General features: G+C 48.2%; 90 protein-coding genes and 2 tRNA genes (2 of these 92 only partly in view). 46 read left to right on the forward strand and 46 right to left on the reverse strand.

The genetic code is table 11. The annotated features are described in order from the left end of the window. A protein-coding gene (locus HHL17_RS11925; protein ID WP_169224939.1) for a methyltransferase crosses the window boundary here: on the forward strand, positions 1-528 show its 3' portion. The gene continues 510 nt to the left of window position 1, outside the view; the window shows 528 of its 1038 coding nt (coding positions 511-1038); its start codon lies off the left edge, out of view; its stop codon occupies positions 526-528. 121 nt (positions 529-649) lie between these two features. Here HHL17_RS11925 and HHL17_RS11930 read toward each other — a convergent pair whose 3' ends face one another. Both HHL17_RS11930 and HHL17_RS11935 read right to left on the reverse strand, forming a co-directional pair. Next, a complete protein-coding gene (locus HHL17_RS11930) occupies positions 650-1189 on the reverse strand; it encodes a prolyl-tRNA synthetase associated domain-containing protein (protein WP_169224940.1) in 540 nt (179 codons plus the stop codon). A gap of 3 nt (positions 1190-1192) precedes the next feature. Then, positions 1193-2092: an EamA family transporter gene (locus tag HHL17_RS11935; protein WP_169224941.1), complete on the reverse strand. Its 900-nt coding sequence runs from the start codon at positions 2090-2092 to the stop codon at positions 1193-1195. A 315-nt stretch (positions 2093-2407) separates the two neighbouring features. Between HHL17_RS11935 and HHL17_RS11940 the strand changes: the two genes are divergently transcribed. The 12 genes from HHL17_RS11940 to HHL17_RS11995 all read left to right on the forward strand — a co-directional run bounded on the left by HHL17_RS11940 (position 2408) and on the right by HHL17_RS11995 (position 21596). After that, positions 2408-3352: a M23 family metallopeptidase gene (locus tag HHL17_RS11940; protein ID WP_169224942.1), complete on the forward strand. Its 945-nt coding sequence runs from the start codon at positions 2408-2410 to the stop codon at positions 3350-3352. Positions 3353-3368: 16 nt separating this feature from the next. Beyond that, positions 3369-3989, forward strand: a complete 621-nt coding sequence (locus tag HHL17_RS11945) for an RNA polymerase sigma-70 factor (RefSeq protein ID WP_169224943.1) — start codon at positions 3369-3371, stop codon at positions 3987-3989. Positions 3990-4052: 63 nt separating this feature from the next. Next, positions 4053-5018 carry a FecR family protein gene (locus tag HHL17_RS11950; RefSeq protein WP_169224944.1) on the forward strand — a complete coding sequence of 322 codons (966 nt, stop codon included), beginning with the start codon at positions 4053-4055 and terminating at the stop codon, positions 5016-5018. A gap of 114 nt (positions 5019-5132) precedes the next feature. Further along, a complete protein-coding gene (locus tag HHL17_RS11955; RefSeq protein ID WP_240975154.1) occupies positions 5133-8375 on the forward strand; it encodes a SusC/RagA family TonB-linked outer membrane protein in 3243 nt (1080 codons plus the stop codon). Between the two features lie 12 nt (positions 8376-8387). Next, entirely contained in the window at positions 8388-9857 is a 1470-nt protein-coding gene (locus HHL17_RS11960; RefSeq protein WP_169224945.1) for a SusD/RagB family nutrient-binding outer membrane lipoprotein, read from the forward strand. After that, complete coding sequence (locus HHL17_RS11965; RefSeq protein WP_240975161.1) at positions 9854-11158, forward strand: purple acid phosphatase family protein; 1305 nt, start codon at positions 9854-9856, stop codon at positions 11156-11158. Before HHL17_RS11960 ends, HHL17_RS11965 begins: the two co-directional genes overlap by 4 nt. Then, a complete protein-coding gene (gene pafA / locus HHL17_RS11970) occupies positions 11155-12768 on the forward strand; it encodes an alkaline phosphatase PafA (RefSeq protein ID WP_169224946.1) in 1614 nt (537 codons plus the stop codon). The genes HHL17_RS11965 and pafA overlap by 4 nt, the downstream gene beginning before the upstream one ends. Positions 12769-12890: 122 nt before the next feature. Further along, positions 12891-14669 carry a UvrD-helicase domain-containing protein gene (locus HHL17_RS11975; RefSeq protein WP_169224947.1) on the forward strand — a complete coding sequence of 593 codons (1779 nt, stop codon included), beginning with the start codon at positions 12891-12893 and terminating at the stop codon, positions 14667-14669. A gap of 69 nt (positions 14670-14738) precedes the next feature. Continuing rightward, the gene (locus HHL17_RS11980) at positions 14739-15287 is read left to right on the forward strand and encodes an RNA polymerase sigma-70 factor (RefSeq protein ID WP_169224948.1); all 549 of its coding nucleotides are present in this window, start codon (positions 14739-14741) and stop codon (positions 15285-15287) included. An 81-nt stretch (positions 15288-15368) separates the two neighbouring features. Further along, positions 15369-16418: a FecR family protein gene (locus HHL17_RS11985; RefSeq protein WP_169224949.1), complete on the forward strand. Its 1050-nt coding sequence runs from the start codon at positions 15369-15371 to the stop codon at positions 16416-16418. Positions 16419-16501: 83 nt separating this feature from the next. Beyond that, a complete protein-coding gene (locus HHL17_RS11990; protein ID WP_169224950.1) occupies positions 16502-19672 on the forward strand; it encodes a SusC/RagA family TonB-linked outer membrane protein in 3171 nt (1056 codons plus the stop codon). A gap of 22 nt (positions 19673-19694) precedes the next feature. After that, complete coding sequence (locus HHL17_RS11995; RefSeq protein WP_169224951.1) at positions 19695-21596, forward strand: RagB/SusD family nutrient uptake outer membrane protein; 1902 nt, start codon at positions 19695-19697, stop codon at positions 21594-21596. A gap of 60 nt (positions 21597-21656) precedes the next feature. On the opposite strand, the gene HHL17_RS12000 is transcribed toward HHL17_RS11995, so the two are convergent. Further along, on the reverse strand, positions 21657-21959 hold the full coding sequence (locus HHL17_RS12000; RefSeq protein WP_169224952.1) for a protease inhibitor I42 family protein: 303 nt from the start codon (positions 21957-21959) through the stop codon (positions 21657-21659). Between the two features lie 113 nt (positions 21960-22072). Beyond that, positions 22073-23743 (reverse strand): C1 family peptidase, encoded by a 1671-nt coding sequence (locus tag HHL17_RS12005; protein WP_169224953.1) that lies wholly within the window; start codon positions 23741-23743, stop codon positions 22073-22075. Positions 23744-24341: 598 nt separating this feature from the next. On the opposite strand from HHL17_RS12005, the gene HHL17_RS12010 reads away from it, so the two are divergent. Next, entirely contained in the window at positions 24342-25130 is a 789-nt protein-coding gene (locus tag HHL17_RS12010) for an acetolactate decarboxylase (protein ID WP_169224954.1), read from the forward strand. Between the two features lie 155 nt (positions 25131-25285). Here the strand turns inward: HHL17_RS12010 and HHL17_RS12015 are convergent, their stop codons facing one another. From HHL17_RS12015 to HHL17_RS12025, 3 genes are read right to left on the reverse strand one after another with little or no spacing between them, the layout of a single operon-like run. Next, a complete protein-coding gene (locus HHL17_RS12015; protein WP_169224955.1) occupies positions 25286-26233 on the reverse strand; it encodes a DUF6607 family protein in 948 nt (315 codons plus the stop codon). Between the two features lie 18 nt (positions 26234-26251). Then, entirely contained in the window at positions 26252-26821 is a 570-nt protein-coding gene (locus HHL17_RS12020) for an HmuY family protein (protein WP_169224956.1), read from the reverse strand. Positions 26822-26856: 35 nt separating this feature from the next. Beyond that, positions 26857-28938 carry a TonB-dependent receptor plug domain-containing protein gene (locus HHL17_RS12025; protein WP_169224957.1) on the reverse strand — a complete coding sequence of 694 codons (2082 nt, stop codon included), beginning with the start codon at positions 28936-28938 and terminating at the stop codon, positions 26857-26859. Between the two features lie 287 nt (positions 28939-29225). Here HHL17_RS12025 and HHL17_RS12030 point away from each other — a divergent pair, with 287 nt between their 5' ends. From HHL17_RS12030 to HHL17_RS12055, 6 genes are all read left to right on the forward strand, one after another. Then, entirely contained in the window at positions 29226-30476 is a 1251-nt protein-coding gene (locus HHL17_RS12030) for a hypothetical protein (protein WP_169224958.1), read from the forward strand. An 18-nt stretch (positions 30477-30494) separates the two neighbouring features. Further along, positions 30495-30929 carry a QcrA and Rieske domain-containing protein gene (locus HHL17_RS12035; protein ID WP_169224959.1) on the forward strand — a complete coding sequence of 145 codons (435 nt, stop codon included), beginning with the start codon at positions 30495-30497 and terminating at the stop codon, positions 30927-30929. Positions 30930-30943: 14 nt separating this feature from the next. Next, on the forward strand, positions 30944-32032 hold the full coding sequence (locus HHL17_RS12040; protein ID WP_169224960.1) for an imelysin family protein: 1089 nt from the start codon (positions 30944-30946) through the stop codon (positions 32030-32032). A 6-nt stretch (positions 32033-32038) separates the two neighbouring features. Next, entirely contained in the window at positions 32039-33418 is a 1380-nt protein-coding gene (locus tag HHL17_RS12045) for a di-heme oxidoreductase family protein (protein WP_169224961.1), read from the forward strand. A gap of 333 nt (positions 33419-33751) precedes the next feature. Then, entirely contained in the window at positions 33752-34927 is a 1176-nt protein-coding gene (locus HHL17_RS12050; protein WP_169224962.1) for a hypothetical protein, read from the forward strand. Positions 34928-34994: 67 nt separating this feature from the next. Continuing rightward, a complete protein-coding gene (locus HHL17_RS12055) occupies positions 34995-35408 on the forward strand; it encodes a hypothetical protein (protein ID WP_169224963.1) in 414 nt (137 codons plus the stop codon). A gap of 235 nt (positions 35409-35643) precedes the next feature. On the opposite strand, the gene HHL17_RS12060 is transcribed toward HHL17_RS12055, so the two are convergent. Both HHL17_RS12060 and HHL17_RS12065 read right to left on the reverse strand, forming a co-directional pair. After that, positions 35644-35727: transfer RNA gene (locus tag HHL17_RS12060), tRNA-Leu, on the reverse strand. A gap of 121 nt (positions 35728-35848) precedes the next feature. After that, positions 35849-36661 carry a 2,3,4,5-tetrahydropyridine-2,6-dicarboxylate N-succinyltransferase gene (locus HHL17_RS12065; protein WP_169224964.1) on the reverse strand — a complete coding sequence of 271 codons (813 nt, stop codon included), beginning with the start codon at positions 36659-36661 and terminating at the stop codon, positions 35849-35851. A gap of 86 nt (positions 36662-36747) precedes the next feature. Between HHL17_RS12065 and HHL17_RS12070 the strand changes: the two genes are divergently transcribed. The 5 genes from HHL17_RS12070 (at position 36748) to miaA (ending at position 41560) form a co-directional block, all read left to right on the forward strand. Beyond that, a complete protein-coding gene (locus tag HHL17_RS12070) occupies positions 36748-37875 on the forward strand; it encodes a glycosyltransferase family 4 protein (protein WP_169224965.1) in 1128 nt (375 codons plus the stop codon). Between the two features lie 10 nt (positions 37876-37885). After that, on the forward strand, positions 37886-38455 hold the full coding sequence (locus HHL17_RS12075; protein ID WP_169224966.1) for an L-threonylcarbamoyladenylate synthase: 570 nt from the start codon (positions 37886-37888) through the stop codon (positions 38453-38455). Positions 38456-38512: 57 nt separating this feature from the next. After that, entirely contained in the window at positions 38513-39949 is a 1437-nt protein-coding gene (locus tag HHL17_RS12080) for a CCA tRNA nucleotidyltransferase (protein WP_169224967.1), read from the forward strand. Positions 39950-40056: 107 nt separating this feature from the next. Beyond that, the gene (locus HHL17_RS12085) at positions 40057-40638 is read left to right on the forward strand and encodes an IS1096 element passenger TnpR family protein (RefSeq protein ID WP_169224968.1); all 582 of its coding nucleotides are present in this window, start codon (positions 40057-40059) and stop codon (positions 40636-40638) included. A gap of 31 nt (positions 40639-40669) precedes the next feature. Continuing rightward, entirely contained in the window at positions 40670-41560 is an 891-nt protein-coding gene (gene miaA, locus HHL17_RS12090) for a tRNA (adenosine(37)-N6)-dimethylallyltransferase MiaA (protein WP_317166571.1), read from the forward strand. Positions 41561-41866: 306 nt separating this feature from the next. Here the strand turns inward: miaA and HHL17_RS12095 are convergent, their stop codons facing one another. Both HHL17_RS12095 and HHL17_RS12100 read right to left on the reverse strand, forming a co-directional pair. After that, positions 41867-43399, reverse strand: a complete 1533-nt coding sequence (locus HHL17_RS12095) for an OmpP1/FadL family transporter (RefSeq protein WP_169224969.1) — start codon at positions 43397-43399, stop codon at positions 41867-41869. Between the two features lie 206 nt (positions 43400-43605). Next, positions 43606-44640 carry a hypothetical protein gene (locus HHL17_RS12100; protein WP_169224970.1) on the reverse strand — a complete coding sequence of 345 codons (1035 nt, stop codon included), beginning with the start codon at positions 44638-44640 and terminating at the stop codon, positions 43606-43608. Positions 44641-44922: 282 nt separating this feature from the next. Here HHL17_RS12100 and proS point away from each other — a divergent pair, with 282 nt between their 5' ends. From proS to HHL17_RS12115, 3 genes are all read left to right on the forward strand, one after another. Next, positions 44923-46398 carry a proline--tRNA ligase gene (proS, locus tag HHL17_RS12105; RefSeq protein WP_169224971.1) on the forward strand — a complete coding sequence of 492 codons (1476 nt, stop codon included), beginning with the start codon at positions 44923-44925 and terminating at the stop codon, positions 46396-46398. A gap of 165 nt (positions 46399-46563) precedes the next feature. Next, positions 46564-49488: a sensor histidine kinase gene (locus HHL17_RS12110; RefSeq protein WP_169224972.1), complete on the forward strand. Its 2925-nt coding sequence runs from the start codon at positions 46564-46566 to the stop codon at positions 49486-49488. Continuing rightward, entirely contained in the window at positions 49485-50246 is a 762-nt protein-coding gene (locus HHL17_RS12115) for a LytR/AlgR family response regulator transcription factor (protein WP_078672331.1), read from the forward strand. The genes HHL17_RS12110 and HHL17_RS12115 overlap by 4 nt, the downstream gene beginning before the upstream one ends. Positions 50247-50497: 251 nt before the next feature. Here the strand turns inward: HHL17_RS12115 and HHL17_RS12120 are convergent, their stop codons facing one another. Together HHL17_RS12120 and HHL17_RS12125 are read right to left on the reverse strand one after the other, a co-directional pair. Further along, positions 50498-52075, reverse strand: a complete 1578-nt coding sequence (locus tag HHL17_RS12120; protein WP_169224973.1) for a trypsin-like peptidase domain-containing protein — start codon at positions 52073-52075, stop codon at positions 50498-50500. Between the two features lie 346 nt (positions 52076-52421). Next, positions 52422-53420, reverse strand: a complete 999-nt coding sequence (locus HHL17_RS12125; protein WP_169224974.1) for an acyl-CoA reductase — start codon at positions 53418-53420, stop codon at positions 52422-52424. Between the two features lie 86 nt (positions 53421-53506). Between HHL17_RS12125 and HHL17_RS12130 the strand changes: the two genes are divergently transcribed. The 4 genes from HHL17_RS12130 to HHL17_RS12145 all read left to right on the forward strand — a co-directional run bounded on the left by HHL17_RS12130 (position 53507) and on the right by HHL17_RS12145 (position 56269). Next, complete coding sequence (locus HHL17_RS12130; RefSeq protein WP_169224975.1) at positions 53507-53854, forward strand: 4Fe-4S dicluster domain-containing protein; 348 nt, start codon at positions 53507-53509, stop codon at positions 53852-53854. 170 nt (positions 53855-54024) lie between these two features. Continuing rightward, a complete protein-coding gene (locus tag HHL17_RS12135) occupies positions 54025-55014 on the forward strand; it encodes a D-alanine--D-alanine ligase (protein WP_169224976.1) in 990 nt (329 codons plus the stop codon). 108 nt (positions 55015-55122) lie between these two features. Beyond that, a complete protein-coding gene (locus HHL17_RS12140; protein WP_169224977.1) occupies positions 55123-55929 on the forward strand; it encodes a PASTA domain-containing protein in 807 nt (268 codons plus the stop codon). A 43-nt stretch (positions 55930-55972) separates the two neighbouring features. Continuing rightward, positions 55973-56269, forward strand: a complete 297-nt coding sequence (locus HHL17_RS12145; protein WP_169224978.1) for a rhodanese-like domain-containing protein — start codon at positions 55973-55975, stop codon at positions 56267-56269. A 158-nt stretch (positions 56270-56427) separates the two neighbouring features. Here HHL17_RS12145 and HHL17_RS12150 read toward each other — a convergent pair whose 3' ends face one another. Both HHL17_RS12150 and HHL17_RS12155 read right to left on the reverse strand, forming a co-directional pair. Then, entirely contained in the window at positions 56428-56847 is a 420-nt protein-coding gene (locus tag HHL17_RS12150; protein ID WP_169224979.1) for a RidA family protein, read from the reverse strand. Positions 56848-56906: 59 nt separating this feature from the next. Next, positions 56907-58025 (reverse strand): hypothetical protein, encoded by a 1119-nt coding sequence (locus HHL17_RS12155; protein WP_169224980.1) that lies wholly within the window; start codon positions 58023-58025, stop codon positions 56907-56909. Between the two features lie 216 nt (positions 58026-58241). Here HHL17_RS12155 and HHL17_RS12160 point away from each other — a divergent pair, with 216 nt between their 5' ends. From HHL17_RS12160 to HHL17_RS12170, 3 genes are all read left to right on the forward strand, one after another. Beyond that, positions 58242-59402 (forward strand): tail fiber protein, encoded by a 1161-nt coding sequence (locus HHL17_RS12160; protein WP_206155968.1) that lies wholly within the window; start codon positions 58242-58244, stop codon positions 59400-59402. Between the two features lie 49 nt (positions 59403-59451). Beyond that, positions 59452-59634, forward strand: a complete 183-nt coding sequence (locus HHL17_RS12165; RefSeq protein ID WP_169224981.1) for a hypothetical protein — start codon at positions 59452-59454, stop codon at positions 59632-59634. 250 nt (positions 59635-59884) lie between these two features. Next, positions 59885-60595 carry a hypothetical protein gene (locus HHL17_RS12170; RefSeq protein ID WP_169224982.1) on the forward strand — a complete coding sequence of 237 codons (711 nt, stop codon included), beginning with the start codon at positions 59885-59887 and terminating at the stop codon, positions 60593-60595. A 12-nt stretch (positions 60596-60607) separates the two neighbouring features. Here HHL17_RS12170 and HHL17_RS12175 read toward each other — a convergent pair whose 3' ends face one another. The 5 genes from HHL17_RS12175 to HHL17_RS12195 form a co-directional block, all read right to left on the reverse strand. After that, the gene (locus tag HHL17_RS12175) at positions 60608-61807 is read right to left on the reverse strand and encodes a hypothetical protein (RefSeq protein ID WP_169224983.1); all 1200 of its coding nucleotides are present in this window, start codon (positions 61805-61807) and stop codon (positions 60608-60610) included. An 18-nt stretch (positions 61808-61825) separates the two neighbouring features. After that, complete coding sequence (locus HHL17_RS12180) at positions 61826-62722, reverse strand: type 1 glutamine amidotransferase (protein WP_169224984.1); 897 nt, start codon at positions 62720-62722, stop codon at positions 61826-61828. 44 nt (positions 62723-62766) lie between these two features. Next, positions 62767-63867: a carboxylate-amine ligase gene (locus HHL17_RS12185; RefSeq protein WP_169224985.1), complete on the reverse strand. Its 1101-nt coding sequence runs from the start codon at positions 63865-63867 to the stop codon at positions 62767-62769. An 81-nt stretch (positions 63868-63948) separates the two neighbouring features. Beyond that, on the reverse strand, positions 63949-65013 hold the full coding sequence (locus tag HHL17_RS12190) for an ATP-grasp domain-containing protein (protein WP_169224986.1): 1065 nt from the start codon (positions 65011-65013) through the stop codon (positions 63949-63951). A gap of 4 nt (positions 65014-65017) precedes the next feature. Further along, a complete protein-coding gene (locus tag HHL17_RS12195) occupies positions 65018-65725 on the reverse strand; it encodes an esterase family protein (protein ID WP_169224987.1) in 708 nt (235 codons plus the stop codon). Between the two features lie 57 nt (positions 65726-65782). On the opposite strand from HHL17_RS12195, the gene HHL17_RS12200 reads away from it, so the two are divergent. Beyond that, the gene (locus tag HHL17_RS12200; protein WP_169224988.1) at positions 65783-66526 is read left to right on the forward strand and encodes an alpha/beta hydrolase; all 744 of its coding nucleotides are present in this window, start codon (positions 65783-65785) and stop codon (positions 66524-66526) included. Positions 66527-66581: 55 nt separating this feature from the next. Here the strand turns inward: HHL17_RS12200 and HHL17_RS12205 are convergent, their stop codons facing one another. Next, positions 66582-69830, reverse strand: coding sequence for a TonB-dependent receptor (locus tag HHL17_RS12205; protein ID WP_169224989.1), 3249 nt, complete (start codon positions 69828-69830; stop codon positions 66582-66584). Between the two features lie 421 nt (positions 69831-70251). Here HHL17_RS12205 and HHL17_RS12210 point away from each other — a divergent pair, with 421 nt between their 5' ends. Then, positions 70252-71454 carry a bifunctional 3,4-dihydroxy-2-butanone-4-phosphate synthase/GTP cyclohydrolase II gene (locus tag HHL17_RS12210; protein ID WP_169224990.1) on the forward strand — a complete coding sequence of 401 codons (1203 nt, stop codon included), beginning with the start codon at positions 70252-70254 and terminating at the stop codon, positions 71452-71454. Between the two features lie 450 nt (positions 71455-71904). Here the strand turns inward: HHL17_RS12210 and HHL17_RS12215 are convergent, their stop codons facing one another. From HHL17_RS12215 to ggt, 6 genes are all read right to left on the reverse strand, one after another. After that, on the reverse strand, positions 71905-76668 hold the full coding sequence (locus HHL17_RS12215) for a translocation/assembly module TamB domain-containing protein (RefSeq protein ID WP_169224991.1): 4764 nt from the start codon (positions 76666-76668) through the stop codon (positions 71905-71907). Between the two features lie 167 nt (positions 76669-76835). Further along, positions 76836-77705 (reverse strand): TraB/GumN family protein, encoded by an 870-nt coding sequence (locus tag HHL17_RS12220; protein ID WP_169224992.1) that lies wholly within the window; start codon positions 77703-77705, stop codon positions 76836-76838. An 18-nt stretch (positions 77706-77723) separates the two neighbouring features. Then, on the reverse strand, positions 77724-78779 hold the full coding sequence (locus HHL17_RS12225) for an aminotransferase class I/II-fold pyridoxal phosphate-dependent enzyme (protein ID WP_169224993.1): 1056 nt from the start codon (positions 78777-78779) through the stop codon (positions 77724-77726). A 6-nt stretch (positions 78780-78785) separates the two neighbouring features. Continuing rightward, positions 78786-79211, reverse strand: a complete 426-nt coding sequence (locus HHL17_RS12230) for a hypothetical protein (RefSeq protein ID WP_169224994.1) — start codon at positions 79209-79211, stop codon at positions 78786-78788. After that, a complete protein-coding gene (locus tag HHL17_RS12235; RefSeq protein ID WP_169224995.1) occupies positions 79212-79733 on the reverse strand; it encodes a DUF1572 family protein in 522 nt (173 codons plus the stop codon). Positions 79734-79842: 109 nt separating this feature from the next. After that, positions 79843-81549, reverse strand: coding sequence for a gamma-glutamyltransferase (ggt, locus tag HHL17_RS12240; RefSeq protein ID WP_169224996.1), 1707 nt, complete (start codon positions 81547-81549; stop codon positions 79843-79845). Positions 81550-81616: 67 nt separating this feature from the next. Between ggt and HHL17_RS12245 the strand changes: the two genes are divergently transcribed. Beyond that, entirely contained in the window at positions 81617-84148 is a 2532-nt protein-coding gene (locus HHL17_RS12245; RefSeq protein ID WP_169224997.1) for a M14 metallopeptidase family protein, read from the forward strand. On the opposite strand, the gene HHL17_RS12250 is transcribed toward HHL17_RS12245, so the two are convergent. The 11 genes from HHL17_RS12250 to HHL17_RS12300 form a co-directional block, all read right to left on the reverse strand. Beyond that, on the reverse strand, positions 84149-84754 hold the full coding sequence (locus HHL17_RS12250; RefSeq protein WP_240975174.1) for a redoxin family protein: 606 nt from the start codon (positions 84752-84754) through the stop codon (positions 84149-84151). A 127-nt stretch (positions 84755-84881) separates the two neighbouring features. After that, positions 84882-85862 (reverse strand): YihY/virulence factor BrkB family protein, encoded by a 981-nt coding sequence (locus tag HHL17_RS12255; RefSeq protein WP_169224998.1) that lies wholly within the window; start codon positions 85860-85862, stop codon positions 84882-84884. A gap of 21 nt (positions 85863-85883) precedes the next feature. Next, positions 85884-86927, reverse strand: coding sequence for an endolytic transglycosylase MltG (mltG, locus tag HHL17_RS12260; RefSeq protein WP_169224999.1), 1044 nt, complete (start codon positions 86925-86927; stop codon positions 85884-85886). A 73-nt stretch (positions 86928-87000) separates the two neighbouring features. After that, on the reverse strand, positions 87001-87375 hold the full coding sequence (secG, locus tag HHL17_RS12265; protein ID WP_169225000.1) for a preprotein translocase subunit SecG: 375 nt from the start codon (positions 87373-87375) through the stop codon (positions 87001-87003). Between the two features lie 5 nt (positions 87376-87380). Beyond that, positions 87381-88583 carry a hypothetical protein gene (locus HHL17_RS12270; protein WP_169225001.1) on the reverse strand — a complete coding sequence of 401 codons (1203 nt, stop codon included), beginning with the start codon at positions 88581-88583 and terminating at the stop codon, positions 87381-87383. A 219-nt stretch (positions 88584-88802) separates the two neighbouring features. Further along, positions 88803-89324 carry an LPS assembly lipoprotein LptE gene (lptE, locus tag HHL17_RS12275; RefSeq protein ID WP_169225002.1) on the reverse strand — a complete coding sequence of 174 codons (522 nt, stop codon included), beginning with the start codon at positions 89322-89324 and terminating at the stop codon, positions 88803-88805. 16 nt (positions 89325-89340) lie between these two features. Further along, positions 89341-90585, reverse strand: coding sequence for a sigma-54 interaction domain-containing protein (locus tag HHL17_RS12280; protein WP_169225003.1), 1245 nt, complete (start codon positions 90583-90585; stop codon positions 89341-89343). A 55-nt stretch (positions 90586-90640) separates the two neighbouring features. After that, on the reverse strand, positions 90641-92053 hold the full coding sequence (miaB, locus tag HHL17_RS12285; protein ID WP_169225004.1) for a tRNA (N6-isopentenyl adenosine(37)-C2)-methylthiotransferase MiaB: 1413 nt from the start codon (positions 92051-92053) through the stop codon (positions 90641-90643). A gap of 239 nt (positions 92054-92292) precedes the next feature. Further along, positions 92293-92802 carry a hypothetical protein gene (locus tag HHL17_RS12290; RefSeq protein WP_169225005.1) on the reverse strand — a complete coding sequence of 170 codons (510 nt, stop codon included), beginning with the start codon at positions 92800-92802 and terminating at the stop codon, positions 92293-92295. Between the two features lie 37 nt (positions 92803-92839). Then, positions 92840-93619 carry a (Fe-S)-binding protein gene (locus HHL17_RS12295; protein ID WP_169225006.1) on the reverse strand — a complete coding sequence of 260 codons (780 nt, stop codon included), beginning with the start codon at positions 93617-93619 and terminating at the stop codon, positions 92840-92842. Between the two features lie 23 nt (positions 93620-93642). Beyond that, positions 93643-94965: a (Fe-S)-binding protein gene (locus HHL17_RS12300; protein ID WP_169225007.1), complete on the reverse strand. Its 1323-nt coding sequence runs from the start codon at positions 94963-94965 to the stop codon at positions 93643-93645. A gap of 109 nt (positions 94966-95074) precedes the next feature. Here HHL17_RS12300 and HHL17_RS12305 point away from each other — a divergent pair, with 109 nt between their 5' ends. After that, positions 95075-95572: a phosphoribosyltransferase family protein gene (locus tag HHL17_RS12305; protein WP_169225008.1), complete on the forward strand. Its 498-nt coding sequence runs from the start codon at positions 95075-95077 to the stop codon at positions 95570-95572. 9 nt (positions 95573-95581) lie between these two features. Here HHL17_RS12305 and HHL17_RS12310 read toward each other — a convergent pair whose 3' ends face one another. Both HHL17_RS12310 and HHL17_RS12315 read right to left on the reverse strand, forming a co-directional pair. Beyond that, complete coding sequence (locus tag HHL17_RS12310; RefSeq protein ID WP_169225009.1) at positions 95582-96457, reverse strand: DUF2279 domain-containing protein; 876 nt, start codon at positions 96455-96457, stop codon at positions 95582-95584. A gap of 128 nt (positions 96458-96585) precedes the next feature. Continuing rightward, positions 96586-98310, reverse strand: coding sequence for a phospho-sugar mutase (locus HHL17_RS12315; RefSeq protein ID WP_169225010.1), 1725 nt, complete (start codon positions 98308-98310; stop codon positions 96586-96588). Positions 98311-98436: 126 nt separating this feature from the next. Between HHL17_RS12315 and HHL17_RS12320 the strand changes: the two genes are divergently transcribed. Beyond that, positions 98437-99090: a protein-L-isoaspartate(D-aspartate) O-methyltransferase gene (locus tag HHL17_RS12320; protein WP_169225011.1), complete on the forward strand. Its 654-nt coding sequence runs from the start codon at positions 98437-98439 to the stop codon at positions 99088-99090. A 59-nt stretch (positions 99091-99149) separates the two neighbouring features. Here HHL17_RS12320 and HHL17_RS12325 read toward each other — a convergent pair whose 3' ends face one another. The 4 genes from HHL17_RS12325 to HHL17_RS12340 form a co-directional block, all read right to left on the reverse strand. Continuing rightward, positions 99150-101630 carry a TonB-dependent receptor gene (locus tag HHL17_RS12325; protein ID WP_169225012.1) on the reverse strand — a complete coding sequence of 827 codons (2481 nt, stop codon included), beginning with the start codon at positions 101628-101630 and terminating at the stop codon, positions 99150-99152. 166 nt (positions 101631-101796) lie between these two features. After that, positions 101797-104379: an outer membrane beta-barrel family protein gene (locus tag HHL17_RS12330; protein WP_169225013.1), complete on the reverse strand. Its 2583-nt coding sequence runs from the start codon at positions 104377-104379 to the stop codon at positions 101797-101799. 557 nt (positions 104380-104936) lie between these two features. Beyond that, positions 104937-105491, reverse strand: a complete 555-nt coding sequence (locus HHL17_RS12335) for a hypothetical protein (RefSeq protein ID WP_169225014.1) — start codon at positions 105489-105491, stop codon at positions 104937-104939. A 120-nt stretch (positions 105492-105611) separates the two neighbouring features. After that, positions 105612-105687, reverse strand: a tRNA-His gene (locus tag HHL17_RS12340). 460 nt (positions 105688-106147) lie between these two features. Here HHL17_RS12340 and HHL17_RS12345 point away from each other — a divergent pair. Then, the gene (locus tag HHL17_RS12345; RefSeq protein ID WP_169225015.1) at positions 106148-107353 is read left to right on the forward strand and encodes a hypothetical protein; all 1206 of its coding nucleotides are present in this window, start codon (positions 106148-106150) and stop codon (positions 107351-107353) included. A 164-nt stretch (positions 107354-107517) separates the two neighbouring features. Here HHL17_RS12345 and HHL17_RS12350 read toward each other — a convergent pair whose 3' ends face one another. Next, positions 107518-107979, reverse strand: coding sequence for a carboxymuconolactone decarboxylase family protein (locus tag HHL17_RS12350; RefSeq protein WP_169225016.1), 462 nt, complete (start codon positions 107977-107979; stop codon positions 107518-107520). A gap of 89 nt (positions 107980-108068) precedes the next feature. On the opposite strand from HHL17_RS12350, the gene HHL17_RS12355 reads away from it, so the two are divergent. Next, a complete protein-coding gene (locus tag HHL17_RS12355) occupies positions 108069-109541 on the forward strand; it encodes an aminotransferase-like domain-containing protein (RefSeq protein WP_169225017.1) in 1473 nt (490 codons plus the stop codon). A gap of 45 nt (positions 109542-109586) precedes the next feature. Further along, positions 109587-110129, forward strand: a complete 543-nt coding sequence (locus HHL17_RS12360) for a hypothetical protein (RefSeq protein ID WP_169225018.1) — start codon at positions 109587-109589, stop codon at positions 110127-110129. Here the strand turns inward: HHL17_RS12360 and HHL17_RS12365 are convergent. Then, positions 110126-111229: a lipase family protein gene (locus HHL17_RS12365; RefSeq protein WP_169225019.1), complete on the reverse strand. Its 1104-nt coding sequence runs from the start codon at positions 111227-111229 to the stop codon at positions 110126-110128. The genes HHL17_RS12360 and HHL17_RS12365 overlap by 4 nt on opposite strands. A 135-nt stretch (positions 111230-111364) precedes the next feature. Between HHL17_RS12365 and aspA the strand changes: the two genes are divergently transcribed. The 3 genes from aspA to HHL17_RS12380 all read left to right on the forward strand — a co-directional run. Next, a complete protein-coding gene (gene aspA, locus HHL17_RS12370) occupies positions 111365-112771 on the forward strand; it encodes an aspartate ammonia-lyase (protein WP_169225020.1) in 1407 nt (468 codons plus the stop codon). Positions 112772-113145: 374 nt separating this feature from the next. Then, a complete protein-coding gene (locus HHL17_RS12375) occupies positions 113146-114486 on the forward strand; it encodes an anaerobic C4-dicarboxylate transporter family protein (RefSeq protein ID WP_169225021.1) in 1341 nt (446 codons plus the stop codon). 39 nt (positions 114487-114525) lie between these two features. Further along, positions 114526-115343 carry the 5' portion of a porin gene (locus HHL17_RS12380; RefSeq protein ID WP_169225022.1) on the forward strand. Its footprint extends 346 nt past the window's final position, so only the first 818 of its 1164 coding nucleotides appear in the window; it begins with the start codon at positions 114526-114528; the stop codon falls past the right edge of the window.

The raw sequence follows: 115343 nt of genomic DNA on the forward strand, positions 1-115343 counted from the left end.
AAATATGATTTTTCTGCTTTCAAAACGATCATCGATGTGGGCGGAAGTAATGGTTCTCTGTTGACCGCTATCCTGAGGAATACACCGGGACCATCTGGTATTGTATTTGACGTGCCTTATGTCGTGGAGCAAACAGCTGCGCTGCTGGCTGCTGATCCGCAGCTCCGGCACCGCAGCTCTGCTGTAAGCGGAAATTTCTTTGAACAGGTGCCCGCCGGCGCTGATGCGTATCTGTTGAAAATGATCATCCACGACTGGGATGACGAAGATTCCGTGCGTATCCTAAGCGTTGTTAGCAGGGCCATGAAGGAGGATAGCAAAATTCTGATCGTAGATGGCGTTATTCCTGAAGGCAACACTAATCACGGTGCAAAATTCATGGATGTGAACATGTTGGTGGTAACAGGCGGAAAAGAAAGAACGGTAGCGGAGTTTGATGAACTGTTCCGTCGTTCCGGGCTGCGGCTTACCCGTGTCATTGATCTTGATATCACGGAAGTGAGTATCGTAGAAGGAGAAAAGATATAGGCGTAGCCGTGAGTTATGGTATCCGGCTCGATAAGGTCATCATTAAAAGTATTCACTATTAAAACAATTGGCGAATATCAAAAGGTTGTAAGTTTTACCTTACAACCTTTTGTTTGCCTGTTTATATCTCGATGACTTTCGGTGAATGTTCAGTATACACCAGGAAATCATTCATGATCCAGTCCCTGCTGATCTTCATATAACTCGTGGTGGTACCGTCGCTGCAACCATACCATTCTTCTGAAAGCACATCCTTGTCAATAACTACCTGTACTTTATTTTCTTTGTCCAGCAGTACGCCAAAGATGGTAGTGGCGCCTACGGTGGTGCCCAGCATTTGGTCCAGTAATTCCACCGGGGCGAATGATACCCGGGATATACCCAGCACACGGCTTAAATCTTTTGTGACGAAAGGTTTGTCGGCCGTGGTGACGAACAGGTAGAAGCTAGTCTGCTGGCGGTTACACAGAAACAGTGTCTTCACCGTTTTCATGTTCAGCTGACGATTTATAATGATACAGTCCTCCATGGAAATGGCGTCGTCATTGTCTACCCGTTCAAATGGCACCTGCTTTTCCTGTAGCAATGTGTAAACCATTTCCTGTAATGTTGTTTTGAATGTTGCCGGAGGTGTATTCTTTACTTCACTGATATAAAACATGATTCAGCTTCCTTTTTTTGTTTTTAACGATTTGTAATAATTCATGACCGATATGGCGGCCAGCATCACGATAATACCTGCTATCTGCACCGGGCTGATGGCTTCATGCAGAACAAGATAGGCACATAAAACGGCAACCGGAAATTCTATGGTCATCAGGATAGCACTGGTGCCGGCCCCTATTTTAGGGATGCCTGCGGCAAAAAGTGCCGTTGGGATAGTGGTGCCTACTACGGCCAAAAATACGGCCCATAACAGGAACGTATATCCAAAATGATTGTCGGATACAATTGGCTGCGCATTGATGATGAAAATAGTCAATGCAGAACCGGCCATAATAAGTGTGCTTTTCGACTGCCACTTCACGCTTTTGCCCACCCGGCTGTTGGCCACAATATACACAGCATAGGTAAATGCTGATGCCAGCGCCAGTGCCATTCCCTGCCAGGAGAAGGATAACGCGTCTGCTTCCAGCAGATTGCCTGCCATGACCGTTCCCACAAGAATGAAGAGAACTGTTACCATTTCCAGCCTGCCCGGCCGCTGTCGGAAAATAAACCATTCCAGCAACAAACTGAACCAGGTGAACTGCATCAGGATCACAATCGCCAGCGAAGCGGAAATGTAACTCACGGACTGGTAATACAGAAAATTCGTGAGCCCGATGGTGCCCCCCACCAACAGCAAGGCTACCAGCTCTTTTCCTGCCAACTTTTTCCAGTTGGTCCTGCCGGTGGTCAATAACAGTATCAAACCCAGCAGAACAGCTGACAGCAGCGCCTGTGAGAATGATATTTCCGCAGCGTGATAGCCCGATGCATAGGATAGTTTTACGAACGAAGACATCGTTCCATACATGGTCCCTCCTAACAGGACAATGAACGAATATTTAAAATTTCTCATTTCAAGATTGTCTGAATAAAAAACAAATGGTAACCACAAGCCAAGTTGAGGCTAAACAACCTTGAAAACTGACATTAAAACAAATGAAACCCGTTCCCGCCGTAGACGGGAAGATGGTGTAGAATCCGGTTATTCAGCCTTTAGGCTACCGGCGGGGGCGTATTGGAAGAGAAACGGTGCTGCATAGTATATTACTGTATCCGATAAAGATAGTAAAAATTAGCCGGCTGCTACATATCTCCCAGGTAATAGTTTTACGAAGTCCGGTCAGTTACTTAACTTTCGTAGCTAAACCCCACATAAACTGACCTATACATGAAAAAAATTATCATAGCATCTTACCTTCTCGGAGCATTGGGGATAATCAGTTTTTGGGGAGATAAACGTTTTGGTTATTTATTCTTTTTCTGTGTGCTTGCCGTTATACTGAGGAGAATTGAAAAGTTCAGGAATAATAAAAAGAAACCGGAAAAACCCGATCAGCAGGCCGTTTCGGTAGACCTTACCCATTATTACTTAACTATTTATCTGAGCCTTTTAAATCCGTACAGCCTGATACAGATGATCAGGCAGCTGTCGGGGCAGTTGTATATACTGGTCTTCTATTCTTTCAGGTTGCCTTCTCCTGCATCCTTCCATAGCAAGGTCGAATATATCCTTCCTTTTAAAGGGACATGGAAAGTTGGGCGTGGAGGGGTGACGCCTGAAACATCTCATTCCTGGGGACTGTATACACAACGGTATGCCTATGATTTTTTTATTACTGATGATCATCATAAACCTAACAGCGGGACGGGGAATCAGCTGGAAGATTATTATTGTTTTGATCAGGAGGTGATCGCACCGGCGGATGGCATGATTGTCGGTATAAAAAATAATATCCGGGATTATGTCCATGTAGGTGATCTTTCTGTGGATTGGAAGACGAAGGATTTCAGGGGGAATTATGTAGTCATCAAACATCATGAAAACGAATACAGTTTTATCGCGCATTTCAGGAAAGGTAGCATAGTAGTGAAGAAAGGGGATATCGTGAAGCAGGGTCAATTATTAGGGAAATGCGGCAATAGCGGTCACTCTACCATGCCGCATATTCATTACCACCTCCAGCGCAGTAAATACTTCTGGACGGCATTAGGGCTGCCAGTCCGCTTTAAAAACGTTGTCATCAACGGATCTGATAACCATGAACAAGGGGAATATATCAGTACAGACCAGCAGGTAAGCAATCTCCGGATAAATGAGTTAATAATGCCTTAATATACCACTGTTATTTTTGCGCTCGTCCAAACTGAGTTACCTGATGGAAGACTCCACGCAGATTCCAATACTGTTGCACGACTGGCTGGCCGGGAATGACCTGCAATTCAAACCACTGTTTGAATACTATTTCCCCCGCCTGAAGCGCTATACCATGAGCTATACCGACGATCCTGCCATCAGCGAGGAGCTTGCCATGAATGTGATGTTGAAAGTATGGCAGCAGAAATCCAGGATTGCCACCCTGAATGATTTCAACAGCTATCTTTTTACCATGATGCGCCATGAGACGGTTAGCATGTTGCGCCGTAAAAAGACCATGATGACACTCAGTTCCCGCGAAGAAGAGGCGCCCGCCACCGAAAATATCACCGAAACGGTCAGCTACCGGGAGCTGCTGTCCCGCTACAGGGCCTGCCTCGACAAACTTCCGCCACGCCGCCGCGAAGCGTTTATCCTTAACCGGGAGCGCGGGATGAGTTATGCAGAAATAGCTGAACTACTGAATGTTTCCATCTTTACGGTGCAGAACCACATCGCTGCCTCGCTGAAATTCATCCGGAGGGAACTGCATGACTACGCCGATTTCCTCATGCTGGCAGCCGTTATGTTAGTGCCAATGTTAACTGAATATTAATTCCATCTTCCCCAATAGTTTGACCAGCCACTGACCGTCGTCCTTATGGATGAATCGATCACTATGGCAGATTTTCAACCGGACAGCATCCTGCTGACCAGCTACTTTGAAGGTAAAATTTCCGGTCCCGCTGTTAAAGCGGACATTGAAACCTATATCGCCAGCGGTAAAGACGCTGCATTTGTACAGGCATGTATGGAAGCCGCCTGGAGGAATACGAGTGTGGCTATACCCGACAAAGCAACTGGCAGCGACTGGCAGCAGTTCCGTCGTTTGGCTGGTATCAATACCCAACACAGGAAATTATATTCGCAGATGGCTGCGGCAGCCGCTTTGCTGGTATTCATCGCGGTGGCTGGCTGGCTGTTTCTGCAACCGCAGCATAAAGCACCCGCTTTGGCCTGGAAAACCGTCACCGCCGCACCAGGAGCACCACACCAGCTGCAACTGCCGGATGGCTCCCAGGTGACCCTTTTCCCCGGCTCGTCTGTTAGCTATAGCGCTGAATTCAATACGGCCCTTCGGGAAATACGCCTCTCCGGCCGCGCGTTCTTTAACGTCACGGGTGCAGCGCAACGGCCATTTTTTGTCAACACCGGAAAATACACCACACAGGTACTGGGCACCTCCTTTGAGATAGACGACCGCCAGTTGCTGGCGGTAACGCTGGTCTCCGGAAAAGTAAGGCTGCTGGGCAGCCACGGCCAAAGGCTGACAGAACTGCAACCCGGACAGCAAGCTATTGTGGATAAGCAGGCCGGTAGTTTCCGGCTCGCCACCATCGGGACGGATGCCCTTACCGCATGGACGTCCGGTCAACTTTCCTTCGACCAGGAGAAATTACATACCGTGTGCGCTGATCTCCAGCAATGGTATAAAACACCCATCAGCATCACAAGAAAAGAACTGTTGCAGAAGCATATCACAGCGGAGTTTAAACAGCTGCCGTTATCAGCAGTCATGGAGATACTGTCGCAAACAGCTGGGTTCCGGTACCGGCAGGAAAAAGATACGATCGTGATCTACTAAAAAATTAAACGCCCCGGTGCAACGGGGCGCTTAAAATAGCAACTGACTGGTTTATCAGCCAAGTAACCTGACATGCAGGCGTAAACCACCTGCACCTAAATCAATTGTAAAATAATGAAAACATTTTTACTGCGTCGGGTCCTGATGCTGTTTTTTCTCCTGTCGGTCAGTGTCCGGCTGTTGGCGCAGCAGGACCGCATGCTGAATTTCAGCGGCAGCACACTGACGGTAAGGCAATTTATTCAGCAGATCAAAAGCCAGCAACAATTACAGGTAACATTCGATGAGGAAGTGAATGCCCTGCTGTCACGCACGGTGCATGTCCGCAAAAATGCCGCCACGCTGAAAGAAGCGCTCGGCTGGCTGGCTGTGGATGTATCCATACAATGCCGCATCGTCAATAACTACGCTATTCTCAGCGTGGCGCCGCCGGCTAAAAAGCAGGACACGCCTGCTGCGGCCAACGAACTGCCGCCACCTTCCACCAAAGCATTGGGAGAAGTGGTGGTGACCGCACTCGGCATCAAAAAGGCTGAACGTAACGTGGGCTATTCCATCTCCCAATTATCTTCTAAAGATGTCAGCGATGTGCCACAGCCCAACGTGATGAACAGCCTCGCGGCACGCGTGCCGGGCGTGAGCATCCGCAGCACCGGCTCCGATCCGGGGTCCAGTGTGATGGTCACCATACGCGGACAGTCCTCTATCAGTAAAGACAACCAACCATTATACGTGATTGACGGGGTACCGGTAGCCCCGGCTATTCAGAATCCTGCACAAGCGGTAGATGGTAAACAGACCATCGACTATGGCAGCCCTATCAGCGATATCAGCGCCGATGACATTGCCAGCATCACCGTGCTGAAAGGCGCTAGTGCCGCCGCGCTCTACGGTAGCCGCGCCGGTTCGGGCGTTATCCTCATCACCACCAAATCCGGCGCCGCCAAAAAAGGACTGGGCGTTAGCTTCAACTCCACCGCTATGTTCGATAAAGCCTGGATGTTCCCCGACTTCCAGAACGAATTCGGCAGCGGCGACTGGGCAGGCACTGATAATACCCTCAGCACTTCCGCATGGGGACCCAAACTGAACACCGGCCGCAAACTGGTGCAGTGGAACAGCCCCCTCGACGAAAACGGTAAGCCCGTTCCCCTGGAATGGAAAGCGTATCCCAATCGCGTAAGAGATTTCTTCCGCACCGGACGGACATTGACCAATAACATCGCGGTATCAAAAAGCGGTGATGCGGGCAACTTCAGGATTTCCTACGCCAACATGCAGAACCAGGGCATCGTGCCCAATACGGATTTGAAACGTAACAACCTGACCTTCTCGGGTACTTACCACCTCAATAAATCCATCCATGTCAGCAGCAACATCGCCTATACGAACAGCACCAGCGATAACCGCCCCTCTGCCTATGCGGAGAGCGTTACCACGCAGACGTATAAACTGGCGCCCAATGTGGATATCCACGCTTTGCGCAATTATTGGGTACCAGGAAAAGAAGGGCTGCAACAATATAACCCCTACAGCACCGACGATAATCCTTATCTCATCGCATACGAAGAAACCAACAGCTATAACCGCAACCGTATCACCGGCAACGTACAAGTGCAACTTGATCTTCGCAAAGACCTGAGCCTGATGCTGCGCACCGGCCTCGATTATTACTCGCTGTCAGAAGATCAGAAACGCCCTTTCAGCGCTAAAAGAAACCCTAAAGGCGCGTATGTGCTGGAGAATAACCAGTTCAGGGAACAGAACAGCGACTTCCTGCTCACCTACAAACCTGAACTGAAACACAACCTTAAATTCTCTGTGGCCGTGGGTGGTAACCGCATGGACCAGCAAACCCAGTCCAACCAGCAATCAGCCGGAAGCCTTACCCTGCCTGGTGTTTACAACCTTTCCAATGCAGCCGCAGGTTCGATCATCAATACACAGTCCAGGTCGCATAAACGTATCAACAGCCTGTATGGTATGAGTGAGATCAGTTATAATGATTATATCTTCCTGAACCTCACCGCCAGAAATGACTGGAGCAGCACCTTACCTAAATCGAACAACTCGTATTTCTACCCATCTGTGTCAGTCAGCGCCATCCTGTCGGATATGCTGAACATCCAATGGCGGCAGCTCTCTTACCTGAAATTAAGGGCCAACTGGTCACAGGTAGGGTCGGATACAGACCCTTATCAACTGTATAATACCGTGCCTTTTGATACCGATTGGGGCACTGTAAAACGCGCTACCATCAGCTTCAGCCAGCGCAACAGCCTGTTGAAACCAGAAATCGCCACTTCCTACGAAGGTGGGCTGGATGTCAGTTTCTTTAAAGATCGTTTAGGCCTCAACGTTACCTGGTACAAAACCAATAACCGGAACCAGATCATCCAGGTGCCTACCACCATCGCTTCCGGCGCCAATAGTATGCTCATCAACGCCGGTAATATCCAGAACAGCGGCTGGGAGATAGGCCTGAACACAGTCCCCGTAAAAGGAAAGTTCACCTGGAAGTCTGATGTCAATTTTACCCGTAACCAGAATAAGGTCATCTCACTGACGCCGGCCGTTACCAGTTACATGCTGGGCAGCACCGACGGCAGCAATATTGTCTACCTGATAAAAGAAGGTACTAAAATGGGTGATTTCTACAGCAGAAGCTGGGTGAAAGTAAAAGAAGGCCCTTATGCAGGCCAGGCGCTGCTGAACAGCAATGGTCTCCAACAACAGGACCCTGAACTGGTGAAGATAGGTAACTATAACCCTGACTTTATGGTGGGATTCAATAACAATTTCCATTACAAAAATGTAACGCTGAATTTTCTGATCGACTGGCGCCAGGGTGGTTCGTACTACTCTTATGTAGCAAAGAGCCTTATCCAGGACGGCCGTACCACCAATACCCTGCAGGGAAGAGACGCAGCGCATGGCGGTCTTAACTGGACCGATGCCAACGGCGTTAAACGTGACGACGGTATGCTCATGGAAGGTGTGGTAGACAAAGGCAACGGTACCTATAAGCCCAACGATATCATCATCGCAGCTGCGGACTACTATGACAATAAATACTGGAAGTACTACGAGAATGAAACATACAGCGCCACTTATGTGAAGCTGAAAGAAGTATCCGTTACCTATGCCTTCGGCCGTAATGTAATGCGCCGTATTCCATTCCTCACCAACCTGTCGCTTTCACTGATCGGTAATAACCTCTACACCTGGACCGCTGCCGGTAATGGTTATGATCCTGAGATCACCATGAGCCTTTCCGGTCAGCGGTACCAGGGCGTTGGCCATTGGACGCTGCCAGGAACAAGATCATATGGGGCTAAACTGAGTTGCAATTTTTAATCCATTCATATCATGAAACCATATAAAATAATTGTAGGTCTGTTGACAGTACTCACCTTTACCGGCTGTACGAAGGACTTTGAAGATATTAACACCAATCCCAATAATCCCGCTGTCACCCGGCCGGAATACCATCTCACAGAGGCTATCACGCAGACGGCCTACGCTTATGCGGAGAATGGCTTTGCCAGAAGACCGGCGGCGCTGGGCCGGTATATCACGCTGATCAGGAATAATGATTATGAGCTGTTCCGCTGGACAGCCGTTGACTGGTCGGACATCTATCAGCGTGCGATGATCGTGAAAACACTGCAGCAGGAAGCTACAGAAATGAAGCAGCCAGCCTACGTTGCAGCCGGGAAGGTGCTCATGGCCTTCAACATGGCTTACCTGACAGATCTCTATGGTGATGTGCCTTACTCCAAAGCGTTACAATCAGTGGAAAACGGAAACATCAAACCTACCTACGACAAACAGGAAGATATTTATAAAAGTCTGCTTGCCCTGCTGAAAGAAGCGAACGCAGACCTGAAAAACAACGGCGCCGGCATGGATACAAAAGCTGATGCCATGTTTGCCGGTGATGCCCTGAAATGGCGGAAGCTGGCCAATTCCCTGCGTTTACGGCTGCTGCTTCGCTGCGCTAAAAATTATCCGGCTGCATGGACGGAGATGCAGGAGGTCCTGAATAACAAGACGGAATATCCTGTTATGGAAAGCAACGCTGATAACGCAGAAGTTCCCTACCTGGGCGTCAAAAAAGACGACAGCTGGGCGGGCGGACCGCTGACCATGATCGACAATGATTTTCTGAAAACAAAGGCCAGTAAGGAACTGGTGGATGCGCTGTTGTCCCGCAATGACCCGAGGCTGGAACTTTGGATTGCGCCGGTGGCCAGCATGGAAGGCGCTACTGTTGACAAAAATAAGTACGTGGGTATCCCGCACGCCTATACGAACCCCGGGGACTATAACGGAGGAGAATCACATCAGTCCACTTTGTCTGCTTTCTTTAGACAGAATAAGCCTGCCGCTTTCAAAGCCAGCCTGATGTTGTACACAGAAGTGTGTTTCATCGCAGCAGAGGCTATGCAGGCAGGAAAAGTAACGATGGCGGGCAATACGGCCGAAGGGATGTATAACAATGGTATAAAATCCTCCATGGAATATTACGGTATCCAGGCAGAAGCACAACGTCGCGGGTACTATGATCAGGCCATCGTGAAGTACAACGGTACTTTGGAACAGCTGATCTCCCAGAAATGGCTGGCAATGACTTTCCGCGGGGCAGAAGGCTGGTTTGATTTCCGCCGCACCGGTTACCCGGCATTTGTGGTAGGCCCGATGGCTTTTCAGAAGACTTTCCCTGTAAGATACGCCTGGCCTACGACAGAGCAGGATGTGAATATCGATAATTATCGTGCAGCCATTACCGTATTTGGTGCCGATGATATCAATACAAAAATGTGGTACCTGAAATGATAAAAACAGCGATGGAAAAGAAAGCATTAGACAGAAGGAATTTTCTCGGCAACATCATGAAGGCAGGGGCGTTGCTGCCGCTGGCAGGAACGCCCGTATTATCGGCCGTAGCGTCGCCTGTCATCAGTGGCAGCAGTTACCCTGCGTCAGCAGTCCCTGACCGGATCATTCTGAACATTACGAAAGACCCGTCCACCATGGCGGCCATTACCTGGCGTTCCAATGTGGCCGCTGCGTCCTATGTGGAATATGCGAAAGCGGATGCCCGCCCGGACTTTGCCACCAAGGCTACCCGGGTGGCAGCTGCAACAGCCACACTGCAACAGGACAATTATCACAGCCTTACGCTTACCGGTCTGCAGCCGGACACACTGTATACTTACCGTGCAGGCAACGAGAACGGTTGGAGCGAATGGCTGCAATTCCGCACCGCAGCGGCCACGGGCAAGCTCTCCTTTATATACCTCGGCGATGCTCAGGTAGGTATCAGACCGTTCTGGAGCCGTGTGATACGGAAAGCCTATGCCCAGTTGCCGGATGCCCAACTGATCATACATGTCGGCGATCTCGTGAACCGTGCCAACAACGATGATGAATGGGGCCAGTGGTTCGAAGCGGGCGGATATATCCATGGCAGTGTGCCCTCGCTTGTAACACCGGGCAACCACGAATATACCCATGAAGATGGGCTGCCTCACTTGTCTGTTCACTGGAAGAAACAGTTTACCCTTCCGGGAAATGGCACCGGTCTTGATGACCTGGAAGGCTCCGTGTTTTATGCCGATGTGCAGGGCGTACGTTTCATCAGTCTTAATTCCATGATGATGGAGGAGGCCACTTCGGAGGCCCAGTTACGGGCGCAACAGCAGTGGCTGGAGAACACCCTTTCTTCCAATCCGCATAAATGGACCGTTGTGACCATGCATCATCCGGTTTTCTCTACGAAGAAGGGCAGGGTCAATGAAAAAGTACAGACCTGGTTTAAGCCGCTTTTCGATAAGTATAAAGTTGACATCGTATTACAGGGGCATGATCATGCCTATGGCAGAGGCATGCGGCAGATCGCGCCTTACGGTACCGCCTATGTGGTGTCTGTTAGTGGTTCCAAGATGTATGAGTATGAAAAGATGGAATGGGCCGATATCGTAACGGGACATTTGCAGATGTATCACCTCGTCACGATTGATAACAACCGGCTTGACTTTAAATCCTACCTCGCTACTGGTGAACTGTTTGATGCCTTTCTGCTGGAGAAACGTGCCGGTAAGATCAACAAATTCAAAGAAAACAGACCTTCATGAGAACCCATAAATTACTGTTACTGGCAATTCTTTTTGCCGGCAACAGTCTCTGTGCGCAGCCATTGAAGCGGCCCAAACTGGTGGTCGGCATTATGATAGACCAGATGCGATGGGATTACCTGTACCGCTACTACGGCCATTATGGCAACACCGGTTTCAAACGCCTGCTCCGGGAAGGTTTCAGCTGTGAGCAAACGATGATCAACTATGTGCCCTCCGTTACCGCCTGCGGACATGCCGCTGTGTATACCGGTACCGGTCCGGCTGTGAACGGTATCGTGGGTAATGACTGGTACGACCGGAAATCGGGCAAGTCCGTTTATTGCGTATACGATAGTGCTGTCAATACTATCGGTACCGGTAAGGCCGTTGCAGGCGGTATGTCGCCCCGCAACCTGATGAGCACCACTATCGGTGATGAACTACGTATAGCCACGGGGTTTCAAAGTAGGGTGGTGGGCATTGCGCTGAAAGACAGGGCGGCTATATTGCCTGCCGGTCATGGCGCCAATGCTGCCTTCTGGTACGACGATGCCACCGGGCATTTCATTAGCAGCTCCTGGTACATGGACAGTCTGCCTGCCTGGGCAACAGCCTTTAACAAAGAACAACGTGCTGCAAAATATATTCAACAGCCGTGGAATACTTTATATCCTGTTTCTTCCTATACCGCCAGCACGGCTGATGACAAGCATTATGAAGTGCCCGTTCCCGGGGAAGATAAGCCGGTGTTCATCCATCAGTTCAACAAAGGGAAAGATTATGACCTCCTGAAATATTCCCCGCTGGGCAACACCCTCACACTTGACTTCGCCAAGGCAGCCATCCAGGGCTACCATCTCGGCAGCACCGCCACAGATATGCTGGCCCTCAGCTTTTCCACACCGGATATTGCCGGTCATAGCTTCGGTCCTGATGCCATCGAAATGGAAGATATGTACCTGCGGCTGGATAAAGAGCTGGGAGAATTCCTTGTTTGGCTGGACCAGCGCTATGGCAGCGACTATCTCGTGTTCCTCACGGCAGACCATGGCGCTATTAACTCACCGGGGTTCATGCAAGACCACCGTTTGCCGGGCATAGGAGAAAAGATGGGACGTGCCGCTTCCCTGAATGAAGCCATCAGTAAGCAGTGGGGGATTCCTAAAGCTATTCTTTCTGATGCCGGTTCACAACTGTACCTCGATACGGCCGCTGTCAGCAAGGCGGGTGTTCCATTGGCCAGCCTGCAACAATTCATTAAAGCACAGCTGAAAGCTATTCCGGGTATAGGCGATGCCGTTACCATAGCAGAAATCCACAACGGCCATCTTCCAGCTCCGTTCAATGATATGTACATCAACGGCTGGCATGCCAAACGGAGTGGAGACATAATGGTAGTGCCCGCGCCGGGCGTAAAAAATGGCAGCATCATGGGCACTACCCATGGCACGATGTATCCTTACGATACACACATTCCTTTGATATGGTTCGGCTGGGGAATTAAGCCCGGTCGTTCCTACAAGCATGCTGGCGTTACGGATATCGCCGCTACGGTATGTGCCTTGTTGCATATACAAATGCCGGGCGGGAATACGGGGAGGGTGATTGAAGACGTGATGGTGAGGTAGCAGTGAAATAGTAGTGAGGTAGTGGGGTGGGCAAAATGATACTTGGTTAATTGCGCTTAAAAGCTTAATTTATAGTTCATTGTATCTGTAAGCAATTTGTCCATCCTCAACATTAACCAGCTATGAAGTTAACTCAGGAACAACTTGACATTATTCATTCAACAGGCAACATTAAAATAAATGCTGTTGCTGGTTCTGGTAAGACAACCACCATCATTGAATATGCTAAATCCAGACCTCACCACAGTAAAATACTCTATCTGGCGTTTAATAGATCGGTCAGGAATGATGCTATAGCAAAATTTGCTGCATGCGGATTGGCCAATGTTAAAGTGGAAACAGCACATTCATTGGCTTATAAGCGGATTGTTTTCAGGGAAGGATATACCGTCCGTAATCAGGGATATCGGACGAATGAAATTGCTGACTTACTGGAGATAACAGGTAGAACGGAGAAGCATGGAAAGTATATCCTGGCCAATCATATAAATAAATTTTTTAGTTATTTCTGCAACAGCGATAAATCGCGCATGGAGGAGCTGGATTATTTGGAGGTCATCACAGATAAAAAAGTTAGGGCCTTTGTTAAAACATGTTATCAGGATATCCAAAGAATGGCTTCGTTGTTATATCAAAGGATGGATGATGGTGATATTGATATAACACATGATTTTTATTTGAAGAAATTTCAATTGGAGGGCCCCGATTTAGGGTATGATTATATTTTATTTGATGAAGGACAGGATGCCTCTGCAGCTATGTTGGATATCTTCCTTAGGCAAAAGGCGATTAAGGTAATTGTAGGAGATACACATCAGCAAATTTATGGTTGGCGATATGCGGTTAATTCTTTGGAAAAAGTGGATTTCAAAACATTCCACTTATCAACCAGTTTCCGTTTTGGTCAGGATATCGCTCATCTTGCTACAGAAGTTTTAAAATGGAAGGAATACCTCGATTTGTATCAACCTTTCACTATTACAGGAGAGGGTGGTCCTGGTAAAGAAAATAGCATTGCTGTCATCGCAAGAACAAATCTTGGTTTATTATTAAATGCCATCGGTTATATTGAAAAGAATAAAAATGTGACCCATATATATTTTGAGGGGAATATTAATTCCTATGCTTATGCAGATGAAGGAACGTCTCTTTATGATGTGTTGAATTTTATTAATAATAAGCGTCATCTTATTAAGGATAATCTCATCCGGGAAATGAAAAATACAGCAGAGCTGGAAGAATATATTGAACATACGGAAGATATGCAGCTGGCTACTATGCTGGAAATTGTGAAGGAGTATGGAGATGATATCCATGCAATAATGAAGGAATTAAAGCGCAAGCATGTGGAGGATGGGGAAAAGGAAAAAGCAGCAGTCATTTTTTCAACGGTTCACCGGAGTAAAGGAATGGAGTACGATCAGGTTATACTGGCTGATGATTTTATTACGGAAGAGAAGTTGAAGAAAATGAAAAAAGAGGAGATGAATATTTCGAAACTCAACGAGGAAATCAATTTGCTTTATGTGGCTATTACCCGAACACGTAACATTATTCAAATACCGGAATCTATGATTCCCGCTACTTTTCCCGCTTCGCAAATAACTGTTGAAACGAAAAAATATGAAGCAATAGACAGGACATCTTTTTCAGTTCCGGAAACAGCAGCCGGAAACCATAAAGAGAGTGCTGAAAAAGCTTATTCCGTTGAGGAAGTCAGATTAAAACATAAGGACGCCTATATGCCCTGGACTGCTGCGTTGGATAATGAATTGACCACACTTTACTGCCAGGGGGCAAAAATAAAAGAGATGGCAAAATATTTTGGGCGAACTGATGGAGCCATTCGGTCAAGAATAAAAAAACTGGAGCTGGAAGAAATTTACGGAAAGAGAAAATAAAAATATTCTTACTTCCCATACCTTTTTTTGTATTTTAGATAGGAAATAGTGATTTCCTATATTAAGATCATGTCCACGTTCCATACGATCACTGCATTGAAAGAAGGGAATACTTCCGTTTTCAGAGAACTATTCAATGAATATCACCGGAAGGTATACTTATATGTCCTTTCCAAAACGAATTCCCAATATATCGCTGAGGAGACTACCCAAATCACATTCATCAAATTATGGAACTACCGGGAACAGCTGAACGAATCTGACCAGGTGGGTAAGCTGTTATTCCATATTGCCCGGGCTACCTGTATTGACCTGTTCAGGAAGGATGCCGTCAGGGAGAGGGTACTGAAACTGGAAAATACAGCGGAAACCGATGCCTGGCATGTCTCTGATGCGGTAGAAGTCAAAGAACTGCAGCTGCGCATAAAGCATGCCGTGGGAAATATGCCTCCTGTCAGGCGGAGGGTGTTTGAGCTCAGTCGATATGAATTTAAATCCTATAAAGAGATTGCAGCACTCCTTTCCTTGTCTGTTAAGACGGTGGAAAATCATATGGCGCTAGCTATCAAGCATTTAAGAAAATCTTTGATGCTCTTGGTCCTCTTATTCCTGCGCTAAAAAAAAATTTATCTTCTCATTAGGGGATGCCCTTTTTTCAAACGATATATTGTTGAAGGCACCTCATTATCCAAGCTGAAAATGATACCAAGGGAACTAATTGACAGATATTTCAGGAATGAATGCAGTGACGATGAAAGGAGGCGGGTGCTGGAATATTTTCGTAATAGTCCCGGGGAATGGAACAAGTACATGACCGAAGAGGACTGGGATAATTTTGAGGAGAATGGGGAAGTAGATCCGGCACTTTCCGAAAAGATGTTTAAAGCAGTCAGCAGCAACACTTTCAAGACAACCCGGAAAACGACGGTCACCTGGTTGGCCGCCGCCGCGTTGGCCGGACTGGTCATGGGGCTGTTATGGATGTACCGGCCCGCTTCAAAGCAGCTGATGGCAACGCGTGAAACACCTTCGTCAACCGCTGAACGGATGACGGAAAGAAAGAATGTTTCCGATAGGCCGATGAGCATCATACTGGCGGACAACTCCGAGGTGGTGCTATCACCCAATAGCAGCATCCGGTTTTATGAGCCTTTCATTTCGGATAAAGAGAGAATGGTGCAGTTGTCGGGTGAGGCTTTGTTTAAAGTAACCGGAGATAAAGGCCGGCCGTTTGTGGTGTATGCAGACAAACTGGCGACAACGGTGCTGGGTACTTCGTTTACGGTGCAGTCGTTTGCTGAAAGCGATGTGATCATACTGAAGCTGCATGAGGGCAAGGTGCAGGCGGCGGCAGCAGATTCCCTGCAGACCAAATGGAAAGGCAAAGTGGTGCTGTTGCCAGGTGATGAGCTGACATATAATAAGGCGACGATGCTGGCAAGCATAAAACACAGCAGGCCTGCAGAGCATTTGGTAAAGGCCGGTCCTGCCAACGGAAAAGCCTATACGGTCCGCCGGCCCGACTGGTACACCTTTGACGCGTCGTTGCTTCCCGAGGTTTTTGATCAGCTCAGCAGCTATTATCAGGTAGATATTTATTATTATCCTGCTGATCTGAATAACAAATACTTCTCCGGAAGACTACATAAAACAGATTCATTAGAAACAATATTGAACGATATCGCATTGCTCAACCGCCTTACAATTGAGAAAAAAGAAGGTAGTTATATCATCAGGAAGAAAGATTAACCAAAATAATACAGATATCAATACCCCGCAACGTTGCGTAGCGCAACGAGGGGGGCTTTATTGCCTAACTTAAGACAGCTACAATGAAAAAATGGAATTCCACGTATGCCTTACTGGGCATAGCGGTGATGCTTTGCCTTTCCCCTCTGTTGCTCCAGGCGCAAAAACGTGCAGACGTAACAGGTATCGTAAAAAATGGAACAACAGGACAAGCCCTCTGGGGAGTTAGCGTTACGGTTAAAAATGCAACCAACAACTTTTCGGCATCTGTACAAACAGACACTAATGGTGTCTTTAATTTCAATCGATTGCCTTCCGGTGCGGGGTACTCTTTTTCCTTCTCTTATATAGGATTTGAGAACCAAACCCTGAGTGGCTATAACCTGAAACCCGGTGCCGATTTCTCGCTGCTGGTAGAACTGAAAAGCCGGGAGCAGCGGATCAGTGAAGTAGTAGTGGTCGGGTACGGCTCTATGCGGAAAAAAGACCTGACAGGTTCTATCAGTCAGCTTAAGACTGCCAGGCTGGAAAAAGAAAGTCCCCGGTCAGTACAGGACCTGTTGCGAAGCGGCGTCCCCGGATTAAATGTGGGACAGAACACATCCGCCAAAGGGGGAGGAGACCTGCAGATAAGAGGACAACGGTCCTTAAATGCCAGCAACGATCCACTCATTGTACTGGATGGTGTCATATTCTTCGGTGAGCTGTCAGAAATCAATCCACAGGACATTGAACATTTTGATGTGTTGAAAGATGCATCTGCGGCGGCCATCTATGGCGCGAAATCAGCTAACGGCGTGGTAATCATTACCACTAAGAAAGGCACTACTGACAAACCTGCCATCCGGTTTAGCGCCAATACCGGCATCGCTACACAAGGCCGTAAACGGGAGGTGTATGATGCACAGGGTTACCTGAACTACCGCTCGGACCTGTTCAACAGCACAACAAGATGGGCCACGCCCGCAAAGTACACCCGGCCCACAGAGGCCAATCTGGCAAAATACGGTATCACAATGGCCGATTGGCGTGCCTATGATGCATTAACAGGAGACCCGGACGATATATGGCTGCGGCGCATCGGCCTGTTCGATAAAGAACGGCAGAACTATGCCAACGGCAAAACCTATGACTGGTTTGATGGTTCTTTTCAGAAGGGACTGCAACAGGATTACAACGTAAGCTTCTCAGGAAGAAACAAAGACGTCCTTAATTATTATTTATCGCTGGGATACCTGAACAACGAAAGCATTGTGGTGGGGGATAAATACCGCGCCTACAGGGTCAATATGAAGCTGGACGGAAAAATCAACAAGTGGATGCATACCGGCGTGAACATCAATTTTCAGGACCGTTCAGATGGTAACTTCGCGGTGGACTGGGGTGGACAGATCATCAATAACTCGCCTTTTGCCCTGCCTTTTGATGAGAATGGAAAGCTGGACCCCTATCCTATGGGGGCCAGTGTAAGTCAGGGCACCAACTCGGCTTTCAGTAACCAGTACAAGAAGCTGGAAAAAGGATATACCGTTTTAAACACCACGCTTTACCAAACCATCAAACTGCCTTTTAAGATCACCTATCAGCTGAATTTTTCCCCGCGCATGCAATGGTTCTACAACAGGTATCATGAGTCATCGCAAAACCCCTTGTGGTCTGATAACGGAAAAGTAGTCCGCGAAAACACTAAAAATTTTGACTGGCAGATAGACAACGTCATTTCATGGGACTACACTTTCGCTCAGAAACATAACGTGAAAGTGACGCTGTTGCAGAATGCGGAAGAACATCAATCCTGGAATGAAAGCGTTACTGCCCGTGATTTTTCTCCCACTGATGCATTGGGATTTCACAATATCGGCGCGGCCAATCCGCTAAAGACCACTATCAGCAGCAATGACCAGCGAAGCACAGGAGATGCGTTGATGGCCCGTGTATTTTATTCCTACAACAACAAGTATATGCTGACAGCGTCTGTTCGCAGAGACGGATATTCCGCGTTTGGCGTATCAAACCCCAGGGCTACTTTTCCTGCCCTGGCATTTGCCTGGAACTTTGCAGACGAAAATTTCTTCCACTGGAAACCCATGAGCACTGGCAAATTGCGCCTGTCCTGGGGGATGAACGGCAACCGCTCCATCGGTATATACCAGGCACTGTCAAACCTTACTACCGGCGCCGGTCGTTATGCCTATGTGCAACCCAACGGCACGGTATACGACCTGTCACAACTGTATGTAGACCGGATGGCCAACTATGACCTGAAGTGGGAAGCTACTTCTTCCTGGAATATAGGGCTGGATTTTGGTTTCCTGAACAACCGTATCACTGGCAACATGGAGGTATATTACATGCCTACTACGGACCTCCTGATGAACCAGTCCCTGCCTGACTTTACCGGCTTTAGCACCGTTACCACCAATCTGGGAGAAGTCGTCAACAGAGGTTTCGAATTGGGCCTTACCTCGCTCAATATGCAGCGGAAAAACTTCGAATGGTCTACCACACTGGGCTTCTTCTTCAACAGAAATGAGGTCCGGCACCTTTATTACACTTATGAAGACGTATTGAACGCAGATGGTAAGGTGGTCGGCTCTAAAGAAATCAGCGACATATCAAACGGATGGTTCATTGGTCAGGATATCAGCACCATCTGGAACTATCGTGTATTGGGCATCTGGCAGGAGAGTGAAAGAGACCAGGCTGCCCGCTACGGGGAAATACCCGGCGATGTGAAAGTACAGGACGTTAACAACGATGGGAAATATACGAACGCGGACAAACAGTTTCTCGGCTCCACCACGCCACGTTTCCGCTGGACGCTGCGCAATGATTTTACCCTGTTCAGAAACTTCGACTTCTCCTTCAATATATATTCGAACTGGGGCCATAAACAAGCCTCTACAGACTATCTGAACAATTTTGGCGCCGGTACCGACAGGACCAATTCCTATGTCAGGAAATACTGGACGCCGGAAAATCCCTCTGATAAATATGCCCGCCTGAATTCTACCAACGTACAAAATATTACACCGCCACGCATCATTGATAAAACCTATATCCGCCTGGACAACGTTTCCGTCTCTTATTCACTGCCCGCCAACATCGCAAGAAGAATGGATATGAGCCAGTTCAAAATATATGCAGGTGTGCGCAATGTCGCGGTATGGGCAAAGGAATGGGAATACTGGGACCCGGAAACAACTTCCCTGATGCCAAGGTACTATACAGTAGGTCTTACTGCTACTTTTTAAAAATGATTAAACTGTGTTTACGATGAAAATCACCTTTCATAAAGCTGTAAGCATCCTGTTGCTGGGAGCCGCTTTACATTTACCATTAAGTTGCTCAAAAGGTTGGTTGAAGCCCGATCCGCTGTCCTTTTACGAGCCTTCTATTACGTTTACTTCCAAAGAAGGATTACAGGCGGCGATCAGTAGTTGCAACAGAAATCTTAACTACGTATGGACCGGAGACGGTGCTCCTATACTCACAGACCTGCTTTTTTCGGAGGTGGCCGTCAACGGCACTACTGATAAATCCGGACCGGCGCAGGACCTGAACGCGATGATTACGCCCATCTCCAATAACGATGATGTAAATACTAACAGAATCAACTTTTTTTGGTTTCAGGGGTATAAAGGCATTAAATACGCCAATACGATCGTGTCTAACCTCGACAGGGTGCCCGGGCTGGATTCCACCTTGCGCAACCAGATGATGGGAATGGCCTATTTCCACAGGTCTTTCCGCTACCTGTGGCTGATATTTGATTTCGGGGACATACCCTTGCTGACCAGGGAAATCACTGCTCCCAAGTTCAATTTCCGTTCCACCAAGCGGGAGGTAATATTACAGCAGCTCATCGCAGACATGGAGTTCGCCGTGAAGTACGTACCGGCTAATGCGGATTATGGGATGGTCACCAAAGGCGCCTGTCAGCAGCTGCTGATCAAATGTTACCTGGCCGCCGGGCAGTTTGATAACGCAATCGCGGTGGCCAATACGCTCATTAACAGCTCCGGCTATTCCCTGATGACAGCGCCTTTCGGCACATTTGTCAACCCCATGCCGGCCGTTCATAACATCACCAGAAATGTGATATGGGATTTACACCGTGGCCCTAATAAATCCATTGCTACCAATAAAGAAACCATTTTTAACATCATTAGCCGTGAAGAATTTGCCAACAGCCGGATCGATATCTCCAGCATGCGGAACGCAGTTCCTTTTATTTCAGGCTCCGGTAATCAGCTGATCAGCACTCCTTCCGGCAAACCCGGTATGAGCACCAGCTACATACTGACACGTGACAAGATTGACCTGCGCAAAACCTATGGCAGGGGTGTAGCCATCACAAGGCCCACCTGGTACAGTACCAATACCATCTGGGATGATCAGGACGATCTCCGTCACAGTACCAGCACCGGAAACTGGATGCGCATGGAAGACATGGTGTATAACAATCCGGCTCTGCTTACAGACAAAGATCCTTACTATGGGAAGCCGCTACAGAAGTATAACAGCGCAGGCAAACTGTTGGTAGCGGATACGATCAGGACATGGTTTGAATGGCCTCACTACAAGCTGTGGATCGAATCGCCAAGAAATGAAACGGTGGACAGCTACAACGGTGGCGCCAGCGACTGGTACATCTACCGCCTTGCAGAAACCTACCTCCTTCGGGCAGAGGCCTATTTCTGGAAAGGGGACCTGGCATTGGCGGCTGAAGATGTGAATACCATCCGCCGCAGGGCACGTTGCACCAAAATGTATAACGCCGGTGAAATAACAATGGGAGCGATTATGGACGAAAGAGCCAGGGAACTTTTCTATGAAGAGCTGCGGCATATGGAACTTAGCCGCGTATCCTACATCTTCGCAACGACCCATAAGGCCGATGAGTTTGGCAAGACATATACTGTGGAGGATCTTTCCCGGAGCAGTTATTGGTATGAACGCGTGAACAGGTACAACAACTTTTACAATAAAGGGGTGAAAACCGTGTACGGCGCCGTATTCACAGCAAGCCCCTATCATATATTATGGCCGGTACCGCAGTCAGATATAGACGCCAACCGGGAAGGACGGCTGAATCAAAATTTCGGTTATTCGGGGTATGAGCTGAACCGCCCACCGATAGATAACCTGAAGGAAGCGATTGATGCGCAGAAATAATTGATAGCAGGAGGATAAAAGTATGTTTCAGGCCGCAACCCGGAGGCAACGGACGGAGGATCACTGAGTGACTGTAATATCGAACGTTTGTGTATTGATGATCTGTCCGTCTTTTTCCCAAACTCTCCGCTGTTCAAATGTTACCCTGGCATGGCCTGGTAACACGCCTGTGATCATAAATACTTCATCATTACTTGTCCCTGCATCGCGTACAATGGAATCCTGTGTATAGTCGTAAGGTTTGATTTCAATACAGTGGCCGTTTTCTGTTGAATGAAACCATTGGAAACCTGCGGTTCCCATGCCGGGTAAAATGACGGGGACGGAGCTACCGGTTTTTATTGTTTTTACGATGGTGTCCATATGCCGGTTTTTATTAAGTTACAAATTAGTAAACAAAAAAATGAAGCACCTGTTTAATCAGGCGCTTCATTTTTTTGTGTAACATTATCGGGTTCACACCCCGTAATGTATTATTATACGTACCATTTATGATACATCGCAGAATCTGTACCTTCAACGAAGCAGTCGAGGCGGCCTGCCTGCCAGGAGGATACACCTACGGCAGAGGACAGAATACCACCGAGGTTTTCGTCTCCGCTCCAGGCTTTGCCATCCCACCATTTGTGCATCATGTTATAGTTTTGACCAGGGAAGAATACATCGATCCTGTTGGGGCCCCATGATACAGCAGCCGGACTGTCAAACATTTCTGACTGCAGGTTTTCCCAGTTGCTCCATCCCTTGTCGAACCATTTATGCCACAGTTTATTGTCTGTACCGCGAGCGAAGCAGTCAAGTCTGCCGGATGCCCAGGAAGATACAGCAGGGGCGGAGGTGATGACACCACCGAGGTCTTCCCAGCCATGCCAGGTTCCATCATACCATAAATGCCACATAGAAGAATTCATGCCACGGGCAAAGATGTCGATTCTGTTAGGCCCCCAGCTTACGCAGGCGGGTTCGGAAGAGAGCATACCACCGAGATCTTCCCAGTTGCTCCATCCTCCCTGGTAGTATCTATGCCACAGGTGATGGTTAAGGCCTACTGCAAATACGTCAAGCCGGCCATTCTGCCAGGAGCAGATAGCGGGTGCTCCCTGTATTTGTCCACCGAGAGACTCCCAGCCCTGCCAGGAAGTTCCATTCCACCATTTATGGTATACCGCAGAGTCCATACCTCTTACTACCACGTCAATCCTGTTGGCAGACCATGAAACCGCATTCGGTCTGGAAGACAACAGGCCACCGAGGTTTTCGTAACCATACCAGGCATGCTGTTGTTGTGGTAATACTACGCCGCTGGCTGTCCAGAATGGAAATTCTGTATCAATGCCTGCTTGTCCGTAGGCGATTTTGAAAAATCCGCCCTGTCCCCATCCTGTTCCCCAGGAGTTTTTGCAGATCCAGCAATGTTCGGCTTCGGAATAACCAATAACGGTAACGCAATGTAACCCTTTGTCAGCGCCGCTTACATGGGAGTACACACCATCAGCGTAGGCAAAGAAATCTTCGTACACATGCATCACCGCAGAAACGGGACCATTGGCTGAGATGTAATTTTTGCGGTCAATCACATTTGCCAGGGTAGTGGAATTAGTGATCTTTACGGCTCTGGCATCTCTGTTGGGGCCAATAGTGCAGTGAGGAGGTTGCTTCCAGATGTTATTATCCGGAAAAGCAGTGGCGTAAGGAAAACACGGTTCATCAGGGATGCCGCGTGTTTTAATCTGGCTAAAAGCATCGGTAGGCCACCAACCGCCACAATTGGCGCCATGGTTGGAACAAAAATGCAGATCTGCTTCAGAGAGGTCTAATAGCTGTCCATGTTCGATAGACGCCATCGCCTCGGTAACGGAGGTAGTACAAAACGATACACAGGAACCACAGCCGCCCTGGTCTTTTACAGGAGTGACGTGATTACCATTGCGATTGCGCCAATCTACTGCGGTAGCGTAATTGGCCACCGGAGCGGCGCCCGCAACAGGTTTCATGACGGTTGCCAGTTCTGCAGTGTTAACGACTACGCCGAGCAGGGCGCTTTGCTGATCTTCTGATAACTGAGAAACAGCTGTTTCCCTTGCCTTCCAACGATTTTGGGTCTTCGCGAGATCGGCAATGAGATCAGTGATTTTGAGGTTTGCCATAGATGCTTCCTTTGATGGTGAACAATATGATGAACAATTAATAGGATGCTGATATAATGCATTACAATCTCTCGCTGTTGCTAAAATTTAATAGCAACAACAATAAAGGAAGATTAATAAAATGGCGATATAGTACGAAACGATCTTTCGCTGTTAGTGGTAAAAGAAAATTAATAGGATGACGATATAGTGCGAAACAATCTTTCTCTGCTGCTAAAACCTAATAGTAGCAACAATGATAAAGGAAAATTTTTGAGGTAATAAATAACAAGTCCAAGGCTGATATTTGAGGCTGCACACACGACGAATGTCAATCAAATGACACAAGAAAATGAATCAGCTGTTTTTGCTGTTGGTGCTAAGATAGGAAGTCAGTTGAAAGAAAAAAAATTTACTTCTTTAGAAAACGATTGCAATTAGTGTTAATTTTTTTGTTAGGAATGGAAACTTTATTGACGATATGATAGGACAGCTCCGATCTGGTAAGTCCTTGTTGGGCAAAGATGGGGCTTTTGCCCTGCTGCTGCCAATGATTTTGAATGGCCCCGCTTTTTATCTACCTTTCCCCTATTATTAACGCTCAATGATAACAATGACAATGTATTCACCTATTTTAGCCCTGTTGATAACACTATCCGCGTCTGCAAGGCAGCCTGTGAAAGATACCACACATCACCAGCTTTTTACCGCAGGGGTAGCCAGTGGATTGATAGGCGGTCTGTATGACGGTTTTTATCCTATAGATTCCTTACAAACAAAAGGCGACTTTGGCCTTGGCGCTCCTGATAAAATAGACGGAGAACTGCTGTTTTTAAATGGAAAAGCTTACCAGACACAATATACCGGGAAAACAACCGAAGTGTCGCACAAGCAGCAACTGACCCCTTTCAGTATGGTTAACTTTTTCCATGCGGATATGATTTTTACGGTACAGCAGCCAATGGACAAAGCGGCGTTGTACCATTATCTCGACAGCCTTTTACCGAATATGAACGGGATGTACGCCATTCACATCAGGGGCAGGTTCAGTTCCCTGAAAACGAGGGCTTTCCCTCCGGTACATGAGCCCCCGTATCCTTCATTGGCCAGTATGCTGGATAAGCAATGCTTCTTCCAGTTCAATAGCTGTCGGGGCGACCTGGTGGGCTACCGCTTACCTCCCTATATGGATAATACAAACATTGCCGGCTACCATTTTCATTATCTGTCTGATAAGAAGGACGCAGGCGGACATATCGTAGATGTTGTTACTTCAGATGTTGTGATAGCCATCAGCATACTTGATAGCTACACCGTGCAAATCCCTTCCTCTCCTGCTTTTGATCATTTCGATTTTAAGAAAAACAGGCAGGAAGATATTAAAAGTGTTGAGAGAGGCTTAAAATAGCCGATCCTCGCTATGGTACATACAGTATCCTTATAGTAACCCTGGGGTAAAGGTGGACTTGATGCGGCGATACTTCTCAAAAGAAGCTGTCTCAAAATTACTTTTGAGACAGCTTCTTTGCTGTTGAATCAAAAATCTGAAATGTAGGAATACATCTATTTGAGACTCACTTCTTTTGCGGTACTGAATTGTTTCAGTGTACTGGCAATCTCACCGGACAATGCAGCTCCCTGTAATTCCTGTTTGAATGCTTTTTGTTCCAGGGTGCCCATTGCTTTATATAACGGTTCGTTATTGACGATGGGCTGCAGCTGAATGAGGTTTTGGGTATTGTATAATTTATCCCATTCTTTACGAACCAGCGCCCAGAATTGCTGATGTTGCTCCCACCATTCTTTGGCCTTCTCGCATTTGCTGACGTCTGTCCGATTGTAGGTATTAAGACCTTTTTCAGCGACAATCTTTCTATCCTGACCATTCTCCCGTTGGATTTTCAGATTTTCCTGGGCATGTACAGAACCGGTGGCCGTTAGTTCATGGCGATTGATGCGATGGAGTACATTGTAATCCTTGCGGGTGGTATACTCTCTGCGGGGGAGCGGCGCATCACTGGCGGATTCCCAGTAATGACGACCATCTGCATGTATCCAGGTGGCAGAACCTTCGTAACGGGGTTCATCATCTACACCATATACTTTTTGTGTCCATTGGCCTTGCACCTGTACTGCTGGTAACTGGATTTTCTTCCACTGATTATTCTTGTCGTATGCTAGCAGGGTACGGTTTTCGTACAGCCAATCTTCTGTCCAGTGCTTGATGACCTCGCCGCCTGCTATCAGCAGGTGTTGCAGTACAATGCGCTTATCATTTTCTTCTGCCACTGTCACATATTCAACGGCATCGGTAATCTTGTGATACCCTTTAGGTTTGTAACTGGTGTCGAATGGAAAAGTTTCTGTGTACTCAAAGGTTACTTCCTGGCAGCCACACATCTCTTTGATGGCGGCTTTGTCCTGAGCTAATTTGTCTTTAGCTTTCTGCTGTGCGGCTACCTGCAGGGAAATCAGGCTTCCCGCCAATAGGGCGAAGGTTAATTTATACATGTAGTAATAGATTGAAGATTATTTAAAATTGCGAGTGCCATCGGCCTGTAATACATATCTGAAATGATAATATCTGCTAACGGAGGTGGCGGTTGGCGGTACTGGTGCATCCTTATAGTAGCTGGTAACTTCCAGTTTGGCATATTTTCCGCTGGCCGTTTTCAGCACAATGAATTTTCCGGCAATGGGACTGATGATATGCGTATCCATATTGTAGGTATACCAGGCAGTAATAGCTTTAGTGGCTGCAGCATCTGTAGCGTAACCACTTTCCGGCGCCAGTATCAGATCATTGTACACACCGCTGACCACCTGTGCGGCAGCACTACCGGGGCCACTTACGCCTCCGTTCACGATAATGGTAGTAGCCCGAAAACCGATATCCCATTTGGAAGTGGCGGAGTCACTGTTGGGGACCACTTTGTTATCGGCCAAACTATATAACGTAAAGGAGCCTTTATTGGCAACATCTGCGTCAATGTTTACAGCAGTAGTCGAAACAATAGTAGGTTTCTGCGGCGCTGCCTGGTCATCCTTTTTGCTGCAGGAAGAAAGCAGTGCAGCTACTGTCAGGGCTGTGATAGCCATAGGTAAATGAAGTTTTCTCATAATTATTACTGATTCTATTTATCTCCATGTTGAAAGAACCAACCAAGCGTAATGGCATATAGTCGGCCTGGCATAGTTGGAATATGCTGATAGTCTGAATAATTAAACAGATTGTCGGCGGTAACCTGAACGCGTAAACGCTTTTCTAATAAGTATTTGGCGACCGACAGATTTACGGTTGCATAACCCGGTACAAATTCACTTTTCAGATCAGGAGTGTTATTGCCGTTTTCATCTGTGAACCCATATTTACTGCGGTACAACACCCGTGCATAAGCATCGATACCATAACGGGGTTGTATATATGAAACTTTGAAATTTGCAGTATGATGGGAGCGGTTAAACAGACCGAAATATTCGCTGCGTTTGAGTACTCTCGTTTCCCGGGTCACTGGATCGGTGGTGTATACCTGTCCGTTTTTTACCTGGTCGAAGAGTTCATTGTCGCGGGTACGGAGGTACTGATAACCGCCCGCCAGCTGCCAGTATTTACCCAGCTGCTGGGAGAGTTCTGCTTCTGCGCCACATGTAGTGATACTCTTCACATTGATATAGCTGTACACCCGTTGTCCGTTTGTTTTTTCCGCGATGGCGCGGGTATCAATCAGGTTGTTGACGCGGTTGTAAAAGAAATTGACCCGTACATTGGTGCCCGTCCAGGGATTACCCTGTATGCCGGTATTATAGGACCATGAACTTTCCGCATCCAGCTCACGCAGTTGATTCAGGGAGATGTCCAGTTGTTTGATCTGCCCCTGCGTCTGCATTTCAGGCAGTACGGTGCTCAACAGCTTAGTCCCCAGCACGGTATATCCGACTGCTGCATTGTTGAAGTGGAGGTACAACTGGCGGAAATCGGGCGCCCTGTAGCCCCGGCCAACAGAGCCTAAAACACGCCACTGTGGAAGGAACTGATAGGACACCGATAGCTTGGGGCTCAGTTGGGAAGGGTATTGATTATGCATATCGAAACGGCCTCCCACCAGGATATTCCACTTGTCGCCAGGTTTCCAGTTTTCCTGTAGGAAAAAGTAACCCGTGTTAAAGGCCATCTTATCATCGTAGCGTGTAGCCGATACCGTCTCATGGATGTACCCTGTTCCTGCCGTCAGCAGATGTTTGGGAGTAATCTTCCAGTCGGCCTGATACTCTGGCTTGAGGTATTGCTGAGTGAAGAAAGAAGCATCGTAAGTAGACTTGTCATCTCTATACAACATATCCTCTTTGGTGGCATATCTGGAATAGTACAGTCGGAATACTTGTGTGAAATTTCCGGTGGGACTATGTTTCACATTCATCGATAGGTTGGCATCCTGTTCCTTTCCCTTATCATCCACCGGGCCTTTTGCATCCTGGAAATAACTGCTGTAGCGTTGCTGGTAAAACCTGCCGGAGAGGGTGCTTTGCCATTTGCTGCTCCATTGTTGCTGCCACCGGGATTGCAAGGTTAATGTGTTGTAAGGCGCTACAGTGGGACTTCCCTGGTTTTCTCCCAGCGTATACCCCTGGCTGTTCAGGTAGTTGGTACCGAAGGAGAAAAGTCCTTTCTGCAAAGGAATTCTCGTTTGTGCGTCCAGATTATAGGTACGGTTAGAACCGTATCTACCGGTAATGCTGGTGCTGCCTTTGTCTGAACGACCGGAGGTAATAATATTGATAACCCCTGCCAAAGCATCGCTGCCATATAGTGAAGATACCGGCCCTTTAATAATTTCGATGCGTTCAATATTGCTCACAGTAATCCGGGAAAGGTCCAGGGTGCCGGCAGTTCGGCCAATCAGTGGCTCCCCGTCGAGGAGAATAAGGGTGTATTCGGCCTCCAACCCTTGCATCTGCACGCCGGTACCATGATTTGAAGTGATAAACAAACCAGTTTGTTCCGCCAGGATTTGCTGCAGCAGCAAGGCTCCGGAAGATTGCAATTGTTGTTTGGTGATAACGGTAACGGGTATAGGTACTTTGTTAATTTGCTGTTCATTCCTGGTTGCTGTTACCACTATTTCCTGCAAAGATTGTTGCTTATTGCTGGTGTCGGTTTGGGCAAATAGGAGTCCTGCCCGCATGATGCAGGCTAATGTCAGTAAATATTTATTCATTTTACTTGGGTCTGAATTGCCCGGCAAATGTAATGGCTGATAATTCGGGGATGGTTACGCTATCGGGAAATAGATTTATAAAAAAAGGAAAAAGCGAAAATTGTAATGAAAAAAAATTCCGTTATTGAACAGGAAGTATGGTCTTTTTTCAGTAGGATTTTAAAAGTAATTTGTTAAAGTATTGACAATTAACATATTGTTGTTTTATCTATTTAATCAGGAAGCTTTCGATAGAAAATTTCCGCATGCGATAACCTTGATCCCAGCCATTGTCCAAACTTTGCGTAATGAAAACGGTCATTTCTACGCTATTGGGCTGTTTGTTCGCGGTGTCTGTAACCAACGCGCAACAAATGACAGCCGCCCAAAAATTAATATTTACCACCAGTGAAGATTCCCTAAATGCAGGGATTGCCAAGAGTAAAACAGTAATTTCCGGTTACGGATCTGCCTATTACCAACGAAATTTTAATGAGCAGATGTCTTTCGCCACACTGGAACGCGCGGTTTTGTTTGTAGGACATCAGTTTAACTCCAAAATTGCATTTTTCAGTGAACTGGAATTAGAGAACGCCAAAGCTGGGATAGGACAGGAAAATAATGGATTTACCGGAGAAATAGCCTTCGAACAGGCTTACCTGCGTTTCAATCTGAATCCCCGTCAATACCTGGTAGCCGGGTTGTTTACACCCCGTATCGGGTTACTGAATGAAAATCACCTGCCTGTCAATTTTAACGGCGTAGAGCGGCCCCTGGTAGAGCAGGTTGTTATTCCCGCTACCTGGAGAGAGCTGGGAGTAGGTTTTTATGGACGTTTACGCGACTTGCCCATCAACTATAGCATTGCGTTGGTGAACGGTTTGGATGCTTCTAAATTTAGTCATGGCACTGGTATCAAAGAAGGTCGCGCAGAAGGACAGGGCGCTTTTGCCAATAACCTGGCTATCACCGCAGCATTGCAGTACTATTGGAAAGACTTTAAATTCCAGGTATCGGGTTATGTCGGCGGGACCAATGGCCTGAATAAACGGAAATCAGATAGCCTGGAGCTGAGTTACGGTATGGCTGCACTGCCATTATACCTGGGCGAAGCGGATATACAATATGCCCGCAATGGTTTTGCTTTTAAACTCCTGGGGACCTCTATCTCCTTTCCCAAAGCATCAGATATAAATAAGGCTTATGCCACCAATACCAGCAAAGGTATGTATGGTGCCTACCTGGAAGGGGCTTACAACCTGTTTGAGAAAAGCCATCGCATGGAAGGGCAGCAATTGAATGTATTTGCCCGGTACGAAATGTTTGACCTGAACAGTGCTACCCCGGCTAATGCAATTTATGATGGTACTGAAAAACAACAGCATCTGATAGCAGGTTTTAGTTACCTGCCTATTCCTAATGTGGTGATCAAAGCGGATGTAAGACTGATGCACACAGGCGATGAAAACCCCGACCTGGTCATTAATCCCAGCCCCAACCGCATTCCATACAAGACCAATAATTCTTTTCTTAATATAGGTATCGGTTATTCGTTTTAATGTTCAAATCTTAATGATATGAGTTCGCTGAACAGAAGAAATTTTCTAAAAGATACCTGCAAGGCTTGCCTGGTAGGCGCTGTCAGTATTTCAATGGCTGATTTCCTGGAATCATGTAGCACTACTAAGAGTTATCGGGCTGCCATGAACGGCAACCGGGTGGAAGTGCCATTGAATATTTTTGATACAGCACCGGTGCAGGTGGTTAGCCCTAAAAATTATGCTTACGAGATAGCCGTGCGTAAACTACCGGATCAGTCTTATCAAGCGCTGTTACTCCGTTGTACTCACCAGCACAACCCCCTAACGCCAACTGGTAACGGCTACCTGTGTGCCGTGCATGGCAGCCAGTTTGATAAAGACGGTAACGTAAAAAAAGGGCCTGCGTCTACGCACCTTTTACAGCTGAAGACAGAAATTCTACAAAATAATCTCATTGTTTACATATCATAACCTTATTGTTAATTATGAAATATATACAAACCGCATTGATAGGACTGGCGCTGACGAGTTTTGTATCTTGCTCCAAAAGTGATAAACCCGATACTGGTACCACTGCTGATTTTAATACCCTGAAGAATACATTTATCACCGATTTTGTTAATAAAACGGCGATACCAGGTTACGCTGACCTGGCTGCAAAATCAGCTACCTTCAACGATAAAGTAACTGTTTTAAAGGGTGCGCCCACAGAAGATAACCTGGCCGCTGCCAAACAGGCCTGGCGCGATATGCGCAGTACCTGGGAACAATGTGAAGGTTACCTGTTTGGCCCGGTGGAAGATGATAACCTTGATCCAAGTATGGATACTTGGCCGGTAGATAAAACACAACTGGATGCGGTGCTGAGTAGCAATAACCCGCTGGAACTGGAAAATGTGGAAAAATTGGCAGATGCTTTAAGAGGATATCATCCTATTGAATATATTTTATGGGGAGCAGATGGAAAGCGCCAGGCAAAAGATATCGATGCCCGCGAAATGAAATATATTACCAGCCTTACTGCCGATCTTAAAAATATTTGCACCCAATTATCTACCAGTTGGACACCCGCCGGAGGTAACTACGGTAATAAGTTACTCACCGTAGGAGCCAGCGGTAATCCCTATACAAAAAGGCAGGATGTGTTCATTGCTATTGTAGATGCTATGAAGGGAATTTGTGATGAGGTCGGTAGCAATAAAATGAAAGCTCCCTTCGATGAAAAAGACGGCACTAAAGTAGAATCTCCATTTAGCGGTAATTCCGTTACTGATTTCAAGAATAACATTGTCGGTGCCTATAATGTGTATACAGGCTCTTTTCTGGGCAACAAAGGTGTAGGCCTTGATCAGTTGGTAAGTGCAAGAAATGCCGCACTGAATAAAACTATCCAGGAAAAATTCCAGGCAGCAATCACTTCTTTCAATGCCATAACGCTGCCATATGAAAAAGCTATTCTGGATGCGGGCGGTCAACGGGTACAATGCCAGAATACTATGAATGCTATCAATGCACTGGCTGAAGTATTGGATAAGGACCTGAGAGACTTTGTAGTTAAAAATATCACTGATTAAGCGGTAATGCAAGTGAAGAAAATATACGTAGTAGCTTTAATGCTTACCATGCCGGCATGGCTAATGATGTGTAAAAAAGCAGACACTTTCGATGATGGTGGCTATGATCCGAGGTTAAGCGGAGGTGCTTCTACTTTTTTTGATATTACCAGTAAAGCATTTGGACATGCCATTCCTGGCCTTAGCGGGTATGACCAATATATTCATGATTTAGGTGATGAACAATCAGACCAGACCTTTGTTGCATCACCAGCTCCTCTCAATAGTGGATTAGGGCCTATTTACAATAATGTAAGTTGTAAAAGCTGCCACCATAACGATGGGAAAGGAAATCCAACTACCGGCTTAAACACTTCCTCTATGTTGGTACGGGCAAGTATTCCTGGCAATGATGAACACGGCGGCCCTCTGCCAGTTCCAGGCTTTGGGTTGCAGATCCAGGACTTAGCTATTTTCGGGCGGCAGCCGGAAGCGAAAGTCAATATTTCCTATACGGATATCAACTACATTTATCCGGATGGCACTATCACAGTACTGCATAAACCGGCTTACCAACTGGTAAATCCTTATCTGCCCTTACCTGGGAATGTGATGTTATCGGCTCGTATGGCGCCTCCGTTCTTTGGGCTGGGCTTATTAGATCTGATTCCGGAGTCTATCATTACTGGTTTTGCTGCGCAGCAGGCCAGCGACAATAGAGGGGTCAGCGGAAGGCCCAACTACGTATATGACCCCGTTCAGCAGAAAATGATGTTAGGGCGCTATGGTATGAAGGCTAATACAGCTACATTGCTTACACAGGTAGCGGCTGCCTATCAGCAAGATATGGGTATTACGAGTCGCGTATTCCCGAAAGAAAGCGCTGATGGACAAATTCAGAATGAAGGTCGTCCGGCAGATCCAATGCTGGCTGATACGATTCTGGATGCTACAGTATTTTATATCAAAACATTGTGTGTTCCTGCCCGTAGAAATACCACCGATCCAGCGGTGAGACAGGGAGAGATATTATTTGCCCAGATAGGTTGTGCAAGTTGTCATATTCCTACCATTCAAACGGCAACGGACGTACGTTTTAAAACATTGAGCAATCAACGTATTCACCCTTACACAGATTTGCTATTGCATGATATGGGGCCTGGTTTGGCAGATAACCGTCCTGACTTTCTTGCTACCGGCAGTGAGTGGAAAACCCCAGCTCTTTGGGGGATTGGGTTATTTGAGAAAACAAATGGAATTCCTTATTATCTGCACGATGGCAGAGCAAGAACGCTTCCCGAAGCTATTTTATGGCATGATGGTGAAGCAGCTGCGAGCCGGGATGAATATGTGAAACTTTCTGCTTTTCAACGCGATAACCTGATCTCGTTTTTAAAATCTCTTTAAGAGAAATTAAACTATAAGTTTCTGGGTGTCATTCTGGGTGTCAATTAAGTGTCAACAATAGCGGGAGAAAGAGGGGGCATCTAAGAAAAATTGACACTCATACAAAAAAGGCTTGTAAGTTTATGACTTACAAGCCTTTTTTGTGCACCTTAGTGGAAGATTATTGAACCAGCTGCTACTGATACTGAGGAGGGTATATAATTTTAGCCACTAATAATTGCGATATACAACACGTTAAAGCAATAAGTTTGATAATTTGTACGACCAAACAAAGTAAAATAATCAGGTAAACATAGAAAAACTAATAGTTAAACCTTACATCATTATACTTAAATGCAAAAGCATCAAAATATTCCCGAAGCAGCTATCTGGAATGAAAAAAATAATCAATGGGAATGGGGAGAGAAAAATGCTGCGGAGAAAGCAATTGGTGTATGGCATTGCTGGCATGTAGAGGGACACCTGTGCGCTACTATTGATTATGGTGATGGCAATCCTCCATTTGCCTTAAAACGTTTTCACCCCGATGGTACTTTGGCGCAGGAAGGCAATTGGTATGGTGGGCAGGTGTGGTTAGGTACCTTTCGTTGGATAAAAAGTGAACATCCCACCAGTGAATATTTCCCCGCAGGCGATGCTGACAAAAATCCTATTGTATGGGTAGCGGAGTTTGATTATATAAAGGAAGGTATCTATCATGCGCAACGTTATTTTGACAGGCAAAATAGATCGGTTAGCATAGCTGGCGACCATGAGCCCCGGCGGCCGGCAGCTGTTCCGGCACGGGCGCACTACGTAAGCCAGACATCCTCAAATAATGGGGGACCTGGCTGGGTAATGGGAGAAGTGGATGCCCTAACGGGAAAGTATATAGGTAACTATATTGAATGGGACCTGGATGGTCATATCACGGTAGAGCGGGTATATAGCCGGGACGCGCACGACCTGCAGGAAGAGCACGAATATCAAAACAACATCCGCTGGTGCTCTAAATTGTACCTGCCCGATGGAAAATCAACCCAAAGCTTTTATCATAAAAAAATTGATCCACCTGTAGTTTGTAGCACCACGTTGTATAGCAATCATTCACAGGACCGTACGAAAACTTTTTTCAACAAAGAAGGTCAGGAGTTATATGCTGTGCGTTTGGAGGAGGTGAGCGAATTGCACGTAAGAAGGTATTACAACGGTGTATTAGTATTTGAAAGCATCATGACCGCAGACTTTAATAAAGCACCGGTTAGAGTAACCTACTTTTATATTAATGGCACTACATTAATAGACTATACTTCTAATGGGGATGGTACGGGATGGTGGCGTATGTATGATGAATCCGGCCGGGAATTAGGAAAACTGCCGGAACTGGAAGAAAAAGCCAGAAACGAGAATAATACCTGGGGAAGGTTGTTTATGCCTTTTTGGCGTTCCTATAAATGGAACACCGCTAAAACTGATTGGGAGGCGATAATTGAATATTTTAATGCAATATTGCAAGATGGTAAAACATAAGTAAAGTTTAGCTTAGCGGCACCTGCGGATCTTAAACAGGTGCTGGATAAGACAGATTGGCAATAATATGAAGAGATTTTATAGGTACATTATTTACAGACTTTACGACAAGGCTTTAAAGAAGCCATCTTTTACTCCGGTGCTGGATACCATTACACCGTTGGCAATATTGCATATGTTAATGTTCTTTGTGGTTGCTCAGGTGTTTTGTATGCTCGTAATACATGGCCCCTTGCCTTTACTGGAGCATATGGGGCTGATGATAATTTTTGTAATTTTTAACCTGTGGGTACATTACATTTTATTCTATGACAAGAAATCATGGAGCAACATTATGGAAGAATTTAAGGACGAAAGCCCTGCGGAAAGGAGAAAAGGAGGATGGTATGTGGTAGGGTATCTTGTTGGTGGTTCCCTGTTGTGTTTGGCGTTGCTTGGCTTGGTTGTGTGGATAGGTGTTAGGTTACATTTGATATCTTAAGATAAGAGGTATCTTTCGAGAGAATTTACTGCTTGATTTTTACCTAATAAAGATGCTGTCTTCGCTGTTTGTAAAAGCAGGGAGACAGCATCTTTTTCTTTTGGCAGTATGGATCTGTCAATAAATCTGATGGTGGAAATGAAAAAAGAGTGAGTGGAAATTTCTGATGAGTTTGAGGTGGGCATGTATGTCCCAAAAACAAAGAATCCTGTAAGTAAAACTTACAGGATTCTTGTGCCCAGAACTGGATTCGAACCAGCACACCCTTGCAGGCGCTGCGACCTGAACACAGTGCGTCTACCAATTTCGCCATCTGGGCAGGGCTGTGTCCCTCGTTAAAGGGATTGCAAAGGTAGGTTTTTTATATTACCGACCAAATTTATTTTTAAAAAAAGCAATAAAACAGTGGAAACCCGCTGCCTTATTGCTTTTAAAGGATATTAAACAGCCACGTTGAACTCACGCAGGGTGTCGTTCAGGCTCGTCTTCAGATCGGTGGAAGCTTTACGCTGACCAATAATCAGTGCACAGTTAACCTGGTATTCACCGGCAGGGAACTTCTTAGGATAAGTACCCGGAATAACCACGCTGCGGGCTGGTACACGGCCTTTGTATTCGATAGGCTCAGGACCGCTCACGTCAATGATTTTAGTAGACTGTGTCAGTACTACGTTAGCGCCGAGTACGGCTTCTTTTTCTACGTGTACGCCTTCTACTACGATACAACGGGAACCCAGGAAGCAACCATCTTCGATGATCACCGGGCTGGCCTGCAGCGGTTCCAGTACGCCGCCGATACCCACGCCACCGCTCAGATGCACATGTTTACCGATCTGCGCGCAGGAGCCTACGGTTGCCCAGGTGTCTACCATGGTGCCTTCGTCTACGTATGCACCGATGTTCACGTAAGACGGCATCAGGATACAACCTTTGGAGATATAGGCGCCATAACGGGCAATAGCATGCGGTACTACACGCACACCCAGATCTTTATAGTTGGTCTTCAGCTTCATCTTATCATAGAACTCGAAAGGAGGAAGCGACATGGTTTCCATCGGTTGGATGGTGAAATACATCAGGATGGCCTGCTTTACCCATTCGTTTACCACCCAGCCGCTTTCTGTAGGCTGCGCTACTCTCAAATGGCCCTTGTCTACTGCTTCTATCACTGCTTTTACGGCATCGGCGTACTGCGTTTCCTGCAACAGGCCTCTGTCGGCCCAGGCAGCCTGTATTTGTTGTTGTAAATCCATTTGTGCTTTTTTCGCAAAAGTAATATCTAATAAATGAAATAACGAATAACGAATTTCTTTCGTGGGAGTTCGTATTTTCGCGACATATGAAGATTGGTTTTGATGCCAAGCGTGCTTTCCAGAATGATACGGGACTGGGCAACTACAGCCGCACCCTTATCTCTTCCCTGGCAGCAGGCTTCCCGGAGCACCAGTATTTTCTGTTCGCTCCTAAACAAACGGATATGTACAATGCGCCGGGCATCCCGGTGATATTACCTGAAAAAGCCTGGCACCGCTGGTTTAAATCGGCCTGGCGGAGCCGGTATGTGGTAAAAGACCTGCAACGGTACGGTATTGATGTATACCATGGCCTCAGCCATGAAATCCCCTTCGGTATTCCCGGCAGCGGTGTGAAATCGGTGGTGACAATGCATGACCTTATCTTTGAAAGGTATCCGAAACAGTATAACCCTATCGATGTTGTCACTTACCGCCGTAAAGCCCGCTACGCCTGCGAAAAGGCAGATAAAGTAGTGGCTATCAGCGAACAGACCCGGCAGGACCTTATCACGTTTTACCATACCGATCCGGATAAAATAGCGGTCGTATACCAGAGCTGTGATCCCGCTTTTGCGGTCCCTCATACAACTGCTGAAATAGAGGAGTTCCGCAGCCGTTACCGCCTGCCTGACCATTATTTTCTGTATGTTGGCTCAGTCATTGAAAGGAAAAACCTGCTGGGCATCGTAACGGCCATGAATACACTGAAAGGCTCGGTGGATGTGCCGCTGGTAGTACTGGGCAACGGTAGTGGTTATAAAACGAAGGTAAAGGAATACCTTGCGGCCAACGGCCTCTCTCAACAGGTGATATGGCTCAACGAGCAGGAACGGTTGCCCAACAGCGCGCTGCCGCTGCTCTATCAGGGCGCGGTGGCATTATTGTATCCTTCGGTTTTTGAGGGTTTTGGTATTCCTATTCTGGAGGCGCTGTGGAGCGGTACGCCGGTGATTACTTCCCATGGCTCCTGTTTTGGGGAGACAGGCGGGGATGCTGCTTTATATGTAGATCCGCTGAGCGCAACAGATATCGCGGGCGCGATGCGCCGCGTGCTGGCAGAACCTTCGCTGGTGCAGGACATGCGCGACAAAGGATGGGTGCACGCCCGGAAGTTCACACCGGAACAATGTGCGGCTGATATGATGAAAGTGTATGTGGACCTGGAAAAATAAATGAACGCTAATGGATTTTGAACAGGATATCAACGCCGCATTGCCGGTATTGCGCAATGGCGGCCTTATTCTATACCCCACAGACACCATCTGGGGAATCGGCTGCGACGCTACAAATGAATCGGCAGTAAAAAAAGTATATGAACTGAAACAACGCAGCGAAAGCAAAAGCCTCGTGATACTGCTGCCAGACGTACGGGACTTGTTACATTATGTGTCCAACCCCCGGCCGGATATGGCGGAGGTGCTCGCCGGCTTCGACCGCCCTACGACTGTTATTTATGAAGGCGCCCTCGGCCTCGCTGCCAATGCTGTCAGTGAAGACCAAACGGTGGCTATCCGCATCGTACAGGATACTTTCTGCCGTCACCTGCTGAAACGATTCCGTAAACCACTGGTGTCCACGTCTGCCAATATCAGCGGTCAACCGTCACCGGCCAGTTTCCGGGATGTATCCCCGGCTATTGTGAACGGTGTGGATTACGTGGTGAAATACCGGCAGGAAGAAGCCGCCACAGGCGTGGCTTCCAGGATTATCAGGATCGGAAAAGACGGTTCAATAGCCATAATCCGGGATTAAACGTCATTATTTATTACATTTGCGCCCTGATTTCGGAGAAAGGAACAAAATTTTAATATGATCAGCAGCAAGCCATTAGACATTCCCTGCTCTCTGCAGGAACGGAAAGTGTTGGAGAAGATTGCGCTGGCAGCCCACGAACTGGGCGTGCCCGCCTATCTGATCGGAGGCTTCGTACGCGATAAAATACTGGGAAGAAGAACAAAAGACATGGATATTGTGTGTGTGGGAGACGGCATCACCCTGGCACACAAGGTGGCTGAAGCCCTGGGCGACAATATCCCGGTCAGCTTCTTTAAAACCTACGGCACGGCACAAGTGAAATGGCACGAATTTGAAATCGAATTCGTTGGCGCCCGCAAAGAAAGCTACCGCCGGGAATCCAGAAACCCCGAAGTGGTGGCCGGGTCACTCGAAGATGACCAGAACCGCCGCGATTTTACGATCAACGCACTGGCTGTCAGCCTCAGAGACGTGGACTATGGTACCCTGATAGACCCCTTCGGCGGAATGGCCGATATGGATAAACAACTGATCCGTACCCCCCTGGAGCCGGCCCAGACTTTCAGCGACGACCCCCTGCGCATGATGCGCGCTATCCGCTTCGCATCCCAGCTGCAGTTCACCATCAGTGATGAGGCGTTTAAGGCTATCCAGGAAAATGCGGAACGTATCCGTATCATCACACAGGAACGGATATCCGACGAATTCAATAAAATCATGCTCTCCCCCAAACCCTCTGTGGGACTCGACCTGCTCTATAAGGCCGGTCTGCTTAAAATCATCTTCCCCCAGATGATAGACATGGTAGGGGTGGAAATGTATGAGGGCAAAGGACACAAGGATAATTTCTACCATACCCTACAGGTGGTGGACAATATCTCCGTTCATACCCGAGATCTCTGGCTCCGCTGGGCTGCACTGCTGCACGATATCGGTAAGCCGGCCACCAAAAAATTTGAGCCGGGCCACGGCTGGACTTTCCACGGACACGATGCGGTGGGAGGGAAGATGGTGACCCGTATCTTTACCAGGCTCAAATTACCACTGCATGATAAAATGAAGCTGGTCAAAAAGCTGGTGGAGCTCCACCTGCGCCCGATCAGCCTCACCAAGGAAAATATAACGGACTCGGCTATCCGCAGGCTCCTGTTCGATGCCGGCGATGATATCGAAGCGCTCATGATGCTCTGCGAAGCCGATATCACCTCCAAAAACAAATCCAAGGTGAAACGTTATCTGGAGAATTTTGAACTGGTGCGTAAAAGGCTGAAGGAAGTGGAGGAAAGCGATCGTATCCGCAACTGGCAACCACCTGTTACCGGTGAAATGATCATGGAGACGTTCGATCTGAAACCCGGCCGGGTGGTGGGTGACCTCAAAAATGCTATCAGGGAGGCTATCCTCGACGGTGAAATACCTAACACCTACGAAGCTGCCTACGCTTTTTTGCTGGAAAAAGCAAAAGCCCTGGACCTTACCCCAGTTAAATAAAATTGGTAATTTTACATAACCAGAATTAAGAAACGATTAATTGTTATCAGCGCCCTTGACCACGCGTTGGGAATTAATATATTTATCTAACTTATAACCAAATTGTCATGCCGGTTTTGAAATTCAGAGTATACTGGGAAGAAGATGAAAGTGTTTACAGAGACATTTCCATTAAGCCGAATCAGACTTTTTTAGCATTACATACGGCCATTTTGCAGGCTTTTGAATTTGATACCAAACACGGTGCTACCTTCTTCCGTAGTAACGATAACTGGCAACGCGGCCGGGAAATCATCCTGCAGGAAGATAAACAGCCCCGTAAAGTGGAACCGTTGCTCATGTCGGAAACGACTATCGCCGCCGCAGTGAAAGCACCCAACCAAAAATTCATCTACCTCTACGATTTTGCCAAAAACTGGTCTTTTCTCGTAGAACTGATTGGTGTTTCCAAAGATGAGAACGCTAAACTGACCTATCCTGTGTGCGTACGCAAGGAAGGCCTGGCCCCCAGCCAATACGGTACTAAAGGCCTCGTAGGCGATAAGCTCGTGGAAATGGAAGAGAAATATGACCTCAACAAAGAAGGCATGGACGAAGACGGCTTCGGCGAGGAAGGGGAAGAGGAAACCAACGACGGCGCTGATGAATTTGGCGGTGGCGCTGAAGAGGAAAATGAAAATAACTTCTAGCAACTGATCTAACCTGAAAACAGTCATTATCATAGCAGGCCCCACGGCCTCCGGTAAAACGGCGCTGGCTATACGGTTAGCGCAATTGTACCACACCTCGGTGATCTCTGCCGATTCCAGGCAATGTTACCGGGAAATCAGCATCGGTACGGCTAAACCTACCCCGGAGGAACTGGCGGCTGTCCCGCACTACTTTATTGACTCCCACTCCATTCGGGAAGAAGTAAACGCCGGTATCTACGAGCAACTGGCCCTGCAATATGCCCGCGAAATTTTCCGGGACAACGACGTGGCCATTATGTGCGGCGGCACCGGCCTGTATATCCGCGCTTTCTGCGAAGGCATCGATGATATGCCTGCCATCCCGCCGGGTATCCGTGAACGGCTCAATGCCCAATACGAGGAACATGGCCTGGCCTGGCTGCAGGAACAGCTACAACTGCGCGACCCCGCATTTTACGCCGGCGCGGAAACACAAAACCCGCAACGGCTTATCCGGGCGCTGGAAGTATTGGAAGCTACCGGCCATTCTATCATCACTTTCCGCACCGCCACCAAAGCACAGCGGGATTTCCGGGTGATCAAAATCGGTGTCAACCTGCCGAAAGAACTGTTGCATGAAAACATCCACAAACGGGTAGACCTCATGATGGACGCCGGCTTGATCGCTGAAGTAGAAAGCGTGGTGCCTTACCGGCAACACAATGCTTTGCGCACAGTAGGCTATCAGGAGATATTTGACCACTTCGATGGCAAACTGTCCCTCGAAAAGGCAGTGGAAGATATCAAAACACATACACGCCAATACGCCAAAAGACAACTGACCTGGTTCCGCAAAGACACGGAATACCACTGGTTCGATCCCCGCTATCCGGAGGTGATCGTTGACTGGCTGCAGGCACAACTGCAACAACCATCCTGATCATCACTAACGTTATGCTCCGCTGGCTTCAACAAAAGCTATAGTGGCTTTCAATCTTAAATCAAACTTTATCCTCCGCATAAAAAATAAGCTGGCCTTCAAGGCCAGCTTATTTTTTTATCATAGCCCAAGGCTCTCCCTTGCGCGCATTTCATTATTTAATATCATAGCCAGGCTTCACTTCCGAACGCTCCCTTCACTTATTCAATTAAACCTCATAACCAAAACTCACCCCCCTGGCATCCTAAAGACTTTGAACAACATCGTAGCCCAGGGCTTTAGCCCTGGGAACCTGGGAATCGACGATTAAAATTTCAATCCCATCGTCAGCACCACGTTGCTTCTGGTGTAATCCAGTGTGGCGGCGGCAGGTGTCAGGGCAGGAACGGTGCTGGTATACAGGCGGTAGCGGTCATTGCCCTGTGTGTAGCTGTAGGCCAGGTCGGCGTACAGGCCTTTGTTGCGGTATCCGAGACCGGCGCTGTATACTTTACGGGAACCGTCGGTATTGGCGTTGTAAGTGTCGTTGCTGTATGGATTGCCATACCACGCAAAACCGGCCCTTACGGCGTAGAGCGTAGCGAATTTCAATTCGGCGCCTACACGCACATTGGAAACGGCTTTGTAGATAGCACTGATATTTTCGTTCAGTACTTTCTCGTCATTACGGGCGTTGCTCATTTTGAATTTGCCGGAAGACTGGTTCACATACTCATAATCAGCGGTGATGAAGCCCTGTGTGTTGCTCACATGGGTGATATCGCCGAAGAAATAGGTAACACCGGCCATGGCGCGGAGCGGCGTAACGTAGTTGTAATCGTATTCTACGGGATAACCGTTGGTCACGTCATTGGAGTGAACATACTGTTTGCCCATGTAATTTTCCGTGTTTACATCGATGTCGGCGGTATAGCTGTCATGCAGGCTATAGTAGGTAGGTGTGTGGAAAGCGCCACCCAGACGGAAGCGGGGAGTAGCCTTGTAAAGCACGCCTATTTTAGCGCCGATACCGAGACCGGTCCTTTTCAGGTACTGCCGGTAGTCAAAATATCCAAAATCGTTATTGGGACGGTTGCCGCCGTTGTTGGTGGCATCATCTTCCATCACGGTGAAGTCCTCACGGTAATTAACATTGGGGACATTGATACTACCGCCAATGTATAAACGGTTACCGTAGTTGCCGGCTACTGCGAAAGCAAATTCGTTCAGGCCTCCCCGTGTTTCCAGGATGCCCCGTTGCTGAACGGCCGTCAGGTAATCGGTAGGGCTGTTGGTTGGGCGTTGCGGGGATGCATTGCTCATCACCTCTTCTCTGCCGTCGGTATGCTTGAACAGGTCTATCAGGCCGGCGCGGTAGCCGAGGCTGCCACCCAGCGGGTAGTTGTCCTTCAGTCCTTGTGCATTTTCCTGCCACATCTGGTCTACCCAGCTATCGGAGAAAGATGACTTGTCGTTATAACCAGCTACGGCTATTTTGTTGTTATAGTTGGCCATACGGGTATAACCGAGGGAGAAGGTGACGTTGTTCCAGGCATTTTCGCCGGTGCCTTTGTTGGTGGCGAAGATCACGCCAACGCTGGGCATTTGGAAGTTGGTCTTGTTGCCTTTGTTGTCCAGCAGGTTATTACCGAGGTAATTGGAGGTGTTGTTGGTCAGACCTAAGCCGGCGGAGATGAGGAACTCACCGGTTTTGAACATGCCGATGCCGGCCGGGTTAGAGTGTGCTGAGGAGTAGTCGCCGCCCAGGCCTATGCCTGCGCCTCCCAGTGACTGTGCTCTTGCAGTCCCGAATGGCTGATTCGGGGAATAGAGCAGCGCATCATTCGAGCTCTGCGCCATTGCGGTAACGGATAAAAAGAGTCCTCCTAAAAGAGGGTAAATTCTTTTAATCATAATACTATAAACTTAAAAATTGAGATGTATTGGCAGAATGTCTGATGAATAACGTGCTGCGACAGATATAACGTTCACAAACAGGAAAACTTATGTCCTATAAAAAGATAAGCGTAGTTTTTTTGCTACGCTTATCTTGAATTCGTTAGGTATTAACGTCCGCCTCTGGAAGGACGGGTGTAGCCACCGCCACCACCACCGCCGCCGGAGTTACTGCGTCCGCCGCCACTCGGTGCTGAGTAGCTGGGTGCCGGAGAAGGCGCGGAAGGACGGGAGTATTCCACACGGGATGGGCGGGAATAGTTGCCACCGTTATTATTGTAGTTACCGCCGCCATTGTCATAGGAAGGACGGGAGATAACTGGTCTTTCTGAGCTGGACTGCTGGAACACACGGCGCGGACGGTCTGTGTTGGATGGCACATAGTTGCCATTGCCTCCACCGTTCACCGGCGCTGTTGCACCTCTTGAAGGACGGTAGTAACCACCGCCGCCACTGTTGCCACCGCTGTTGTTGGTGTAATTGGAGCGGGAGATACGTTCGTTGTTGTTTCTAACCGGTCCGTAAGAGTTGGCTGGACGGGTATAGTAACCACCACCGTAGTGGCCGCCACCATAATAACCACCGCCATAGTAACCACCTGCATAATAGGGATAATGGCCGTAGTAACCGCCGCCATAGTAAGGCCAGTAGGAACCAATGTAAGGATAACCACCCCAGCCCATGCCTAAGCCATAGCTCCAGGGACGGTAGAAGCCACCGTAACCCCAACCGAAGCCCATGCTCATAGAAGGGCCCCAGAGGCTGCTGTAACCGAAGCTGCTGTACGGGCCATAGCCATAACCGAAGCCACTGCCCATGTACATGTTGCTGGCCGCATTATAACCATCCCAGTATCCGCCGTTGTAAGTACCGGCGTTGCTGCCAAAACGGTTGATCCTGCGTTGATAATCACCCTGATCATCATCGTAGGTCACATAAGTGCCGCCGTCATCGGGCGCATCTGTATATCTGCCGTTCTCATCCTGTACAGAATTACCGTTGGAACCGTTGTTGGAAGCATAGGTACGCTGTTGCTGGCGAGGTGAATAATATACATCGTCCGGTGTCTGGGCCGTCTTGTATGTGCTGGAACATGCGCCCAGAGCGAACGAACCAGCCAGTGCAATGTATAGTATAGGTTTCATTTGAAATATATTTTTAGCGTGATTTATATAGTAAATTTACAATTTTATAACGGATATTAGGGAACAAAGTTACAATTACAGTACGGGTTATTTTATTTTGGCCGGACTATTTGCACCTTTATGATTTTCATGTAGGTTTGTAACATTTTCTTTTTAAATATTTGAGACAAAAACTACGCCAGTTTGAAACCTTTTTCCGGCCAGCCGGAAGATAATTTTGACTAGACAAATTTGATAATTTTTAGCTAAAAGATAAAGGAATATAAATTAGTATTTTTATTTATGAGTAAAGAGATCACAGCCCGTTCGGAAGATTATTCGAAATGGTACAATGACCTGGTGGTGAAAGGCGGTCTGGCAGATTACTCTGCCGTTAGAGGCTGTATGGTGATCAAACCATATGGTTATGCGCTTTGGGAAGCCATGCGCGACGTCCTGGACAGCAAATTCAAGGAAACCGGTCACCAGAACGCTTATTTCCCGCTGTTTATCCCCAAAAGTTTCCTCAGCAAAGAAGCTGCCCACGTGGAAGGCTTCGCCAAGGAATGCGCCGTGGTAACCCACTACCGTCTGAAAAATGACCCCAATGGCGGTGGGGTAGTAGTAGACCCGGAAGCTAAACTGGAAGAGGAACTGATCGTTCGACCCACTTCTGAAACAATCATCTGGAACACCTATAAGGACTGGATCCAATCTTATCGTGACCTGCCCCTGCTGATCAACCAGTGGGCCAACGTGGTACGCTGGGAAATGCGCACCCGCCTCTTCCTCCGCACGGCCGAATTCCTCTGGCAGGAAGGCCACACCGCCCACGCTACAGCGGAAGAAGCGGTCGCGGAAACAGAACAGATGCTGCATATCTACGCTGAATTCGCCGAGCAATACATGGCGGTACCGGTTATCCGTGGCGTAAAAACCGCCAGCGAAAGATTTGCCGGCGCTGTCAACACCTATTGCGTGGAAGCGCTGATGCAGGACGGTAAAGCCCTGCAGGCAGGTACTTCCCACTTCCTCGGCCAGAACTTCGCGAAAGCTTTCGATGTACAGTTCTCCAACAAGGAAAATAAACTGGACTACGTATGGGCTACCTCCTGGGGCGTATCTACCCGCCTGATCGGTGGCCTTATCATGGTACACAGCGACGATCAGGGCCTGGTACTGCCTCCCCGCATCGCTCCCCTCCAGGTGGTGATCGTACCTATCTATAAAGGCGCGGACCAGAAAACAGCACTCGACGAAAAAGTTAACGTGATCGTGGCGGAACTGAAAAAAGCCGGTATCCGCGTGAAATACGACGACTCCGATAATAACCGCCCAGGCTGGAAATTCGCTGAATACGAAATGAAAGGCGTACCTGTTCGTATAGCCATCGGCGCGAGAGACCTCGAAAATAATGTGGCTGAAGTGGCCCGCCGCGATACGAAAGAGAAAATGAGCCTCTCCCTCGACGGACTGGCAGGCCGTATCGGTGAACTGCTGGAGGAAATCCAACAGCAACTCTTCACCAAAGCCCTGACCTACCGGGATGAACACATCACCCGCGTAGATACTTTCGAGGAATTCCAGAAAGTACTGGATGAAAAAACAGGCTTCGTATCTGCCCATTGGGACGGTACCGCTGAAACGGAAGAGAAAATCAAAGAACTGACAAAAGCAACCATCCGTTGTATACCACTGGACAACCCTCAGGAAGCAGGCACCTGCGTCTTCTCGGGTAAACCATCCAAAGAACGGGTATTGTTTGCAAGAGCATACTAAAATCAATTACGGATTACGAATTACGAACTACGAATGAAAGCCGTTTGTAGTCGTAATTCGTAATTTGTAATTAATGGAATTACAAATGACCAACTGTTAACGGACCTACTGTCATTGGCAGCCCGCATTCGTAATTCGTAATTTGTAATTCGTAATTCATCATTGATGTCCATTACCCGTTTCATACTGTTATGGTGGCTGGTCATCTTTTGCACAGGTTACAACGCACAGGCCCAGGGCCTGATGATCCGCAACTACAATGTAAAAGATGGGTTGGCTAACGCTACTGTTTATGCCGCCGTACAGGATAAAGACGGATTCATCTGGTTTGCTACACCCACCGGTGTCAGTAAGTTCGATGGCAAACGTTTTCGTAACTACGCCAAAAAAGACGGCCTCCCCGATAACGATGTGGTCAAGCTCGCCGCTGACTCACAAGGAAGATTATGGTTTTTTACACTCAACGGAAAACTCTCCTTTTACGACCATACCTATATCCATAACGAGGAGAATGACCCCTCCCTGAAATTTAATGGCCGGAGCCATTATATGCAATACGCTTTTGAGGGCGATGCCCGCTATGTGTATTTTTTTAATTCCAATAACCGCATTGTCACCTATAACGGTAAAAACACTGAATACGATAAGCGTGACATCGAAACCAACTTCCTCTACCTGCTCCGTAATGGCAAGGTATTCCGCCCATTGCAAAAGGCCTTTCATGTAGGGAACCTCCGTGATCCGACTAACCTTCTTCAGGAAATATCCTCCATATGCCCTTACCCGTTTGACAACGAAAATGCGGATGCGGTACGCAATGGTCCGATATTGATGGTCCGTAATTCCCTGTACACCTACGCTCCCCAGAAAATAAGCTGCTTCTTCAACGGCGCCGACTGGGGCATTAAAGACGAAATCAGTAACCTCTGCATCGATAACGATAACCTCTGGATCGGTACCCAGCGCGCTTTGTACTATATCAAAGGTTTTTTTAAGGGAGATAAAAAAATCACCAAACTCCTCGATAACCACAATATTACCTCCTTGCTGAAAGACCGCGATGGTAATATCTGGATCACCACCTTCGGCGATGGCGTGTACAATATCCCCTACAAAAATTTTTACTTCAGCTATCTCGACAATACCAACGGACTATATTCCCACTCCATCTTCAGCATCTCTAAGGACAAAAAAACAGATATGCTCCTGATCGGGCAAAATGCCGGCATCCTCAACACCATCAGCAGCACCGGCGTCACCCGGCAATTCACGCTCGATACTGCCAGTGGCCGCAATAGCCTGCTCTCCATTTTGCCCTACAAGGAAAATGAAGTCCTGATCGGAACAGACAACGGCCTGGTACTGTTTAATACCGCTTCCCAGAAAGCTTCTCAGCTGAAAGCGGTAAAAATGCTGAAAGACGTGGATATCTCCCCCGCCGGGAAAATCAGGATAGCAGCGAAAAACCAGGTCATCGCATTGGATGATTATGTGATCGGCGACCTGGACATGATCGTTACTTCCATCGCCAGCGTCAACGATTCCATGTATTTCGTGGGTACCAGCAATGGCCTGTTTACCTGCACCGACGGTACCCGAACGCTGAAACCGGCCACCAACGATTCCTTACGCAAACTCAGCATCAAAGACCTGAAATGGATCGATGGTTACCTGTGGATAGGCACCAGCGATCAGGGCATCTACGTGATGCACGGCGATACGGTCATCAAACACCTGTCATCCGCCAATAACCTCGCCAGTGATATCTGCCAGCAACTCTATTATGATGGTCACCAGAAGCTGTATGTGGCCACCAATAAAGGCGTTTCTGTGATTAATGTAAAAGAACAGCGCATTGACCGTAACATCACCTCCAACGACGGGCTCATGTCTGACGATATCCGGGGTGTTTATTACGACGATGGCATCCTGTATATCGCTACTTCCAACGGCCTCTGTTATTTTAAGGGAGACCATCTGCCGGTGGATACCGTGCCGCCGGTGATCTACCTTAGCAACATCCGGTATGGCGACAGTACCTATATACCGGGAGACAACTTCGTACATCTCTATAAGCGGAAAGCTTCTTTCGAGGCAGAATTCGGCACCATCGTGTTCGACCTGCCGGAACTGGTGGAATACCAGTATAATTTTTCAGGAGACACCACCAACGGATGGGTCACCACCATGTCCAATATTATTCCGTTCCCCGACCTGCAGCCCGGTAATTACAAGTTGATGGTGCGGGCACGCAAATATAAAAGCGACTGGTCCAAGCCGCTTAGCCTGAATGTCAATATCCTGCCACAATGGTACCAGCAATGGTGGGCCCGCGGCATTCTCCTCCTGGCGGGACTGCTGGCTATCCTGGTCGTACTGCGTTTCATCGTGAAACGGATCAAACAGGCGGAAAAGCGAAAGACGGAATACAACCGCCGTATTGCGGAACTGGAAGCCAAAGCGTTGACCAACCAGATGAACCCGCATTTTATCTTCAATTCGCTCAACTCGGTGCAGCACCTGATCCTGGAGAAAGAGGAGAAGCAGGCGCTCAACTTCCTCGCAGATTTTGCCACCCTGATGCGCCAGATGCTCAATAATTCCAGGAAATCCTATATTTCGCTGGAAGAGGAGATCGCTTTCCTGACCCGTTACCTCGAGTTGGAGAAGATCCGTTTTGCGCACTCCTTTACCTACCATTTCATTATGGAAGAGTCATTGAAAGATTACACTATATATATCCCCCCCATGATTATCCAGCCAATTGTGGAAAATGCTATTAAACACGGGCTGGCGCCGAAGAACAGCGCCGGTTACCTGGAAATCCGGATAGAAATGGTGGATGATCTGCTCTATTGCTCCGTGGACGACGACGGAATTGGCTGGGACAAGTCCAATAGTATCAAAAGCTCGCGGCTGATAAAACACGAATCTACCGCACTGAGCGTGATAAAGGAAAGGTTGCAGATTATAAAATCTTTTAATGGAAGTGTTGGAAAGTTAGAAATTATTGATAAATTTAAATCTGGTTTCGGCAATAAGGAAGGTACCTTAGTTGAAATTCTGATTCCCATTGTTAAGATGTTATGAGTAATATAAAAGCTGCCATTGTAGACGATGAAGTCCGCAACATTCATATTTTGCGCAATATTCTGGAAAACTATTGTAAAGATGTTACTGTAGTCGGGGAAGCGCAGAATATCAATGAGGCGGCAGAAATGATTAAAAACAACCCCATTGACGTACTGTTCCTGGACATTGAGATGCCTCCGCATAATGGTTTCCAGTTGCTGGAAATGTTCCCTGTGCTGAACTTTGAGGTTATTTTTATCACTGCCTTCCAGGAATACGCTTTACAAGCCATCAAATTTGCGGCATTAGACTACCTGCTCAAACCAATTAAGGTGAGCGAGGTGGAAGACGCATTGGAAAAAGTCAAGAAAAGCAAGAAAGGAAGACTGAACGAACTGGCTTCTATTCTGAAAGACTACGTTAAAAACAACGATAACGCCTTCTCCAAGATAGTCATCCCCGTGAATGACGGCTATAACGTCATTGACCTGAAGGACATTATCTACTGCGAAGCCTTCGATAGCTATACCAAAATACAGCTGATCAACAACGTGTCCCATCTGATCTCCAAATCCCTGAAGGAATATGAGGAAATGTTGTCGGACAAGGGATTCTACCGGGTACACAAATCCTTCCTGATCAATATTCACCACATTGTGAAGATTATCAAAGGATTAGGCACCGCCGTGGTGATGAGCGACCAGAAAAATATTCCGATTTCTTCCCGCAAAAAAGACGAGTTTTTCACCCAGCTGAAAGGAGTGATCAACCTGTAAGCTTGTCTGACACTGAAGATTTTGAGCCGGTGGCCTTGCGCTTAACCGGCTTTTTTGTGCGTTCCCTGTATGGAATATACTGTTCACGAGGTCATGTAACCGAACCTCATATACTTATCTTATTTTCATTATGGGTTTTCATAGATCTAGCTATTACTTGTTAGTTTGTCCAGACTTTACTTGTACTTTTTTAAAAGAAAAGCCCCGTTTCGTATTGAAACGGGGCTTTCTTTTAAAAAGGTGCCGGCGTATTACAGGTTTTCTGCACCTGCACCAGCAGTATTGATATTATAATAGTAGATATTGCCACCTCTCTGCGGATAGAAACCTACCAGTTGTATATTTTTCTCCTTATCAAGGATGGAGCTAAGCGTGTTGACAGAAGTAACCGTTGTGTTACCGGCCTTCAGGATAACGAAACCGGGGACCATGCTGGTCTGTTTTTTAAGGATACCGGTACTGATATCATTTACCCTGACACCACCTTTTACACCAATGCTGGTGGCCTCTTCTTTGGAAAGTTCAGAGAGGTCGGCGCCCAGTCTGTCGAGGCTGGTGATCCTCACCACATCGGTATTGCCCTGCAGGTTACGGAGCGTAATGTTGCTGCTGGTGAATTCCTTATCGCCACGCAGATAGGTGATGCTGATCTTATCACCTGGTTTGTAACGGGCCACCTGTTCACTCATCTGGGAGGAACCGGCAATATTCACACCATTGATTTTAGTGATGATATCGCCCTGGCGGAGGCCTGCGGACGCGGCGGAGCTGTTGTCCATTACTTCAGTGATCTGCACGCCGGTCACATCACGTTTTACACCGATTTCCCGCAGCTGGTCGTCTGTCATAGCGGCGATTGCAGCCGGAGAGGCATATTTAACACCGAGGTAAGCCCGCTGTACGCTGCCATATTTCAGGATATCATTCACCACTTTCCTGACAAGGTTTACCGGGATAGCGTAGGAATAACCTGCGTAAGAGCCGGTCGGAGACGCGATAGCGGAGTTGATGCCCACCAGTTCACCGGCAGTATTCACCAGTGCGCCGCCGCTGTTACCCTGGTTCACCGCAGCATCGGTCTGTATAAATGATTCTATGGAGTTATTGATTCTGCCACCGCTTTTATTGATACCGATAGAGCGGGATTTGGCGCTGACGATACCGGCGGTAACGGTTGCGTCGAGGTTAAGGGGGTAACCGACAGCCAGCACCCATTGACCGATATCCACGTTATCAGAGTTGCCATACAGCATGTAAGGAAGGTTCTTGGCTGGGATCTTGATCACCGCGAGATCGGTGCTGGGGTCAGTGCCCACCAGTTTGGCCTTGAAGGTTTTATTTTCATTGGCCAGGGAAACGGTGATTTCGTCAGCATCAGCAATTACGTGATTGTTGGTCACGATATAGCCGTCATCAGAGATCAATACACCGGAGCCGGAAGCCATCTGGCCGGGGACATAATAGCGGCGGCCATCTCCGCCTCCGTTGAATTCATCGCCAAAAAATTCGTCACCAAAGAGGTCCTGCAGGATGCTGCGTCTTTTCTGAAGTCCGTTGGTTACCTGTCGGGGATTGATTTTTGTTTTGATATGGACTACGCCGGGAACGGCTGTTCTGGCGGCAGTCACAAAATCGGAGGGGGGTACGGCGTTGGCTTTGCTGTCGGTACCGGGCATGTTATACCTTGCATAGTTTACGGGGATGTCATTGGAACCGTTTTGAAAAATGCCCGGGCGCCTGCCTTCAAAGTATTTGCCATACACAAATATGGCAGCAACGGCAGTAACAGCACTGATCAACACTGTCGTAACAATTTGCTTGAATTTCATATTATAGTGTGTTTAGCGTTGTGATACTAAATAATGTATATTTTTAATAACGTAGATAAGATCAATTTATATGCCCTTGATACAAATTTAGTAGCGGTAGCGAATGAAACCAACAATGGCATATTTACTTTAACAGATTTTTATGTCAATCGTTAAATACAGCTAAAAAACAGGCTGACAGGATAACACAGGGCAATGACAATATAACAAAAAGCTTGACAAAAAGTTACTTTACCGAAAGCACAAAGCAGTAGGAACGAAAAAAATATTCAATAAAAACAACGAGCGAAGGCCTGGTCTGGTCTTCGCTCGTTGTTTTTTATTGATCTTCAAAATCTTAGTATGATTACAGTTCCAGCAGGAATGCCAGGGTATCCACGCCATCGGCATAATCTGACAGGGAAGGCTGCTGGGCTTTACCGAAAGGGGTAAACTGCTGCCCTACCAGGCACTGAAGGTCTGGTTGGGCGGTCATATCCTCCCGGAGCTGCTGCATGTCTTTATAATAGCCATAATGCAGTACGCTGAGCGGCGAAAACAGGGAAGCTGCCTCATGAAGCAGGATGCTGCCATTAGTCAGATAAGCGCTGCTATTGAGCAGGAACAGGGCCAGGTTATAATCGTAGTTGTTTTTGTACTTGTGATGGTCAGCCAGGTAGTCGTATTTGCCGAGGGCTTTGAGCAGCGGCTCAAAGTCGTACCCTTCGGGCACCATTACCTTGGTCACGTTGCGGCATCCCAGGCCAAAGTAGAGCATCACGTCATCTGCCAGTGCTTCCAGTTCGGCAGGGCTTTCCTGGCCGGTCAGGATGGCGGCAGAGGTCCGGTTATGCCGGATGATATGCGGGTATTTGGAAAAGTAGTAGTTGAAGTACCGGGCGGAGTTGTTGCTGCCGGTAGCGATGTAGGCGTCGCAGTTTTTCAGGATTTCCAGTATTTCCGTCTGTTCGGCCAGTTCCGGGTACCATTCGGTCATTTTGTCAAGGATATGACGCATCAGTACCTCATCTTTGGAGGAGAGCTTCATTTTGATGTGGTGGCCGCTGATGAATCCGCACAGCCAGTCGTGAAACCCGACGAGGGGGATATTGCCGGCCACTACGATACCCACCTTTTTAGGTGCCCGTTCCCCGGCCGTGGCGGGGTACTGCTGCAGCCAGGCCTGCAGTGCTGCCGGTTCCAGGTAGTACTGGCAGATGCTGTCAATGGATTTATCAATAAATGCAGGGGTGAACCAGCCATTGGCCAAGTAAGCACGTTCCTTTACTGCTGTCAACTCCGTACTGTTGCCCGCCAAATACTGCCCCAGGCGTACCAATGCTGCTTCTTTTTCTGCTATGTTCATGAAACTGTTATAAATATTTGATTTAATTAAACCGGGAATTTTTATTTTTGCAAAATTAATGGCTTACTACTAAAAAAGTTTACTCTATGGCAATTAAGATAACAGATGAATGTATAAATTGCGGCGCTTGTGAACCGGAATGCCCCAATAACGCCATCTATGAAGGTGGTGTAGAATGGGCACTGGCCGATGGTACTACCGTAAAAGGTTCCTATACCCTGATGGATGGCAGCCCAATGGACGCAGATCAGCGTAATGCTCCAATCAGTGTTGATACCTATTACATTGTGCCGAACAAGTGTACCGAATGCCAGGGTTTCCACGAAGAACCGCAATGTGCTGCTGTTTGCCCAGTAGACTGCTGTGTTCCGGACGAAATGTACCAGGAAACAGTAGATGAGCTGATGGCTAAGAAAGACAGACTGCACCTCTAATATATGCAAGCCCCCTTATTAAAAGCCGTCCGGTAGCCTCCGGACGGCTTTTTTATACCTCCGGCGGCCCATGTTCCGCCGGTAGCCGGAAATTAATGAAACGCCGGCTGACCGGCTGTTGACAATTAACAAATAACCTTTAACTTTACCCGCTTATAGTAATTTATCTTATGAAGAAGAACATCGCCTTGGTAGCTGGTGGATATTCCGGAGAATATGTAATATCCGTCCAGAGCGCTGAAACTATAGAGAAAAACCTGGACAGCAGCAAATATGCTGTATATAAAATCATCGTTACCCGGGAGGGATGGCGCCATACTGCCACTGACGGCACTGTTTATGAAATCGATAAAAACGACTTCTCCCTGAATATAGGCGGTAGCAAGATAAAATTCGACGCGGTGTTTATCGGTATCCACGGTACCCCTGGCGAAGACGGCCGTCTGCAGGGCTACTTTGAAATGCTGGATATCCCGTATACCAGCTGTGGCATGGTGACTTCGGCGCTGACCTTCAATAAGAGCTATTGTAATAAAGTGGTGGCAGCCCTCAACGTGGTGAATGTCTCCAAATCCGTACATATTTTCCGTGACCAGCCGCACGATCCGGCAGCTATCCTCCAGGAACTGCGTTTGCCCGTTTTCGTGAAACCGGCGGAAGGAGGCAGCAGCATCGGCATGTCTAAAGTGAAAACAGCAGAAGAACTGCCTGCTGCCATAGAAAAAGCCTTTAAAGAAGACAATCAGGTGCTCATCGAGGAGTTTATCAAAGGCAGGGAACTGACCATCGGTCTTTACAAAACCAACGGCACCCTGAATGTACTGCCGATCACAGAAGTGGTAAGCAGCAAGGAATTCTTCGACTACGAAGCGAAATATACACCGGGCGTGTCCAACGAAATCACGCCGGCGCCGGTATCAGCCGATATTACGGCACTGGTACAAAAAACAGCGTCCACCCTGTACAATAAACTGAATTGTAAAGGGATCACCCGGATTGACTTTATCTATGAGGAAGCAACCGGTAAACTGTACTTCCTGGAAGCCAACACCATGCCCGGCCAGTCTGAAAACAGCCTTGTACCACAACAGGTAAGGGCTGCCGGTAAAACCCTGCAGGCGTTTTATGGTGAAGTACTGGAAGAATGCATGAAGAAATAAATTACGCATTACGAATGATGAATTACGAATGAAAGCGGATGCTTAATTTGGGGTTCTCAATTCGTAATTCGTAATTGGTAATTCGTAATTTTAAAACAAATCATTATCGTGTTCGACTTTATTACCAAACGCTCTTTCGGAATTAACCTGTTGATCGTAGTAGCGTTCTTTTTTGGGCTGGCACTGTTGTTCTTCTCCCTGTTGGGCGTTATTACCCGGCATAATGAAGAACTGACCGTTCCGGACGTGCGGGGGAAAAGTGTGAAAGAAGCTATGGCCATCCTGGAAAAGGCAGGATTTGACGCCGATGTAAGAGACTCCATCTACATAGACAGTATACCTCCTTTGTCTGTATGGGTACAAACTCCCGATAAAGGCGCGCGGGTAAAAGTCGGCAGAACGATCTACCTGACGGTCAACAAAGTGGTGGCTCCCATGGTGAAAATGCCTGATCTGGAGGGCTTGACCTTCCGCAGCGCGGAAATGGTGCTGAAAAGCGTGCGCCTTAATGTGGGAGATACCATCTATAAACCGGACTTCGCTACCAATACCGTATTGCAGCAATTGCTCAATGGCAAACGTGTCAAACCCGGCACACCCGTCGCTGAAGGCAGCAACATTACGCTGATCATCAGCAGCGGCACCGGCAGCATCGAAAACCCGGTACCCGACTTTGTAGGCCTCACCTTTGCGGAAGCCCGTGAAATGCTGAATGCCAACAACCTGAGTGCAGGCACCATCATCATTGATCCCGGTGTAACGGATACGGCTAATGCGTTTATCATCAAGCAGGTGCCTACCCGCAGAAATGAAATCGGTGACTTCAATATGGTAAGGGCCGGTGAAAGTATCGACCTGTGGCTGTCTGCCTCCAAACCGGTGAAAGACTCCGCGCAAGTGCCGGCACAACAATAAGCATCAAAACCACCATTTTTAAACTGAACTTAAACTTAATATCATGCAGAATATCACTAAAGAAGAACTGAAACAGCGCATCGATAACGGTGAACAACTGAACATCCTCGATGTTCGTGAACCACACGAACGTGCTGAGTTTAATATCGGTGGCTTTCATATTCCGCTGGGCCTCGTACAGGCAATGCAGGTGGATGAAATCGAACACCTGAAAGATGAAGAAGTAATCGTATACTGCCGCAGCGGCAACCGTAGCGGTCAGGCATGTATGCTGCTCGAAACTATGGGCTTCACCAATGTGAAGAACCTGACAGGCGGTATGCTCAACTGGCAACTGTGATGATCATGATTACTGCTGATTCTCCTGATTCACAAAGATTGGTGCGAATAGTAGTACAATAACTTTTTGTTTAAAATCGCGAAACATAACCAGTACAATAGAACATATTATCCTGGCTATGTTTCGCGCTTTTACTTATATATGATATCATCTACGCTTTATCTCCCTGAATCAGGCGAATCAGCAGTAATCCTGTCCATCACAGTTGCTGTCGCTTCTATCTCCACCAGGTAGCGGGGATCTATCAGTCTACTTACCTCTACCATGGTGGTGGCGGGTTTGATGGCTTTGAAAAATTCACCATGTGCCCGGCCATACTCTTCCCAACGGGAAATGTCTGTTACAAACATGCGGGTCCTGACTACGTCATGCAGTGTAGCACCTGCAGATATAAGGATAGATTCTATTTTAGCCAGTACAAACCGTGTCTGTTCATAGGCATCACCTTCTGCTACTACTTTATCATTATCTACTGCCACTGTACCTGATACTTCGATGGTATTGCCTGTCCGTACTGCGCGGGAATATCCCACCTTGTTTTCCCATTGTGCGCCGGAAGAGTAAAGGGTGCGTTTCATAAAATTGTGTTTTGAAGAAGGGTAAGAGGATGGTTCAAAAGTACGCTTTAAAGGGCATACTATACCCCGTTATTAGCGGCCGACTGCTGTGGCGGCAAGTTTCGGAATTTGACTACCCTGCCCAGCAAGTCGAACCAGAAAGGTGCGCCCAGCGAGATGGCGAGGGCTGTAATACACCATCCTGCCAGTACCAGCCAGCCATTCTGCTGATAAGGGTGCGTGAAGCCGCAGTGCAGCTCCTTTTTGCCGCCGGTGGTATCAGTTACACAATCGCGGCTGATGCCCAGCACATTTTTAGCGTCGCCGGCATCCTGCCGGAGGATAGCGTATACGCCGATGAGTGCAGTGTCTTTTAGCATCATGCTTATAGATGTGTCCTGCCTGAAATAGCTGCTGTCGCGGTGCATGATATTTTTTCGTGCAAGCGTGTCCGTAACTGCGGCATACGAAGGCTCACGGCTGGCTACCAGCCGCACCATCTGCTCCCGTACATTTTTATCTTTCATCAGGATACGGGCAATGGCGATCGTGTCCACATTAAATACCGCAGCGATGCCCAGCCCGAGTATCAGCAGCCACACCTGTGTTTGCCGACGATACCAGCCGCTGGCGCGGGTCATGGTTTCATTGAACCAGGTTTCCATATTGCTCCGGAACTGAGGTACATCGTAATGGGCATCTTCAAAAAGATTCCGCAGATGGGTGATCGTGTCCGGCGCCAGCTGCAGCGTATTAAGGGTCAGACTGTTGCGGATGGCGGCTGTTTCTGACTGATTTTCCTCCAGTGTTCCGCGCAACAGATGCACCATCGTCTGTGAAAATATCTGCGGACTGATGTAGGCAGGCCTGGCCGAAGCGCTGTTTTCCCCGAGGTAACGGATGGAGGGCGACTGGTAGAACTTCTTCAGAAACGGGCTGTTCTGAAAAGGTGTGAAAAAGTGGACCACACTCCAGCCCAGCTCATAAAACCAGTTGAAAAAAGTGTACCGGCCGAAAACGCCGAGGTCTCCGCTTCGGTCATCATCTTCCAGCAAACGGCGCAATGCTTTGGTCAATACCCGCGCCCGGGCGTTGAACAGCCGTGCGGCCATTTCCTGTACAATGGAAGCTAACAAACTGTACAGCAGATAAATGAATATCAGCCCCAGTGCCACATCTATGGCAAGATTACTAAACATAGGATACTTGATTAGTTGACATATAACTATAAAGTTAAATGTTTATGCTAAAGATAGGATGGGGTGACGCAGTGTATTTGTGTGCAGGATATTTTTTACAAATCACACGTTTGTGTGATGGTGGGGGTTTGATTTTTTATGCTATTTCGTGGCGTCAAAGAATGCATGTTAACCTTGTCCACTCAAGTATTAAATATTCTGTTAAATAATTTACCTATGAAACATTTCAAATTGGTAAGCTTCTGGCTTATTATCTGTTGTTTTATTTGCCCGGCTGTGTCATCGGCACAAACGGAAGTTCCGTGGAAGTTTATTGGAGCGACGCAAACGACTGGCAGCCCCTATGATTGGTATTATTACAAGATTGCTCAGGTAAATAGTAATACTGATAGATATGGATCTATGATTGAGGTGTCTATTCAGGCAGATGCCAATTCCTTTGAAATGCAAGGAACCTTCCTGATCCGTATTGATAAATTCGATAATACTGTGGGTAGGTTTGATGGAATGGAAATCCGGTGTACCTCTGGTAATCCTGTTGCAGCCACGTTTTATGTGTTTAATGATGCCTTATGGGTGAGGCCTAATTATAAATGGGGGGGTGTTTATTTAAAAGCAACCCATATAATACATAGTCCTTTAACAGAAGGTACATATGGACAAACAACCACAGAACCAACAGGTTTTCTGGCTAAAACGGCAGACTACGGCCTGAAATGTGATTTCGACAATAATCGTGTATTTAAGTTGCCATTTACAGATATAGGAGGTTTTACCTATACTCCCAATGGAGTTAGCATTGGAAGCTCTTTAAGACAGAGTCTGGTAAACATTAATGGAATAGGGAGAGTGAATGATGACTATGTCTACATTACAAGGGATTCTATTTCGGCCAATACAGATTTTTATTCCAACTATTTAAGCTCATCCGATGTACAGAAGGGTACCTTTTCATATGGTGTACGGCCAACCAGCAAAGCATGGCAGATTTATGAAAAGGGCTTTAATGCTAATTGGACCAATCTGCTCCATATTGGTGCAAACGGTAATGTAGGTATCGGTACCAATACTCCCCAGGCTAAACTAGCCGTAAAAGGCACTGTCCTCGCCCAAAGGGTAAAAGTCAGCGTTGCTGCGGCTGAATGGCCAGACTACGTCTTCAATAAAAACTATGTACTGCCTTCTTTACAGGAAGTGGAAAACTATATCAGCCAGCATCAGCATTTGCCCGATATGCCGGCAGCTGCGGAAGTGGCCAAGGATGGCCATGATCTTGGTGAAATGAACCGGAAGCTTTTGCAGAAAGTAGAAGAGTTGACCTTGTATATCATCGATCTGCAAAAAAGAATCGCTACGTTGGAACAACGCTCTAATTAATCGAAATCAAATCAAAAACGAATACACAAACCATTAACCAAACAAAATCATGGGAGTTAATTATTTAGTACTACTGTTTACAAGCCTGTATCTGGCAGGAACTTTCCTGTATTACAAATACGCAAAGAAAAAAGGCATCGAGTTCAGGTATAAACCTTTTTACCTGTTGGCTGTAATCGTACTGTTTTTATTTTCACTGTATGGTATCATTGTAGGCAAACAGTTTTTTTAAGACAGACTATTTTACCAATGAACAGACAACTGCCTGTGTAAAACAGGCAGTTGTCCATAAGTTTGCAAATAGTCATGGAAGGAAAATCTATTTACCCGTTTCTCTGGGTACTGCTGACTGTGATGCTGCTTTTCTGGTGGATGTTTGGGAAGAAGAAAAGACAGAACGAAACCAATCAAAAAAAGCCATTAAAACAGGATGTAAGGCGAAAAAGCAGTACTATTCCTAAAAAGTAAATATAACAACCAGGATGATGACAGTAGATATTGAGATAAATAGTGCGAAAGATACAGAACACCTGAAGGCCCAAAACATGGATGATATTGACAGGTTAAACTTGTATATCTATACCAACATTTCTTTAAAGTTTATACAAAACCTTAAAAATCTAAAAAGCCTTTTGATTGCGGGGAGCGTCAAAGATTTATCGCCCATATCGCACTGTAAATCAATTAAAGAACTGACTATTAGCAGCAAAGGCGCGATCAATACTTTGGACTTTCTTCAGGAACTTTCTTTGGAATCCCTAAAACTGGAGGGGTTTACATCCAAAAGTGAAAATCTGGTCATACCTGATTTACCATCATTAAGAAACATGGAGATAGCGGCTGTCTCAGCCATCAATGACCTGGCTTTCTTAGGTGATTTCTCGGCCATTGAAAGGATATCCTTATTTGAACTGAATTCCCCAAAGCTGTTTGATTTTTCAAAATTGAAACAGCTAAAAGAGCTGAGATTAATCAATATGTTCCATTTGAAAGACCTTTCCGAACTGGCTACCATCAATAGTATTGATAAGATTTACATTCAGGAATTTTATGTCAACAGGAAAATCAGGAATCATAAAAAAGAAGCACTGCTTAAAATTATTCCGGATTTAAAACAGGCAGATATAATTGAACTGAATATTAATAATGAAAAATTCAATAGAGAAGCATTGCTACAGGAATTGAATAAGTAAAAGCATCCTTCCTCATGAAGCAAACTCAAAAAAGCAACAACTGCCGCCTACCCAGGTGTCAGTACTGTTGAAACCTACGCCGATCATCTTTCCCTTGCTGATCCTGGACAGATTATGCACCAGGATAGGCCTGGGAGAGCTATCGGGCCAGATGTACATCATCCGGATTTCGCAAATAGCCGGACCGGTGGGCGTTTGTATGGCTGGTGCGTATTTTACTTTGTGCTGCAGTATCCAGTTCTCCGGATCTTTGATCTTGTCGATATCTTCCGGGGTAACATCTATCACCACACCCTGGCCGGCAAAGGAAAACAGTGGTTTCAACACGTAGTTTTCCAGGTCAGTGGGTAATACCGGTATTTCATGCAGGAACCAGCTTTTAGGCACAAATTCACTGTGTATGAAAGGCATGGTGTATTTACTGATCCGGTAAAACCAGTTGGGATGGGTGATCCATTCCACATCGAGGTCCTGGAACAGATTGACATGTGGTTCCAGATGGCCGGCCTGCTGTTGCAGGTCATCGAATATGATACGGTTATAGATGCGCTGGATGGGCGTTTTTACGCCATCGCGCATGTAGAACAGCTTTTTACCTTCCTGTATCAGCTTCGTGAGGCATACCGTGCGGATGCCGATATATTTTTCTGTACTATAAAAATCGATGCGGGTTTTCTGTTCTTCCGGTTTTACTTCCAGCAGCACTACTTCTTCGGGTGGCAGATTGCCAACGATCATCTCACGGAGTAGCTGATAGTAGGCTTTTTCATCGATGCCGTTGAAAAAGTTGTTCAGTTGTTCCGGTATGTCGAAATGGTTTTTAAACTGACGGGCCATCACATCCTGGAAGGCGTACATAGTAGGAAAGCCCTGCAGCTCGATGAGCTGCGGTGTATAGGCACCTGCTTCATCCTGGCATACGGCGAAATCGATGACGATAAAGTGCGGATGTTCATTTTCATGCGGCACTTTCAGGTCTGCCGGGATGGCGTCCTGTGTAATCGATTTAAAGTCTGGCCGCAGGATCACATTAACGATCTCTTCACAGGCCTGTATTAATTTGCTGGTCAGGTCGGCAGGTACAAACACCGGTGTTTCGGCCACCCGGAATGCGGGCGCAATGCCGGCATCCTGTGCTATACCTTCCAGGAACGCCTGGTAGCGGTCGTCTGTAAACTGTTGATTATATGCCTTTCTGACTTCGGGTATCATAATATTGGAATAAACGGATTAGAAAAAGGTGTTTTCATCATCGTTGTGGACAGGAACGCCATCCAGGTGCTCAATAGCAGCCAGCCTGTCGGTCAGTTGCCCGTAAACGGCATAGTCGAGGAAGGCGGTGATCAGCCGGTCGTGCGTGAGCATGATTTTATCCGGATCGGTGAGTTGTTCCAGCATGCTGTTATATTTTTCGATGCCGTGATGATCTACTACTTGTTTTTTCTTTTCTTCCTGACAGAGGTACATATGCATGCCATCAGCATCGGCTTCCGGGTGGAACTGGGTGCCGATGAAATGATCATTGAAGCGGATGGCCATGGTAGCGCGTTCCAGTGGCACATGGGGCCTTTCTTTTTCCAGCGCCAGTACCTGGCCGCCCATGGCGTAAAGCCGTTCGTGGTTCAGTTCTATCACCTGCCAGTTGCGGCTGTCAACGATATAGAACGGATCAGGCAGTGCGGTAAATACTTTTTCGGTGAGGCCGGTAGCGGTTTTATGTACCGGGAAAACGCCGAAGGCCGGTGATTTGCGTTTACAGACGTTGCCGAGCTGGTAATACCGGCACATGATCTGGTAGGAGTGACAGATAAAAAAGGCTGGTTTTTTCTGTTCCTGTGTGCGGTTCCATGCGAGCAGGTCTTCTATCAGAGAGAAATATTTCTGTTCCCACATGCTGCCTTCGCTGTCTACCGGGCTGCCGGGGCCGCCGGTAGAGATATAAATATCATAGGAGGTGTCGGGCACCTGTTGTTGCAGTCTGACTTCAAATTCATCGAATTGCAGGTCCAGTGCATGCATCGCTGCATATTGCACCAGTATTTCCCGGATACAGCGCATACCCTCATTGGCCACGCCCTCATACATATCCAGCACTGCTACTTTCCACTTGTTTTTGATTGGATGCATATTGCAAAATTACGAATTACGGCCGTGTAATCCGTCATCCCGGCTCAGCAGTTCTTCAAAAACTGGTGGTGAATATAGTCGGTTACTGCTACGAGGTCCTTGGTTTCTTCATATACTTTCAACTGTCTGTCTGCACCGGTGCCATTTTCAAGGATATGGCCGGTGGCGCGGATCACATCGCGGCTGCCCAGGTCGTCTACTACGTCGTCGATAAAATCGAGCAGTTCGTATATGAGTGACCGTGTGTTGACTTCCATCTCTTTACCAAAATCGATGAGGTTACCATCGATACCATAGCGGGAAGCACGCCATTTGTTTTCGTTCACCAGCGCGCGGTTGTAAATAATGAAGTTCAGGTTCTGCATCCGCAGCTTGTATATCTTGGCACATACAGCCTGAAAGAGGGCGGCGAGTGTGATGGTATCGTCTATCGTCAGGGGTACGTCACAGATGCGGAATTCCACGGTGTTGAAGAAAGGATGCACCCGGAGGTCCCACCATACTTTTTTGGCGTTGTCGATACAGTTCGTCTTGACCAGCAGTTTGATGTAATTGTCATATTCCTCAATACTGGCAAAATAGTCAGGGATGCCGGTACGGGGGAATTTGTCGAAAACCTTGGTACGGAAGGATTTGAAGCCGGTGTTGCGGCCTTCCCAGAAAGGGGAGTTGGTACTGAGCGCAAAAATATGCGGCAGAAAATAGCGGACTGAATTAGCGATATGCAGGGCCATTTCCCGGTTTTCCATGCCTACATGTACATGCAGGCCAAAGATCAGGTTGGACCTGGCAGCGTCCTGCATTTCGTTGACGATCTCAAAATAACGGGGATGGTCGGTGATCATTTGTTTTTCCCACTTACTGAAAGGGTGGGTACCGGAGGCGCCGATGCTGAAACCGAGGTCGCCGGCTATCTGGGTGATGGTGCGGCGCAGCAGGGCCACATCTTCGCGGGCTTCGTGAATATTGGCGCATATCTGGGTGCCCACTTCCACTACAGCCTGATGAAATTCAGCTTTTACCTGGTCGCGGATCACTTTGTGGGCTTGTTCCACAATCTTTTGCTCATGGGACCGGAGCTCCCGTGTGGTGGGGTCCATCACCATGTATTCTTCTTCTATACCCAGCGTAAACGCTTTGAACATGATTAAAATTTTTCCCGAAATTACGAATTACACATTATGAAATGTATCCGGATAATTTATCAGGAGATGATTGCCTGTTGTTTATTGTTTTTCTTTTGATTTTGTTTTTTTGGTAGACGCTGACGTTTTGCCCGTTTTTTTGGCGGGTATAGCTTTCTCTTTTATCGGCAAGGCTTTCACGGGTTTGACATTTTTGGTCGCGGCCGTTTTTTTGCTGGTACCGCGGATAAAGCGTCCCCAGGTCAGATTGTCTTTCCCTGGTTTTTGGGCAATGGCCCGTTCAATGGCATACCGGGCGCTGGTTTCCACCACCCATTCAAAATGCTCCTCACCGATGGCGTTGATATCTGCGTCCGGTGCCGGATTGCAGAAATCGATCGCGTAGGGGACTTCTCCTCTGACGGCTATTTCCACGGTATTAAAGTCGTAGCCCAGGTATTGATTGAGTGCGATCACCTGTTCCGTGATCTGCTGCATCAGTGTGTCGCTGCCTTTAAAATCGGACTGATAACGCTGATGGGGCGCGTTTTTGGGATTATAGGCCATAATGCGCACCTGGTTGCCCCCGATGCAGAAACAGCGGTAGTATTCTGTAAAGTCTATTTCTTCCTGTAACATCATCACCAGTTGACCGGTTTCTCCATGCTGGCGGAAAAAATCATCTTTGTCTTCTATGTGGTACACATGTTTCCAGCCGCCGCCGGCGAAGGGTTTCATGTATGCGGGAAATCCGATATACTCGAAGATCGTGTTCCAGTCGAACGGATAAACGAGGTTCCGGAATGATTTATCTGTGGTATTGTCCGGCAGCGAATAGGATGGCAGCAGTACCGTGCGGGGTACGGTAACGCCTATCTTTTGCGCCAGGGCATTGTTAAAGAATTTATCATCGGCGCTCCACCAGAACGGGTTGTTGATGACGGCGCAGCCGGCGGTGGCGGCATTTTTCAGAAAGGCGCGGTAGAAAGGCACATCCTGCGAGATACGGTCTATGATGACGGCATATCCGCTGTCGGCACCTTGCAACACTTTATCGATCGTTACAAACTCCGCGAAGATACCAGGTGGATTGATACGGTTCACGCGGTCTACGAACGCTTGTGGGAACGAGTTTTCCTGTCCGAATAAAATGCCGATCTTTTTCATACGTTTACTTGATGAGTGACAGATAGTGTGGCAGCATTTCGCGCCATACGGGCCAGTCGTGCAGGGCGTGCGGCCTGATGTCCAGCCAGTGGGTGATATTTTTTGCCGCCAGCAGTTGCGAAAAATGTTCATTCTGCGGGCGGGTGACGTCTGTTTCGGCGGCGCCGAGCACGATGCCCATGCGCCACAGATCAGGGTCCTGGTTATCCGGCATAAAGTCGGCCGGGTTGTGGTAATATACCTGGTCGTCGTAATAGCCGTCCATCCTGGATTTGATATCGAAGATACCGCTAAGGCTGAAAAGATAAGACACACGGGCGGGATAGCGGAAAGCGAAATTGGCCGCATGATAACCGCCAAAGCTGCATCCGGCGGCTACAATCCGCTGCCGGCCTGTTTCAGCCTCTATGCGGGGCAGCACTTCTTCTACCAGCATTTTATCATAACAGGTATGATTATACGCCCGGAACTGGGGAGCGATGCTCCTGTTGTACCAGCTGGCGGCATCAATACTGTCGGGGCAGTACACTTTGACGCGTCCTTCATCGATAAACCACCGGATAGCGTCTATCAGGCCACGGTCTTTGCTTTCATAGTAGCGGCCCATGGAGGTCGGGAAGAGTAGTAGCGGGTATCCGCTGTCACCAAATACCAGCATCTCAAATTCCTTTCCCAGGTTGGGCGAATGCCATTTATAGTAGTTTTCAGTCATGGGAAAGTGTTTAGTTAAATTTAAAGAAGATTATTGGTTTATCGGTAAATTGTTGAAATGCAAATGGATCGAATGATGCTCCCTGCTGCCGGACTGCATCGGGAAGTCACGCTGGATGTATACACACAGGAAGGAACACCCCGTGTTTTGTTGCTGATAAATGATGGGCAGGACCTGCCCGCGTTGCCTGCGGTGATGCCGCCGGGCGTATGGGTGGTGGCTGTTCATGCAGGACCGCGGCGCCGTCAGGAGTATGGTGTGGCCGGTATCACTGACTACCAGGGCAATGGTATACTGGCAGCGGTTTACAGCCAGTTTGTGATAAAGGAATTATTGCCTTTCCTGGAGCAGCGCTATCCCTTGCTGGCCGGTGTGAAACGGGCCTTCGCAGGGTTTTCGCTGGGAGGGCTGTCGGCGCTGGACATCGTATGGCAGTACCCGCAATATTTCAGCATGGCGGGCGTGTTCTCCGGTGCGCTTTGGTGGCGCAGCCGCCCGCTGGATGATCACTATCAGGAAGAGCGGGACCGCATTATGCACCGGCGTATCCGGGAAAGCGCCTACCGGCCGGGGCTACAGTTCTTTTTTGAATGCGGCACCAATGATGAAACGGCCGACCGTAACGGTAATGGCATTATCGACAGTATTGATGATACGCTGGATGTGATAGCGGAATTGAAGCAGAAAGGTTATCGGGAACCGGAAGATATTACGTACCTGGAAATCGCCGGTGGAAAGCATGATAAGGAGACGTGGGGGAGGGCGATGGCGGTGTTTTTGGGGTTACAATTTTTTATGTAAAAGAGAAGGGCTGACCAAATGGTCAGCCCTTCTCTTTTATTGTAAGGTGATTAGCTTAGAAGCTGTAACGAACACCAATCTGACCTCTCCAGCGAGAAGTGAAGTTGTTGATGAAGTAAGGAGTTACATCGCCATCGCCATTTACGATTCTCTTGTAGTCATACTGGAATACAGGAGCGCCGGAAGTAGCATCGAATTTTCTGAAAGTGAGCGGAGTAGCAACCTGGTTGTTGATAAAGTAGGTTCTTCCCCAATCTTTGTTCAGCAGGTTACCTACGTTCAGGATGTCGAAAGTAATTTCGACTTTGTGGTTTTTCCAGATCGGCAGGACCTGAGCCAGTTTGAAGTCGAACAGATTTTCGAACGGAGTGCGGGAAGCGTTTTTCTTCGCGTTTTCGCCGCGGTGTTTGCTCAGGTATTTATCATTGCTGATCAGGCTTTCCAGATCTGAACGTTGCTCAGCTTCTGTACGTTGGTAGACAACCGTACCGGCAGCATTTTTCTGTTGGATAATGTCAAACCGCATAGCAGATACTTCAGTAGCAGTCGGGATGTAGAGCATGTCGTTGTTACCGTTGGCAAGTCTGTCATCACCGGTAGGATCAACAGAGTTGAAGTATACCCAGGTGTAAGGGGTACCGGATTGACCGTTGTAGAACAGGCTTACAGTAGTAGCAAAGTTCTTTTGTTTGCCATATTTGAAGGTTTTGGCAATTACACCCATTACGCGGTGACCCATGGCGTAGTTAGCGCGACCCAGTTCAGGAGCGTTCAGGCCATTGATGTTAGGCGTAAATCTCCAGTTGGAGCTGGCGGTAGAGGATGTACCATCGTTCACGGAATAAGCATCGCCATAAGAGTAACCTACTTTAACGAACAGACCGTTGCTGGTTACTTTGGTCAACTCACCGGAGATGTTATAGGTATAACCTTCGCTGGTGTTCTGCAGCAGCAGTACCTGGTTGCCCCATGCAGCGGATTTCTGTTTGTAGGAAGGACGTTTGATACCACCACCCAGTGCTACGCTGTCGCCTGTAGGAATGATGTTCAGGTTGTTCCAAACGGCGTTGTTGATGGTTTTAGAGAAGTTACCTTCAATGATAGCCTTCATGCCCCATGGCAGTTGTCTTTCAACAGCCAGGTTGGTTTTGAATACCTGAGGGAATTTGAAATTCTTGTCGCTCAGGTTGATATTAGCACCACTTTTCGGGCTTACGTTAGCACCCAGGGCCGCCAGCATGGTAGCAGAATACTGACCATAGAACGGGCTGTTAGGATCGTACTGGAAACTAACACTGTTTGGCAGATCTTTTCCGGAGAGGCTGATATTGGTATAGATGTTACCGGAAGTATTGTACTGGTTGGAAATCCATACAAAGGGAACGCGTCCGGTGAAGATGCCAGCACCACCACGGATAATGGTTTGACCATCATTGTTCAGGTCCCAGTTAAAGCCCACTCTTGGAGCGAACATCAGTCTGGATTTAGGAATGGTGGTAGTAGAGTATCCTGCGAAGTCAGCATCTTTATTAAAGTTCACGTTATCCGGAGGCGTAGTCGGGAAGAATGGCATATCTACCCTTACACCTGCGGTCAGGGTGAAGTTTCTGCGGACATTCCATTCATCCTGTATATAGATACCTACCTGTGCAGCTTTGAAACCGATGCCTTCGCGAAGGGTTGAATCTGCAGTAGTGTAGTTGATCTGGTATTGTTTCGGCTTCAGGCCCTGCAGGAATCCGTTGATGGAATCGTAGGAGTAGGAACCGAATGCGCCCTGGATAAAAGTGTTTTTGATATTGTATAATTCGGCATTAGCACCTACGGTGATGGTGTGTTTGCCTTTGTACATGGTCAGGTTATCTGTAAATGTCCAGATTTTCTGGTCCAGTGCGTTGGCAGTAGAAGAGAATTCGCTACCCAGGTTAATGGTCCTGCTGTTATCAACAATGGTAACAGTAGGGAAAGGCTGACCCAGGTAAGATCTTCTGTCCTGTACACTGTTATATCCCACTCTCAATTCATTACTCAGCTTGTTGGAGAAGCTGGAGTTCAGCTCAATTACGCTGGAGTTGCTTTTGGAAGGGAAGGAGTAATAGTTATTGTAGAAGGATGCTGCTGTAGGAGTACGGCCACCGGTATTGATATCAGTAGCGTCCAGATAGTTGTGGCGAATTGTCAGTTTATGAACATTATTAATGTTCCAGTCAATACGGCCGAAGATAGTGGTGGCTGTCTTTTTACGCTCCTGGTCAGTATAACCGCCGAGGTCCACATTATATTTGTTCTTAACGAAGTCGTAGACACGGGCGAGCTCATCTACGGTAACACCGTTGGATTTAGTGCCAGGGTTGAAGTCAACCGGGTTGGTACGTTCAGTTCTTTCCACGTTGGCGAAGAAGAACAGTTTGTTTTTGATGATCGGGCCACCGAGGCTTGCACCATAGATTTTGCTGTTGAAGTCGCCGTAAGCAGTGTGGGCAGTGTCCGGAGATTTACCTACGAAGCTTTTGTTTTGCAGGTACAGGTAAGCAGAACCGTGGAAATCGTTGGTACCGCTTTTGGTGATAGCGTTGATACCGCCACCTGTAAAGCCGCTTTGCTTAACATCGTAAGGGTTTAAAACGATCTGCAGCTGGTCGATAGTTTCGATGGAGATTGGGTTAGCACCAGCCTGGCCACCGTTGGTACCGGAAGCAGACAGACCAAATACGTCGTTGGTAACGGCACCGTCCACAGCAAATTGGTTGTATTTGTTGCTCGCGCCGCCGAAGGAGATACCCAGGGGAGCACCATCGCTGCCTCTGGTGGAAACGGAAGCCTGAGGGCTCAGTTTCACGAAATCTTGTACGCTTCTGTTTACAGTAGGAATATTGTCAATCTGGGTGCGGCTAACGTTCAGTGCAGTACCGCCGTTACCCTGAGTCACCGCTTTGGCAGCAGTAATATTGATTTCCTGAAGGGTGGTAGAGCCTTCAGTCAATTTTACGTTCAATTTCTGAGGAGTACCCAGCTGCAGGAAAATGTTGTTGAAAGTTTCCGTGCCGTAGCTGATAAAAGATACCTCTACTTTGTAAGGGCCACCAACACGCATGTTTGGAATGGTGAATTCACCGCCGTTACGGGTAGTGGTTCCATAAACTGTACCGGATGGCGTGTGAATTGCCTTTACGGTGGCACCGATCAGGCCTTCGCCTTTGGAATCCGTTACAACACCGATCATGCTACTGGTGGTAACCTGCGCATAGGTTAAGATCGTCGTGAGTAATAAGGATAAGGTAAAGAGTAATTTTCTAAATCCCATGATTAGAGAAGTTTGTTTCATGGCGCAAAGGTGCCAAAAAACTTTGGGAAAATTTTAACGCCGAATTAACAAATTGTTAAGTCGTGAAAGAACACATAAACCTCGATAAATTTTTTTGATATCTTAACAGGTTAATCCGCATTTACAGGATGTTTGTTCAGGAATTTCAAAAAAAATTATGAATCCTCAAATCGGGCTATTTGCTAATGCATAAAAGCGTTGTCCAGCGTGAACTTTATTGTATTCCAGATTGTTGTGTACCAAACTTATCTGTGAAATATCTTATTTATTAAAATATGATTGTATAAATATCAAATCAACAGGAGATTACTCAGATTCCACACGGAATGTTTCCTTGCCTATTTCCCGTGTTTAAGTCGTAACTTTGCGGTCATTCAACATTGACCCGGAGGGATAATATATGTTAGATACAATAGCAGCAGCAATAGAAGATATCAAGAACGGCAAACTGGTAATCGTAGTAGATGATGAAGACCGCGAGAATGAGGGCGACTTTATTACCGCAGCGCGTAACGTTACGCCGGAGATCATCAACTTTATGAGCACACACGGCCGTGGCCTGATCTGCGCTCCCCTGGCAGAAGAACGCTGCGAAGAATTGGGACTGGAACTGATGGTGAGAGATAATACCGCCCTGCATCAGACACCCTTCACTGTATCGGTAGACTTACGCGGCCATGGCTGCACTACCGGCATCTCCGCACACGATAGAGCCAAAACAGTACAAGCGCTGATCGATCCAAACATCAGACCGGAAGAACTCGGCAAACCCGGGCACATCTTCCCGCTGAAAGCCAAAACCGGCGGCGTTTTACGTCGTGCCGGCCATACTGAAGCAACGATAGACCTGGCCCGACTGGCTGGCTTTGAGCCCGCCGGCGTACTGGTAGAGATCATGAACGAAGACGGCTCTATGGCCCGCTTGCCACAACTGCGGGAAATAGCCGACAAATTCGACCTCAAACTGATCTCCATCCAGGACCTCATCACCTATATGCTCAGCACCGAAACCCTGATCGAAGAAGGTGTAAGAGTTCAAATGCCTACCAAATACGGCAACTTCGAACTCATCGCTTTCAAACAGCTTAATTCCGGTGAGATCCATATGGCACTGAAAAAAGGCGACTGGGAAAAAGATGAACCTGTCCTCGTACGGGTGCACTCGTCCTGCGTTACCGGCGATATCCTCCACTCCCTGCGCTGCGACTGTGGCGAACAGTTGCACGCTGCCATGCAGATGGTGGAAAAAGAAGGGAAAGGCCTCATCCTCTATATGAACCAGGAAGGCCGCGGTATCGGTCTCATGAACAAACTCAAAGCCTATAAACTGCAAGAGGAAGGCCTCGACACAGTGGAAGCCAACCTGGAACTCGGCTTTAAAATGGATGAACGCGACTACGGCGTGGGCGCCCAGATTCTGCGGCACCTCAACATCACCCAGCTGCGCCTCATCACCAACAACCCGCGCAAACGCGCCGGCCTCAGTGGCTACGGTCTCGAAGTAGTGGAAAACGTACCCATCGAAATACATCCCAACCCGTACAATGAAAATTACCTGCGGACTAAAAGGGATAAACTGGGGCACGAAATCCTGAAAGGCTGATATAATAATTATATAGATATCATTCATCCCGGAGCAGACCGCTCCGGGATTTTTTTTCCCAGGGCTGAAGCCCTGGGCTACGTTGTGGTTCAGGTTCCCAAAATGATTGGGTTTTGTATGATGGGGGTTATTGCCATTATATTATCCAAACAATAGAAGATGACTTTTACCTGGGACATGATGTATATCAGAGAGCAACAAATGTATCTTGCCAACAATGTTTCACCTATTTAATGCCAGCCTGAGATCTGTTAGGGGATACGTTCCCTAAGTTTGCATAAAAGGACAGTACCACAATTAATCAAGACTTAATCCCCTAAAGGATCTGAAACACAACGTAGCCCAGGGCTTCAGCCCTGGGATTCCGTGAATCCGTGAACGCGTGAATCCACAACGTTGGGGTATCCCCGGACGTTGGAACCGGATTTAAAACGAATATTCAATATCGCATTATTTTTTTTCGGTAGAATCCTCTTTCGGCTTCAGCGCTGCTGCCTTTCGAAGAGAATCCATGAGCGGGGTACGGCCACGGCGCTGGCTGTGGAACAGTTCACCCAGACGGTTGAACTCACGGATGTAAGATATGCCCACACCGGATTTCGTACGGTTGTTAAGGTTATACACGTCGTAATCCGATTTACTGAATGCATTGATACGGAAACGGCCGTCGGGTGTCAGCAGATATTCGATGCGGAAGTCACCGGCGAAACGGTTGGCGTTGGCGGAAGTGGAAGATTTGCCCCAGTCATAGTCGCCGCCGGCATACAACCGGAAACGGTTGTTGAACAGCGTGCTGGTGATACCGGCGCTTACCTGGTTACGGTCCACGGAGCCATTGTCAGCAGGACCACCCGGGCCACCCACGTTATACGCGCGATAGTTGACGTTGACACCGATACCGCTGCCTTTGAGCAGGGCGCCGGTGATATTATTGAGAATAGCGGATGCCTGGGCCGATAAAGCCTGTCCCACACTGTTTTTACCGGTAATGCCCACGTTGGCGGCCGCATTGGTGGTGGCGTCATCGGGCAGGAACTGGTTGAACAGCAACAGACCGTACATCTGCAGCAATGCTTTGTTCTGGTCGTTGTTGATCTCTTTCAGCTTGGCAGCTACACCACTTTCATAGGAAAGACTTCCCACATCGGGCAGCTCAATGGTATAGGAGATATCCGGCTTCATCAGGGCGCCGCGCAGGTTGATCAGCACATCCACACGTTCTGTACGGGTGGCCAGCTTGTCATTGGAGCTTACGGTGGCGGCCTGTCCCAGCAGGTTATACAGACTTACTTTCGGTAGTGAGTATTTGGCGGTGATGTTCACCTTGGCTTCCTGTGGGTCGCCATTCCAGGTAATGGTACTGTTCTTTTCGATATCAAACTTCCAGCTGGTCAGGCGCTGGAAAGTAAAGTTATAGGACCCGTTGTTGATCTCATAGTTGCCGAACATGCTGAAATCTCCTTCGGTATTGGCAATGATCTGGAGGTTACCGCTACCGTTGGCGGAGATAATATCACCGGTGGTGGCATCCAGGATCACGTCAATCTGTGCATCGGGGTTGGCAGCGATGTCGAGCTTTACGGTCAGTTTGGTATTATCTTTCTTCCGCTTGTTCTCCTTGACCTCTGTACCATAGGTTTTGAAGATGATATAATCATACTTGCCGATGTCTTTACTGTCAGACATCGGGAGATAGAAGTGGGTGCCTTTCAATGGCCGGGCGAGAATATGCATCTGCATATCGTTGATAGGGCCGGAGAAATAGACTTTTCCATCTGCCAGTACATCTCCGTAAAACAGGTCGCTGTCGGCGGAAGTGGTGCTGAGGAACAGGAAATTGCGGCCGGTCACGTCAAAATCGAAATTCAGTTTGTTGAAGTGATCATGACTGATATAGCCGCTGGCAGTGCCTTTGCTGCCGTATTTATCAATAACGGCGAAGTTGCCGAATTCAATCAGGTTATCATCGATGTTAACATTCAACCGTGGGATCTTATAACGGGTGCCCAGGTAATCGACTGTTACGGCTACGGTGTCCAGCTGAAGGCTGCCCCGCATAGACGGCAGGTCGGTGGTGCCGGAAACATTTACCTTCCCGGTAACGGCGCCTGTCAGATCGGAAACATATCCTGTCAGGTATTTGCTGAGCAAATTGATGGACATACCATTGAAATCAACGGAGGCATCAATATCCTTATTGGTGGCGGAAAGACCAACTTTGCCCTGTGCCAGGAAGTTTTTGCCTTCGTTGTCGGATTTAACGAGGAAGGTAGCGGTACCGGTACGGTGCAGGTAACTACCATCAATATTAAGTGTGCCGATAGAATCATTGTCGATACGCAACTCGCGTGTGCGCAGCGCTGCTGTGACATCTAGGTCCTGTGTGGGGTCTGTGATATGAATGGTGCCGTCGGTGATGCCTTCAATACGGGTCGTGATCAGCTGGGAAGGGATCACGTCAGGAAGGTTCAGGTTTTTGAGCGTCACGATGAACCGGGATTCGTCCGGGTTGAATTCGTTGGTCTCCACCGTGATGCTTTGATCATTGCGGGTTACGCGCAGATTATGTACGGTGAGAAAGTCCTTGCTCCAGTATATTTCATTGCCGGGTGTTACATTCCATTGCCGCTCGTTAACGGTAAAGGCGCTGTTCAGGAAATTGACCTTAATACCCTGACGGACGGTGACGATGCGGGCGTAGAAACCATCCAGGGAAGAGGTGTCCTGCGCCTGCAAGTCCACTTTCAGATAAGAGGTGTCGTTACCGGAACTGGCCAATATCAGCGGGTTTTGCAGGATGGTATTGGTGCCGGACAAGACTTTGCCGATGCTGGTACTGATATTGACTTTGTTGAAGGTGCCATCGCCTTTTACCTGCAGGTCCTGTACCCGGTATCCGAGATAGCCGGCTTCAGGGATATTGATATTGAGCGACAGGTTACCGCCGTTCATGGTGTTGAGCCCACCCTGAACAGATGAGTTGTCAAAGCCGGTAAATTTATTGGTAAAGCCTTTCAGTAGTTTTTCCACTTCTCCGAACTGGAAGGCAAAGGTGAAATTCTCCTGGATGGCTGCATTCTGCGGGGCCAGGAAATAGCTGGGATAGTATTTGTATAACAGCAGCTGGAAGGCATCCGGCAGCTCCATGAGTTTGTAGGACCCTTTTACATATCCGCTTACCTCACTGCCATTCAGGCTTAGTACTTTCTGGTTGTCCTGCATATGTGTGGCGATGCGGAGGGAGTCGAACTCCAGCCGTTTACCATCTTTATACAAAGATACTTCATGCATACGGGCGGTACCGTCGAAGTTGTCGATGGTGTTACCTGCGAAATTGAGGTCCAGCGTGGCTTGCAGGGTGACAGAATCCTCCACGATGTGCAGTGCTTTGAGATCTGCTTTGCGAAGGTCTGAGTGGAAATTAAAGATGGGCAATGCCTCGTTGAAATCAATGGTACCGGTAAAGTCCATATCCAGGTTAGGATCTTTGGAAGCCAGCGAGCCATTGAAAAACTTGCGGCTCATGGTGCCATTGGTCTTGATGTTACGGTAGGTGTAGCCGAACAGGCTCATTTCCTGTACATCAGCGTCCACACTGGCTTTGAGTGTTTTGAAGTTGAAACCGGCCCCATCTACTTTGGCATTGAGCGTGAGGGTGGACAGGTTCTTGTTATCGAAGAGGGTGCCTACGTCAAAGCCGGTAGTAGTGAGACTTCCGGAGTAGACAGGCACATCGCGGCTGGTCTTGAAGTTAAGGTCAGAACTGAGTTTACCCAGATTGGTCTGGAACTGGCCATAGGCCACGAAGTCATTGATAAAGCCGGTATAACTTCCCTGAAAGCGGATAGAGGTAAGCTTGTCCATACGGATGGCACTCACATCTTTTACGATCGGCATGATCTGCATCACATCGGCGCCGGTGGTGACCAGTTCCTCTGTATGGAAATCGATGAAGGTTTCATTGATTTCCGGCAGGCCGCGCAGTTCGATGCTGCCTTTCAGGCGGGTGGTGGCACCGGCTTCCAGTTCTATCTCGGATGCTTTCAGGTTGCTCACGGGGCCACGGGCTTTTCCGGTCAGCGTGATTTCTTTTTTCCAGGTAGAAAGTGGCGGCGCAAAAAAAGCGATGTCGTCTGATGATAGTCTACAGTCTTTGAAGCGGGCCTGCATGAACACATTGTTCACATAGTCGTTCATGTCGCTGATATCGGAGTACTGCATCGTATAGTAGTCACCGACATGGCTCCGGTTCGTTTGCAGGTCCAGCCGGGAGAACTCCATTTCCACAGGGGACATTTTAAAACGGCTCGTGAGTTTTTTCACTTCAAAGCCGGACCGTTCTTTGGTGCTGAGGGTAAGATCACCGATGATACTGTCTTTCACCAGGCTGGTGTTGGTGAGTGACAGGTTGATTTCCCCAAAGCGGATATGATTAGGGGCGAAGTACCCCGCTTCCACTTTAGTGCTGTCATCCGGCATATCCACGCCCAGCATGCCATTACGGATATGCAGTTCTTTCAGCAACAGTTTCCAGTTGCCATAGTTCCAGCGAAGCTCACCGGGCGCAGTGCTGTCCGGGACAGGGTTGCCGGTAAGGTGCGGGCGCTTGTGCCGCAACGGGGAAGAGGAATAGCTGCTGATAATAAAATAGGGGTTATCGAGAAACAGTTCCTGTATATCGATGTTGTGTTTTTGCAGGTCCAGGTTTTTGGCATCGAGGAAAATACGTTTGGCGTAGCCGCGCATGTCTTCGCCCACCCAGGCATCAATTTGATTGATACGGATATTGCGGAGGTCTATTTTCTTCAGGTCGAGGGAGATGCCTTTGGATGGCGTTTGTGGTTTGGTAGTGGGAGGGCCGGAGAAAGCTTCTTCCAGGAAATGATAATTCCAGACAGAATCATTACGGGGCCGTAGCAGGTTGACCTGTGCATCTTCCAGTCCAACGAACTTGATAACGGGTTTGTCCTGAAAAAAGAACCAGTCAGTGATGCGCACTTGCAATTTGCCCGCGTACAGGAGGGTGTCTTTATGCTGATCTTCGATGAGTGCTCCTTCCAGCTGCATACTGTTGAACAGCCGTAACGTGATGCGGTTTATTTCGACCCGTGTGTGGAGCTGATCGGACAAACGAGATGTCACCTCTCTCACCAGCAGGTTCTGGACTGCGGGTATATTGATTAATACTCCCACCAGAATGATCAGGCCTAACAAACACAGTAAAATGATAGTTAGTATTTTCCGAACTTTTTTCAGGCAGCAAAGTTTATCCGGCAAAAATAGGGGTTATTTAGGGATTTTTTGATTTACGATTTAGGGATTTGAAGGGAGTTTGAGCAAACATTCAATCAAAAAATCGTAAATCAAAAAATCCCTGAATATTAATTGACGGCTTCCACTTTATATCCTTCTTTCCTTAACAGGGCAATGAGCCCTTTGTCGCCCGCCAGGTGCGCGGCGCCTACGGCAACAAACACCGCGCCTTTCGACATCAGTTGTTCGAGCTGTGGTATCCATGCGGCATTGCGGCGGAAGATCATCAGGTCCTGATAATTTTTCAGGTCAGGGGACTGTACGACTAATTTGTAGAGTTTATCAAGGTCCTGTTGTTTCCAGGTGTCCATCATCACGCGGGCTTCTTTGTCGTTGTTCTTGATATCCTTTACCAGCCGCACAATCATCTCTGCTTCTGTTTTATCGGGGATGCTGTCAAAAAGGGCCATCTGTGATTCCACCGTTTCGAGGGTAGCGATAGGTATTTTTTTGTTGGTGGCCAGGGTGGCCAGTTCCCTGTCCGGTGCAGCGATGTCCTGGTTCTGGCAGGGTACCTGTTTCATCATCAGCAGGGTAGTCAGCATAAAAGGTTTGGCTTTGTCAAGTGGAGCAAGGCTGAAGTGCAGGGAATCCTGGAAGAACCGGTCTACCATGGCGTACTGTGAGGAGTCGAACAATTTCCGCAGGGAATAGCCATCATCCTGGTTGAATACCAGTGACTGCAGTTTGTCCTTGTTATCGGACATGAGATCTATTTCCATACACATGGTTTGTGCTCCTTGCAAGGCATTGGTGACAGCAGGGGCAAACGACAGGTCGTTTTTACAGACCAGATGCATGGTACCGAAGAGGTAGGAGGGGGCGCTGAGGCCTTTGCCGGTTACTTTCCATAACAGGGATTTGCCTTGTGCATTGCCGGAGAGCTGCACCAGCAGTGCCAGCAGCAAGGGAGCGAGGGTTTTCAGAGGGCGTAACATTGACCAGAATTTTTATTGTTAATAACCATATTCTTTCAGAAACTGGTAAAGGGTCAGGATATCCTGCTGGGTATGCAGTGCTGATATGATGGCCCTGTTTACCGGTTGGCTGTGGGGAAACGGGTAAGGGAAACTGGAAATGATAACATCCCGTTCGGCCAGATAGTTTAACAACGGTTGTTTTTCTGCCGGTTGTGGCAGGATAAACACAGGCAGCGCGTGTGGGTTGTGAATGGTGGAATTGGCCGCCAGGTGCAGGAAGTAGGCCACATTCTGCTGTAATAGCATCCGTTGTTGCCGGACGAGGTCGGCAGATTGTAACCAGGCATGTGCACCGGCCGGCATCATGGGCGTGCTGCCGGTAAAGAACCCGTTCTTTTTCAGGGCGGCGATATCGGCGGCATGGCCTGCCACTACGCCGCCTTCCACGCTGTAAGCTTTGGCCAGCGAGGCGGTGATGAGATAGCGCACCTGCTCTGTGCCCGGCAGAAAGTGAATGCTGCCCTGGCCCCGGGGACCAAGGATACCAATGCCATGAGAGTCGTCTATCAGTACCAGTACTTTGCGTTGCAGCAGGCGGAGCCAGTCAAACGCATATACTTCTCCGGTGATGGGGTTCAGTGCATCGGTGACGATGACGTAATGATGGTCCGGCTGACTGTTCACGCGGGCGACAGTGTCCTGTTCCCATTGCGCCCTGTTGCCGGCCGGCAGCTGCGGAGTACCGAGCCATAATGCCGGATGGGCGCCGGGCGCATAACAGAGCTGGCCGCGGGTAGCGGCATAATGGATGGCTGCCTGCGCGGCCATATAGCCGGAGGAAAGCACCACAGCGGCTTGTTGGTCCAGGTGCGTGCAAAGGGCATGTTCCACTTCTTCAAAAAGCGGCAACCGGACATTGCCTGCTCTGGAAGAAGGGAAAAGCGTTCCATAACGCTGGATGCCTTCGATGAAGGCGTTCTTAAAAGCGGGTTGCTGATGTAAACCGAGATAGGAAAAGCCCGAAAAGAACAGGCAGCTGCGGTTGTCAACTGTAGCGGTCCTTCCCGGGGTAATATCGGTGTGTAGAAGCATAGGTAGTTATTCTTTTCGGGTACGCAGAATAAAATGGTAGTCGCCGGATTTCACTTTCATATCAAAGTGGGATTCATCCAGCTTTTCCACGGTGACCAGGTTTTCCGCCGAACGGGAACCGTTGGAGGCGGTGACGGAGATCACCTTGCCGTTGCTAAGCAGAAAGTATTTGCCGGAATCCGGTTTGCCCGCGATGGTGGCCACAAATACATTGTTGTCCAGGAACTGGTAGTATACGTCAGTATAATAGCCGTCTTTCAGGTCTTTGGCCTGAATGAGCTGGGTGTTGTTATACGGGTCACCCTGCGGCACCTTTACATCGTATACACGCCATTTCTTGTGCTTCAGCAGTTCGTCTGTTCTGCCGGTATTGCAGGCAAATAACGCTGCTGCGGGCAGGATAACGGTAAAGATAGTACGTAGTTTCATCATTTATTTGTTCCCGAATTTTTCCTTGTTGAAAGCTTCTGACTGGCCTTTGGGAATGGAAAGGCTTTGCCAGTTTTCACCAAGGATCATTTTGCCGATATATACCATTTGTCCTACATGATAGGGCACATGGGTCATTTGCCGGTTGATGGCGTCGAGTACGGAATGGGCTTCTGCGCGGATATACACCGTTTTTTCGAGATCGTCCGGCGTAAGGCTGCCAACAGCTTTCAGGAGGCAGTCCCAGCCTTCATGCCAGCGTTGCAGGATGGTTTCTTTGGACGCCTGGTCTTCTTCGAATTCTTCATCACGATGACGGTCACGTTTCTCTCCATCGGAGGTGAGGAAGTCGGTCCAGCGTGACAACATATTGCCGCGCAGGTGTTTCACGAGCATCGCGATGCTGTTGGGCTCACCCTGTGGTTGCCAGTGGAGTTGGCTGGCATCCAGCCGTTCAATGGTTTTGGTGCCCATGTCATAATAAGAGCGGAACCGTTGTAAAGCACTGTCCAGATAAAGTTGCATATAAATATTTTTTGATTTTCGAATTTTGGGATTTTTTGATTTGGTTTAATGGAGGCAGCTGCTTACCCGCAACAAAATCCCAAAATCAAAAAATTCGTAAATCCCTAAATTAATAACCGGCAGCGCTGTCGTCACCTCGTTTATCGCCTGCAGCATCGAGTGCGCGTGTACCGGGTGTACGTTTAATAATTTCAGAGCGGCCGATGGGATTACGTTTCACTACTTTGTAACCCATTTGTTGCAGGGTGGTGATCACCTCTTCCGGGAAATCTCTTTCCACGGCTATTTCATCGGGCAGCCACTGATGGTGGAATTTGGGCTTGTTGATGGCGTCAGCCGGAGAAAGACCAAATTCAAGGGTGTTCATCAGTGTCTGGAAAACGGAAGTGATAATGGTGGAGCCACCGGGTGTACCGAGGGAGTACAGTGGTTGCTTTCCCTGTAATACAATCGTGGGCGTCATGGAGCTGAGCATGCGTTTGCCGGGGGCAATGGCATTGGCTTCGGTGCCCACAAGGCCGTACATATTAGGTACGCCGGGCTTTACGCTGAAGTCGTCCATTTCATTGTTGAGCAGGAAACCTGCTTTGCCCACCACGGTGCGGCTGCCGTAGTGGCCGTTGAGCGTAGTGGTGACGGCTACGGTGTTGCCTTTGTCATCGATGATGCTGAGGTGCGTGGTTTCCTCACTCTCCGGGAAAGTGCCGGCTTTGGTGGCTTCGCTGCTGCCGGCTTTGCCAGGCACAAAATCCGCCATGCGGGCGGCGAGGTATTTTTTACTGGTGAGCTGTGCCACTGGTACTTTTACAAAATCAGGGTCACCGAGGAACTGAGCGCGGTCGGCATAAGCTCTTCTCTCTACTTCAATCATCAGTTGAACGGCTTTGGGAGAATGAAATCCCCAGTCGGCCACCGGGTAATTTTCCATCATGCCCATCATTTGTTGCAGGCAGATACCGCCACTGGAGGGCAGCGGCATGGTGACAATCGTATAGCCTTTATAGTTAAAAGACAAGGCTTTTCTCTCGCGTGCTTTATAGTTTTTCAGGTCAGCCAGGGTCATGATGCCATGGCCGCGCTGCATCTCTGCTACTATATTGGCGGCCGTTTCTCCTTCATAGAAGCCGGCAGCGCCTTTATTTCGTATAAGCGTCAGCGTATGTGCAAGGTCTTTCTGTACCAGGGTATCGCCTTCTTTCCAGGGCTGTTCTTTTACAAAAGCGGTAGGCGCCGTGTTGAGACGCTGGAAATCGGCTTTATAGGTGTTGAGGTTGGATGCTTCTGAAGCGGTGATAGCGAAACCTTTCTCTGCCAGCAAAATAGCAGGGGCTATCAGTTTGGAGAAAGGCAGCTTTGCATATTTCATGGAGGCGAAGATGCCTGCCACTGTGCCGGGGATACCGGCGGCGAGGTGGCCGTCGAGGCTCAGCGTGGTGATAGGATTGCCGGCGCTGTCGAGGTACATATCCCGACGGGCTTTGGCCGGCGCTGTCTCCCGGTAGTCCAGTGCTACCTGTGTGCCATTGGTAAGCTGCGCCACCATGAAACCGCCACCACCCAGGTTGCCGGCGCCAGGATATACCACGGCCAATGCCAGCTGGGTAGCGATGGCTGCATCTACGGCATTGCCGCCCTGCTGCAGTATCATGGCGCCTACGCGGCTGGCCAGCGGATGGGCTGATACTACCGCCCCATGCGGTACGGTAATGTTCTTCTCAATCTTGTAGTCATAAGGCCGTAACTGTTGGACCGGGGACTGGGCGCAGGCAGTATAGATGCTGCTTACCGCCAGTCCGAATATGATCAGGAAACGCATGATGCTTCTGTTTGCGTGTAAATTAACAAAACAATCCCTATCTTACGGTATCAAACTATTTGTTGCTATGCGCCAACACCTTCTTCTGGCACTGCTGTTGCTTGGCTTTACTACCGCTATGGCTCAGATCCCTACGCCTGACCAGTTTTTGGGCTACCCATTGGGTAGTCAGTTCACCCCCCATTACCGTGTACTGGATTACTTCAGACAGGTGGCGGCTACGGCCAAAAATGTGAAGGTGGAACAGTATGGCACCACCTACGAAGGCCGTCCGCTGATTACCGCTACCATCGCTTCCCCGGCCAATTTCAGCCGGCTGGACGAGATCAGGCAGAGAAGCTTCGACATGTCGATGGCCAAAGGCGGCCAGTCCGGCGACCAGCCCGTGATCGTATGGCTTAGCTACAATGTACATGGCAACGAGGCCGTTTCTACCGAAGCAGCCATGAAAACGCTGTATGAACTGGTGAATAACGGCAACGCACAAACGCAGCAATGGCTGCAAAATACCGTGGTGATCATAGACCCCTGCCTCAACCCTGACGGGCGTGAGCGGTATGTCAATTTCTATAATGCGGTACGCAGCCTGCAACCGGACGTGAACCGCTACTCCCGCGAACATAATGAACCCTGGCCCGGTGGAAGGCCCAACCACTACTACTTTGACCTGAACCGGGACTGGGCATGGCAAACGCAGCGTGAGTCACAGCAACGGGTAACCCGCTACAACCAATGGATGCCGCAGCTGCATGTGGATTTCCATGAACAGGAAATCGAAGCACCCTATTATTTTGCGCCGGCAGCAGAGCCTTTCCATGACGCCATCACCCCCTGGCAGCGCGAAGTCCAGGTGATGATCGGTAAAAACAACGCAAAATATTTCGATCAGGAAGGATGGCTCTATTTTACCAAAGAACGTTTTGATCTTTTCTATCCCAGCTACGGCGATACATATCCCATGTATAACGGCGCAATCGGCATGACCTACGAACAGGGCGGCAGTGGCCGCGCCGGCGTGGCGGTACTGAAAAGGGATGGTGATACGCTGACACTGACAGACCGTATCGCCCACCACTTCACTACCGGGATGTCTACCATCGAAGTGGCTTCCCAGCAGGCTGGCCGTATCCTGAAAGAATATGTGCAATACTTTGAAACAGCAAAAAAAGACCCGCAGGGCGGTTATAAATCTTATGTGATCAAAGCCGGTGGTAACCCGGAGAAACTGAATGGACTGGCGGACCTGCTGCGCAGAAATAATATCGCGTTCGGTTACGGTGCCAATGCCGGCAATGTCAGCGGGTTTAATTACTTCACTGGTAAAACGGAAGCTTTCTCTATCAGTAAGGAAGATTTGGTGATCAACGCCTATCAGCCCCGCTCCAATATGTTGCGCGTGCTGTTTGAACCCACATCCCGCCTCACTGATTCGGTGACATATGATATTACTGCATGGGCCATGCCTTATGTGTACGGATTGACGTCTTACGCGCTGAAACAGCCACTGACGCCAACTGCGGATGCACCTGCCGCACCGGCCAATACAGCACTGGCGGCACAACATCCGTACGCTTACCTGGCGCAATGGAACAGTGTCCGCGATGTGAAATTCCTTTCCGCACTGCTCAAACGCGGAATGAAAGTACGTTTCACGGAAGCTTCTTTTACTTCAGGCGGTAAAACATTTCCCGCTGGCACGCTCGTGATCACCCGTACTGGTAATAACAACAACGGTGTATCATTCGATAGCTATATCACTTCTCAGGCTGATAAATATAAGATCACACTGGATGCGGTGGCGACCGGCTTTGTAGAAAAAGGAATGGATTTCGGGTCCGACAGGATTCGTTATATCAAAGCTCCCAAAGTAATGCTGGTGACCGGCGATGACGTTTCTTCGCTGGGCGTGGGCGAAATATGGCATTTCTTTGAACAGCAGCTGGACTACCCTATCACGGTGGTGAATGAACGAAATCTGAGTAATGTAAAATGGGACCAGACAGATGTACTGATACTCGCTGATGGTGAGTATAAAACATTCACTGATAAGTCAGCCACTGAACGCCTGAAAGAATGGATCAGTAAAGGCGGTAAACTGATTGCCCTTGAAACTGCCGCACAACAGGTAGCAGAAGCAGAATGGGGCATTAAGCTGAAAAAAGAAAAAGAAGAAGCCGCATCGGAAAAAAACAAACAGGTAGAAGAATCTCCCTATGATATGCTGAAACCTTATGCTAACCGTGAACGGGAAAGCGTAAGGCAGTTCATTCCGGGAGCTATCTTTAAAGTACAGCTGGACACTACTCATCCGCTGGCCTTCGGTTACCCGGGAACGTACTACACACTCAAACAGGACAGCCGGTTGTATGAGTTCATCGACAACAATGGCTGGAACGTTGGCGTCTTAAAGAAAGACAATTACCTCAGCGGCTTTGTGGGCGCAGATACCCGTAACCGCCTGAAAGACGGACTGCTGTTCGGAGTAAAGGAAATTGGCAACGGCTCAGTGGTAATCCTCGCCGATAATCCGCTGTTCAGAAGCTTCTGGGAAAATGGTAAACTGATGTTCAGTAACGCTGTGTTCCTCGTTGGACAGTAATCAGCGGTTCCTTTTAATATTACAGCCCAGTGTGCTGGAGGTGTTGGTGGTAATGGATTTGCCAGCCACCAATTCAGTGATGGCATTTTGCAGATGACGGGCTTTTACCGCATCTGCATTGCCCGGGTTATCATCAATGGCGCCTTTGTATACAAGACGGTTGTTCTTGTCAAACAGGTAACACTCCGGAGTATGATTGGCATCGAAAGCATCTGCCAGCTCCGCATTCTTATCCAGAATGTAATAACATTGAAACGCATGCTGCGTGGCGTAGGCCTTCATGGCGGAAAACGAATCTCCGTCGGCACGATTGGCCTCATTGGAATTCACCATTACTACACCAATCCCGTTTTTATGGGCTAAAGCGCAGATATTGTGCAGCCGTTCCTGGTTGCGGACCATATACGGGCACTGATTGCCGCCAAAGACGATCAGCAGGCCGTTATTGCCTTTGGCATTATTCAGGGAAATTTCTTTTCCGGAAACATCCATCCATTTCATATCAGGTTTGGGAAGGGAAGCACCAGGTTCAAGCGGATTCTCGACAGCCGGTATGGCTGCGGTAAAGACGAGGGCACAGGCAAGGTAGAGAGCGGACTTCATCATATCATGAGGATTTCATGTCCAGTATAAATATAATCAATGCGACAGTAATTTTCCTGACAGTTGAAAGGAAATCTCTAGAAAGATATAATAAAAAAAGATAAAATAAAAATTTTCGGTAAGTGGGAGGCTAGTGGAGCAGAGGGCTGGTGGCTGGCTTTTCCTGTTCCTGCTCTTTTTCCTGTCGCGCATCGCTTAGCGCGCGGATACTGGCATTCAGCTCAAAGCCTACCAGCAGGATAAACGAATTGAAAAACACCCACAACATCAGGATCAGGATCGTACCGATAGAACCATAGATCTTATTATAGTTACCAAAGTGGTTCACGAAATAGGAAAAGCCGATAGTCACTACTATCATAAAAATGGTGCTCACCGTAGCACCGGCGGTAATAAACTTCCATCTTTTGGTAGTGGCGGCGCCAATGCGGTACAGCACTGAATTCACGGAATAAAACAGGAATACGATGAATACCCAGCGGGCCACATCGATCAGACTGAGCAACCGCGCGTTTTGTACACCAGTGAGATTGAACAGCCAGCGGAGGGTAGCTCCCTGAATAATGATCAGTGCCACGGTCACCAGCAGCAATATGACCAGTATCAGCGTCAGTTCCAGGGCAATCAGGCGGTTCTGCCACCATTTGCGCCTACGGAAACCGGCGCCTTCTATTTTACTGAAGGAGCGAAGAATGCCCATCACGCCATTGGAGGAATAGAAGAAACCCATCAGGAAAGCCACGGACAACAAGCCATTGCGGTGTGTGTACAGGAAGTCATGGATCATTTCCCTTACAATCATGTAGGTATTGTAGTTGGGCGTGAGGTCCTGCGCAAGGTCATAGAGGGTAGGCTCTATGTTTTTTACGGGCACATAGGGAACGAGCGTAAACAGGAAAATGAAGAAAGGCGGAATAGCCAGCAGGAAGTTGAAAGAAATAGCCCTGGCCCTGTCTCCCAAACCTCTCGCTTTGGTTTCCTGCCCGAAATATTTCAGCACATCATACAGTGGCAGTCCTTCAAAACCTGGGAGGATAAGGGTTTTACTCCTGTTTACCAACCAACGGTAAGGACGTGAACGGAAGATGATGTTTTCGGGTTTAAAAACCAAAGCGATGTTGTTATTTAGGTATTAATATCCTCTTTTGTTCAGTTCAGCCTGATATTTTCTTGCATTGATCAGATGTTCCGCATATGTGGCTGCAAAAGCATGATAGCCTGAAAAATCAGACCTGGCGCAAAAGTACAAATAATCTGTATCCGGTGTGTTCAGTACGGCGTTTATTGTTTTTTCAGACGGTGTGCAGATAGGGCCCGGAGGGAAACCCTCATAACGGTAAGTATTATACGGAGAATCGAACTGGGTATGCGTTTCGCGTATTCTCTTCAGGCCAAAGTCCTGCAGGGCAAATTTAACCGTAGGATCGGCCTGCAGGCGCATGCCTTTGCGGAAGCGGTTCAGGTATACGCTGGAAATGATCGGTTTTTCATCCAGCTTGTTACTTTCTTCTTCCACAATAGACGCCAGGATGGTTACCTGAACAGGGGTGAGGTCCAGTGTTTTCGCTTTCTCCCGGCGGTCGCTGGTCCAGAATTCTTCCCTTTCCTTTTCCAGTTTTTTGAAGACGGTTTCTGCATTGGTATTCCAGTAGAACTCGTACGTATTGGGTACCACCGCGCACATGGCGGTATTGGTGTCGAGGTTGAACTGACGGAGGTATACCTGGTCAGACAGCAGGGCGCGGAGCGCGTTGGAATCGGCTTCCAGGTTGTTGCTGACTTTCCGGATCAGGTCCTGCTTGGTGCGCAGTTTATTGATTACCAGTACTACAGGTGATTGTTTACCGGAGCGGAGCAGTTTCGCGATATCGAAGTTGCTCATGCCATGGGCAATTTTGTAGCGACCGGCTTTTACCCGGGAGGGGTATCCCAGTTCCCTGGCCACCCAATTGAAGCTGTTACGGTTACGGATGATGCCCTGGTCTTCCAGTCCTTCGAGTACGTCGTCATAGGTGCTGCCGGTGCGGACATAGAAGTATTTGGAATCGCCGAAAGCTTTTGTATTGGGGCCAAACACCCGGTAAGAGAAATATACGAGGATACCTGCAGCCAGGCAGCCGGCGATGAGGAGGCTGCGTTTAAGCCATACGTTGGTAGGTTTTCGTTTCTTAGCCATTCGTAGCGGGTAGTGATTAAAAAAAACCTCGCTTTTAACGGCGAGGTTTTATAAAATATTATTCAGAAAGATATTATTTGCCTGGAGTGGAAGGAGCCGGAGTATTCGGCGCCGGTTGTTGCGGCTGGGTACCTGGCAGTTGCGCAGGTGCGGGAGCCGGAGCAGGTACACCACCACCAGCTCTTTCAACGGCAGTAGGTGCGGAGTTGGATACCTTGGCGGATTTACCGATAAAGAAAGGAGCTGTCAGGCAGAGTACAGCAATGATAGTTGCCAGTATCCAGGTACCTTTTTCCAAAACGTCAGTTGTCTGACGCACCCCGATCACCTGATTGCCAATACCACCAAAAGAACCGGACAGGCCGCCTCCTTTAGGGTTCTGGATCAGCACGAAAAAGCCCAACAACACACAGGCTAATATGATCAGGATACCAAAAATGATTAACATAAATATTAATGTTTGCTTTTATCTATTAAAGATTTTAGTTCTTGTATCTTCTGCGCAAAATAAGCGTTTTTGTCGGGATTAAGCAAACTTAATTTTTGATAAATCCTGATTGCCTGCTGGTACTGTCGTTGACGTACCCATATATCTGCCAGTGTTTCAGATACGATATCGTTGTTGAAAGTAATGGAATCCATCGCCATTTTTTCGACGGTTTCTGATACTTCCGGTTCTTCATCGTCTTGGTAAAGGCGGTGGAGCTGCTGGTGATACCAGTCTTTGCTGGTCCTGCCGGAGAAGTTGTCCTTGATCTGCCGCAGCCAGGAGGTGAAACTTTTCATTTCCGCCTCGCCCTGCGCGCTGAGCTCGTCTGCCTGTTCCGGGTCTTTCAGCCGTTTATAGGCGAAGTAATCATCGGTATACAGCGGCTGGAACGTCAACGTGGTTTCTTCTGTCATTGACAGCTCCAATGGGAATATTTTAATCGGCAGTACGTCTGTGCTCTCTGCATGATCTGACGCTTCCTCTGTTGCAGCCTGGTGAGGCGTACGGTCAGTTTCCGGCGCTGCCACCATGTCAGCCTGCTCCGGGATTTCAGCTAATATCGCGTCCGGATCGGCTGATTCGTAGTTTGCGGTGCCGTTAACAGCCGTTGCGGCAGGCATTTCAGCAGCAGCTTCCATAACGGGCGTTTCTTCCGCCATGACTGGTATGGCAACAGGTGCTGCGATTGTGTGCGCTTCTTCCACTTCTTCTTTCACTTCTTTTTCTGTTTCTTCTTCCATCATTTTCGCTTCCAGGGCAACCGGTATGTCGGTCTCCTCTTCTGTTTCAGCGGCCGTTTGTCCGTTTTCCGTAATGGCAACCGGCATCTCCTCCGTCAGGTTTTCTTCGGCAGCTGGTGCAGCCGGGAGGTCATCGGGGAGGGCGTCAACGGGTATGGCCGGTGGTACACGGTCTTCCACGGTTTCCAGTACCGGCTCGTGGGTCACGATATGATAAAAATGGTGAGGCTGACCGCTATACAACATTGCCTTTTTGATGGCGGGATCATGAAGGTCGCCATGCTGGTGATATACCTTTCTGGCCAGCAGGAGCCGGGCGGCAGAGAAATAGGGATATTCCGCTACCAGCTTGTCCATGGCGGCCACATCTACCTTGTGCAGGCTGGCCTGCAAAAAGACGTGTGCGATGATTGTGTTTGCGATCATAGTCCTAATGTAGTGAATTTTATTATTTGGTTATTTGATCATTGAATTATTTGATTTACGGATTTTGGAATTTTTTGATTTACGAATTTCAATGCAGCAAATGATCAACATTATAGGACGTGATATGATCTTCCCGCTCCCCAAATTTCAAAATCAAGAAATTCCAAAATCCGTAAATCAAATAGCTAAATAAAAAAATATCAAAATAACCCGATAGTATTACCAGTTAGCGAAAGCCCTGTTGAAAATATCGTCCACGATGCCGGGGATGATATTGCTCTCCAGCAGGTTGTTTTCCACAACGGAAGGAAGCTGGTTGGCAGAGAAGTCAGCAGAACGGGTAAAGGACTGGGTAAAGCCTTTTTTATCGCCTACCCGTTTGATAAACGTGATGTTGATGGTCACATTCAGACGGGAAGTGGCGGCCTGGTCTACGTTGGTAACGGCGGCGTTGGAGAAGGAATAACCGGTAATAGCGCCACGGAACTCATAGTCGGCACGGGGCTCATTATCGCCCACCTGTGTCAGCCTGGTCTGGGAAGTGACTTTATCACGCAGTTTCTGGGTGATCTTCTGGCTGAGGGTAGGGTTGGTGATAGGCGCCCTGTTCTCAATAAAACGTACGTTCACCGTTTTGGCCTCATTGTCGATGCTGGCGCCGGTGGTGGAATAGTGTACACTGCAACCCCCAAGTAGCGCTATGATGGCAAGGGCGATGAATGTTCGGATGGTAGTGGTCATGCTGCTGAAAATTCGTTTATTCGGCGATGTTATATTCTTTTAATTTGCGGTAAAGCGTTCTTTCGGAAATGCCCAGATCGAGGGCGGCATCCTTGCGTTTGCCTTTGTGTTTCTTCAGTGCTTTCACGATCAGTTCTTTCTCCTTGTCGGCAATGGAAAGCGTTTCTTCCACTTCCTCATGGTGATCTATTTTATTGTCTGCCAGGATAATCGGCTGGTTATTGCTGATACCGGAAGAGGGTACGGCCATTTCATTACCGGCAGGGTAGCTGTGCAGTACATGGCTCTCCGGATGGTATTCCGTGGCGTGCGCCGCATTAGGGTTCTGCAGGATGTCGAAGAACATTTTTTTGACCTCTGTCACATCTTTTTTCATGTCGAAGAAAAGTTTGTAGAGGATGTCCCTTTCAGAGGCGAAGTCGCCGCCGCTGCCGGGCTGTTGCTGCGGAGCAGCCAGCATCGGGAGCCTGTTGACTTCCGGTATTTCCGGGAGGAACCTTTTCAGGTCGTTGGCGGTGACCAGTTTGTCAGATGACAATACAGAGATCTGTTCTGCGATATTTTTCAGTTCACGCACATTACCACGCCAGGGGTAATTGACCAGTATCTGACGGGCGTCTTCATCCAGTTGGATGGAAGGTGTTTTATATTTCTCGGAGAAATCGACGGAGAATTTACGGAACAGCAGGGGGATGTCCTCTTTGCGGTCGCGCAACGCCGGTACGCGGATAGGCACGGTGTTGAGGCGGTAGTAGAGGTCTTCCCGGAATTTGCCGTGCTGGGTGCGTTCCAGGAGATCACGGTTGGTAGCGGCGATCACACGGACATCCGTTTTTTGTACTTTGGAAGAACCTACGCGGATGTATTCGCCTGTTTCCAATACGCGGAGCAGGCGGGCCTGTGTGCCCAGTGGCATTTCCCCGATTTCATCGAGGAAGATGGTGCCGCCGTTGACGGTTTCGAAGTAACCTTTACGGCTGTCTACTGCGCCGGTGAAGGAGCCTTTTTCGTGACCGAACAGTTCGGAATCGATGGTCCCTTCAGGGATGGCGCCGCAGTTAACGGCGATGAAAGGATTATGTTTACGGGCGCTGAGCGCGTGGATGATCTGGGAAAATACTTCTTTACCTACGCCGCTCTCCCCGTTAATCAGCACGGTGAGGTCGGTATTGGCCACCTGTGCGGCCACCTGCAGGGCGTAGTTCAATGCGGGACTGTTTCCGATAATGCCAAACCTGTTTTTGATAGCCTGTATGTCCATAAGTGGTAACCCGATTGTTTAATGGTCCAAAAATGAGCAGGCAGCAGCGGGCAGGCTACTGTACTGCGTTTCCTATAAGTGTACCTGATGTGCAGCTATCTATCTTCACCATAACGTATTCACCCTTTTTAAAGTTTTCGCGGGGGAAAACAATCACCTTGTTTTGGTCATTGCGACCGAACAGGTGTTCTTCGGAACGTTTGGAAGTGCCTTCTACCAGCACTCTGAAGGTTTTGCCGACATCTTTTTTCATGCTTTTTTCTGATTGTTGCCGGTGCAGTTCCACCACTTCGGCAAGCCTTCTTTTTTTGACGTCTTCCGGTATATCGTCCTGATAACGGCGCTGTGCCAGTGTACCGGGGCGTTCGGAATAGAAGTACATATAGGCCAGATCGTAAGCGGCAAACCGCATGATGTCCATGGTTTCCTGGTGCTCTTCCTCTGTTTCGCTACAGAAACCACAGATGATATCGGTCGAAAGCCCGCAGCCGGGGAGGATTTCGCGGATACGCTCTACTTTCTTCATATACCATTCACGGGTATATGTACGGTTCATCAGCTGTAATACCCTGTTGCTGCCGCTTTGTACCGGCAGGTGGATATAATTGCAGATGTTTTCGTGTCTCGCTATGGTAAAGAGCACTTCGTCGGTAATATCTTTAGGATGGGAAGTGCTGAAACGTACGCGCAGCAATGGGTTGATCAGGGCCACTTTCTCCAGCAGCTGGGCGAAAGTCACCGTTTCACTGCCATCGTCGCTGGTCCAGTAGTAGGAGTCTACGTTCTGCCCCAACAGTGTCACTTCGCGGTAGCCGTTCTCAAACAGCTCGGCTGCCTCCCTGACGATAGAAACCGCGTCGCGGCTGCGTTCACGGCCACGGGTAAAAGGTACCACGCAGAAAGTGCACATGTTGTTACAACCCCGCATGATAGACACAAAGGAGGAAACCCCATTGTTGTCCAGTCTGACAGGACTGATATCGCCATACGTTTCTTCGCGGCTCAGCAGCACATTCACCGATTTCTGGCCTGTTTCCGCTTCCGCGATCAGGGAAGGAAGACTACGGTAGGCATCCGGGCCTACAACCATGTCCACCAGTTTCTCCTCTTCCAGTAACTTCGTTTTGAGCCGTTCTGCCATGCACCCCAACACACCTATGAGCAGGCCGGGGGTTTCTTTTTTTATCCGCCGGAACTCGGTCAACCGCTTACGCACGGTCAGTTCCGCTTTCTCACGGATAGAGCAGGTGTTGAGCAGGATCAGATTGGCCTCTTCCACATTCCGGGTAGCACCATATCCTTCCTGGTTCAATATGGAGGCAACAATTTCGCTGTCGTTGAAATTCATCGCACAGCCATAGCTTTCTATATAAAATTTTTTCCTATATGTTTGGTCATTAGTCGTCACGGGAGCAAAAGCTTCACCCTGACGGCTCTCATCATGCACTTTAGTATCCTGGTCCAGCATTCCTGACAAAAATTTTGGAGAGCAAAAATAAGGATTAAAACGGAAAAAATGACAGAATGTCATCACGCAAGGCATGCTAAGGAGTTCTGCAAAGCATACAAAGAAAGATGCATCCGGTCAATTCGTTGATTTTCTCCTGTTTCGTTAATTTTATAATATGTAATAAGAGCGAAAACAATAGTTTATAAAAAATCTATTGCCTTCGCTCTTATGTAAATTCTTTTTGCCTTCCGGCAGATTTATACTGCTTTGCGTGTAATTTTCGCGCTCAGCCAGCTGTCCTTCAGCGGTACCAGCCATTTGGTGTCAAGATCTGCTTTGGTCAGTACGGTATTATTGAGATAGAGAGTGTTCTCATCGATAAACCCTTGCTCCATCGCATAACCCAGCTGGGCCATGGGCAACAGTTGCACTTTGCCTTTCACAATAAAACCAAGCAGCAGGCGGTCAAACATATTCACATTGTACTGTTTTTCAATGCTTTTGATGACCCGCACGGAGCTATCGGTACTGCAACCGCTAACGGTCGTATCTGTTTCGTCTGCGATCAATATCACCACCTGGCCCAGCACCACACGGCCCCAGCCCTTTACAGGCGCACCGTGGGCGTTCCACTGTTCGGTAAATTGTAACAGCTGTTCGTCTATTTCTTTGATCTCCTGCTCATGGAATGGTCTGTTGCTCTGATATATCCAAACCCTCGAAGCCGGAGAAAACCCGGAAGGGAGATTGATGTCTTGTATATTCATGATGCAAATTTAAGTCAATTAGTCGTCGTATGTGTCCTTATTCCATATTCATCGCAATCAGCTCTGCAATATCCAGCACCTTTACTTCGTCTTCTTTACCGGTTTCTTTCACCCCGTCCGTCAGCATGGTCATACAGAAAGGACAGTTGGCGGCTATGACGGAGGCGCCGGTATCTACGGCCTCATGGCCTCTGTCAAAATTGATGCGGGTAGTGCCTTTTTCTTCTTCCTTGAACATCTGGGCGCCACCGGCGCCACAGCAAAGGCCTTTACTGCGGCAGCGTTTCATCTCCACCAGCTCGGCATCGAGGGTTTCCAGCACTTTACGGGGCGCTTCATAAATATTATTGCCTCTGCCAAGGTAACAGGAATCATGATAAGTGATTTTTTTGCCTTTGAAGACACCGCCCTCTTTCATTTTGATCTTTCCTTCATCGATCAGCGACTGGAGGAAGGTGGTATGATGTATCACTTCATAATTACCGCCGAGGGCAGGATATTCATTTTTCAGGATATTGAAGCAGTGCGGGCAGGCGGTCACGATTTTTTTTACCCCATACATATTAAGCAGCTGTATGTTGTTTTGTGCCATCATCTGGAAGATAAACTCATTGCCTGCTCTTCTGGCTGGATCGCCGGTACAGCTTTCTTCTTTGCCAAGGATGGCAAACTGCACGCCTGTTTTATCGAGAATAGTGGCAAATGCTTTGGTGATCTTTTGTGCCCGCTGATCGAAGCTGCCAGCACAACCTACCCAAAACAGTATTTCCGGTGTTTCCCCGTTGGCGGCATATGTAGCCATTGTCTTTATCTGCATAGCTCTTCGCTTTTAGCTTTTCGTTATTGATTCATTTCTGTGGCCCATTTGTCGCGGTCGTCCATGCTGAACTTCCAGGGGGCCATGTTGTTTTCGATATTGCTGAACATGCCGGTCCATTCGGCGGGAGCGCTGGACTCTTCCATCACCAGGTGGCGGCGCAGTTGCAGGATGATATCGAGTGGACTGATGCTCACCGGGCATTCCTGCACGCAGGCGTTGCAGGTGGTGCAGGCACGCAGCTCTTCTTCTGTGATATAATCACGCAGCAGCGTTTTGCTGTCATCGGTGAAAGCGCCGTTTTTATTGATATTGCGGCCTACTTCTTCTGCGCGGTCGCGGGTGTCCATCATGATTTTACGGGGAGAAAGGGCTTTGCCGGTGATGTTAGCCGGACAGGCAGCGCTACAGCGGCCGCATTCGGTGCAGCTGTAGGCGTCCAGGAGGTTTTTCCAGGTAAGGTCAAACACATCTTTGGCGCCGAACTTAGGTATCCCTTCCGGGGCAGGCTCATTGGCGGCCAGCTCAGGCTGCAGCATCAGCTGTACTTCCTTCTGTACGGCAGGCATATTTTCCATTTCGCCTGCAGGCTCCAGGCTGGCATAGTAGGCATTGGGAAAAGCCAGTATAATATGGAGATGTTTGGAATAAGGCAGATAGTTAAGAAACGCCAGGATACCCAGTATATGCAGCCACCAGCAGGTACGCTCAATGGCTATCAGGGTGCCGTCTGACATGTGGTTGAAGATGGAAGCCAGGCTGCCGGTGACCAGGAAATTGCCGGTAGCGATATAATGTTCGCTGCCGCGTAGCTGCATCTGCTGATCGGCAGTGTTCATGGTCAGGAACAGGAACATCAGCGCAATCTCTGTGATGAGGATGTAATTGGCGTCGGAACGCGGCCATCCGTTCAGGTCTTTGCTGATAAACCGCCGGAGCTTCAGGATGTTCCTGCGTACCAGGAAGACAATACAGCCCAGCATCACCAGCACGGCCAGCACCTCAAAAGCACCGATCAGCACAGGATACAGTCCCCCTAATACGGGAACGAATAAACGATGCGTGCCCAGTATCCCGTCCAGAATAATCTCGAGGATCTCCAGATTAATGATGATAAAGCCTGCATACACGAAAAAGTGCAGCACGGCGACCAATGGGTTACGGAACATTTTTTTCTGGCCGAAAGCCAGCAACAGTAAGTTTTTCCAGCGCAGGTCCGGGTGGTCATTGAGGTCTTTGTCGCGCCCCAGCAGGATATTCCGCCTTATCTGGCGCACTTTCGTGGAAAATAGGTATACTGCCATCCCGAAGGCAATAATAAACAGTAACTCTTGTACAATTCGCATTATCTTAGATTTGACTCCCTAATTTATGTCTTTTTTGGTTCCCGGCTTTTGAAGGGGAAATTTTTATTAAAAGCATCTTCCTACAACTGAACTTCTTATTTTTGCGCCTATGGAAAGCAGGAACATTATTCTTACACAGGATATCATCCAGAAAAAAATTGAACGGATCGCTTACGAGATCTATGAACTGAACAGCGACGGCACAGAAATCATTCTTGCCGGTATCTGGGACAGAGGTATGGTGGTAGCCCGTAAGATAGCGGCTGTACTGGAACAGATCTCTCCGTTGAAAACCAGGATCATATCCCTGCATCTGGACAAACAACATCCGGATGAAGTAAAAGTTTCTGAAGACATCGATTTTAATGATAAGGTAGTAGTAGTGGTAGACGATGTGGCCAACTCCGGCCGTACCATGCTATATGCCCTGAAGCCGCTGCTGGCTTACCTCCCTAAGAAAATACAAACAGCTGTGCTGGTAGACCGCCGGCATAAATCTTTCCCGCTGTCTGTTGATTTTGTGGGTTATTCCCTCGCCACTACCTTACAGGACATGGTATTGGTGGAGATGCAGGGGGAAGACATCATCGCTGCTTATTTTGAATAAGCTTTTCTGTTAAAAATAGATGGGATGCAGTTTCACGTTGCCCAATGAATTGATTTCAAGGGCAGGGGCGGGGAATTTCATCATGTTCAGCACCTGGAACAATACGCGCACGCCTTTTTTACGGCTGCGGATTTTGGTGAAATCAATATCGGGCGACAGGTAAAATTGCCGGACACGGCGAACATGGGTGTAGTCGTGGAACTGGCCGTGTGCATCTGTCCATGTATTGTCGTCTCCTCCATACATGCCTTCTGCACCATAACCAACGGCAATGTTCAGCCAGCGGGGCAGCCAGGTGGAATTTTTGTTGAAGGAATGCAGGTTGACCGATAACCAGTACGTTTGGGCATTATAATCTTTCAGCGTTCTTTCCCAGAAGGTGTGACCAAAGAGCTGGTCCGCTTTCTCCCGGACAGGGCCTTCCGGATAGCTTTTAGGATGAGCCGAGAATTTAAGCTGTATCCGTTGCTCGTCCCATGCCAGCTCCTGGCTGATCAGCAGGGCGGAGCCGATAGCATTGGCTCCCATATCGCTCCACGAGAACCCCCATTTTTCCGAGAACCCGTCCAGTACTTCTATGACTGACTGATAGGCAAATCCACTGAGGCCACCGATCCAGATTTGTTGTTTACGCGGTAGGCCAGACCATCTCCACATTTCCCGGCTGTATTTACCTTCAAAGTAAGCAGCAAAAATATGTCCGGCTTTGTCCATCTGGTTCCATTCCCCTGCATCATTGAAGAAGTGAAAGGAGGAGCGGGGATAACCTTTGTACCAGGCGGTGCTGAGTACCGCCAGCCCGCTACCATAGATGGCGGCGGTAGTGCCGGAGAGTATCCATACTCTTTCTTTGATAGTGGTATCCGGTAATGAAAAGAATGCCACCTTTTGTTGGGCAGGTGCAGTCAGGGAAATCAGCAGGAGAAGAATTCCCGCCAGGGTCCTTCCTCCGCGCGGGAGGAAGGTTGACCGGGCAGTATTCTTTTTGAATGTTATGATAGGAATATGTTTTATTACTTCAGTTGCATATCGGTGATGATACCTTCGATCTTTTTGTCGAGACCGGCAGTAACAGCATCGAAGTCGGCCACGCTGTTCAGGGGGGCATTCACGCTGAAATAGAATTTGATTTTGGGCTCGGTGCCGGACGGGCGGGCAGAGATTTTGCTGCCATCGGCCAGTACAAACTGCAGCACATTGGATTTAGGCAGGTCGAGTGGTTTGATTTCGCCTGTTTTGATGTCTTTCACCTGTTGTAACTGGTAGTCGTACAGCGTTACCACAGGGGAGCCGTTGATGGTGGCTGGTGGATTTTCACGGTAGCCCCGCATCATTTCAGCGATTTCATCTGCACCTTTCATTCCTTTTTTAGTGATAGAGATCAGGTACTCGTTGTAATAACCGTACTGGACGTAGATATTCACCAGCAGTTCATACAAGGACTTGCCCTGGCTGCGCGCAAAAGCTGCCATTTCGCAGATCATGGCCACAGAGGAGATAGCGTCTTTGTCACGGATATTATTACCGATCATATAACCATATGACTCTTCTCCGCCGCAGATGAACGTTTCCTGTGGTTCTTTACGACGGATAAGGTCTGCGATCCATTTAAAACCGGTGAGGGTATTATAGCAGTTGATATCGTTTTTAGCGGCAAAAACGTCAATGAGGTCGGACGTTACCACGGTTTTCGCGATAAAGTCGTTCGGTTTTTGCAACCCTTTTCTGCGGCGGCCTTCTACGATGTAGTTGAACAGGAGTACGCCGGTCTGGTTACCGTTGAGCAATACCCATTCGCCTTTCAGGTCTTTCACGGCAATGCCTACACGGTCAGCGTCGGGGTCTGTTCCCAGCAGGATGTCTGCATCCAGTTCTTTGGCTTTCTTCAGGCCAAGGCTCAGGGCTTCAGACTCTTCCGGGTTAGGATATACCACGGTCGGGAAATTGCCGTCAGGCGTAGACTGTTCGGCTACGATGTTCACATTGGTGAAGCCGAAGCGTTGCAGTATTTCCGGTACCATGGTGATACCAGTGCCATGGATAGGCGTATAAACGATCTTCAGGTCGTGCTGTTGTTTGTTGATCTCCGGATTGATGGACAGCCCCTGTAATTCTTTCAGGTAGGCTTCATCCACTTCTTTACCGATGAGGGTGATATTGGCTTCTCCGCCGCTCCATTTTACATCATCAGGGGAGAGGATGTTTTCTACTTCACGGATAACGTTCTTATCGTGCGGGGGCACCAGCTGGGCGCCATCGTTCCAGTAGGCTTTATAACCGTTGTATTCTTTCGGGTTGTGGGAAGCGGTGAGTACCACGCCGCCCTGGCATTGCAGGTGACGGATAGCAAAAGAGAGCTCCGGCGTGGGGCGGAGGCTTTCAAAGAGAAACACTTTAATGCCGTTGGCCGCAAATACATTGGCCACGGTTTCAGCAAAAAAGCGGGAATTGTTGCGGCTGTCGTGTGCGATGGCCACTTTCACTTCGCCATCGAACGTCTTTTTCAGATAGTTGGCAAAGCCTTGTGTGGCCATGCCGACGGTATATTTATTCATGCGGTTGGTACCTACGCCCATAATTCCTCTCAATCCTCCGGTACCAAACTCGAGATTACGATAAAAAGCGTCATTGAGGTCATCGGGGTTGCCTTCCTGCATCTTTTTCAGTGTGGCAATGGTTTCGGCGTCATAGTTACCGTTGAGCCATTGCGATACTTTGTTTTGAATATTTATATCCATAATCGTGTTGTTTTTCGGGGCCTTTATAGCCCGGCCAGGCTGTAAAGTAAAAATAAAAAAACGAATGTGGGAAATTCCGCCCGGGCAAAATCATTGAAAATCGTAGGTAATGGTTAATTTTGCACTATGAGGCGGTATGAAGATACTTATAAACAAAAAGGATTACGCAAACAGCTAGTTGATAGTATCCGTCAGAAAGGTATTACTGATGAAAACGTATTGGCGGCTATCGGCAATATTCCCCGGCATTTTTTCCTTGATACGGCTTTCGAGAGCATCGCATATGATGACAGGGCCTTTCCTATCGGAGAGGGGCAAACGATTTCCCAGCCTTATACGGTAGCCTATCAGACGCAGTTACTGGAATCCCGGCCGTTTGAAAAGGTACTGGAGATCGGTACCGGCAGCGGCTACCAGGCGTGTGTGCTGGCGGAGTTGAAACTGAACGTTTTTACTATTGAACGGCAGAAACGCCTGTTCGACCAGGTAAAAGCCTTTCCTTTTAAAAGCAAATACCCCAATCTGCGCCTGTTTTACGGTGACGGCTACGAAGGATTGCCTTCCTATGCGCCGTTTGATAAGGTGTTGGTGACTGCGGCAGCGCCACATATCCCCGAGAAGCTGGTCCAGCAATTGAAAATCGGTGGTAAGATGGTGATCCCGGTAGGCGGCCAGGAGGTACAGCGGATGCTGCGTATCACCAAAATCAGCGATACGGAAACGGAACAGGAGCTGTTTGATAACTTCTCCTTTGTGCCTATGTTGGCAGGTAAAAAATAAACAGATGATTATTGAATCATAATAAAAGCCCCTGTTGACAATCAACAGGGGCTTTGCTATTATAATCTTCCCCGCTCTTTGGGCTTCTCTTCTTCTTCCTGTGGCTTTTCTTCTTCTTCCTGCTGTTGGTGTTTTTTCTTTTTAAAGAGATTAGGGTCCATTTTGCCAAAACGGTACCGTATGTTGAGGCGGATAAAGCGGGTGGTGCGTTTACGGTCATAGTCCTGGATAAACACCGGTGTTTCGTAGTGGGAGCTGAACTGTTGGGTATTGAGTAAATCGGAAACGTTCAGCGCTATCACCAGCGCCCTGTTTTTAAGTACTTCCTTACGCACCCCGAGATCAATACCGTTCATCGCCCGGAAGGTGCCCTGCGGCTGTATCCTGGGAGAGCGGTAATGTCCGCTCAGTTCTATGCTGATGCGGGAAGGCAGCCTGAACTGTGTATTGGCGTTCAGTCCATAACTGAAATTCTCATTATTGAGCGTTGTGCTGGTAAGCCGGTTATATTCCAGGTTCAGGTTGGCATTGACTTTCCACCATTTGTAAATATTAAGGCTGTAAGACACGTTGCCGCCAATATTCTGCTGCGTGGCCAGGTTCATGGGTTTGGTGGTGGTAACGCCCGTTACGGTGTCCAGCGTACTGATACGGTCAATGTTGTCATTGGTCTGCGCATAGTAGGTGCTGGCGCTGAAATAGTTATTGGACTTGGGATAATAGACGGAATAACTGGTTTCAAACTTATGCGACAACGCAGGCTTCAGCTCCGGGTTGCCGGTGCGGATATTCTGCGGGTCGGAGTTATTAATGTATGGCAGCAACTGGTCGAAGTTGGGCCGGTCTATACGGGTGGAATAGTTGAATACCAGGCTCTGGTTCTGGTTTTTAGGCATGTTGTACTTCAGGAACACGCTGGGGAAGAGATTGAAAAATTTGTTGTCCACCGTCGTGTCACGGGTGTAGGAATAGCCTTTCAGGAAAGACTGTTCGGCACGTACTCCTACCTGGTACCCCAGATTGCCAATGGCATTGGCGAAGTTGAGATAACCGGCGTGGATATCTTCTTCATAGTCGTACTGGTTGGACAGCTGGTTGCTTTTACGGAAATCTTTTATATCCCAGTTGTACAGCATGGCCGTATAGTCGTTGCTGATATACCGGAAAGTGCTTTTTACACCTGCTTCCAGCTTTCCTTTTTTACCGAGGGGCATGGTGTAGTCTGACTGGAGGTTCCAGAAGCGGTTCCCGTTTTTGCCGGTATTCTGTTGCCAGTTGGGATTGGGAAGCGTGTCCAGTCCCGGTTTCTGGTACTGTGTGCGGTAATCGCTGTTACTGCCGGCACGGTTGCCGCTATAGCTGATATAGGCAGTCAGTTCCTGGTTCTGTTTTTTGAAAGTGCGTTTGTAATTCAGGCTGGTATTGTTGTTATAGCCGTCATTGCGACTGGTATTATGCCGTTCCCCATTGCGGAGTGTTTGTTTTTGATCATCGAGATAATTCAGGAAGATGTCATCTTCATTCCTGTTGAAGTTATGGTTAAGGCCTTCCGCGATGGTGAAGGTGTTGTGGTCATCGAGGAAGTAGTCGAAGCCGAAACGGCCGCCGTTGTTGCCGTTGCGGTTGTTGTTGCGGCTGTCCTGGGAGAAGAAGGTGGTGCTGCTGCTGTCGGGCACCAGGTTCTGCCGGTAGCTGTAGCCGCTGCCGCCGATGGATTCGTAGCGGGCGTTGTAGTTGCCGAAGAAGTTAAAACGGCGCATACGCAGACTGGCATTGGCGCTGCCATTGACCTGGCCGCGGGTGGCTACGCCGGCGTTGAACATTACGTTATATCCAATGGCCTTGTCTTTTTTCAGGACGATGTTGATAATACCGCCGCCGCCCTGTGCTTCAAATTTGGCGGAGGGGTTGTTGATGACTTCCACCCGGTCGATGCTTTCGGCGGGAATCATTTGCAGGGCTGTTTTAGCATCTCCGAAGGGGGATGGTTTGCCATCTACATAGATGGTCACGCTTTTACCACGCAGGGTCACATTATCATCGATGTCTACATCCACACTGGGAATATTTTTCAGGATGTCTGTGCCGGTGCCGCCTTCTGCATTGATCATGCTGCCGGCGTCGAACACCTGCCGGTCTATCTGCATGGAGAACGCGGGTTTTTCCGCTTTGATCTCCACCGCGTTCAGCACCTTGCCAGCTGTTTGCAGGCGCAGGGTGCCGGCAAACGCGGGTTTCCCGGCAGCTACCTTCACTGCTTTTTCCAGCTTCTCATAACCCATGAAAGTAACGCGCAGCACATAAATACCGGGAACGACTGTATTAAAAGCGAAAGTGCCTGCGGGTGTGGTGTACATACCGGTAACCATGGAGGAATCGGCCTGGCGGAGCAATACCACTGAGGCATATTCCACCGGTTTGCCGGTGACGGCGTCTGCTACTTTACCGGTCATTTTCACCGGTGCGCCTTCCGGCGTTTGTGCGTAAAGGTTAGGCACAATAGCAAACAACAGGGTTGCCCCTGCAATTAATCTTAGCATCCGTAATGTTAGCATCCTTTATTCTGGCTGATCTATGACTATAAAAATAATTGGCGGTGTTTAAAATGTTGACGAATTGGGATGAATGGTATATTCAAAAAGATAGCCGGCGGGGGCACAAGGCGCTTCCTGCCGGCTGTGGTTTTGCATTCACCCTCTTTATTAACTAGAAACTTTGCATCGGGTCACCCATCTGCATGTCGTTGTTATTATTCTGTTTTTTCTTTTTGAACAGGGAAGTATCAAACTTGCCGAAACGGTAGCTGAAGTTGAGCTTCAGGATACGGGATTCGCGCTTACGGATATAATCCTGTGCGAAAGCGGGCGTAGCCTGGTTCAGCTCATACTGGCGCGTGTTGAAAACATCCGACAGGCTAAGCGTGAGCGAAGCCGCTTTGTTTTTCAGGAAGTCTTTACGCACAGCCACATCCACGGTGCTGAAGCCTTTGATGGTACCCTGTGATGATGTAGGGATCATCATAAAACCACCACCTCCGCCGCCACGGCCACCACCACCGCCGCCACCGCCGGAAGACGGCAACGCAATGGTAGGCGCCTGATAGGAGCCGGTTACCTGTAACGTGAAATTAGCGGGCAGTTTGGTTTCTGAATTGATCTTCGCGAGCCAGCTGAAACCGCTGTTGTTGAAGTTTTGACCGTTGCTGTTCACCTTCATGTCTGTTTGATACAGGTTCAGGTTGGAAGTAAGGTCCCATCCCTTGATGATCTGGTTTTTCAGCGTGATCTCCGCGCCGTAGGAATTGCTTCTGTTGGCATTGATAAACTGGGTGAGCAGCGTATCTGCGCCAATAGGCGTGCTGATGGTGGAGATCATATTGTTGACATTACGGAAGTAGATGCTTCCCAACAGGTTGGCGTTTTTCCAGTTTTTAGCATAGGAAAACTCCAGGCTATTGATGTATTCCGGCTTCAGGTTGGGATTACCTTCCCGCTGGTTCTGCGGGTCGCTGTAATCACGGTAGGGTATCAGCTGGAAGAAGTTCGGCCTGTTCACACGACGGGAATAGTTGAGCTGTAATTCCTGCTCATGTTTGAGTTTCTGCGAGAGATATACACTCGGGAAGAAGCCGGGTACTGCTTTGGTGGGTTTATATTCTACGCCTTTATTTTCTCCTGCGTATACATACTGCTCCACACGCAGACCGGCCTGATAGCCGAAGTTGCCCATGGTATTGGAGAAGTTCGCGTAGCCTGCGTAAATTTCTTCGTTGTATTTGTAGGCGGTAGACAACATGGCGTTTGGTATAAAGTTACCACTGATGGTGTCTTTATCGCGTACCTGGTAATCGCTGGTATAGTCGCGCAGCGTGACTTTGGCACCGGCTTCCAGTTTACCGTTTTTACCTACCGGGTTGGTGTAATCTGTCTGAATGGTGATGAAAGTGGTTTTGCCGGCGGTGGTATTGGTTTGTGTCAGTGGCTGTCCGATAGGGGCGCCCTGCGGGTTCCGGGCCTGTGTGACAAAGTCACCGTCACGGTTATTGGAACTTCTGTTGTAGTTGAAATCGGCAGTCCATTCCTTGTTAGGTTTGGCGTAGGTGTGCTTGAAACCCAGTGCTGTGGTGTAGTTGCGGAAGTTGAACTGGTTGTTGTTTTTACGGTCGCTAAGGCCGGTGATACCGTGCTGGCCGTTGGAGAACGTGCTGAGGAGATCTTCATTGTTTTTGAAGTCGCCTGCTACAATGTTCTGTGACAGCGAGATGTTGTTGCGGTTATCGATCTGGTAATCGGCGCCGAAGCGGCCAAACTGGAACAGCGGTTTGCTGGTGCTGTTGCTGTTTTGCAGGAGGAAGCTGGTGTCTGCCACACCACCGCTTTTGTAATTGCTGCGGGAAGTGGTGCCTTCTCCCCAGTTTCTGTTGGCGTTGATGTTATAGTTGGCGAACACGTTGAATTTACCCTGACGGATATTGATGTTGCCGCCGGCATTGTATTTATTACCGGTGCCGATACCTGCCTGTACAGAGCCATTGAAGCCCGCTTTGCGGTTTTTCTTCAGGATGATGTTAAGGATACCGGACATGCCTTCCGCGTCATAACGTGCAGAGGGGTTGGTGATCAGTTCCACGCTTTCGATAGCGTCAGCGGGTATCTGATCGAGGGTGAGAGTAGAGGGTTTGCCATCTACAAAAATATTGGGGGCCGCATTGCGTACGCTGACGTTGCCGTCCAGGTCTACGTTTACGGATGGGATGTTTTTCAATACATCAGTAGCGGTACCGCCTACACTGGTCAGGTTGCGTTCCACGTTGAACACCTTTTTGTCGATGCCCATGGTGAAAGCGCTTTTCTGGCCGGTCACTTCCACGCCCTGCAGGGTTTTGACGTTGGGCTGCATTTTAATGTTGCCCAGGTCCTGTTCTGTGGTTTGTGGCGTGATGGATATTTTTTTCTGAAGGCCGGTGTAGCCCATGAAGTTGATGCGTACAATAAAAGGGCCGAAGGGGAGGCTTTCCAGGTTAAATTCCCCATTGGGTTTGGTCAGCATGCCAGTCACCACGGAAGAATCACGCTGCCGTAGCAGGGCTACAGAAGCGTAAGGAATGGGTTTCCCGCTGGAAGCATCTATCAGTTTTCCGTAAAGCCTGCCTATCTGTGGCATGTCGGGCCTTGCTTTTGCGCCTTGTCCGTTTTGTGTTGCCGCTGGTCTTCCGTTAGCCGGGGCCTGGGCGAAGGACTGTACCTGCCACATTAAAATGCCGGCGAGTACGATGTACCGTTTTTTCATCCTGCTGTTTTTTATCTGCACGCTTTGTCAGATTTCAGCAAATGTATCGGTGGGTAGTGGTGAATGGTCGGATATTGTGATGAATGGAATTTTTCCCGCAGGAAGTTGAAAAAAAGACCGGTAAAAGGTCTTAACAGTAGTTAACAAATGTCGCAGGTTAACAGTAGTTAACAGTGCGCGGGGGCTCGATTCCGACGGGGCAGGGGTAAATGACTAACATAAAGCAGGCCGCCTTTTCCAAAACAAGCACTCTTGTTTAAATACCATCAGAATTGTGCAGTTCTGCCCCATATTATCGTTTTTTATATGCGTATAACTACCTGATTTACATATCTTCACAGGGGATTTCTTCTGCTATCCTTCTGGTATGCTTTAGGCATCCTATACGCATCCCTTTGGTAACCCGGCCCGAGGCGAGTTATAAACTGATACTTTTTTAAGTGGGTTTAAAAAGATGTTCCGTATTTAGTTCCATCGGATAAAACCATCTGTTTTTTAATCCTGATGTGGTTTGAAATTATCCGAATAAAATAACAGAAACAAAAGCTCCTAAATCTCTACATAAACAAATGCATACATATCACGGCTACAATACCAGCAATAAAACCGGTGAAAGCGCCCAACAGTTTGAATTTTTTGATTTCATTGCCCAACAGTTGCTGGCTGATTTGTTGTAATTGTTCTGCAGAGATGCCGGCTATTTTTTCGGTCACCATCTTTTCGATGTTCAGGTCTTTTTCCACGTTGTCGAGGTACTGGTTGATCATCACAGGGAAGAGTGTGTCCAGTTCTGCCACGAGGTGTGATTTGATCTGGTTTACGATGCTGTCACCAATGAACATGGAGAGTACGGGCATGGCCTTTGGAAGTTTCTCGCGCAGGAAAGTATCGAGATGTGCTTCTACCAGCGGAATGATATTTTTTATTTTCTCCGGATCTGTCAGTTTGGATTTGATGGTGCTGAAAGAGAGCTGTTGACCGGCGAAAGCACCCAGTTGTTGGGCGAGGGCTTGTTGGCGGGCCGGAAGGATGCGCGTGAAGAGCGTGTGTGCTGCCAGGTGATGGATGGTCCAGCCAAGCAGGGCGGTTATAATGGGTATCAGATAAATCATTGAATCGGAATGTTATTTACAATGTTGCGAAGATACTTTCCCTTGACTGAATTTCTGAATCAAAAATGAAATAGGGTAAAACGAAAAAAGGCTTCTGTTTAAGAAGCCTTTTTCATTTTCGGGTGAATGAGGGGTCTCGAACCCCCGACCCTCAGAACCACAATCTGATGCTCTAACCAACTGAGCTACAATCACCGTTTTGTCCCGTCCAACGTGTGTTTCTTCGTTGTTGGGAGTGCAAAGATAACACAAAGCTTTTTGAAATTCCAAATACTTTTCAAATTTTTTTTTCAGAAAGTTATATATCACGAAAAAATAGGGAGTGATATGATAATCATTGCAGTACATTTTATCCCTTCGATGCTTGTTATTATATGCTAATGTAATCCGCGCCAGAAGGCATTTTGAGGCTTTGTGCACTGTATCAAAAACCGTATATTTGCGCACTTCCCATTATAATTCCCATTTTATTAAGTTATTGAAAATCAGCAGCATGCTTGGTTGATGGCCTTACGGAATACCCTGATTTCAGGTGATTCTATGACCATAGGGGAAAAATATGTTAGCCCGGATGACAAAACAATGAAAAAATGACAATTCCCCCTGAAACTGGCTGTCGAACGTGAACTAGTTTAATAATTAATAGTATATATATTATGGATCAGCTTAAATTGAAGTTACAGGAGTATTATCAGCGTTACCAGCAGATGGAGCAGAAGGTAAAACCTGGCAAAGAGGAGCCTGCGAAAGAGGAGGTGCTGGACCTGGAAAATGATATTCTCACACAGTTTGGATTACCCACATCGCGCCGCTTTGTGCAGATTCTGCATGACTTTGTACATCACAGCCAGGTGAGTGACCAGCTGTTGGATTATGTGAGCAAGAAATTGCGGTCGGCAGCCCGTAAATACCTGCTGGCCCCGGTGATGTCAGACGTAGACCTGCTGGAGCAGGCGCGTGACCAGAAACGCAGCCCTTACGACTTATTGCCCGAACTGGGTTATCCGCCGCAGGAATATGCCCTCTTTCTGATAGGAGAATTATATTACCGCCGTAATATGGCGGCATCAGACATCCTGGAAGAACTGAAGAAAATGCAGCACTTCCACAGCTGGAATGATCTTGCTGTGCTAAGCAAGATGAACAATTACTCTCACCATGAGTTGTACACCAAGCTGAAAAAACATGAGCTGCGTTTCATCGATGATTATGTTCAGCACAGCCGTCGCCAGGAAACAGCGCGGTTGGTCAACAAACGCCCAACACCGGCGGAAGAAGGCTATAAGCCCGATTATAAAACCATTACCAAGGTGCAGGTGGAAGACATCATTTTTGATGAGCATACCACCCCCAGCCTTTTTGGTAAAATCAAAAGCGGCAGGGGATATACCCGCATAACTATTGGCCTGGAGTTTTCCGAACTGAACCAGATCCTCATGAGCAGTGATGAGCTGGGCATGGAAATCAGCAACCACATCAAAAAGCGGCTGGCCAATCCTGCTGCGGAAAAACCAACGGTTATTGATATACGGGCAGAATTTGGTGACGTTTTAAAGCTGGATAATTGTTATCTTGAAGTATATAAGCCACAACATCGCGAAGGCAATAAATGGGTGGAAGACAAAGACAACTTCTACTTTGTGGACAAAATACTGACTAAAAAAGAATATGAAAAACGCACCAAAGAGGCAGAGGTGCAACGTAAAATACAAGAATGCCTGGAGCTCATCGGCGGTTCTTACGTCTATTATCAGCGGCTGCGCCGCCTGGGTATCACCGACGATGAGGCTAAACTGAGAGCAGGCCTATCGGATGAACTATTGTTCAAGCTATCATTTTTCCTGAACAAGGTAAAGGAATAGTTTTTTTGTTGTGATGTTTTTAAGCAGCGAAGGCACCTGCCTTCGCTGCTTTTTTATTTGGATATTTGGTTATTTGTTTATTGGGATGTTTGTGAGGCCCCGTTAAATGACCAAATGATCAAATAACCGAATAGCTAAATTTTAAGTGGCAGTTTTTACCGTTCTCATTTTGCAGTAGTTGGATAATGTTGGCCCGGTATCCGGTGCGTGGCGATGCCGATACGGTTCCAGGCGTTAATACAGATAATATGCATCAGGAGTTGGGCTGTGGTTTCCAGGCCGAAGCAGGCCAGTGCTTTGTTATAAGTCTCTGCTGTCAGCCCCTGCTGACTGATAAACGTCACCTCTTCCGTCATCGCCAGTATGGTCCTTTCCGCTTCGGTGAACTGTGGCGACTCACGCCATACGCTAAGCAGCAGCAGGCGTTGTGCTGTTTCGCCGGACTGAAGCGCATCGGCAGCGTGCTTGTCAAGACAATAGGCGCAGCCATTCAGCTGGGAAGCCCTTACTTTGATCATTTCGCGGTGCAACGGGGAAATAGGTGTGGTGGTGATATATTTTTCCATCGCCATCATGGCTTTGAATGCTTCAGGCTGTACCTCCTGCATGAAAAATCTTTCTTTCATCACGATTGTTTTTTGCATTATTGATAAGGTAAAATTAGCTTTGCCTGGACTATTTAAATAGTCCAGATTTAAATCGACAGATAGTCCAGATGTTACCGTACAAAACATTGATCACAATTGACCGGGAAGCCCGGCAGCCGGTATATCAGCAGATAGCTAACCGCTTCGCCAGCCTGATACGGGAAGGTGTGTTGAAGCCGGGATTGTTATTGCCAGGCAGCCGCGTGCTGGCGCTACAATTGGGCCTGCACCGGAAAACCATCGTGGCGGCCTATGACGAGTTAGTGAGCCAGGACTGGGCCACGGCTATTCCACGGAAAGGCATGATGGTGGCTACCAACCTGCCGGATATTAAGCCCCGCTCTTTTCAGGCGCCGGTGTCTCCTTACGGTTACGGACCTACGTTTTCTTTCAACAGCATCCCTTTTGTGGTTACTTCCCGGCATGATCTGGCGCCGGCCGGTCAGCTGATCATCAACGATGGTTTTGCAGATATGCGGGAAGCGCCGCTGGAAGCGTGGCTGAAAGAGAGCCGTGCACTGGTCCGCCGGCCCCGTTACCATCAACGGCTGACTTATGGATCAGCGATGGGAAGCCCGCACCTGAGGCTGCAACTGGCCCGCTATCTGACGCATACAAGAGGGCTTACACTGTCGACAGACAACCTGATGACCACTCGCGGCGCGCAGATGGCCATCTATCTGACAGCTGCCCTGATCCTGAAAAAAGGCGATTATGTCATCGTGGGAAGCCCCAATTATTTTTATGCGGACTTGTGTTTTGAACAGTTGGGCGCACGCCTGCTGCTGGTGCCGGTAGATGCGGACGGTATCGATGTGGAAGCGGTAGGGCAACTCTGCCGCACCCACAAAGTGAAGATGCTGTACGTGATACCGCACCATCATCATCCTACCACTGTTACGCTGAGCGCAGAACGCAGAATGCGGCTGCTGGATATTATCCGTACGCATCGGCTGGCGGTGCTGGAAGATGATTATGATTACGACTACCACTACAGCTCTGCGCCTATATTGCCGCTGGCAGCCGGAGACCACGGCGGCAATGTGATATATATCGGCTCTTTCACCAAGCTGCTGGGACTTTCTATCCGCAGCGGCTTCCTCGTGGCGCCGGCCCCGTTCCTCGATGAAATGGCACGGCTGCGCAAACTGATGGACCTCCAGGGCGATAATCTGTCAGATGAAACGCTGGCAGCCCTGTTGGGAGACGGCACTATCGACAGGCACCTGAAAAAGTCGAATAAGCTGTATCATGAGCGCCGCGACCATCTCTCACAACTGCTGCAAAGCCGCCTGGGCGACAGGGTACAGTTTACCGAACCTACCGGTGGCATGGCCACCTGGCTGACTTTCCATCGGCGCTACCCGCTGGCGCAGGTGGCGGTGAAGGCTGCTTCCATGGGGCTCAGCATGAGCAACGGTGAGCAGTACGGGTATGGTACGAAGCCTTTGAATGCGATCCGTTTTGGATTCGCTTCGCTGAACAACAGGGAGCTGACTAAAGCAGTAGGCATCCTCGAAAAGATCCTTAAAAGCGAATGATCTTTTGTCTGAAAAGAGTAAGTTTGATACAAAAAATATCAGCACATGGAAGAACTGACATTGGGCGTGGGGTCAAGAGTACAACACGCACATTTTGGTCCGGGCGTTATCGTAGGTGTTAAATATGCACAATACCGGGTCACTTTTATGGACCATGGCATCAAAATGATCGATAAAACAGACCCGCTGTTTGAAGTCCTGGTCGCTGAGAACCAGACCGCCGAAGTAGAAACGGCATCGGACCTGGAGACGTCTTTACTGAAGATACTCCGTTTATGGGGCGGCGTTACAGAAGTGGTGCCATTGGGCGATCGCTGGAAGAACGGCACCATGGTGCTGCAGCCGGGCGACACTACCCTGAAGGCCAAAGAACTGCCGATCGAGACGTTTTTTCATAAGATCGTGATGTTGCGTGACCGTTTACGTGTACTCGAACAGAATATCAACAGTCATAAAGTATTGACCGACGAAGAAAAGATCAACCTGCAACAGTACATCACCCGTATTTACGGATCGCTTACTACTTTCAATGTGTTGTTTAAAGAAAAAGAGCACTGGTTTACCGGCGAAAAGTCCGGCAACGACTAGTGTTTGCCGGTATCGTAAATATGGTCAAGGAGCCAGCGGTAAGCATCGATAGAGTGGTTCACGAAGATATTTTTACCATCAAACGGAAATTTTTCATCGTATCCTTTTACCGGATATAAGATGACCGGCGAACCTGCCGGGGTATAATTATGGCTGTTGACAAATACAGGCCGGTTATGCTCCGGCATTACCTTTTTTACGCGGCCATACACCATTTTGCCCAACACCCGTTGAAAGCGGCGGCTGGCTTTTCTGGCCGGCCTGTTGAGGCGTCCGTACATATAGGAGAGGCCCACCCGTACCGCAAATTTCTGTTGCCGGAAAGCTTTTTTGATATTAGCGAAAGGGTTGATCGCATTAAAATCTGTTGGTGTTTGTATCGAGAAAGGTACTTCCGGAACCCAGTCCCGCCCATTAACCACCCGTAGGCCCCATCCGTCGCGGGTAATATAATCATAGTCATATGCGTAGAACAGGTTACCCGGTTTGGGAGCGGCGCTGCAATAGGTTTTGAAGACAATGTCTTTCGGCATGCCATCGAGGTACTGAAAGTAAGAGCGTGCCAGAAAAGCAATAGCACCGCCCTGGCTATGTCCGAAAATGATAAATTCGTGTATGCCTTCCTGATAGTACCGGTTAATTTGTTGTAGCATGTCCGGCGCCATGGCAGCGAAGCCCAGCAGCCAGCCGGCGTGTACAAAAGCCTTATCATCTTCCGCCAGTTTATACGTAAAGGTGGTACTGTCATTCAATTGCAGTGTTCCTTTAGCACTGATCATGCCCGCGTAGAAATTTTCCATCCAGGAGGTGGCGGTACCGTTAGTGCCTCTGATGGAGATCACGCCGAGGCCCCGGCTGCGGTTGATCCATAGTTCCCAGCGGTTTTTAAGGCCTACTTCCGGCGAACGATATACGATACGGAAATTTTCAGGTGCTTTGGCATTGCTTTGGTCCAGGGATGTGTCGCGTTGCAGGGAGCTGAGGTCCAGCAGTTGATGGTATTCCCGGGGATCAAAATGTGGTACGAGATGTTGGGCGCAGAGGACATTTCCTGTGAAAAATAAAAATAGAAAAGAAACCAGTGAAATGCGAAACATCATGATAATTTACGAATTGCCAATTATGATTTACGAATAGAACAACAGTGTAACGAAAATTCTTTAGATGAAACTACAACAATTATGAGTATTATGTTGTTCTAAAAGCGTTTAACTTCCGGCCTTAAATTAAAATTTATGTCCAAGAGAATAGAACACGATTTCCTGGGAGAGAAAGAAATACCACAGGATGTGTATTATGGTATTCAGACCCTTCGCGCGTTAGAGAATTTTCATATCACCGGTATTCCGCTGAAAGTGGAGCCTATCTTCGTAAAGAGCCTGGGGTATGTGAAAAAGGCGGCTGCTATGGCCAACCGGGATCTGGGAGTGCTGGACAAAAATATCGCAGAATATATTATCAAGGCTAGTGACCGTGTGATCAGCGGTGAGTTTGACAATCAGTTTTTGAGTGACCTGATACAGGGTGGAGCGGGTACCTCCGTGAATATGAATGCCAATGAGGTGATTGCCAATGTGGCCCTGGAGATGATGGGCAAACAGAAAGGGGAGTACGAATTCTGCCACCCCAATAATCATGTAAACTGCTCTCAGTCCACCAACGACGCTTATCCTACAGCTTTTCGTATAGCCCTGATCCTGAAGCTGACCGCTTACAAAGAAGAGCTGGGTAAGCTGGCCGATGCTTTTGATACCAAGGGAAAAGAGTTCCAGAACGTATTGAAAATGGGCCGTACCCAGTTACAGGATGCCGTGCCGATGAGCCTTGGTGATGAGTTTCATGCCTTCTCTATCAACCTGAAGGAGGAGCTTTCCCGGGTAGACAGCAGCAAGCGGTTGATCGCGGAAATTAATATGGGCGCTACCGCTATTGGTACCCGAGTGAATGCGCCGGAGGGATATGCAGAGCTGGTGACCCAGTACCTGTGTGAAGTAACCGGGCTGGACCTGAAGCTGGCGGAGAACCTGATTGAAGCGACGAATGATACCGGTGCTTATGTGCAGCTTTCCGGCGTACTGAAACGTACAGCCGTGAAGGTGTCCAAGATATGTAATGACCTGCGGTTGTTGTCATCCGGACCACGGGCAGGCCTCAACGAAATCAACCTGCCGCCGATGCAACCGGGATCTTCCATTATGCCGGGCAAGGTGAACCCGGTGATACCCGAAGTGGTGAACCAGACCGCCTATTATGTTATTGGCGCCGATCTGACCGTGACCATGGCCGCGGAAGCGGGTCAACTGCAGCTGAACGTCATGGAGCCGGTGATATCTTTCGCGTTGTTTACCGCGATCACTTATATGGGCAATGCCTGCCGCACCCTGCGTGAGAAATGTATCCTGGGCATCACTGCCAATGCTGAACATACCAAACAGATGGTGATGAACAGCATCGGTATTGTGACGCAGCTGAATCCGATACTGGGGTATGAGAAATCTGCCAGCATAGCCCGTGAGGCATTGGAAACCGGGAAGTCTGTGCATGATATCGCCGTGAAAGAAAAGAAACTGATCACCCAGGAGAAATGGGACGAGATCTTTACGTTTGATAATATGATCAGGCCGCAGTTCATCAACCGTTAACCGTTGATGACGCACCAATTTTTTACGAATAATAGGGGTGCAGCTGTGATATTTTGATGATTTGTGCGAATAATATAACATAAGACAGATCGATAGAGAGATGTGCCCCGAAACAGGGCTTACAATAAAAGCTGGTGCTACATTATTGTGTGGCACCGGCTATGTAACCACGATATTCGTTATAACCATTATCAGGAATAGTAATAACCATTCAATATATCGCCGCTGTTTTAATTTGTGCCATGCGGTATTGTAGAGACATTGTATACAGTTGGCAAACAAGAATACTTTAGGGAGGGTGTAAAATAGTGTGCGGTTATAGACTATAATTTTCTATCGATTTTAATTATCTTCAGCAGCACATATTATTTTATATGATCTGGTTAGAGTTCGCAATATTACTCGCCGCTATCCTGGTGGGAGCCCGTATGAAAGGCATTGGTCTTGGGGTGATGGGTATGGTGGCATTGGCGGTTTATATCTTTATTTTCCGCATGCGGCCGGCCGATCCGCCGATAGATGTGATGCTGATCATTCTGGCGGTGGTGACTACCGCTGCCACTTTGCAGGCTGCCGGGGGGATGGATTACCTGGTGCGGCTGGCAGAGAAAATATTGCGGAGCAAACCTTCCCTGATCGTTTTACTGGGGCCGCTGGTCACGTATTTTTTTACCCTTTTTGCCGGTACGGCCCATATTACCTACTCACTGTTACCGATTATAGCGGAAGTATCCACCAAGAAAAAAATAAGGCCGGAACGTGCGCTGAGTATTTCGGTGATCTCGTCGCATCTGGCCATTACAGCCAGTCCTATTTCGGCCGCCACGGCTGCGTTGCTCACCATCCTCAGCGGAAAAATTCAGCTGCTGGATATCCTGCGGGTATGTATCCCGGCCACTATCCTTGGTACGCTGGCCGGTGTAGTGGTATGCTGGAAGAAAGGCAAAGAGCTGGAAAAAGACCCGGTGTTCCTGGAGAAGATGAAAGACCCTGAGTTTGCAGCCAGTATAGAAACAGACGTTCAGGAAAACAAAGCCCCGCTGTTGCCGGGCGCCAAAGTATCGGTGCTGATATTCGGGCTGGCGGTATTGTTGATTGTACTGGTAGGTGCTTTCCCCAATTTGCTGCCTTCTTTTGGAGAAGGGAAAAGCAATATGGCCGTAGATACTACCGGGCATATTAAAATGGCTGCGGTCATAGAACTGGTGATGCTGGCCGCCGCTGCTGCCATTATGCTGCTTTGCCGTACCACGGCCGCTGCTGTGGCCAAAGCCAGCCTGTTTAACTCCGGCGCCCAGGCGGTAGTGTCCATCTTCGGGGTGGTATGGATGAGCGCCACCTTCATGCAAACCAATACCGGTATTATTGAGAGCACATTGGGCAATATGGTCCGGGCAGCCCCCTGGACATTCGCCATTGCCCTGTTCATACTGAGCATTTTACTATTCAGTCAGGCTGCTACCACCAAAGCCCTCATGCCGCTGGGAATGTCCCTCGGCATTCTGCCGGCGCACATGGTAGCCATGTTCCCTGCTGTTAACGGGGATTTTGTTCTGCCAGGTTATCCGACCCTGCTGGCGGCCATTAACTTTGACCGCACCGGTAGTACCCATATCGGAAAATACCTGGTCAACCATAGCTTTATGATTCCCGGGATTGTCAGTGTAGCCGTATCCGTTGCCGCCGGGTTCTTTCTGGCCGGCATCCTGTTATAGACGACCATATTTTTTCTTTAACTCCCAAATTTAACCTTTATGCATATCCGCAATTGGCTGGTAGCCTGCATGATGTTGTTTCCGCTTGCTGCAATAGCACAGCACCAGGAATCGAAGAAAGATACGCTCTATAAACCCCTCATTCCCATTAACAAGGTGGCGTTGCTGAATAACGTAGACTTTATCGCGAATATGCGCTACGCTTTCCGGAACGAGTTTGATAAAGGTACCTATACCGGCTCCCGCTTTGTTAATGAACAGTTCCGGCTGGAGATAAAAGGTAAAGTGCTCGACAAACTCTACTTCCGCTTCCGTGACCGCTACACCCGTGATCCGGAAACCCAGTCAGTAGATAATATCAGCCGCTCCACAGACCTGGCCTATCTGCGGTTCGATCCCAACGAACACTGGAAAATATATGCCGGTAAACTTTGCGCCGACTGGGGCGGCGTGGAATTTGACGATAACCCCATACAGATCTACGAATACTCAGATATCATCGAAAACTCGGACAACTTCCTGTCCGGCGCCGGTGTAGGATACATTCCCAATAACAACCATGAATTTACCTTTCAGCTGCTCAACAGCCGCACCAAAACCTTTAAGGAATTATACGATTCTATTCCGGGCATTTATGAAAGCAAATTTCCCTTTGCTGCGGTGATCAACTGGCGCGGCCATCTGTTCGACGGAAAGGTAACCGCCATCTGGTCCTACAGCATTTTTAAAGAAGCTACCCACCAGTACATGAGTTATATCGCGTTGGGCAACTCGCTGATACTACGCAACTTTAAACTGGATTATGATTTTAAACTCAGTATGGAAAACCTGGACCGTAAGTTCATTGTCTCCAAGTG

The sequence above is a fragment of the Chitinophaga fulva genome (assembly GCF_012927205.1).
In the GTDB taxonomy this organism is placed as follows: Bacteria; Bacteroidota; Bacteroidia; order Chitinophagales; family Chitinophagaceae; genus Chitinophaga; species Chitinophaga fulva.

Excerpts from the sequence above, each read along its gene's own strand:
- HHL17_RS11930 (WP_169224940.1), bottom strand. The coding sequence starts at position 1,189 with ATGTTTTATATCAGTGAAGTAAAGAATACACCTCCGGCAACATTCAAA.
- HHL17_RS11935 (WP_169224941.1), bottom strand. The coding sequence starts at position 2,092 with ATGAGAAATTTTAAATATTCGTTCATTGTCCTGTTAGGAGGGACCATG.
- HHL17_RS11940 (WP_169224942.1), top strand. The coding sequence starts at position 2,408 with ATGAAAAAAATTATCATAGCATCTTACCTTCTCGGAGCATTGGGGATA.
- HHL17_RS11950 (WP_169224944.1), top strand. The coding sequence starts at position 4,053 with ATGGCAGATTTTCAACCGGACAGCATCCTGCTGACCAGCTACTTTGAA.
- HHL17_RS11955 (WP_240975154.1), top strand. The coding sequence starts at position 5,133 with ATGAAAACATTTTTACTGCGTCGGGTCCTGATGCTGTTTTTTCTCCTG.
- HHL17_RS11960 (WP_169224945.1), top strand. The coding sequence starts at position 8,388 with ATGAAACCATATAAAATAATTGTAGGTCTGTTGACAGTACTCACCTTT.
- HHL17_RS11965 (WP_240975161.1), top strand. The coding sequence starts at position 9,854 with ATGATAAAAACAGCGATGGAAAAGAAAGCATTAGACAGAAGGAATTTT.
- pafA (WP_169224946.1), top strand. The coding sequence starts at position 11,155 with ATGAGAACCCATAAATTACTGTTACTGGCAATTCTTTTTGCCGGCAAC.
- HHL17_RS11975 (WP_169224947.1), top strand. The coding sequence starts at position 12,891 with ATGAAGTTAACTCAGGAACAACTTGACATTATTCATTCAACAGGCAAC.
- HHL17_RS11980 (WP_169224948.1), top strand. The coding sequence starts at position 14,739 with ATGTCCACGTTCCATACGATCACTGCATTGAAAGAAGGGAATACTTCC.
- HHL17_RS11985 (WP_169224949.1), top strand. The coding sequence starts at position 15,369 with ATGATACCAAGGGAACTAATTGACAGATATTTCAGGAATGAATGCAGT.
- HHL17_RS11990 (WP_169224950.1), top strand. The coding sequence starts at position 16,502 with ATGAAAAAATGGAATTCCACGTATGCCTTACTGGGCATAGCGGTGATG.
- HHL17_RS11995 (WP_169224951.1), top strand. The coding sequence starts at position 19,695 with ATGAAAATCACCTTTCATAAAGCTGTAAGCATCCTGTTGCTGGGAGCC.
- HHL17_RS12000 (WP_169224952.1), bottom strand. The coding sequence starts at position 21,959 with ATGGACACCATCGTAAAAACAATAAAAACCGGTAGCTCCGTCCCCGTC.
- HHL17_RS12005 (WP_169224953.1), bottom strand. The coding sequence starts at position 23,743 with ATGGCAAACCTCAAAATCACTGATCTCATTGCCGATCTCGCGAAGACC.
- HHL17_RS12010 (WP_169224954.1), top strand. The coding sequence starts at position 24,342 with ATGTATTCACCTATTTTAGCCCTGTTGATAACACTATCCGCGTCTGCA.
- HHL17_RS12015 (WP_169224955.1), bottom strand. The coding sequence starts at position 26,233 with ATGTATAAATTAACCTTCGCCCTATTGGCGGGAAGCCTGATTTCCCTG.
- HHL17_RS12020 (WP_169224956.1), bottom strand. The coding sequence starts at position 26,821 with ATGGCTATCACAGCCCTGACAGTAGCTGCACTGCTTTCTTCCTGCAGC.
- HHL17_RS12025 (WP_169224957.1), bottom strand. The coding sequence starts at position 28,938 with ATGAATAAATATTTACTGACATTAGCCTGCATCATGCGGGCAGGACTC.
- HHL17_RS12030 (WP_169224958.1), top strand. The coding sequence starts at position 29,226 with ATGAAAACGGTCATTTCTACGCTATTGGGCTGTTTGTTCGCGGTGTCT.
- HHL17_RS12035 (WP_169224959.1), top strand. The coding sequence starts at position 30,495 with ATGAGTTCGCTGAACAGAAGAAATTTTCTAAAAGATACCTGCAAGGCT.
- HHL17_RS12040 (WP_169224960.1), top strand. The coding sequence starts at position 30,944 with ATGAAATATATACAAACCGCATTGATAGGACTGGCGCTGACGAGTTTT.
- HHL17_RS12045 (WP_169224961.1), top strand. The coding sequence starts at position 32,039 with ATGCAAGTGAAGAAAATATACGTAGTAGCTTTAATGCTTACCATGCCG.
- HHL17_RS12050 (WP_169224962.1), top strand. The coding sequence starts at position 33,752 with ATGCAAAAGCATCAAAATATTCCCGAAGCAGCTATCTGGAATGAAAAA.
- HHL17_RS12055 (WP_169224963.1), top strand. The coding sequence starts at position 34,995 with ATGAAGAGATTTTATAGGTACATTATTTACAGACTTTACGACAAGGCT.
- HHL17_RS12065 (WP_169224964.1), bottom strand. The coding sequence starts at position 36,661 with ATGGATTTACAACAACAAATACAGGCTGCCTGGGCCGACAGAGGCCTG.
- HHL17_RS12070 (WP_169224965.1), top strand. The coding sequence starts at position 36,748 with ATGAAGATTGGTTTTGATGCCAAGCGTGCTTTCCAGAATGATACGGGA.
- HHL17_RS12075 (WP_169224966.1), top strand. The coding sequence starts at position 37,886 with ATGGATTTTGAACAGGATATCAACGCCGCATTGCCGGTATTGCGCAAT.
- HHL17_RS12080 (WP_169224967.1), top strand. The coding sequence starts at position 38,513 with ATGATCAGCAGCAAGCCATTAGACATTCCCTGCTCTCTGCAGGAACGG.
- HHL17_RS12085 (WP_169224968.1), top strand. The coding sequence starts at position 40,057 with ATGCCGGTTTTGAAATTCAGAGTATACTGGGAAGAAGATGAAAGTGTT.
- HHL17_RS12095 (WP_169224969.1), bottom strand. The coding sequence starts at position 43,399 with ATGGCGCAGAGCTCGAATGATGCGCTGCTCTATTCCCCGAATCAGCCA.
- HHL17_RS12100 (WP_169224970.1), bottom strand. The coding sequence starts at position 44,640 with ATGAAACCTATACTATACATTGCACTGGCTGGTTCGTTCGCTCTGGGC.
- proS (WP_169224971.1), top strand. The coding sequence starts at position 44,923 with ATGAGTAAAGAGATCACAGCCCGTTCGGAAGATTATTCGAAATGGTAC.
- HHL17_RS12110 (WP_169224972.1), top strand. The coding sequence starts at position 46,564 with ATGTCCATTACCCGTTTCATACTGTTATGGTGGCTGGTCATCTTTTGC.
- HHL17_RS12115 (WP_078672331.1), top strand. The coding sequence starts at position 49,485 with ATGAGTAATATAAAAGCTGCCATTGTAGACGATGAAGTCCGCAACATT.
- HHL17_RS12120 (WP_169224973.1), bottom strand. The coding sequence starts at position 52,075 with ATGAAATTCAAGCAAATTGTTACGACAGTGTTGATCAGTGCTGTTACT.
- HHL17_RS12125 (WP_169224974.1), bottom strand. The coding sequence starts at position 53,420 with ATGAACATAGCAGAAAAAGAAGCAGCATTGGTACGCCTGGGGCAGTAT.
- HHL17_RS12130 (WP_169224975.1), top strand. The coding sequence starts at position 53,507 with ATGGCAATTAAGATAACAGATGAATGTATAAATTGCGGCGCTTGTGAA.
- HHL17_RS12135 (WP_169224976.1), top strand. The coding sequence starts at position 54,025 with ATGAAGAAGAACATCGCCTTGGTAGCTGGTGGATATTCCGGAGAATAT.
- HHL17_RS12145 (WP_169224978.1), top strand. The coding sequence starts at position 55,973 with ATGCAGAATATCACTAAAGAAGAACTGAAACAGCGCATCGATAACGGT.
- HHL17_RS12150 (WP_169224979.1), bottom strand. The coding sequence starts at position 56,847 with ATGAAACGCACCCTTTACTCTTCCGGCGCACAATGGGAAAACAAGGTG.
- HHL17_RS12155 (WP_169224980.1), bottom strand. The coding sequence starts at position 58,025 with ATGTTTAGTAATCTTGCCATAGATGTGGCACTGGGGCTGATATTCATT.
- HHL17_RS12160 (WP_206155968.1), top strand. The coding sequence starts at position 58,242 with ATGAAACATTTCAAATTGGTAAGCTTCTGGCTTATTATCTGTTGTTTT.
- HHL17_RS12165 (WP_169224981.1), top strand. The coding sequence starts at position 59,452 with ATGGGAGTTAATTATTTAGTACTACTGTTTACAAGCCTGTATCTGGCA.
- HHL17_RS12170 (WP_169224982.1), top strand. The coding sequence starts at position 59,885 with ATGATGACAGTAGATATTGAGATAAATAGTGCGAAAGATACAGAACAC.
- HHL17_RS12175 (WP_169224983.1), bottom strand. The coding sequence starts at position 61,807 with ATGATACCCGAAGTCAGAAAGGCATATAATCAACAGTTTACAGACGAC.
- HHL17_RS12180 (WP_169224984.1), bottom strand. The coding sequence starts at position 62,722 with ATGCATCCAATCAAAAACAAGTGGAAAGTAGCAGTGCTGGATATGTAT.
- HHL17_RS12185 (WP_169224985.1), bottom strand. The coding sequence starts at position 63,867 with ATGTTCAAAGCGTTTACGCTGGGTATAGAAGAAGAATACATGGTGATG.
- HHL17_RS12190 (WP_169224986.1), bottom strand. The coding sequence starts at position 65,013 with ATGAAAAAGATCGGCATTTTATTCGGACAGGAAAACTCGTTCCCACAA.
- HHL17_RS12195 (WP_169224987.1), bottom strand. The coding sequence starts at position 65,725 with ATGACTGAAAACTACTATAAATGGCATTCGCCCAACCTGGGAAAGGAA.
- HHL17_RS12200 (WP_169224988.1), top strand. The coding sequence starts at position 65,783 with ATGCAAATGGATCGAATGATGCTCCCTGCTGCCGGACTGCATCGGGAA.
- HHL17_RS12205 (WP_169224989.1), bottom strand. The coding sequence starts at position 69,830 with ATGGGATTTAGAAAATTACTCTTTACCTTATCCTTATTACTCACGACG.
- HHL17_RS12210 (WP_169224990.1), top strand. The coding sequence starts at position 70,252 with ATGTTAGATACAATAGCAGCAGCAATAGAAGATATCAAGAACGGCAAA.
- HHL17_RS12220 (WP_169224992.1), bottom strand. The coding sequence starts at position 77,705 with ATGTTACGCCCTCTGAAAACCCTCGCTCCCTTGCTGCTGGCACTGCTG.
- HHL17_RS12225 (WP_169224993.1), bottom strand. The coding sequence starts at position 78,779 with ATGCTTCTACACACCGATATTACCCCGGGAAGGACCGCTACAGTTGAC.
- HHL17_RS12230 (WP_169224994.1), bottom strand. The coding sequence starts at position 79,211 with ATGATGAAACTACGTACTATCTTTACCGTTATCCTGCCCGCAGCAGCG.
- HHL17_RS12235 (WP_169224995.1), bottom strand. The coding sequence starts at position 79,733 with ATGCAACTTTATCTGGACAGTGCTTTACAACGGTTCCGCTCTTATTAT.
- ggt (WP_169224996.1), bottom strand. The coding sequence starts at position 81,549 with ATGCGTTTCCTGATCATATTCGGACTGGCGGTAAGCAGCATCTATACT.
- HHL17_RS12245 (WP_169224997.1), top strand. The coding sequence starts at position 81,617 with ATGCGCCAACACCTTCTTCTGGCACTGCTGTTGCTTGGCTTTACTACC.
- HHL17_RS12250 (WP_240975174.1), bottom strand. The coding sequence starts at position 84,754 with ATGATGAAGTCCGCTCTCTACCTTGCCTGTGCCCTCGTCTTTACCGCA.
- mltG (WP_169224999.1), bottom strand. The coding sequence starts at position 86,927 with ATGGCTAAGAAACGAAAACCTACCAACGTATGGCTTAAACGCAGCCTC.
- secG (WP_169225000.1), bottom strand. The coding sequence starts at position 87,375 with ATGTTAATCATTTTTGGTATCCTGATCATATTAGCCTGTGTGTTGTTG.
- HHL17_RS12270 (WP_169225001.1), bottom strand. The coding sequence starts at position 88,583 with ATGATCGCAAACACAATCATCGCACACGTCTTTTTGCAGGCCAGCCTG.
- lptE (WP_169225002.1), bottom strand. The coding sequence starts at position 89,324 with ATGACCACTACCATCCGAACATTCATCGCCCTTGCCATCATAGCGCTA.
- HHL17_RS12280 (WP_169225003.1), bottom strand. The coding sequence starts at position 90,585 with ATGGACATACAGGCTATCAAAAACAGGTTTGGCATTATCGGAAACAGT.
- miaB (WP_169225004.1), bottom strand. The coding sequence starts at position 92,053 with ATGCTGGACCAGGATACTAAAGTGCATGATGAGAGCCGTCAGGGTGAA.
- HHL17_RS12290 (WP_169225005.1), bottom strand. The coding sequence starts at position 92,802 with ATGAATATACAAGACATCAATCTCCCTTCCGGGTTTTCTCCGGCTTCG.
- HHL17_RS12295 (WP_169225006.1), bottom strand. The coding sequence starts at position 93,619 with ATGCAGATAAAGACAATGGCTACATATGCCGCCAACGGGGAAACACCG.
- HHL17_RS12300 (WP_169225007.1), bottom strand. The coding sequence starts at position 94,965 with ATGCGAATTGTACAAGAGTTACTGTTTATTATTGCCTTCGGGATGGCA.
- HHL17_RS12305 (WP_169225008.1), top strand. The coding sequence starts at position 95,075 with ATGGAAAGCAGGAACATTATTCTTACACAGGATATCATCCAGAAAAAA.
- HHL17_RS12315 (WP_169225010.1), bottom strand. The coding sequence starts at position 98,310 with ATGGATATAAATATTCAAAACAAAGTATCGCAATGGCTCAACGGTAAC.
- HHL17_RS12320 (WP_169225011.1), top strand. The coding sequence starts at position 98,437 with ATGAGGCGGTATGAAGATACTTATAAACAAAAAGGATTACGCAAACAG.
- HHL17_RS12325 (WP_169225012.1), bottom strand. The coding sequence starts at position 101,630 with ATGCTAAGATTAATTGCAGGGGCAACCCTGTTGTTTGCTATTGTGCCT.
- HHL17_RS12330 (WP_169225013.1), bottom strand. The coding sequence starts at position 104,379 with ATGAAAAAACGGTACATCGTACTCGCCGGCATTTTAATGTGGCAGGTA.
- HHL17_RS12335 (WP_169225014.1), bottom strand. The coding sequence starts at position 105,491 with ATGATTTATCTGATACCCATTATAACCGCCCTGCTTGGCTGGACCATC.
- HHL17_RS12345 (WP_169225015.1), top strand. The coding sequence starts at position 106,148 with ATGGATCAGCTTAAATTGAAGTTACAGGAGTATTATCAGCGTTACCAG.
- HHL17_RS12350 (WP_169225016.1), bottom strand. The coding sequence starts at position 107,979 with ATGAAAGAAAGATTTTTCATGCAGGAGGTACAGCCTGAAGCATTCAAA.
- HHL17_RS12355 (WP_169225017.1), top strand. The coding sequence starts at position 108,069 with ATGTTACCGTACAAAACATTGATCACAATTGACCGGGAAGCCCGGCAG.
- HHL17_RS12360 (WP_169225018.1), top strand. The coding sequence starts at position 109,587 with ATGGAAGAACTGACATTGGGCGTGGGGTCAAGAGTACAACACGCACAT.
- HHL17_RS12365 (WP_169225019.1), bottom strand. The coding sequence starts at position 111,229 with ATGATGTTTCGCATTTCACTGGTTTCTTTTCTATTTTTATTTTTCACA.
- aspA (WP_169225020.1), top strand. The coding sequence starts at position 111,365 with ATGTCCAAGAGAATAGAACACGATTTCCTGGGAGAGAAAGAAATACCA.
- HHL17_RS12375 (WP_169225021.1), top strand. The coding sequence starts at position 113,146 with ATGATCTGGTTAGAGTTCGCAATATTACTCGCCGCTATCCTGGTGGGA.